Annotated in this window: 110 protein-coding genes and 1 pseudogene (1 of these 111 running past the window's edge); 62 read left to right on the top strand and 49 right to left on the bottom strand. The window is 69.9% G+C overall.

Annotated elements, in window-relative coordinates; translation table 11 throughout:
- Window positions 1-475: 475 nt before the first annotated feature.
- A pseudogene (locus RNB18_RS07100) lies at window positions 476-1,231 on the bottom strand (PA14 domain-containing protein); the annotation flags it as partial.
- A gap of 189 nt (window positions 1,232-1,420) precedes the next feature.
- Here RNB18_RS07100 and RNB18_RS07095 point away from each other — a divergent pair.
- Window positions 1,421-2,524, top strand: coding sequence for a sugar ABC transporter substrate-binding protein (locus RNB18_RS07095; RefSeq protein ID WP_062049363.1), 1,104 nt, complete (start codon window positions 1,421-1,423; stop codon window positions 2,522-2,524).
- 40 nt (window positions 2,525-2,564) lie between these two features.
- Here RNB18_RS07095 and RNB18_RS07090 read toward each other — a convergent pair whose 3' ends face one another.
- The 3 genes from RNB18_RS07090 to RNB18_RS07080 are packed head-to-tail and all read right to left on the bottom strand — an operon-like array spanning window position 2,565 to window position 5,895.
- Window positions 2,565-3,422, bottom strand: coding sequence for a transglutaminase family protein (locus tag RNB18_RS07090; RefSeq protein WP_311713273.1), 858 nt, complete (start codon window positions 3,420-3,422; stop codon window positions 2,565-2,567).
- A 2-nt stretch (window positions 3,423-3,424) separates the two neighbouring features.
- Window positions 3,425-4,357, bottom strand: coding sequence for an alpha-E domain-containing protein (locus RNB18_RS07085; RefSeq protein WP_057614677.1), 933 nt, complete (start codon window positions 4,355-4,357; stop codon window positions 3,425-3,427).
- On the bottom strand, window positions 4,354-5,895 hold the full coding sequence (locus RNB18_RS07080; protein WP_311713272.1) for a circularly permuted type 2 ATP-grasp protein: 1,542 nt from the start codon (window positions 5,893-5,895) through the stop codon (window positions 4,354-4,356). The genes RNB18_RS07085 and RNB18_RS07080 overlap by 4 nt, the downstream gene beginning before the upstream one ends.
- A gap of 307 nt (window positions 5,896-6,202) precedes the next feature.
- Here RNB18_RS07080 and RNB18_RS07075 point away from each other — a divergent pair, with 307 nt between their 5' ends.
- Window positions 6,203-7,231, top strand: a complete 1,029-nt coding sequence (locus RNB18_RS07075; protein WP_311713271.1) for a helix-turn-helix transcriptional regulator — start codon at window positions 6,203-6,205, stop codon at window positions 7,229-7,231.
- Here RNB18_RS07075 and RNB18_RS07070 read toward each other — a convergent pair.
- The 3 genes from RNB18_RS07070 to RNB18_RS07060 are packed head-to-tail and all read right to left on the bottom strand — an operon-like array spanning window position 7,194 to window position 10,242.
- The gene (locus tag RNB18_RS07070; RefSeq protein WP_311713270.1) at window positions 7,194-8,186 is read right to left on the bottom strand and encodes a helix-turn-helix transcriptional regulator; all 993 of its coding nucleotides are present in this window, start codon (window positions 8,184-8,186) and stop codon (window positions 7,194-7,196) included. The two genes, RNB18_RS07075 and RNB18_RS07070, sit on opposite strands and share 38 nt — an antisense overlap.
- Complete coding sequence (locus RNB18_RS07065; RefSeq protein ID WP_266561925.1) at window positions 8,183-9,181, bottom strand: helix-turn-helix transcriptional regulator; 999 nt, start codon at window positions 9,179-9,181, stop codon at window positions 8,183-8,185. Before RNB18_RS07065 ends, RNB18_RS07070 begins: the two co-directional genes overlap by 4 nt.
- A 20-nt stretch (window positions 9,182-9,201) precedes the next feature.
- Window positions 9,202-10,242 (bottom strand): helix-turn-helix domain-containing protein, encoded by a 1,041-nt coding sequence (locus tag RNB18_RS07060; protein WP_266561924.1) that lies wholly within the window; start codon window positions 10,240-10,242, stop codon window positions 9,202-9,204.
- A 295-nt stretch (window positions 10,243-10,537) separates the two neighbouring features.
- Here RNB18_RS07060 and RNB18_RS07055 point away from each other — a divergent pair, with 295 nt between their 5' ends.
- Window positions 10,538-10,873 carry a Rieske (2Fe-2S) protein gene (locus RNB18_RS07055; RefSeq protein WP_266561923.1) on the top strand — a complete coding sequence of 112 codons (336 nt, stop codon included), beginning with the start codon at window positions 10,538-10,540 and terminating at the stop codon, window positions 10,871-10,873.
- A 129-nt stretch (window positions 10,874-11,002) separates the two neighbouring features.
- Here RNB18_RS07055 and RNB18_RS07050 read toward each other — a convergent pair whose 3' ends face one another.
- Window positions 11,003-11,416, bottom strand: a complete 414-nt coding sequence (locus RNB18_RS07050; RefSeq protein WP_311713269.1) for a pyridoxamine 5'-phosphate oxidase family protein — start codon at window positions 11,414-11,416, stop codon at window positions 11,003-11,005.
- A gap of 128 nt (window positions 11,417-11,544) precedes the next feature.
- Here RNB18_RS07050 and clpB point away from each other — a divergent pair, with 128 nt between their 5' ends.
- Window positions 11,545-14,142 carry an ATP-dependent chaperone ClpB gene (clpB, locus tag RNB18_RS07045; protein ID WP_266561921.1) on the top strand — a complete coding sequence of 866 codons (2,598 nt, stop codon included), beginning with the start codon at window positions 11,545-11,547 and terminating at the stop codon, window positions 14,140-14,142.
- A 36-nt stretch (window positions 14,143-14,178) separates the two neighbouring features.
- Here clpB and RNB18_RS07040 read toward each other — a convergent pair whose 3' ends face one another.
- The gene (locus RNB18_RS07040; RefSeq protein WP_311713268.1) at window positions 14,179-14,667 is read right to left on the bottom strand and encodes a hypothetical protein; all 489 of its coding nucleotides are present in this window, start codon (window positions 14,665-14,667) and stop codon (window positions 14,179-14,181) included.
- A 140-nt stretch (window positions 14,668-14,807) separates the two neighbouring features.
- On the opposite strand from RNB18_RS07040, the gene RNB18_RS07035 reads away from it, so the two are divergent.
- On the top strand, window positions 14,808-15,332 hold the full coding sequence (locus RNB18_RS07035) for a YbjN domain-containing protein (RefSeq protein WP_266561918.1): 525 nt from the start codon (window positions 14,808-14,810) through the stop codon (window positions 15,330-15,332).
- Between the two features lie 11 nt (window positions 15,333-15,343).
- Here the strand turns inward: RNB18_RS07035 and RNB18_RS07030 are convergent, their stop codons facing one another.
- Both RNB18_RS07030 and RNB18_RS07025 read right to left on the bottom strand, forming a co-directional pair.
- Window positions 15,344-15,586 (bottom strand): hypothetical protein, encoded by a 243-nt coding sequence (locus RNB18_RS07030; protein ID WP_311713267.1) that lies wholly within the window; start codon window positions 15,584-15,586, stop codon window positions 15,344-15,346.
- Between the two features lie 258 nt (window positions 15,587-15,844).
- Entirely contained in the window at window positions 15,845-15,979 is a 135-nt protein-coding gene (locus tag RNB18_RS07025; protein WP_311713266.1) for a hypothetical protein, read from the bottom strand.
- 203 nt (window positions 15,980-16,182) lie between these two features.
- Between RNB18_RS07025 and RNB18_RS07020 the strand changes: the two genes are divergently transcribed.
- Window positions 16,183-18,813 carry a valine--tRNA ligase gene (locus RNB18_RS07020; protein ID WP_311713265.1) on the top strand — a complete coding sequence of 877 codons (2,631 nt, stop codon included), beginning with the start codon at window positions 16,183-16,185 and terminating at the stop codon, window positions 18,811-18,813.
- Between the two features lie 66 nt (window positions 18,814-18,879).
- Here RNB18_RS07020 and RNB18_RS07015 read toward each other — a convergent pair whose 3' ends face one another.
- From RNB18_RS07015 to RNB18_RS07005, 3 genes are read right to left on the bottom strand one after another with little or no spacing between them, the layout of a single operon-like run.
- Complete coding sequence (locus tag RNB18_RS07015) at window positions 18,880-19,803, bottom strand: glycosyltransferase family 2 protein (protein WP_311713264.1); 924 nt, start codon at window positions 19,801-19,803, stop codon at window positions 18,880-18,882.
- A gap of 21 nt (window positions 19,804-19,824) precedes the next feature.
- Window positions 19,825-20,499, bottom strand: coding sequence for a class I SAM-dependent methyltransferase (locus RNB18_RS07010; protein ID WP_311713263.1), 675 nt, complete (start codon window positions 20,497-20,499; stop codon window positions 19,825-19,827).
- Window positions 20,500-20,541: 42 nt separating this feature from the next.
- Window positions 20,542-21,894: a hypothetical protein gene (locus tag RNB18_RS07005; RefSeq protein WP_311713262.1), complete on the bottom strand. Its 1,353-nt coding sequence runs from the start codon at window positions 21,892-21,894 to the stop codon at window positions 20,542-20,544.
- 406 nt (window positions 21,895-22,300) lie between these two features.
- On the opposite strand from RNB18_RS07005, the gene RNB18_RS07000 reads away from it, so the two are divergent.
- Both RNB18_RS07000 and RNB18_RS06995 read left to right on the top strand, forming a co-directional pair.
- Entirely contained in the window at window positions 22,301-23,341 is a 1,041-nt protein-coding gene (locus tag RNB18_RS07000) for an AAA family ATPase (RefSeq protein ID WP_311713261.1), read from the top strand.
- On the top strand, window positions 23,338-23,898 hold the full coding sequence (locus tag RNB18_RS06995) for a phosphotransferase-like protein (protein WP_311713260.1): 561 nt from the start codon (window positions 23,338-23,340) through the stop codon (window positions 23,896-23,898). The genes RNB18_RS07000 and RNB18_RS06995 overlap by 4 nt, the downstream gene beginning before the upstream one ends.
- A 22-nt stretch (window positions 23,899-23,920) precedes the next feature.
- Here the strand turns inward: RNB18_RS06995 and RNB18_RS06990 are convergent, their stop codons facing one another.
- The 6 genes from RNB18_RS06990 to RNB18_RS06965 form a co-directional block, all read right to left on the bottom strand.
- A complete protein-coding gene (locus RNB18_RS06990; RefSeq protein WP_311713259.1) occupies window positions 23,921-24,778 on the bottom strand; it encodes an NAD(P)-dependent oxidoreductase in 858 nt (285 codons plus the stop codon).
- Window positions 24,775-25,449 carry an HAD family hydrolase gene (locus RNB18_RS06985; protein WP_311713258.1) on the bottom strand — a complete coding sequence of 225 codons (675 nt, stop codon included), beginning with the start codon at window positions 25,447-25,449 and terminating at the stop codon, window positions 24,775-24,777. The genes RNB18_RS06990 and RNB18_RS06985 overlap by 4 nt, the downstream gene beginning before the upstream one ends.
- A gap of 41 nt (window positions 25,450-25,490) precedes the next feature.
- Window positions 25,491-27,176 (bottom strand): TIGR04141 family sporadically distributed protein, encoded by a 1,686-nt coding sequence (locus RNB18_RS06980; protein WP_311713257.1) that lies wholly within the window; start codon window positions 27,174-27,176, stop codon window positions 25,491-25,493.
- A 54-nt stretch (window positions 27,177-27,230) separates the two neighbouring features.
- On the bottom strand, window positions 27,231-27,638 hold the full coding sequence (locus RNB18_RS06975; protein WP_311713256.1) for a hypothetical protein: 408 nt from the start codon (window positions 27,636-27,638) through the stop codon (window positions 27,231-27,233).
- A complete protein-coding gene (locus RNB18_RS06970; RefSeq protein ID WP_311713255.1) occupies window positions 27,635-30,124 on the bottom strand; it encodes an AAA family ATPase in 2,490 nt (829 codons plus the stop codon). The genes RNB18_RS06975 and RNB18_RS06970 overlap by 4 nt, the downstream gene beginning before the upstream one ends.
- Window positions 30,125-30,289: 165 nt before the next feature.
- Complete coding sequence (locus RNB18_RS06965) at window positions 30,290-30,811, bottom strand: ATP-binding protein (protein ID WP_394817597.1); 522 nt, start codon at window positions 30,809-30,811, stop codon at window positions 30,290-30,292.
- Window positions 30,812-30,990: 179 nt separating this feature from the next.
- Between RNB18_RS06965 and RNB18_RS06960 the strand changes: the two genes are divergently transcribed.
- From RNB18_RS06960 to RNB18_RS06940, 5 genes are all read left to right on the top strand, one after another.
- On the top strand, window positions 30,991-31,908 hold the full coding sequence (locus RNB18_RS06960; RefSeq protein ID WP_311713254.1) for a helix-turn-helix domain-containing protein: 918 nt from the start codon (window positions 30,991-30,993) through the stop codon (window positions 31,906-31,908).
- On the top strand, window positions 31,862-32,002 hold the full coding sequence (locus RNB18_RS06955; RefSeq protein ID WP_311713253.1) for a DUF397 domain-containing protein: 141 nt from the start codon (window positions 31,862-31,864) through the stop codon (window positions 32,000-32,002). The genes RNB18_RS06960 and RNB18_RS06955 overlap by 47 nt, the downstream gene beginning before the upstream one ends.
- Window positions 32,003-32,284: 282 nt before the next feature.
- Window positions 32,285-33,169, top strand: a complete 885-nt coding sequence (locus RNB18_RS06950) for a hypothetical protein (RefSeq protein WP_311713252.1) — start codon at window positions 32,285-32,287, stop codon at window positions 33,167-33,169.
- An 85-nt stretch (window positions 33,170-33,254) separates the two neighbouring features.
- Window positions 33,255-33,911: a DUF433 domain-containing protein gene (locus RNB18_RS06945; RefSeq protein WP_311713251.1), complete on the top strand. Its 657-nt coding sequence runs from the start codon at window positions 33,255-33,257 to the stop codon at window positions 33,909-33,911.
- A complete protein-coding gene (locus RNB18_RS06940) occupies window positions 33,901-34,287 on the top strand; it encodes a PIN-like domain-containing protein (protein WP_311713250.1) in 387 nt (128 codons plus the stop codon). Before RNB18_RS06945 ends, RNB18_RS06940 begins: the two co-directional genes overlap by 11 nt.
- Window positions 34,288-34,326: 39 nt before the next feature.
- Here RNB18_RS06940 and RNB18_RS06935 read toward each other — a convergent pair whose 3' ends face one another.
- The 4 genes from RNB18_RS06935 to RNB18_RS06920 all read right to left on the bottom strand — a co-directional run bounded on the left by RNB18_RS06935 (window position 34,327) and on the right by RNB18_RS06920 (window position 42,446).
- The gene (locus tag RNB18_RS06935) at window positions 34,327-37,587 is read right to left on the bottom strand and encodes a type I restriction endonuclease subunit R (protein ID WP_311713249.1); all 3,261 of its coding nucleotides are present in this window, start codon (window positions 37,585-37,587) and stop codon (window positions 34,327-34,329) included.
- Window positions 37,584-38,366, bottom strand: a complete 783-nt coding sequence (locus RNB18_RS06930; RefSeq protein WP_311713248.1) for a restriction endonuclease subunit S domain-containing protein — start codon at window positions 38,364-38,366, stop codon at window positions 37,584-37,586. The genes RNB18_RS06935 and RNB18_RS06930 overlap by 4 nt, the downstream gene beginning before the upstream one ends.
- Window positions 38,367-38,769: 403 nt before the next feature.
- Window positions 38,770-40,410 carry a class I SAM-dependent DNA methyltransferase gene (locus RNB18_RS06925; protein ID WP_311713247.1) on the bottom strand — a complete coding sequence of 547 codons (1,641 nt, stop codon included), beginning with the start codon at window positions 40,408-40,410 and terminating at the stop codon, window positions 38,770-38,772.
- A 50-nt stretch (window positions 40,411-40,460) separates the two neighbouring features.
- A complete protein-coding gene (locus RNB18_RS06920) occupies window positions 40,461-42,446 on the bottom strand; it encodes a hypothetical protein (protein WP_311713246.1) in 1,986 nt (661 codons plus the stop codon).
- 436 nt (window positions 42,447-42,882) lie between these two features.
- Between RNB18_RS06920 and RNB18_RS06915 the strand changes: the two genes are divergently transcribed.
- Both RNB18_RS06915 and RNB18_RS06910 read left to right on the top strand, forming a co-directional pair.
- A complete protein-coding gene (locus RNB18_RS06915; protein WP_311713245.1) occupies window positions 42,883-43,761 on the top strand; it encodes a hypothetical protein in 879 nt (292 codons plus the stop codon).
- A gap of 256 nt (window positions 43,762-44,017) precedes the next feature.
- Window positions 44,018-44,737 (top strand): response regulator transcription factor, encoded by a 720-nt coding sequence (locus RNB18_RS06910; RefSeq protein WP_311713244.1) that lies wholly within the window; start codon window positions 44,018-44,020, stop codon window positions 44,735-44,737.
- A 10-nt stretch (window positions 44,738-44,747) separates the two neighbouring features.
- Here RNB18_RS06910 and RNB18_RS06905 read toward each other — a convergent pair whose 3' ends face one another.
- Window positions 44,748-46,385 carry an ATP-binding protein gene (locus RNB18_RS06905; RefSeq protein ID WP_311713243.1) on the bottom strand — a complete coding sequence of 546 codons (1,638 nt, stop codon included), beginning with the start codon at window positions 46,383-46,385 and terminating at the stop codon, window positions 44,748-44,750.
- A gap of 266 nt (window positions 46,386-46,651) precedes the next feature.
- Here RNB18_RS06905 and RNB18_RS06900 point away from each other — a divergent pair, with 266 nt between their 5' ends.
- Window positions 46,652-47,011: an SH3 domain-containing protein gene (locus RNB18_RS06900; protein ID WP_266561912.1), complete on the top strand. Its 360-nt coding sequence runs from the start codon at window positions 46,652-46,654 to the stop codon at window positions 47,009-47,011.
- Window positions 47,012-47,078: 67 nt separating this feature from the next.
- On the opposite strand, the gene RNB18_RS06895 is transcribed toward RNB18_RS06900, so the two are convergent.
- The 5 genes from RNB18_RS06895 to RNB18_RS06875 form a co-directional block, all read right to left on the bottom strand.
- A complete protein-coding gene (locus RNB18_RS06895) occupies window positions 47,079-48,389 on the bottom strand; it encodes an ABC transporter permease (protein ID WP_311713242.1) in 1,311 nt (436 codons plus the stop codon).
- Complete coding sequence (locus tag RNB18_RS06890) at window positions 48,386-49,096, bottom strand: ABC transporter ATP-binding protein (RefSeq protein ID WP_062049335.1); 711 nt, start codon at window positions 49,094-49,096, stop codon at window positions 48,386-48,388. Before RNB18_RS06890 ends, RNB18_RS06895 begins: the two co-directional genes overlap by 4 nt.
- Window positions 49,093-50,370 (bottom strand): peptidoglycan-binding domain-containing protein, encoded by a 1,278-nt coding sequence (locus tag RNB18_RS06885; RefSeq protein ID WP_311713241.1) that lies wholly within the window; start codon window positions 50,368-50,370, stop codon window positions 49,093-49,095. The genes RNB18_RS06890 and RNB18_RS06885 overlap by 4 nt, the downstream gene beginning before the upstream one ends.
- Window positions 50,371-50,372: 2 nt before the next feature.
- Window positions 50,373-50,942 (bottom strand): hypothetical protein, encoded by a 570-nt coding sequence (locus RNB18_RS06880; protein WP_266561904.1) that lies wholly within the window; start codon window positions 50,940-50,942, stop codon window positions 50,373-50,375.
- 177 nt (window positions 50,943-51,119) lie between these two features.
- Window positions 51,120-52,310, bottom strand: a complete 1,191-nt coding sequence (locus tag RNB18_RS06875; protein ID WP_311713240.1) for a pyridoxal phosphate-dependent aminotransferase — start codon at window positions 52,308-52,310, stop codon at window positions 51,120-51,122.
- A gap of 129 nt (window positions 52,311-52,439) precedes the next feature.
- Between RNB18_RS06875 and RNB18_RS06870 the strand changes: the two genes are divergently transcribed.
- The 18 genes from RNB18_RS06870 (at window position 52,440) to RNB18_RS06785 (ending at window position 70,700) form a co-directional block, all read left to right on the top strand.
- The gene (locus RNB18_RS06870; protein ID WP_311713239.1) at window positions 52,440-52,754 is read left to right on the top strand and encodes a hypothetical protein; all 315 of its coding nucleotides are present in this window, start codon (window positions 52,440-52,442) and stop codon (window positions 52,752-52,754) included.
- 401 nt (window positions 52,755-53,155) lie between these two features.
- Entirely contained in the window at window positions 53,156-53,680 is a 525-nt protein-coding gene (locus RNB18_RS06865; protein ID WP_311713238.1) for a DUF2617 family protein, read from the top strand.
- Between the two features lie 88 nt (window positions 53,681-53,768).
- Complete coding sequence (locus RNB18_RS06860) at window positions 53,769-55,409, top strand: polyamine aminopropyltransferase (RefSeq protein WP_311713237.1); 1,641 nt, start codon at window positions 53,769-53,771, stop codon at window positions 55,407-55,409.
- A gap of 70 nt (window positions 55,410-55,479) precedes the next feature.
- The gene (locus RNB18_RS06855; RefSeq protein WP_311713236.1) at window positions 55,480-56,208 is read left to right on the top strand and encodes an SRPBCC domain-containing protein; all 729 of its coding nucleotides are present in this window, start codon (window positions 55,480-55,482) and stop codon (window positions 56,206-56,208) included.
- A gap of 13 nt (window positions 56,209-56,221) precedes the next feature.
- Window positions 56,222-57,013: an aldose epimerase family protein gene (locus RNB18_RS06850; RefSeq protein ID WP_266561892.1), complete on the top strand. Its 792-nt coding sequence runs from the start codon at window positions 56,222-56,224 to the stop codon at window positions 57,011-57,013.
- A 10-nt stretch (window positions 57,014-57,023) separates the two neighbouring features.
- Window positions 57,024-57,572 (top strand): orotate phosphoribosyltransferase, encoded by a 549-nt coding sequence (gene pyrE / locus RNB18_RS06845; RefSeq protein WP_266561890.1) that lies wholly within the window; start codon window positions 57,024-57,026, stop codon window positions 57,570-57,572.
- A gap of 128 nt (window positions 57,573-57,700) precedes the next feature.
- Complete coding sequence (fbaA, locus tag RNB18_RS06840) at window positions 57,701-58,732, top strand: class II fructose-bisphosphate aldolase (RefSeq protein WP_057614711.1); 1,032 nt, start codon at window positions 57,701-57,703, stop codon at window positions 58,730-58,732.
- A gap of 66 nt (window positions 58,733-58,798) precedes the next feature.
- Window positions 58,799-60,268, top strand: coding sequence for an MFS transporter (locus tag RNB18_RS06835; protein ID WP_266561887.1), 1,470 nt, complete (start codon window positions 58,799-58,801; stop codon window positions 60,266-60,268).
- Between the two features lie 68 nt (window positions 60,269-60,336).
- Window positions 60,337-60,750 carry a DUF3151 domain-containing protein gene (locus RNB18_RS06830; RefSeq protein WP_057614715.1) on the top strand — a complete coding sequence of 138 codons (414 nt, stop codon included), beginning with the start codon at window positions 60,337-60,339 and terminating at the stop codon, window positions 60,748-60,750.
- Window positions 60,751-60,899: 149 nt separating this feature from the next.
- Entirely contained in the window at window positions 60,900-61,742 is an 843-nt protein-coding gene (locus RNB18_RS06825) for a tryptophan 2,3-dioxygenase family protein (protein ID WP_266561885.1), read from the top strand.
- Complete coding sequence (gene kynU / locus RNB18_RS06820; RefSeq protein WP_311713235.1) at window positions 61,735-62,931, top strand: kynureninase; 1,197 nt, start codon at window positions 61,735-61,737, stop codon at window positions 62,929-62,931. The genes RNB18_RS06825 and kynU overlap by 8 nt, the downstream gene beginning before the upstream one ends.
- Before the next feature lie 229 nt (window positions 62,932-63,160).
- Window positions 63,161-64,081 carry an alpha/beta hydrolase gene (locus RNB18_RS06815; RefSeq protein WP_311713234.1) on the top strand — a complete coding sequence of 307 codons (921 nt, stop codon included), beginning with the start codon at window positions 63,161-63,163 and terminating at the stop codon, window positions 64,079-64,081.
- A gap of 184 nt (window positions 64,082-64,265) precedes the next feature.
- Window positions 64,266-65,291: an alpha/beta hydrolase gene (locus RNB18_RS06810; protein WP_311713233.1), complete on the top strand. Its 1,026-nt coding sequence runs from the start codon at window positions 64,266-64,268 to the stop codon at window positions 65,289-65,291.
- The gene (locus RNB18_RS06805) at window positions 65,284-66,525 is read left to right on the top strand and encodes an acyltransferase family protein (RefSeq protein ID WP_311713232.1); all 1,242 of its coding nucleotides are present in this window, start codon (window positions 65,284-65,286) and stop codon (window positions 66,523-66,525) included. Before RNB18_RS06810 ends, RNB18_RS06805 begins: the two co-directional genes overlap by 8 nt.
- A 10-nt stretch (window positions 66,526-66,535) precedes the next feature.
- Window positions 66,536-67,888, top strand: coding sequence for a sensor histidine kinase (locus tag RNB18_RS06800; RefSeq protein WP_311713231.1), 1,353 nt, complete (start codon window positions 66,536-66,538; stop codon window positions 67,886-67,888).
- A complete protein-coding gene (locus tag RNB18_RS06795; RefSeq protein ID WP_311713230.1) occupies window positions 67,885-68,568 on the top strand; it encodes a response regulator transcription factor in 684 nt (227 codons plus the stop codon). The genes RNB18_RS06800 and RNB18_RS06795 overlap by 4 nt, the downstream gene beginning before the upstream one ends.
- A gap of 99 nt (window positions 68,569-68,667) precedes the next feature.
- Complete coding sequence (locus RNB18_RS06790; protein WP_311713229.1) at window positions 68,668-70,038, top strand: sensor histidine kinase; 1,371 nt, start codon at window positions 68,668-68,670, stop codon at window positions 70,036-70,038.
- Entirely contained in the window at window positions 70,035-70,700 is a 666-nt protein-coding gene (locus RNB18_RS06785; protein WP_062049301.1) for a response regulator transcription factor, read from the top strand. Before RNB18_RS06790 ends, RNB18_RS06785 begins: the two co-directional genes overlap by 4 nt.
- 35 nt (window positions 70,701-70,735) lie before the next feature.
- Here RNB18_RS06785 and RNB18_RS06780 read toward each other — a convergent pair whose 3' ends face one another.
- From RNB18_RS06780 to RNB18_RS06770, 3 genes are all read right to left on the bottom strand, one after another.
- Window positions 70,736-71,806: a DNA polymerase III subunit beta family protein gene (locus tag RNB18_RS06780; protein ID WP_311713228.1), complete on the bottom strand. Its 1,071-nt coding sequence runs from the start codon at window positions 71,804-71,806 to the stop codon at window positions 70,736-70,738.
- A 92-nt stretch (window positions 71,807-71,898) separates the two neighbouring features.
- Window positions 71,899-72,444, bottom strand: coding sequence for a hypothetical protein (locus tag RNB18_RS06775; RefSeq protein WP_266561874.1), 546 nt, complete (start codon window positions 72,442-72,444; stop codon window positions 71,899-71,901).
- Window positions 72,445-72,481: 37 nt separating this feature from the next.
- A complete protein-coding gene (locus RNB18_RS06770) occupies window positions 72,482-72,886 on the bottom strand; it encodes an ATP-binding protein (RefSeq protein ID WP_266561872.1) in 405 nt (134 codons plus the stop codon).
- Between the two features lie 225 nt (window positions 72,887-73,111).
- Here RNB18_RS06770 and RNB18_RS06765 point away from each other — a divergent pair, with 225 nt between their 5' ends.
- From RNB18_RS06765 to RNB18_RS06755, 3 genes are read left to right on the top strand one after another with little or no spacing between them, the layout of a single operon-like run.
- Complete coding sequence (locus RNB18_RS06765) at window positions 73,112-73,963, top strand: helix-turn-helix domain-containing protein (protein ID WP_311713227.1); 852 nt, start codon at window positions 73,112-73,114, stop codon at window positions 73,961-73,963.
- Window positions 73,963-74,163 carry a DUF397 domain-containing protein gene (locus RNB18_RS06760; RefSeq protein ID WP_311713226.1) on the top strand — a complete coding sequence of 67 codons (201 nt, stop codon included), beginning with the start codon at window positions 73,963-73,965 and terminating at the stop codon, window positions 74,161-74,163. The genes RNB18_RS06765 and RNB18_RS06760 overlap by 1 nt, the downstream gene beginning before the upstream one ends.
- Window positions 74,164-74,172: 9 nt before the next feature.
- Window positions 74,173-75,378, top strand: coding sequence for a cytochrome P450 (locus RNB18_RS06755; RefSeq protein ID WP_311713225.1), 1,206 nt, complete (start codon window positions 74,173-74,175; stop codon window positions 75,376-75,378).
- 16 nt (window positions 75,379-75,394) lie between these two features.
- On the opposite strand, the gene RNB18_RS06750 is transcribed toward RNB18_RS06755, so the two are convergent.
- The 3 genes from RNB18_RS06750 to RNB18_RS06740 are packed head-to-tail and all read right to left on the bottom strand — an operon-like array spanning window position 75,395 to window position 78,137.
- A complete protein-coding gene (locus tag RNB18_RS06750; RefSeq protein WP_266561864.1) occupies window positions 75,395-75,643 on the bottom strand; it encodes a hypothetical protein in 249 nt (82 codons plus the stop codon).
- Window positions 75,644-75,675: 32 nt separating this feature from the next.
- Window positions 75,676-77,244, bottom strand: a complete 1,569-nt coding sequence (locus tag RNB18_RS06745; RefSeq protein WP_311713224.1) for an ABC transporter permease — start codon at window positions 77,242-77,244, stop codon at window positions 75,676-75,678.
- Window positions 77,241-78,137, bottom strand: a complete 897-nt coding sequence (locus tag RNB18_RS06740; RefSeq protein WP_311713223.1) for an ABC transporter ATP-binding protein — start codon at window positions 78,135-78,137, stop codon at window positions 77,241-77,243. Before RNB18_RS06740 ends, RNB18_RS06745 begins: the two co-directional genes overlap by 4 nt.
- A 74-nt stretch (window positions 78,138-78,211) precedes the next feature.
- On the opposite strand from RNB18_RS06740, the gene RNB18_RS06735 reads away from it, so the two are divergent.
- Entirely contained in the window at window positions 78,212-78,700 is a 489-nt protein-coding gene (locus tag RNB18_RS06735; RefSeq protein ID WP_266561858.1) for a GbsR/MarR family transcriptional regulator, read from the top strand.
- 10 nt (window positions 78,701-78,710) lie between these two features.
- Here RNB18_RS06735 and RNB18_RS06730 read toward each other — a convergent pair whose 3' ends face one another.
- Window positions 78,711-80,219, bottom strand: a complete 1,509-nt coding sequence (locus tag RNB18_RS06730; RefSeq protein WP_266561856.1) for an APC family permease — start codon at window positions 80,217-80,219, stop codon at window positions 78,711-78,713.
- 149 nt (window positions 80,220-80,368) lie between these two features.
- On the opposite strand from RNB18_RS06730, the gene RNB18_RS06725 reads away from it, so the two are divergent.
- Window positions 80,369-81,760 carry an ethanolamine ammonia-lyase subunit EutB gene (locus tag RNB18_RS06725; RefSeq protein WP_311713222.1) on the top strand — a complete coding sequence of 464 codons (1,392 nt, stop codon included), beginning with the start codon at window positions 80,369-80,371 and terminating at the stop codon, window positions 81,758-81,760.
- Entirely contained in the window at window positions 81,757-82,500 is a 744-nt protein-coding gene (gene eutC / locus RNB18_RS06720) for an ethanolamine ammonia-lyase subunit EutC (protein ID WP_311713221.1), read from the top strand. Before RNB18_RS06725 ends, eutC begins: the two co-directional genes overlap by 4 nt.
- A 32-nt stretch (window positions 82,501-82,532) precedes the next feature.
- Here the strand turns inward: eutC and RNB18_RS06715 are convergent, their stop codons facing one another.
- Window positions 82,533-83,381 carry a diacylglycerol kinase family protein gene (locus RNB18_RS06715; RefSeq protein ID WP_311713220.1) on the bottom strand — a complete coding sequence of 283 codons (849 nt, stop codon included), beginning with the start codon at window positions 83,379-83,381 and terminating at the stop codon, window positions 82,533-82,535.
- 188 nt (window positions 83,382-83,569) lie between these two features.
- On the opposite strand from RNB18_RS06715, the gene RNB18_RS06710 reads away from it, so the two are divergent.
- From RNB18_RS06710 to RNB18_RS06685, 6 genes are all read left to right on the top strand, one after another.
- Complete coding sequence (locus RNB18_RS06710) at window positions 83,570-84,853, top strand: adenylosuccinate synthase (protein WP_311713219.1); 1,284 nt, start codon at window positions 83,570-83,572, stop codon at window positions 84,851-84,853.
- Window positions 84,854-85,001: 148 nt separating this feature from the next.
- Complete coding sequence (locus RNB18_RS06705) at window positions 85,002-86,810, top strand: bifunctional metallophosphatase/5'-nucleotidase (protein ID WP_311713218.1); 1,809 nt, start codon at window positions 85,002-85,004, stop codon at window positions 86,808-86,810.
- Window positions 86,811-86,891: 81 nt separating this feature from the next.
- On the top strand, window positions 86,892-87,761 hold the full coding sequence (locus RNB18_RS06700) for a helix-turn-helix domain-containing protein (RefSeq protein ID WP_311713217.1): 870 nt from the start codon (window positions 86,892-86,894) through the stop codon (window positions 87,759-87,761).
- A 30-nt stretch (window positions 87,762-87,791) separates the two neighbouring features.
- Window positions 87,792-87,962 (top strand): hypothetical protein, encoded by a 171-nt coding sequence (locus tag RNB18_RS06695; protein WP_266516015.1) that lies wholly within the window; start codon window positions 87,792-87,794, stop codon window positions 87,960-87,962.
- A 1-nt stretch (window position 87,963) separates the two neighbouring features.
- Window positions 87,964-88,962 carry a peptidoglycan-binding protein gene (locus RNB18_RS06690; RefSeq protein ID WP_311713216.1) on the top strand — a complete coding sequence of 333 codons (999 nt, stop codon included), beginning with the start codon at window positions 87,964-87,966 and terminating at the stop codon, window positions 88,960-88,962.
- Window positions 88,963-89,104: 142 nt separating this feature from the next.
- Window positions 89,105-89,980: a sigma-70 family RNA polymerase sigma factor gene (locus RNB18_RS06685; RefSeq protein ID WP_394817596.1), complete on the top strand. Its 876-nt coding sequence runs from the start codon at window positions 89,105-89,107 to the stop codon at window positions 89,978-89,980.
- A gap of 1 nt (window position 89,981) precedes the next feature.
- Here RNB18_RS06685 and RNB18_RS06680 read toward each other — a convergent pair whose 3' ends face one another.
- Window positions 89,982-90,266, bottom strand: a complete 285-nt coding sequence (locus RNB18_RS06680) for an SCO4225 family membrane protein (RefSeq protein WP_311713673.1) — start codon at window positions 90,264-90,266, stop codon at window positions 89,982-89,984.
- 103 nt (window positions 90,267-90,369) lie between these two features.
- Complete coding sequence (locus RNB18_RS06675; protein ID WP_311713215.1) at window positions 90,370-91,230, bottom strand: NAD(P)H-binding protein; 861 nt, start codon at window positions 91,228-91,230, stop codon at window positions 90,370-90,372.
- A 182-nt stretch (window positions 91,231-91,412) separates the two neighbouring features.
- On the opposite strand from RNB18_RS06675, the gene RNB18_RS06670 reads away from it, so the two are divergent.
- On the top strand, window positions 91,413-91,706 hold the full coding sequence (locus tag RNB18_RS06670; protein ID WP_311713214.1) for a hypothetical protein: 294 nt from the start codon (window positions 91,413-91,415) through the stop codon (window positions 91,704-91,706).
- A gap of 3 nt (window positions 91,707-91,709) precedes the next feature.
- On the opposite strand, the gene RNB18_RS06665 is transcribed toward RNB18_RS06670, so the two are convergent.
- From RNB18_RS06665 to RNB18_RS06655, 3 genes are all read right to left on the bottom strand, one after another.
- The gene (locus RNB18_RS06665; RefSeq protein WP_311713213.1) at window positions 91,710-92,360 is read right to left on the bottom strand and encodes a hypothetical protein; all 651 of its coding nucleotides are present in this window, start codon (window positions 92,358-92,360) and stop codon (window positions 91,710-91,712) included.
- Window positions 92,361-92,490: 130 nt separating this feature from the next.
- On the bottom strand, window positions 92,491-93,189 hold the full coding sequence (locus RNB18_RS06660) for a GntR family transcriptional regulator (protein ID WP_057612348.1): 699 nt from the start codon (window positions 93,187-93,189) through the stop codon (window positions 92,491-92,493).
- A gap of 91 nt (window positions 93,190-93,280) precedes the next feature.
- The gene (locus tag RNB18_RS06655) at window positions 93,281-94,636 is read right to left on the bottom strand and encodes an aspartate aminotransferase family protein (RefSeq protein ID WP_311713212.1); all 1,356 of its coding nucleotides are present in this window, start codon (window positions 94,634-94,636) and stop codon (window positions 93,281-93,283) included.
- A gap of 171 nt (window positions 94,637-94,807) precedes the next feature.
- Between RNB18_RS06655 and RNB18_RS06650 the strand changes: the two genes are divergently transcribed.
- Genes RNB18_RS06650 through RNB18_RS06640 form a run of 3 tightly spaced genes read left to right on the top strand, consistent with a single transcriptional unit; the run spans window position 94,808 to window position 96,177 of the window.
- Window positions 94,808-95,416, top strand: coding sequence for a type 1 glutamine amidotransferase family protein (locus RNB18_RS06650; RefSeq protein ID WP_311713211.1), 609 nt, complete (start codon window positions 94,808-94,810; stop codon window positions 95,414-95,416).
- Complete coding sequence (locus RNB18_RS06645; RefSeq protein WP_311713210.1) at window positions 95,413-95,871, top strand: MarR family winged helix-turn-helix transcriptional regulator; 459 nt, start codon at window positions 95,413-95,415, stop codon at window positions 95,869-95,871. The genes RNB18_RS06650 and RNB18_RS06645 overlap by 4 nt, the downstream gene beginning before the upstream one ends.
- 48 nt (window positions 95,872-95,919) lie before the next feature.
- The gene (locus RNB18_RS06640; protein WP_311713209.1) at window positions 95,920-96,177 is read left to right on the top strand and encodes a hypothetical protein; all 258 of its coding nucleotides are present in this window, start codon (window positions 95,920-95,922) and stop codon (window positions 96,175-96,177) included.
- A gap of 20 nt (window positions 96,178-96,197) precedes the next feature.
- On the opposite strand, the gene RNB18_RS06635 is transcribed toward RNB18_RS06640, so the two are convergent.
- Window positions 96,198-96,923: an SLATT domain-containing protein gene (locus tag RNB18_RS06635; RefSeq protein WP_311713208.1), complete on the bottom strand. Its 726-nt coding sequence runs from the start codon at window positions 96,921-96,923 to the stop codon at window positions 96,198-96,200.
- A 240-nt stretch (window positions 96,924-97,163) separates the two neighbouring features.
- Between RNB18_RS06635 and RNB18_RS06630 the strand changes: the two genes are divergently transcribed.
- The 4 genes from RNB18_RS06630 to RNB18_RS06615 all read left to right on the top strand — a co-directional run bounded on the left by RNB18_RS06630 (window position 97,164) and on the right by RNB18_RS06615 (window position 99,396).
- Window positions 97,164-97,508: a YbaB/EbfC family nucleoid-associated protein gene (locus RNB18_RS06630; RefSeq protein ID WP_069764530.1), complete on the top strand. Its 345-nt coding sequence runs from the start codon at window positions 97,164-97,166 to the stop codon at window positions 97,506-97,508.
- Between the two features lie 97 nt (window positions 97,509-97,605).
- Window positions 97,606-98,205 carry a recombination mediator RecR gene (recR, locus tag RNB18_RS06625; protein WP_020124031.1) on the top strand — a complete coding sequence of 200 codons (600 nt, stop codon included), beginning with the start codon at window positions 97,606-97,608 and terminating at the stop codon, window positions 98,203-98,205.
- A complete protein-coding gene (locus tag RNB18_RS06620; RefSeq protein WP_311713207.1) occupies window positions 98,198-98,857 on the top strand; it encodes a DUF5063 domain-containing protein in 660 nt (219 codons plus the stop codon). The genes recR and RNB18_RS06620 overlap by 8 nt, the downstream gene beginning before the upstream one ends.
- Window positions 98,858-98,979: 122 nt before the next feature.
- Window positions 98,980-99,396 carry an SsgA family sporulation/cell division regulator gene (locus tag RNB18_RS06615; protein ID WP_311713206.1) on the top strand — a complete coding sequence of 139 codons (417 nt, stop codon included), beginning with the start codon at window positions 98,980-98,982 and terminating at the stop codon, window positions 99,394-99,396.
- Window positions 99,397-99,426: 30 nt separating this feature from the next.
- Here the strand turns inward: RNB18_RS06615 and RNB18_RS06610 are convergent, their stop codons facing one another.
- A complete protein-coding gene (locus RNB18_RS06610; RefSeq protein WP_311713205.1) occupies window positions 99,427-100,152 on the bottom strand; it encodes a sulfite exporter TauE/SafE family protein in 726 nt (241 codons plus the stop codon).
- A 111-nt stretch (window positions 100,153-100,263) separates the two neighbouring features.
- Between RNB18_RS06610 and RNB18_RS06605 the strand changes: the two genes are divergently transcribed.
- The gene (locus RNB18_RS06605; protein ID WP_311713204.1) at window positions 100,264-100,455 is read left to right on the top strand and encodes a hypothetical protein; all 192 of its coding nucleotides are present in this window, start codon (window positions 100,264-100,266) and stop codon (window positions 100,453-100,455) included.
- 111 nt (window positions 100,456-100,566) lie between these two features.
- Window positions 100,567-101,067: an SgcJ/EcaC family oxidoreductase gene (locus RNB18_RS06600; protein ID WP_311713203.1), complete on the top strand. Its 501-nt coding sequence runs from the start codon at window positions 100,567-100,569 to the stop codon at window positions 101,065-101,067.
- On the opposite strand, the gene RNB18_RS06595 is transcribed toward RNB18_RS06600, so the two are convergent.
- Together RNB18_RS06595 and RNB18_RS06590 are read right to left on the bottom strand one after the other, a co-directional pair.
- On the bottom strand, window positions 101,033-102,373 hold the full coding sequence (locus RNB18_RS06595; RefSeq protein WP_311713202.1) for a sensor histidine kinase: 1,341 nt from the start codon (window positions 102,371-102,373) through the stop codon (window positions 101,033-101,035). The two genes, RNB18_RS06600 and RNB18_RS06595, sit on opposite strands and share 35 nt — an antisense overlap.
- Window positions 102,370-103,056 (bottom strand): response regulator transcription factor, encoded by a 687-nt coding sequence (locus tag RNB18_RS06590; RefSeq protein WP_057612335.1) that lies wholly within the window; start codon window positions 103,054-103,056, stop codon window positions 102,370-102,372. Before RNB18_RS06590 ends, RNB18_RS06595 begins: the two co-directional genes overlap by 4 nt.
- Before the next feature lie 213 nt (window positions 103,057-103,269).
- On the opposite strand from RNB18_RS06590, the gene RNB18_RS06585 reads away from it, so the two are divergent.
- The 4 genes from RNB18_RS06585 to RNB18_RS06570 all read left to right on the top strand — a co-directional run bounded on the left by RNB18_RS06585 (window position 103,270) and on the right by RNB18_RS06570 (window position 107,765).
- The gene (locus RNB18_RS06585) at window positions 103,270-104,547 is read left to right on the top strand and encodes an aspartate kinase (RefSeq protein ID WP_057612334.1); all 1,278 of its coding nucleotides are present in this window, start codon (window positions 103,270-103,272) and stop codon (window positions 104,545-104,547) included.
- Window positions 104,544-105,596, top strand: coding sequence for an aspartate-semialdehyde dehydrogenase (locus RNB18_RS06580; protein WP_311713201.1), 1,053 nt, complete (start codon window positions 104,544-104,546; stop codon window positions 105,594-105,596). The genes RNB18_RS06585 and RNB18_RS06580 overlap by 4 nt, the downstream gene beginning before the upstream one ends.
- Window positions 105,597-105,972: 376 nt before the next feature.
- The gene (locus RNB18_RS06575; RefSeq protein ID WP_311713200.1) at window positions 105,973-106,629 is read left to right on the top strand and encodes a SigE family RNA polymerase sigma factor; all 657 of its coding nucleotides are present in this window, start codon (window positions 105,973-105,975) and stop codon (window positions 106,627-106,629) included.
- 107 nt (window positions 106,630-106,736) lie between these two features.
- Window positions 106,737-107,765 carry a hypothetical protein gene (locus tag RNB18_RS06570; RefSeq protein ID WP_311713199.1) on the top strand — a complete coding sequence of 343 codons (1,029 nt, stop codon included), beginning with the start codon at window positions 106,737-106,739 and terminating at the stop codon, window positions 107,763-107,765.
- A gap of 55 nt (window positions 107,766-107,820) precedes the next feature.
- Here the strand turns inward: RNB18_RS06570 and RNB18_RS06565 are convergent, their stop codons facing one another.
- Window positions 107,821-108,633, bottom strand: a complete 813-nt coding sequence (locus RNB18_RS06565) for an SURF1 family protein (protein WP_311713198.1) — start codon at window positions 108,631-108,633, stop codon at window positions 107,821-107,823.
- Window positions 108,634-108,908: 275 nt separating this feature from the next.
- Between RNB18_RS06565 and RNB18_RS06560 the strand changes: the two genes are divergently transcribed.
- On the top strand, window positions 108,909-110,504 hold the full coding sequence (locus tag RNB18_RS06560; protein ID WP_311713197.1) for a transposase: 1,596 nt from the start codon (window positions 108,909-108,911) through the stop codon (window positions 110,502-110,504).
- Between the two features lie 6 nt (window positions 110,505-110,510).
- Here the strand turns inward: RNB18_RS06560 and RNB18_RS06555 are convergent, their stop codons facing one another.
- On the bottom strand, window positions 110,511-110,885 hold the full coding sequence (locus RNB18_RS06555) for a nuclear transport factor 2 family protein (protein ID WP_311713196.1): 375 nt from the start codon (window positions 110,883-110,885) through the stop codon (window positions 110,511-110,513).
- Between the two features lie 150 nt (window positions 110,886-111,035).
- Between RNB18_RS06555 and RNB18_RS06550 the strand changes: the two genes are divergently transcribed.
- A protein-coding gene (locus RNB18_RS06550; RefSeq protein WP_311713195.1) for a S9 family peptidase crosses the window boundary here: on the top strand, window positions 111,036-112,440 show its 5' portion. It continues 410 nt past the right edge of the window; only the first 1,405 of its 1,815 coding nucleotides appear in the window; it begins with the start codon at window positions 111,036-111,038; the stop codon falls past the right edge of the window.

Below are 112,440 nucleotides of genomic sequence, written 5' to 3'. Positions count from 1 at the left end.
CGGCCACGTAGTAGAAGGCCTTGCCCTTCGGGGCGGAGGTGTCCTCGTACGACGTGCCGGACGCGGTGCCCAGCAGGCTCCAGGCGCCGTTGACGTCGGTACGGCGGTAGACGCGGTAGCCGGTGGCGTCGGCCGCCGTCCACGTCACCTCGGTGGACGCGTCGGCGGGCGTACCGGTGACTGCGGTCGGGGCGGGCACCGCCGAGGCGACGGGACGGGTGACGGTCACCGGGGCCGAGACCGGCGAGTGGTTGTTCGCGCCGTCGACGGCCTGGATCGTGTAGAGGTACGGCACCCCCGCCTCCGCGAGCCGGTCGAGGAACGACGTACCGGACACGATCTCGGGCCCGTCCGGGTCGGGATCGCCATTGCGCGCGGCCCACACCTCGTAGTGCTCGACGTCCTTCGACGAGGACGCCTGCCAGGTGACGGAGTTGCCCGCCGTGGTGCCCAGCGCGGTCGTCCCGGTCGCCGCGGCCGGTCCGGTGCGGTCGGCCGTGGTCACGGCCTGGTCGGCGGTGCCGCCCGACTCGTTGCCCGCCTTGTCGTAGGCGCGGACCTCGTAGTAGTACGTGTCGCCGGTCACCGGCAGGGCGCTGTCGGTGTACGACGTCGAGGTGGTCGTCGTGAGCGGCTTGCTGCCGAAGGAGGTGCCCTTCGGGCGCCGGTAGACCCGGTAGCCGGCGAGGTGCATCTCCTTGTTCTTCGCCTAGGTGACCTTGACCTTGGCGGCGCCGGTCCAGTTGGTGTAGTCGATCCGCAGGGTGTGCCTGCCGGACGGGATCGTCACGTTCGCGGTCTTCTTGACCGTGGTGGAGACGTTCTTCCACAGGTCGATCCTGCGGACGCCGTCGACGTACACGCGGATGCCGTCCAGACCGGTGGCGCCGAGCGCGAAGGGCCCGCCGGAGCCGAAGTCGCGGGTCACGGTCCAGCGGGCGCCGAAGTCGTCCTTGGGCAGCCCGGAGACGGGGGCGCCGCTCCAGCTCTGGTCGATCGCGGTGTCGCAGTCCGTCTTCTTCGGGGTGCCGGACAGGCTCGTGTTCGCGTAGAACTGCCGCTTGAACACGGGCGAGGCACACGCCACGGCCGCCGAGACGGGGGCCGACGTCAGGGTGACGAGGGTGCCGGCGGTGGCGAGGACGACGGCGGTGGCGGTCGTCCGTCTGGCTGACTTCGTTCGGTCCTCTGGTCGTACGGGGAACAGCAGTTGTGCGGCTGCTGTGATCACGACTCGCGAGGTGTGAAGTTGGTTGTACTAGTGTTCGCGCCAAGTCTTCACACCATCGGCGGAGAGTGGCGTTGCGCACTCGTTAAGTGATTCCGCTTGACGTCGGTGGGCGGCCCCGCGTTGGCTTTTCAGTCACATGGGCCGCAATGCCGCGCCCGCGTCCTGAATGCACCAGAAGTGAGCAGCCCCATGCGTCGTATCGCCATAGCCGTGGCCGCGTCCACGATGACCTTCTCGCTGGCCGCCTGCGGCGCGCTCGGCGCCGCGAGCGGGAGCGAGGCGAGCCCGACCAAGGGCGACGACATCACCGTGGGTGTGCTGATGCCGGAGAAGACGAACACCCGCTACGAGGAGTTCGACTACCCGATCATCCAGCGGAAGGTCGCCGAGCTCACGGACAAGAAGGGCAAGACCCTCTACGCCAACGGCGAGGCCGACGCCAAGAAGCAGGCCACCCAGATGCAGCAGATGATCGACGAGAAGGTCGACGTCATCCTGCTGGACGCCGTGGACTCGCACGCCATCGCGGGCATGGTGACGAAGGCCAAGGACGCGGGCATTCCGGTCATCGCCTACGACCGCCTCGCCGAGGGCCCGATCGACGCGTACGTCTCCTTCGACAACGAACTCGTCGGCGAGGTGCAGGGCCGCTCCCTCGTCGAGGCGATCGGCTCGGGCATCGACACCTCCGACAAGATCGTCATGATCAACGGCTCGCCCTCCGACCCGAACGCCGGACAGTTCAAGGCGGGCGCGATGTCCGAGCTCAACGGCAAGGTGACGATCGCCAAGACCTACGACGTCGACGGCTGGAAGCCGGAGACCGCCCAGAAGGACATGACCGAGGCGATCAGCGCGATCGGCAAGGGCAACATCAAGGCCGTCTACTCCGCCAACGACGCCATGGCCGGCGCCGCCATCCAGGCGATGGAGGACGCGGGCATGACGAACATCCCGCCGATCACCGGCCAGGACGCGGAGCTGGCCGCGGTGCAGCGGATCGTCTCGGGCGCGCAGTACATGAGCGTCTACAAGCCGTACCCGGGTGAGGCCGAGGCCGCCGCCGAGATGGCCGTCATGAAGGTCCAGGGCAAGGGCATCCAGTTCGACGCCCTCGCCACGGACAGCGTCGACAGCCCCACGAACAAGAACATCCCGGCCCAGCTCGTCCAGGTCGTCGCCCTGACGAAGGACAACATCAAGAGCACGGTCGTCAAGGACGGCATCTACACGATCAAGGACATCTGCACCGCGCAGTTCAAGAGCGACTGCGCGGCGGCGGGCCTGAAGTAGCCGTATCGGGGCGGAGGGAACCGACCCTCCGCCCGCCCGCTCACGCCACCCGCGTGAACTCCACCGTGACCTCCGGCGATCCCCCGGGCACGCCCCGGTAGATGCCCTTGTGGGGCGTCACGTCGTCGTAGTCGCGCCCCCGTGCCACCACCACGTGGGACTCGTCGGCGCGGACGCGGTTGGTGGGGTCGTAGCCGCACCAGTCGCCCGCCCAGTACTCGATCCAGGCGTGGCTCTCCCCGGCGACGGGCCGGTGGAGTTCGGCGTCGCGTTCCGGGTGGAGGTAGCCGGAGACATAGCGGGCCGGGAGGCCGGCGCCCCGCAGCAGGGCGACGGTGAGATGGGTGATGTCCTGGCAGACGCCGGCGCCCTGCTCCCAGGCCTCCGCGGGGGAGGTGTTCACGCTGGTCGCGCCGGGGAGGTACGACACCCGGTCGGCGACCAGCGCCGACACCGCGACCGCCGTCTCGTGCGGGTCGAGACCGGCCGCCGCCTTCCGGGCCTTCTTGATCAGCTTGGGCGGGACCGTCGTACGGCCCGTCGGGTTCGCGAACTCCAACAGGCGGGACCCCGCGATGCGTTCGGCCACCTCGTCCCACGTCGGCGCGGCCGGCAGCGGCTCCGGCCGGGACGTCTCGACCAGGCTGGAGGCCGTGATGGTGAGATGGCCGTGCGGGTCCATCAGATCGAAGCCGGTGACCTGGGTGCCCCAGTAGTCCCAGTAGGACCAGGTGGGCGTGGTCGGGTTGACGGTGACCCGGGCGTCCAGCGTGGTCTGGGCGGGCAGGGTCAGCGGGGTCATGCGGACCTCGTTGTGGGACGAGGCCGCGGGCTGGGCGTACGAGACCTTCGTGGTGTGCTTGATCCGGAGGCGGCGGGACGCGGGGGTGGTGGTCATGCTCACGCTCCTTCCTGGGCCCACTCGACGGGCCCCTGGTACGGGAAGAACCGCTCCGCCACCGCTTCCGCGGAGGCCATGCAGGCGGTTTGCAGGTCCCCGAGCAGCAAAGGGAGTTGCTCCTCCAGGGCATGCAGGTCGAGGTATTCGAGACGGGTGCGCATCCGGCCGATCGGGCGGCGCGCGGGGTCCTGGCGGGGCCGGCCGAGCGCGGTCAGGCACTCCTCGGCCGTCGTCAGCGCGTGCAGCGCGGAGCGCGGGAAGTCGCGGTCCAGGAGCAGGAACTCGGCGACGCGCGGGGTGTCGCCGAAACCGCCGTACACGCGCGCGTACGCCTCGTCGGCGCCCGACGCGCTCAGCAGGGTCGGCCAGTCGGGCGCGTGGGCCGCGTCCAGGACCCGGACCGACAGCAGCCGTACGGTCATGTCCACCCGCTCCAGGCTGCGGCCCAGCACGACGAAACGCCAGCTGTCGTCGCGGCTCATGGTGGAGTCGGCGAGCCCGAAGAAGAGTGCCGCGCGCCGCCGTACGAGTTCCAGATAGGCGTAGGGGCCCGTACGGCGGGCCGCGAGCCGCTGGTCGGCCAGCGCGTGCCAGGTGGAGTTCAGGCACTCCCACATCTCCGAGGAGACGGCCTCACGGGCGCTGCGGGCGTTCAGCCGGGCCGCGCCGAGGGCGCCCTCGATGGAGCAGGTCGAGCGGGCGTCGAAGGCGAGCTGGTCGAGGACCTGCTGCATGTCGACCCTGGTGCCGCCCGCGTCGACGCCGAGGATCGCGTAGAGCGACCGGCAGGCCACGTCCTCGTCGCGCCACGGGTCCTCCAGCAGCCGGTGGAGGTAGGCGTCGAGAATGCGGCCGGTGTTGTCCGCCCGCTCGACGTAACGGCCGGTCCAGGTCAGTGCCTCGGCTATCCGCGAGAGGATCACGTCGTTCACTGCTGGGCCCCTTCCTGTACGACGGTGGGGTTGCCGTCGGGACCGTGCTGACGTGGGGCGATGTCCAGGAGGGCGGTCCCGTTCGCGGGCGTGGGCGGCTCCGCGGGACCTTCGGCGAGCACCCAGGTGTCCTTGGAGCCGCCGCCCTGGCTGGAGTTGACGATCAGGTTGCCCTCCTGGAGGGCGACCCGGGTCAGGCCGCCGGGCAGGACCCAGATGTCGTTGCCGTCGTTGACGGCGAAGGGACGCAGGTCGATGTGGCGGGGCGCCATGCGTTCGCCCGCCAGGGTGGGGGAGGTGGACAGGGCGACGGGGCGCTGGGCGATGAAACCGCGGGGGTCCTTGCGGACGGCCTCGCGGGTCTTCTCCAGGGTTTCGCGGTCGGCCTTCGGCCCGATGACGATGCCCTGGCCGCCGGCCCCGTCGACGGGCTTCACGACGAGCCGGTCGATCTGGTCGAGGACGGCCTCCAGCTGGCCGGGTTCGTCGGGCCGGAAGGACTCCACATTGGGAAGAATCGGTTCCTCTGAGAGGTAGTAGCGGATCAGGTCCGGGACGTAGGTGTAGAGCAGCTTGTCGTCCGCGATGCCGTTGCCGACCGCGTTGGCGAGGGTGACATGGCCCGCCGTGGCCGCACCGAGGATGCCCGGGCAGCCGATCACCGAGTCGGGGCGGAAGTGGAGCGGATCGAGGAAGTCGTCGTCCAGGCGCCGGTATACGACGTGGACGGGCACCTCTCCGCGTGTCGTGCGCATCCACACCCGGTTGCTCCGGCACACCAGGTCGTGCCCCTCGACCAGCTGCACGCCCATCAGCCGGGCGAGCAGGGCGTGCTCGAAGTAGGCGGCGTTGCTGGGCCCGGGGGTCAGGACCACGACCCGGGGGTCCTGGACGCCGTCGGGCGCGGCGGCGCGCAGGGCGGCGAGCAGCTTCTGCGCGTAGCCGTCGACGGGGACCACATGCTGCTCGGCGAAGAGGGACGGGAAGACGCGGGTCATGGCCCGCCGGTTCTCGATGACGTACGACACGCCGCTGGGAACCCGGACGTTGTCCTCCAGGACCCGGAAGTCGCCCTGTTCGTCCCGGACCAGGTCGATGCCGGCGACGTGGATGCGTACGCCGCCCGTGGGCTCGAGCCCGTGTGCGGCGCGGTGGAAGTGCGGGGAGTTCAGCAGCAGCCGCCAGGGCACGACACCGTCCTCGAAGGCACGGGCGGGTCCGTAGGCGTCGGCGAGGTAGGCCTCCAGGGCTCTGACTCTCTGGCTGACCCCGCGTTGTATGAGATCCCATTCGAGGGCGTCGAGGATCCTGGGCACGAGGTCCAGCGGCCAGGGCCGCTCCTCGCCCGCGAAGGCGTAGGTCACGCCCCGGTCGGTGAACGCCCGGGCCATCTGGTCGGCCCGGAACCTGAGTTCGCTCGGTTCGATCGGCTGGAGTGCGGCCAGCACCGGCTCGTAGGCGGTCCTGACCTCACCCGGCCGCTCGAACATCTCGTCCCACGCGTCGGCCAACGCGTATGCGTCAAATATGTCCGCCATGGCCTGACGTTAAGTGCGGCACGTAACGGGATGATCACTGCGTGATTTCCGGGAGTTGACGCGCGGAGCGGGTTGTTCCGCACGGGGACGGTCCTGGCCGGGCGCGGGAGCAGCTTGTTGCAGACGGACCGACGGAGGCCCGGAGGTAACGGGGTATACCAGCCGTTTTTCCCGGCACCGGCCCGAGGAGCCGTGTTGCGGAGCGGGTCGGGTCCGCGCATAGTTGCGGAGCCTGGGGGCTTCTACGCCTCGATGGGGAAACAGCACAAGAGGGCGGTAGACGCGGGAACCGGGGGTGGGATGGGCAATGGCCGGGCTCAGGGCGGACGACCATCCACACGGTGCCGACCGGCTGTGTGAGGCCGGGGACCGGGTGTACTCCCGGGCCGTACGGCGCGGCCGCGTGCCGCGCGCCGACGCCGAGCCGGTGCCCTGTCTGCTGGAACTGGCCCTGCTGCACCCGGACCCCGACGACATGGACTGGCTGGTGCCGACGGCACCGCAGGAGGTCATGACCCGGCTGTTGCGCGGCGTCTACGACGAGGTCAGCGCGAGCCAGCAGCGGGTGGGGGCGGCGGTCGAGGCGGTGGAGCGGTACGCCGGTCTCGGGCCCAGTGTCGTGCCGGGCGCCGGTGAGGGGACCGCGATCCGGGTTCTCGACGGCCTCTCGCGGATCCAGGCCGCGATGGACGAGGCCACCGAGGCGTGCACGACGGAGGTCCTCACGGTCCAGCCCGGCGGCATCCGCCCCGAGCACGAGCTGACGGAGGGCCTGCACCGGGCGCTGGCGCTGCGCGGCCGGGGCGTGCGGATGCGGGATTTGTACACCCATGTGGCCCGGCATGGTCAAGGGCTCCTGAACTACCTGGAGTTGATGGGCGGTTCGGTCCAGGCGCGGACGCTGGACGAGGTCATCGACCGGCTGATCCTCTTCGACCGCACGGTGGCCTTCATCCCCGCGAACGCCGACCGCACCCTCGCCCTGGAGCTGCGGCACCCGGCGCTGGTGGAGTACCTGGTGACGGTCTTCGAGCGCCTGTGGCGCCTGGCGATCCCTCTCACGGCCCCCCTCCCGGACACCGGCATCGAGGGCATCTCCCACCGCGAGCAGTCCATCGCCGCACTGCTGGCCGAGGGCCACCAGGACGCGGTGATCGCGGAACGGCTGGGGATCAGCGTGCGCACCTGCCGGGCCCATATCGCGCGGCTGTCGGAGACGCTCGGGGCGGCCAGTCGTACGCAACTGGGTGTCCGGATAGCGCAGGTGGGCCTGGACGGCCCGACGGCCGTGTCCTCGATCACGCTCCCCGGTCAAGAATCCCGGACCGTCCGATGAGGTAGCCGAGCTGGGCCCGGCTCTCGCTGCCGAGGGTGACGGCGAGTTTGGCGATGTGGACGCGGGCGGTGCGGATGTTCATGCCGAGGCGGTCGGCGATGACGGCGTCGGTGTGGCCCTCGACGAGCAGTCCGGCGATGGCCCGTTGGCGGGGTGTGATGCCGTTGAGGCTCGGCCGGTGGACGGTCTGCGGATACATGGGCGTGGCCTGCCACCACAGCCGGTCGAAGGTGGCGGCAAGGAACTCCACCAGGGCCGGGTGCCGGACCTCCAGCGCGACCGTGCCGTCCCCGCCCGCGGGGATGAACGCCACGTCCCGGTCGGCGACGATGAGCCGGTCGGTGACCTCGTCCAGGGAGCGGGCCTCGGCGTCGCCGCGGAGTTGTTCGTAGCGGGCGAGGACGAGCGGCATATGGCGCTGGGTGTGCTGGTACAGGGTGCGGATACGGGCACCGCGGTCCAGGAGCGCCTGGTCCCGGTCCATCGCGACGACCTGGGCGGCGGCGCCCCGCCGGTCGCTGTAGTGGACGTTGGGCTGCACACACAGGAGTTCGCGTACGGCGCCGGCCATGGCCTTGGTGATGGCCTCGTTGATGGCTCCGGTACCGCTGATGACTCTGATCGAGGGGTTCTCCGCGGCCGCCGCGCTCCGCCCGTCGATCCGCATGAGCGGCGCGAACGCCTCGGCGAGCCGCTGCTCACGCCGCCGCTCCCGCAGCACGGTGTCCGTGCCGGCGCGGAGCATGCGGTGCAGGACGAGAGCGGGCGGTACGGCTTCCAGCCGGGCGGGGTCCCGGGCGTCGAGCCGCAGCAGCCCGGTGTCGAGGAGGCAGGGGACGGGCGAGGCCTCCTGTCGGCCGATCCCGCCCTCGCGCAGGGCGCGTTCGTAGAGCTCGATGCCTTCAGGGCACGGGTCCTGCGGGCCGTGCTCCGGATGGGCCGCCGCCGTCGTCACTCGCCCGTGTCCTCCTGGCCGAGGAGGCCGGACTGCCCTATGAGGTAGCCGAGTTGGGCCCGGCTCTCGCTGCCCAGCGTCGCCGCGAGCTTGGCGATGTGGACGCGGGCGGTGCGGATGTTCATGCCGAGGCGGTCGGCGATGACGGCGTCGGTGTGGCCCTCGACGAGGAGCGCGGCGATGGCCCGTTGGCGGGGTGTGATGCCGTTGCGCGTGGGCTGCTGCACCGCTTCGGGGTACATCGGGGTGGCCAGCCGCCACAGCCGGTCGAAGGCGGTGACGAAGAAGGAGACCAGGGCGGGGTGACGGATCTCCAGGGCGAGGGTGCGGTCCTTGTTGGCGGGGATGAAGGCCACGGTCCGGTCGACGATGATCAGACGCTCCGTCACCTCGTCCAGGCTCCGGGCCTCCACGTCGCCGTGCAGCCGCTCGTAGCGGGCCACGACGCTGGGCGCGTGGCGCAGGGTGTGCTGGTAGAGCGTGCGGATACGGCCGCCGCGGTCGAGCAGGGCCTGGTCGCGGTCGAAGGCCTCGACATGCACGGGCGGGGGCGGCTGGGCGTGTCTGTCGCTGGTGTTCGGCTGGACGGCCAGCAGTTCGGAGCCGGCGGCCACGGCCTGGCCGATGACCCGGCTGATCAGGTCGAGCCCGCTGAGGACGCTGATCATCGAGGAGTCCTCGGTTCCCGTACGGCGGCCGTCGATCCGCATCAGGGGCTCGAACGTCTCGGTCAGCCGTGCCTCACGCTGTCGTTCGTCCGCGATGCGTTCCTCCGCGATGCGCAGCATGCGGTGCAGGGCGACGGCCGGGGCGACCGGTTCCAGCCTGTCCAGGTCCGTGACGGCGGGATGCAGGAGACCGAAGTCGAGCAGACAGGGCGCTTCCTTGGCGTCGACGCCGAGCACGTACCCCTCGCGCAGGGCACGTGCGTACAACTCGGTCCCTGCCGCGCACAGGTTCTCCACGCCGTGCTCCGGATGTGGCACCGCGATCACTCGGTCACTCCCTCCTGCTGTCACGGGTGGTCGTCGCCCCCTGCTATCGGCTGGTCGGGCGTCAGGATGCCCGACTGGGCGATGAGGAAGCCGAGCTGCGCGCGGCTGCCGCTGCCCAGCGCCGTGGCGAGTTTGGCGATGTGGGCGCGGCAGGTGCGTACGTTCATCCCCAGCCGCCGGGCGATCGCCTCGTCGACGTGGCCCTCCACCAGGAGTTTGGCGATGGTGTGCTGGATCTCGGTGATGCCGTCGGAGGCCGTTTCGTACGGCGTTCCGCTCTTGAGGGGCACCGCACGCGCCCACATGAACTCGAAGACCTTGATCAGGTAACGGACCAGACCGGGATGCCGCAGCTCCAGAGCGACCTGCCGGTCCTCCTGAATGGGGATGAACGCCACGGACTCGTCGCAGATGATGAGCCGCTCCACGAGTTCGTCGATCGTGCGGATCTCGACCTTGCCGCTGGAGGTCATCTGGTCCACGTAGGCCAGGGTCTCGGGACTGTGCCGCGCGGTGTGCTGGTAGAGGGTACGGAATCGGACCCCCCGCTCGATGAGCGGTCTGTCGCGTTCCAGTCCCTTCAGGAGGTTGCCCTCCCGCCGGCGTCCGCCGGGCTGCACGGTGAGGACCTCGGTGTGGCACTCGGAGGTCGCGCTGTTGAGCGCGTCGTTGATGCGGTCGCGCCCCTCCAGCACACTGATGGCATGCGTGCTCGCGGTGTCCTGGGCGCTGACGTTCATGAACGGCTCGAATGCGTCGGCCAGCTGGATGGACAGTCGCCGGCGGTCCGTGATCTCCCGTTCCAGGGGGTGGAGGCGCTGGGCGAGGGCGATCGACGCGGGAACCGGACGCAGCCAGGTGACGTCGTCAGGATCGGGGTGCAGGAGGGCGAACTCCAGCAGACACGGAGCCGCCTCCACCTCCGCGCGAGCGATACGGCCAGCGCGAAGAGCACCGGCGTAGAGCCGGGCGCCTTCGTCGCAGAGTTCCGTTATGGCGTGGGGATGTGCCGCTTGTGTACCGTTTGTCCCCAATTTTCCACCCCCCAGGGTCCTGAACATGCAGGAACATGATGCACCGATCGTGTGGCCATGACGTGCCTGAATGAGCCATCGTCTTACTCGACGGGGGAAGAGGGGACCTTCAAGTGAGGACGAAGCCGACTATGCGTAAGAGAATGCTTCGCTCGGTACTTGTTGCCGCCTTCTCCACCGTTGTGGCCTTCGGAGCACTGGCTGGCCTCTCTGGTACGGAGAGCAGCGGGCACAAGGTGGGTGGCGCGCACGCTGTGACCGCCGCGGATGCGGGCGACGACACCCCAGTCGTCCCCCTTGACACCTCGTGGGACTGATTGCGATGACCACCCCACCCGACGACCGCTCCTTCCGCAGAGAAATGGCCACCGCCTACCGCTCCGGCTGGCACTTCATCGACCTCGTCACCGCGATCCCCCACCCCGGTGACTCGTTGATGGTGACCGTCTTCGGTGAGCCGGTGGTCGTCACGCGGGACGACGACGAGGACCTGCGGGCGTACCGGTGTCTGCGGCGGCCTCGGGGGGCGCCGCAGCCCGTTCGGTGTGCCATTCGGTACGGAATGATCTTTGTGAATTTGGACCAACGAGACCATCGGCTGGTGGAACCGGAAACCCCCACCCCGCGGACCATCTCAGCCACCCCCCGCAGTGCCTGACGCGATTCCCCCGTCGTAACAAGATCGCTCAGGTGCTTCCCCCCGCAGCGGCGTCACCGTGACCTGAACACGGTGACGCCGCTGCAGTTTTGGGGGACATTTCCGGGTATCGGATGATCGGCCCGTGGCTCAAATGCGTCCCATCGCGCCCGTCAGCGAGATCTCGATGACCACCCGCAGCGGGTTCGGCGCCGGGGTCCGTTCATAGCGTTCGGCGTATCGCCGCACCGCCTCCGCGACCCGTTCCGGCTCCGTGCGGACCTGCGCCCGCCCCTCCAGCGTCGCCCACCGGGGCCCCGCCACCTGGCACACCGCCACCGCCGCCCCGCCCTCGCCGGCCGCCAGCACGTGCCGTACCTTCGCGCTCGTCCGGCTCGCGATCACCCGAGCAAGACGGGCCTCGGGGTCGTATGTCACCCCGACGGGCACCACGTGCGGGCTCCCGTCCGGGCGCGGTGTCGTCAGTGTGCACAGATGCCGTTCCCGCCAGAAGCTGAGGAACGACGGGTCCGGGGCACTCGGATCCTGGGTGTAGGTGGTCATGCCGGGAAGCTAGTCCCCCATTCCTCCCGCAGACCGCCTTGAGTGGAATAGACTCAACTTTATGTACGCTGACTGAGTCAGTAACAGGAGTCGGTACAGGAGCTGACACCGAGGAGGAGTACGGACACGTGGATGCCGAGCTGACCAACCGGAGCCGGGACGCGATCAACGCGGCCAGCAACCGGGCCGTGACCGAGGGACACCCGGACCTCACCCCCGCCCACCTGCTCCTCGCTCTGCTCCAGGGGCAGGACAACGAGAACATCGTCGATCTGCTCGCCGCCGTCGACGCCGACCAGGCCGCCGTGCGGGTCGGGGCCGAGAAGGTGCTCGGCTCGCTGCCCAGCGTGGCCGGGTCCACCGTCGCGCCGCCGCAGCCCAACCGCGACCTGCTCTCCGTCATCGCCGACGCGCAGGCCCGCGCCAATGATCTCGGTGACGAGTACCTCTCCACCGAACACCTGCTCGTCGGCATCGCCGCCAAGGGCGGACCGGCCGCCGACGTGCTCACCCAGCAGGGGGCCACCCCGAAGAAGCTGGTCGACGCCTTCCAGAAGGCCAGAGGAGGGCGCAGGGTGACCACCGCCGACCCCGAGGGGCAGTACAAGGCCCTGGAGAAGTTCGGGACAGACTTCACCGCCGCCGCACGGGAGGGCAAGCTCGACCCCGTCATCGGCCGCGACCAGGAGATCCGCCGGGTCGTGCAGGTGCTCAGCCGCCGTACGAAGAACAATCCCGTTCTCATCGGTGAGCCCGGCGTCGGCAAGACGGCCGTCGTCGAGGGGCTCGCCCAGCGCATCGTCAAGGGGGACGTGCCCGAGTCGCTCAAGGACAAGAGGCTCGTATCGCTCGATCTGAGCGCCATGGTGGCCGGCGCCAAGTACCGCGGTGAGTTCGAGGAGCGGCTGAAGACCGTCCTCGCGGAGATCAAGGACTCCGACGGGCAGATCATCACCTTCATCGACGAGCTGCACACGGTCGTGGGTGCGGGCGCCGGCGGGGACTCCTCCATGGACGCCGGCAACATGCTCAAGCCCATGCTGGCCCGCGGTGAGCTGCGGATGGTGGGTGCGACGACCCTCGACGAGTACCGCGAGCGGATCGAGAAGGACCCCGCCCTGGAGCGGCGCTTCCAGCAGGTGCTGGTGGCCGAGCCGACGGTCGAGGACACCATCGCCATCCTGCGCGGGCTCAAGGGGCGCTACGAGGCCCACCACAAGGTCCAGATCGCCGACAGCGCGCTGGTGGCCGCGGCGGCCCTCTCCGACCGGTACATCACCTCCCGCTTCCTGCCCGACAAGGCCATCGACCTCGTCGACGAGGCGGCCTCCCGGCTGCGCATGGAGATCGACTCCTCGCCCCTGGAGATCGACGAACTCCAGCGCGGTGTCGACCGGTTGAAGATGGAGGAGCTCGCGCTGGTCAAGGAGACCGACCCGGCCTCCCGTGAGCGCCTGGAGCGGCTGCGCCGCGACCTCGCCGACAAGGAGGAGGAGCTGCGGGGCCTGACCGCCCGCTGGGAGAAGGAGAAGCAGTCCCTCAACCGGGTCGGTGAACTGAAGGAAAAGCTGGACGAGTTGCGCGGCCAGGCCGAACGCGCCCAGCGCGACGGCGACTTCGACACCGCCAGCAAGCTGCTCTACGGCGAGATCCCCACCCTGGAACGGGACTTGGAGGCCGCGTCCGAGGCCGAGGAGGAGGTCTCCAAGGACACCATGGTCAAGGAGGAGGTCGGCTCCGACGACATCGCCGACACCGTCGCCGCCTGGACCGGCATCCCGGCGGGCCGCCTGCTGGAGGGCGAGACGCAGAAACTGCTGCGCATGGAAGAGGAGTTGGGCAAGCGGCTCATCGGCCAGAGCGAGGCCGTGCGGGCCGTGTCCGACGCCGTACGGCGCACCCGGGCCGGGATCTCCGACCCGGACCGGCCCACCGGCTCTTTCCTCTTCCTCGGCCCGACCGGTGTCGGCAAGACCGAACTCGCCAAGGCCCTCGCCGACTTCCTCTTCGACGACGAGCGGGCGATGGTCCGCATCGACATGAGCGAGTACGGCGAGAAGCACACCGTCTCCCGGCTCGTCGGCGCGCCCCCCGGCTACGTCGGCTACGAGGAGGGCGGTCAGCTGACCGAGGCGGTGCGCAGGCGGCCGTACAGCGTCGTGCTCCTCGACGAGGTGGAGAAGGCGCACCCGGAGGTCTTCGACATTCTGCTCCAGGTGCTGGACGACGGGCGTCTGACGGACGGTCAGGGCCGCACGGTCGACTTCCGCAACGCGATTCTGGTGCTGACGTCCAACCTGGGCAGCCAGTTCCTGGTCGACCCGATCACCAGCGAGACGGAGAAGAAGGAACAGGTCCTGGAGGTGGTCCGGGCCTCCTTCAAGCCGGAGTTCCTCAACCGGCTCGACGACCTGGTCGTCTTCTCGGCCCTCAGCAAGGACGAGCTCGGCCGGATCGCGCGGCTCCAGATCAACCGGCTCGCCCAGCGTCTCGCCGAGCGCCGGCTCACCCTGGAGGTCACCGACGCGGCCCTGGACTGGCTCGCCGTCGAGGGCATGGACCCGGCCTACGGCGCCCGCCCGCTGCGCCGCCTCGTCCAGACCGCCATCGGCGACCGCCTCGCCAAGGAGATCCTGTCCGGCGAGGTCAAGGACGGCGACACGGTCCGGGTGGACGCCTTCGGCGACGGCCTGATCGTGGGACCGGCGACCGGCAAGACGCTCTGAGCGCGGTGGTGACGAGGGGGCGGCGGCGCCCCCTCGTCACGGCGTGAACGCCACGAACCGCACCTCGGACCAGTTCGGCCCGTCGTGGGTGACCTCCAGTTGCACGGAGGAGCTCTGCCCGGCGACCGGGCCCCGGTTCATGCACGCGTAGGTCTCGGCACCGTCGCACTGGACGTTCCGCAGTCCGGGCCCGTCCGGGTAGCTCGCCGCCACCCAGGCGCTCACCTGGGCGCTCCGCAGCCGGAAGCGGGCCTCGTACCGGGGGTCCTGCGCGGCCTCCAGCACACACGCGAGGTCGCGCGCCCCGGTCGGCGGCTTCGCCCCGCCGTACGCGAACGCCTCGGCGCACGCGACCTTCCGGACGCCCGTGTCGACCGAGTCGTCCGTGAACAGCCAGGCGACCAGCAGCGCGATCAGGCCCGCCACCACCAGGGTCGGCACGGCCAGGATCGCCGTGAAGACGCCCCATCTGGTCCTGCCCGGCAGGACCTGGTCCGGCACCGTTTCGGTCTCCGTCTGTGTCATGTGTTCCCCGTTTCTTCGACCTCTGTTTTCTGTGGCTGACCGGATCATGTCAGCCCTGGGAGGACAGGTTCCGTCTGGGCTTGCCACCCCCCTCCCCGGATGGGGGAGGATGGCGGAATCCGTACGAAGGGAAATTCACGGTGACCATCGACCCGTCCTCGATTCCGAACTTCGGGGGCCAGCCCGAGCCGCAGCAAGGACCGGCGGGCCCCGTCGTCCCGGATCAGGATCTTGTGAAGCAGCTCCTCGACCAGATGGAGCTGAAGTATGTCGTCGACGACGAGGGTGACCTCGCGGCGCCGTGGGAGCAGTTCCGTACGTATTTCATGTTCCGCGGCGAGGGTGACCAGCAGGTCTTCTCGGTGCGGACGTTTTACGACCGGCCCCACCAGATCGACGAGAAGCCGCTGCTTCTGGAGTCCATCGACGACTGGAACCGGCGCACCCTGTGGCCCAAGGTCTACAGCCACACCCATGACGACGGCACCGTCCGTCTGATCGGCGAGGCGCAGATGCTCATCGGTACCGGCGTCAGCCTGGAGCACTTCGTCTCCTCGACGGTCAGCTGGGTGCGCGCCGCCATCGAGTTCGACAAGTGGCTCGTCGAACAGCTCGGCCTCGAGGAGGACGTCAACGACGCCGACAAGCCCGAGGACGACGAGTAGGCGTCCTCCCGCTACCGGGGCGTATCGGCGATCACGACCGGATACGCGCCGTAGGCGAACGACAGCCCGGCCAGGGCACCGGCCACCACGGCCGCGTGCCGGGGCCGGGCTGTCGCCGTCGGCGCTCGCTCGAGCGGCAGCAGCGGGAACGTCGGCAGCAGGAAGCACGAGTAGGCGAGCCGGCCGAGTGGGGCGAGTGCGGCGCCCGTCCACAGCCTGTGGGTAACTTTTCGGCTTGCTCGAGGCCACTGCACCCTCTCGTTGGGCCTCACGGGCCCGGCGAGGGCGGTCGGCACCCAGCACGACCGAATGCGGCAGCAGGCCCCAGAGAAGGGCCAGGACGGCGGCCACGGCACGTCTGTGCAGGCGTAGGCCCAAGGCGTGGATACGGGCGGCGCCGATAGCGGCCGCCCTCCATGACGCCAGCAGGCCCGCCGCGCCCCCCTCAGCGGGGTCAGCGCGGTGACGACGTGCAGGGTGCGGACGTAACCGTGCTCGGCGATCCCCAGGTATCACCGGGAGTCCCATGACTGCCCGAGCAGCGTGAGCGGCCCGTAACCGGTGGCCCAGGGGTGCCGGAAGGCGGCGCGCTCTTCGGCGCGGGCTTGTGTGACGGCGGACGGCGCGAGGGTGCTGGCGTGGGTCACATCAGCACCTGGTCCAGCCATGATTCGTCACCGTGCGGCAGAACGGCAGCCCGGAAAGAGGTAAACTCAAAGAGGCCGCACGGGAGCGTTCTTGGTCACACTTGAATCGTATCCGTGCGGCCTTTCGCATGCCTTGCCTCCCGCTGATCTTGAGGCGGAAAGCCGGGCAAGTGCAGAGACGTCGGGCCCATAGAATGGCCGTCGTGACCGACAACTCTCAGCGCCCCGACAGCGGGCCTAACAGCGCCCCCGAACTGCCGACCCAATACACGCCGGCCGAGGTAGAGGGGACGCTGTACAAGCGCTGGGTAGAGCGCGGTTACTTCGAAGCTGACGCGAAGAGCGACAAGCCCGCGTACACCATCGTCATCCCGCCGCCCAATGTCACCGGCTCCCTCCACCTGGGCCACGCCTTCGAGCACACGCTGATCGACGCCCTCACCCGCCGCAAGCGCATGCAGGGCTACGAGACGCTGTGGCAGCCCGGCATGGACCACGCCGGCATCGCGACGCAGAACGTCGTCGAGCGGGAGCTCGCCAAGGAAGGCAAGTCCCGCCACGACCTGGGTCGTGAGGCGTTCGTCGAGCGGGTCTGGCAGTGGAAGGCCGAGTCCGGTGGGCAGATCGCCGGCCAGATGCGGCGCCTGGGCAACGGCGTCGCGTGGAGCCGTGACCGTTTCACCATGGACGAGGGTCTGTCCCGTGCCGTCCAGACCGTCTTCAAGAAGATGTTCGACGACGGCCTGATCTACCGCGCCGAGCGCATCATCAACTGGTGCCCGCGCTGCCTGACAGCCATCTCGGACATCGAGGTCGACTACCAGGACGACGACGGCGAGCTCGTCTCCATCAAGTACGGCGAGGGGGACGACGCGGTCGTCGTCGCCACCACGCGTGCGGAGACCATGCTCGGTGACACCGCGGTCGCCGTCCACCCGGACGACGAGCGGTACAAGCACCTGGTCGGCAAGCGCATCGCGCTGCCGCTGACGGGCCGCACGATCCCCGTCGTCGCCGACACGCACGTCGACCCGGAGTTCGGCACCGGTGCCGTCAAGGTCACGCCCGCCCATGATCCAAACGACTTCGCCATCGGCCAGCGGCACGGCCTGGAATCGCTGACCGTCATGGACGAGCGCGGTGTCATCACGGCCCATGGGCCTTTCGAGGGGCTTGATCGTTTCGAGGCGCGTTCCGCGATCGTCGCCGCGCTGCGCGCCGACGGCCGGATCGTCGCGGAGAAGCGGCCGTACGTCCACTCGGTGGGCCACTGCTCGCGCTGCAAGACGACCCTTGAGCCGCGGCTGTCCCTGCAGTGGTGGGTGAAGGTCGAGACGCTCGCCAAGGCCGCGGGAGACGCCGTCCGCGACGGTCGGGTGAACATCCACCCCGCCGACCTGTCGCAGCGCTACTTCGACTGGGTCGACAACCTCAACGACTGGTGCATCTCACGGCAGTTGTGGTGGGGCCACCGCATCCCCGTCTGGCACGGCCCCAACGGCGAGACCGTGTGCGTCGGCCCCGACGAACAGCCGCCGACCGGCGAGGGCTGGGAGCAGGACACAGACGTCCTCGACACCTGGTTCTCGTCCGGCCTGTGGCCCTTCTCCACGCTGGGCTGGCCGGAGAAGACCGCAGACCTGGCCAAGTTCTATCCGAACTCGGCCATGGTCACCGGGTACGACCTGATGTTCTTCTGGGTCGCGCGGATGATGATGTTCGGCCTGTACGCGATGGACGGCGAGATCCCCTTCCACACCATCGCGTTCCACGGCATGGTCCGTGACGAGCACGGCAAGAAGATGTCGAAGTCGTTCGGCAACACGGTCAATCCGCTGGACTGGATGGACAAGTACGGCTCCGACGCTCTGCGGTTCACGCTCGCGCGGGGCGCCAACCCCGGTACCGACGTGCCGATTGGCGAGGACTGGGTCCAGGCGTCCCGGAACTTCGCCAACAAGATCTGGAACGCGACGCGGTTCGCGATGATGAACGGCGCCACGATCGAGGGCGAGCTGCCCCCGGCCGAGCAGCTGTCGGCCACGGACCGCTGGATCCTGTCCCGGCTGAACACCGTCGTGGCCGAGGCGGACGCGTACTACGACGACTACCAGTTCGCGAAGCTCGCCGATGCCCTGTACCACTTCGCGTGGGACGAGGTCTTCGACTGGTACGTCGAGCTGTCCAAGACGACGTTCATGGCCGGCGGCGAGGCGGCCAAGGTCTCGGCACGCGTCCTGGGCGAGGTCCTGGACGTGACGCTGCGCCTGCTGCATCCCATCGTTCCGTTCGTGACGGAGACGCTGTGGACCACGCTCACCGGCCGTGAGTCCGTCGTGATCGCCGACTGGCCGGGGGACAGCGGCTTCCGCGATGCCGCGGCCGAGGCGGAGATCGAGAGTCTCCAGCAGGTGATCACCGAGGTTCGCCGCTTCCGCTCGGACCAGGGCCTGCAGCCCGGGCAGAAGGTCCCTGCCCGTCTGGACCTGGCAGGTACGCAGCTCGCTGCCCATGAGGCCGCCATCCGTCAGCTGCTCCGGCTCCAGCCTGAGGGTGACGGCTTCAGTGCCACGGCGACCCTCCCGGTTGCCGGCGCCACGGTGGCGCTCGACCTGTCGGGCACGATCGACGTCGCGGCCGAGCGCAAGCGGCTGGCCAAGGACCTCGCTGCGGCCGAGAAGGAGAAGGCCCAGGCGAAGGCCAAGCTCGGTAACGAGGCGTTCCTGGCGAAGGCCCCGGACAGCGTGGTCGAGAAGATCCGTACCCGCCTGACGAAGGCCGAAGGGGACATCGTCCGGCTGCAGGACCAGATCAGTAACCTGCCGCCCGCGTAGGAGCCAGACCAGAGAAGGCAGCCCCGGACACACAGTCCGGGGCTGCCTTCGTGAGGTGGCCTCTCCCTACGGGATTCCCAGACCCTCGAAGGGGCTCGCCAGAGAGAACTGCCGCTGCCGGGCGACCGTCAGGGCCTGTTCGAGGTCGAACTCGGCCATCCGGATCAGGTCGACGAGCCGGGACGGCTTCGAGGCGAGGACGAGGCGCGTGATGTCCTCCGCGGTGTCGTCGCGGTTGAAGTGGTACCGGAACAGATCGAGGTTCCTCTCCACCACCAGCAGGGTCATGTCGAACTCGGAGATCTCGGCGTTGGAGACCCGTTGTGTCCGCGAATGGACCCGGTACTCGTGCAGCGGGCCGGCGATGCACACGATGTGGTTGGCCTCGCCTCTGCGGAATCGTCCGGCGAGGAGGTTCACAGCGAACGCCCAGTCCCCCCACTTCCGTACGTCCGGGTCGTAGAGACCGCCGTGGATGGCGTCGTCTCGGCGGCAGACGATCGAGGTGGGTACGTGGTGCTTGCGCAGGACCAGCTCCTCTCGGCACGGGTAGGAGGAGATGGTGAGCCCGTCGAAGTCGCCGATCATCCGGGACATGGTGTGGGCGAAAGCGACGTGCTGGTGCGTCTTGAGGAGCTTGACGGCTCTGTCCGGGTAGCTGCCGGCCTTCAGCAGCTCAGGACCCGTGGCGAGCCGGTCGTCTGCGTCAAGCTGCATCACGTACTCGAAGCTTGCGGCTTCGATGCCGGCGTTCCTGGCCGCATGGTGCCCGCTGTGCTCCTGCTGGACGATGCGGACACCGGCGCGCCCGGCGCACTGCGCGATGGCACGAAGCGTGCGCTGGTCGTCGGAGCCGTCATCCACGACCACGACTTCATACGGGAACACGTGGGGCTGCTCGATCAGGGACGCCACGGCCTCCAAGAGATAGTCCCCCGAGTTGAAGCAGGGGATGACGAAGCTGATCCCCTCAGGCGTGCTCGACTTCACGGCATTTCTCCCTGTCTCTGATCAGGCGGCCGGGTTGGCGGCGATGACGGTGGCCCGGGTCGCCTCGAAGCAGTTGCGCCCGGTTCGGCTGTCCTGTTCCGCGTGCTCGGACCAGAGCAGCGTGAGGTCCCAGCCGTCGTAGATCTGCTCGATGACGTGTCCGAAGCAGTCCGGGGAGTAGTCGGCCTCCCCCTCGATGCGCAGCAGGCGGCCGTCCGAGGACCTGCGGCTGATCCCTGTGAAGACTTCGAGGTAGTGGTAGTTCGCCCCGCGCGCGTGAGCGACCGCGGTCGTGAGGAGGGACTCGACGTCGCGTCTCGCGAGGTAGTGCAGGACATCCTTTGCGACGATGACCCCGAAGTCCTGGTCGATGGCGAAGTTCTCGGCGAGGCACTCCCGTGGGTCGATCCGGTGGGCCCAATCACTTGTGCCGTCGATGCGGTGAAGAAGCGAGTCGCTGGGAACCTGATCGACGGCTATGACGCGGAATCCTGCGCGTGCTAAGGCGATGGTGTAGGTCCCGGCTCCGTACCCCAGATCCAGTGCGGTGCGGGGGGTTGCGTCTCCGATGGATTCCAGGAGCGTGTTGAACCGCTCCGAGGTGGCGGCCTGGAGGTTCTCCGCGGTGTTCCGGCCGTGCAGGATCGCGTCCGCGTAAAAGGCATGCACGGATGCCCTCGAAACTGGGTGATTCATGGGTAACTCCTCTGTGACCTGTTGGTTTGGAGCAGCCGGGGCCTAGAAGGGCACCGCAACCAGGCGCCCCGGGGTGAGCACCGACGAGGCGAGCGCCTCGGTGACCTGCATGGGCCGGAGATGGCTCGCGAGGGAGCTGCGCCGCTCGGAGCCGCGCAACCAGTGCTCCATGAGCCGCCGGTTGCTGTCGCTGTGGAACAACCCGTCGAACGACTCCTCCGACACGTACTGCTCGTCGCGCAGCAGCGCGGCGTTGGCGCGGGTGGTCACGCGGGCGAACGCGTCGATCCCGTCCGCGCTGGCTCCGCGGGGGATGTCGTAGCAGTGAACGTGGGTGGAGAACAGTGTCGACAGCTGGGCCTCAAGGTCGACGCTCGACGTACGGCCATTGACGTTGTAGAGGCCCTCCGGGAGTTCGCCCCAGCTCCGGATGGAGGGGGTGGTCTGCTCGAAGGACAAGGTCCCGAGCGAGATGGTCCTACCTGTCACCGCATCCAAGAGGCGGAGCGTGGAGGTCACGTCTGTCTCGCCGAAACGCAATCCGGCATCTGAGTCCGCCGACCATCGCGCGCCGTCGTCCTGGAACCCGCTGGCGATCGGCTGCGAGATGCGCTGGTGCTGGTCGATCGGAAAGGCGCCGAAGGAGCTGATCTCCAGCCTGAGTTGGCGCTCGGGGAACACTTCCGCGTTGAGAGACAGGATTTGGGTCGCGAGATCCACGTAGTGGTACGCGCCGTGCATCATCATCCCGTAGCCGTACTTGTACGGGTGGTCGTCGCGGCTTTCGAACTCCCGCTGGAGGTTCCACACGCCGCCCGCGGCCCGGAGATGGAAGGAAGTCAGAGGGGCTTCCCACCGCTCCATCCGTTCCCTGAGCGACGCAACAACCTTCTGGTTGTAGATCTGGTGGTACCGGCTCAGTGTCATCACCGAGTGCTCCGCGGAAGATCCGGCAGCGACACCGATGAGTTCCTCCATGGTCTTCGTGATGTACGACGGCTTGAACCGGCCGTCCACGACCGGAGCCAGTACGGGCTTCTCGACCAGCGAGTCGATGTGGTTCTCCACGCAGAACCGGAGGTATGCCTCGTGAGCCCGTACCTCCGTGGCGATGTACACCTTCGTCGGTACGCCGGGGACTCGCAGGCGTTGGACGGCGGCCGTGATGAGCTCTTGCGGTGTCTCCCGTGCACGGTCGCCGGAATCCGGCAGGTAAATGACTCCTCGCGGCTTCACGCTCGCCGTCTGGATACGCCTGTCGATCTCCGGCCGCTGCGACTCCAAGTCGATGATGGAATAGGAGTCGATGTGGCCGGACTTGATGGCAGCGCGAATGCATGGCAGATACTTGTTGGCGACGATCTCATCGAAACCGACCACGATGAGATGATGCATGGGTATCACGAGAACACCTTCCTGCTGGCCGAATGAGATGGATGCTGTGACGCTTTTGGGCGCACGTCATTAGGGGCTGAATTGCGTGATGGGCGAGTGGCCCGAGCTCAACGGCTGGAAATTCTCTGGCTGCCGCCCCGGCTCCTCAGGGGATGACGGCTTGGTCATCAGCCGGACAGCACCTTCGACAGCCACTGCGGAGCCCCCTTCGATCTCGTACGGATACTGGAGACCGAGGCGGGTAGACGATGACCGCGTCGGTGTGACCATGACAGCGGTCCGGGCGCGCTCGGAGTATCACGAGCCGTTGCCGAAGCGGTTCATCATCGGCTCATGGTTGGGTGGTCTGACTTTTCAACATCCGCTTGCACACGCGCTCATGAGAGGCTGACCTAGGCTCCGGATCATGACCAGAGATGGGCAGGCGGTAGGCGCGGTGGGGAAGAGTCGGCCGGGCTGGCGCCCGGACAGATTGAGGCAGCAACGCGAAGCCCACGGCCTGACGCTGGAGGGCGCGGGAGAGCAGCTGCGTGAGGTGGCTCGGGCCGCGAAACTCACAGTGCCGGCCGCCAACTTTCAGACGCTGTGGCAGCACGAGCAGGGCGAGGTCTACCCCGGTCCGCACTACCGCCGCGCGTACTGCCTGTTGTATCGCGCGACCGAGCCCGAACTCGGCTTCCGCAATGCCCTGCCCGACGAGGCCAGGAAGCTCAAGTTCACCGCGTCGAGCGAACCGCACAACGGGGCCCATGTGCTGGCCGTGGAGCGCGCGTTGCTCCAACTGTCGCCGGGTACGGAGGAAGCCGACGGGCAGGGCGTACAGCAGCGAATCCTCGACGCCTGGAAGCGCCGTCACACTGGCGGCGACCCGAACAAACCGACGCTGCTGATGGTCGGTGGCTACGCCGGCAGCGGGAAATCGGAGTTCGCCCGCTTCATATCCCAGCTCACTGGTTGGCCCGTCCTCGACAAGGATCCGATCACGCGTCCCCTCGTCGAGCGCCTCCTCGTAGAGATGGGCAGTGACCCCAATGACCGGCACACCGACCTCTACCGGGAGAAGGTCCGCCCGCTGGAGTACCAGTGCCTGCTGGAGACCGCGTACGCGAACATCGACTGCGCGATCAGCACGGTCCTGAGCGCACCGTTCATCACCGAGAGCACCGACCCTCGGTGGATGGGCCGCCTGATCAATCGCTGTGAAGCGCGCGGCGTCACCGTGGCTGTCGTCTGGATTCAGTGCGACCTGGACACGATGCACGAGTACATCACCTTCAGGTCCGCCGCCCGGGACAGCTGGAAACTCCAGAACTGGGACACGTACGCCGCCGGTATCGACCTTGAACTGCGGCCCGTCGTGCCGCACTTGGTTGTCGACAACCGGCTCGGCGCCGCGATATCGCTCACGGACCAGGTGCGCCAGGTCTTCGGCACGGTGTTCCAGTGAGGCGAGGCATCCTCCTGTACGGGCCGCCGGCGGCAGGCAAGGACACGATCACGACGGCACTCACCGAACTCGACGCGCGGTACGTGCCGTTCCTCCGCCTGAAGGTCGGGACCGGCAAGACCGAGGGCTACCGGATGGGCACACCGGAGCAGCTGGCCGCCCTGGAGGCACGCGGCGACGTCATCTACCGCAACGACCGGTACGGCAACATCTACGTCGTCGACCGCCCTGGCCTCGATCAGGCCATGGAGGGCAGCAGGGCCCCCGTCGTCCACCTCGGTCAAATGGCGGGGATGGAGCAGGTGACCGCCTTCTTCCCGGCCCACTGGGCGCGCGTTCTGCTGTGGTGCTCCAGGGAGACCACCGCACGACGATCACCCCAGCGGGGCGACACCGACACGGCCGCTCGACTGGCCGCGTGGGACGCCACTCAGGCCGATCTTGCGGCTCATCCACGGGTTCAGTGGGAACTGCGCGTGGACACGGATGCGACGGCACCCCGTGAAGCCGCGCAGAGGATCGACGACATCGTGCGCACCACGTCACCTCGCTCCTGACAGATCCCGTCCCGCACCCTGCTCAACTCAGGTTGTGCAGGTCACCTTCGACGCGCAGGGCTCCCAGTGCCTCGGTGATATCCAGGCGCTCGTCTCTGTTTCCGTCCCACCGGGTGAGGGTCTCGGCAGCGGCGCGTACGAGGGAGTCGGGCAAGCCGGCATCAGCGAGCAGAGCCGCCGCGTCCTCAAGCTCTGGGCCCCAACGCCAGGCGCGAGCAGCGGTCTTGGGGATGTAGTCGGTCTCCACGAGGTAGCTGCGGGTGCGCTTGGCCGCGATCTCCAGTAGCTCGTCCGCGACACCGTACGTGTCCGCCGCCCCGTATGCGACGGCGGCCAGCACGCGGGAGACCTTCTGGTAGCTGGAGTACGCGAGCTTGAGTGCGGAGGCTTTGCCGATGCTGTCGCCAAGTACATGGGGTCGCACGTCGGTGCCGGTAAAGAGTTCGACGATCCGGTCGGCTTGCTCGCCGGGACCGGACAGATAGAGCGTCGGGTACTTGCCGCCCACCGGAGGCGATCCGACCACGGCGGCATCGATGACCGGCATCGGGGCCAGACGGTCGGCGATGTGCTGCACACGCGACGGCGAGACGGCGTTCGCTTCAACGTAGATCGTGCCCGCGTCGCCCGCACCGAGATCGGCTACCTGGGCCGCAGTTTCCTCCGCAGCGGAGGGAGGGCACAGGGAGAGCAGCACGTCGGAGCGGGAGACGAGCTCGGGCAGTGCCTCGGCTTCGAGGCCCGCGCGCTCAGCCCGGCGGCGGGTTGTTTCGCTGCGTCCGTCGGGGCACCACAGGACGAGGTGGCCGCGGGCGCGCAGCTGGGCGCCGATGGCGGATCCCATGCTGCCGGGGTGCATCAGCCCGATGGTGTACGTCATGTCGTGGTCCTCGTGTTGCCGACGGAGTGCAGAAGCAGCAGGTCGATGGCGGCGCGTGCGTGTGGCACGGTGTGGTCCGGCCCGGGATCGTCCAGCGGCCACGAGCGGTCGTTGGCGATCCAGATGGTGCTCAACCCCGCGGAGCGACCACCGCCGATGTCGTTGACGGGGTTGTCGCCGACCATCCAGTCTCCTTCGCCCAGCTCGGTGCCGCAGCGGGCCGCCGCCAGGGCGAAGTGCCCGGCCTGCGGTTTGCGTACGTCGGCCTCCTCGGAGACGAAGACCCCGTCCACACGCTCGGCGATACCGGTGGCCCGCAGCTTGGCGCGCTGGATGTCCACCGCGCCGTTGGTCGCCACCCCCACTCGCCAGCCTGCCGCACGCAGCTCGTCCAAGCCGTCGAGGACGTCGGTGGGGCACGACACCAAGGCCGCGATATCGGTGCAGTACGCACGCCACAACTCTGCCGTCGACATGAGCAGCCGGTAGCGGGTGCGGATCGCGTCGAAGGTGGACGGATAGGCCCGCTCGGCCACCATGCCCAGGAGGTACTCCTGCTCCTCGTCATTCAGAGTGTGCCGGGCGGTGAACTCGACGGCCCAGTTGGCGAGCGTTCCCTGCCGGTCCACGAGGGTGTTGTCGAGGTCAAAAAGAACCAGGAGGCGCTGCACACCCCGCACCCTAATGCGCCAGGGTTGGCTCCGTGAGTCAGCTACGCCGCCAACCGTCGGATCCCCGTCGGGGCGGCGACTGGCGGGACGGAGGAGATGCCGACCACCTCGACCTGAACACCCCACGCTTCGAGCGTCCTGGCCGTCTGTACCAGGGTGACCTGTGAGAACGGGAACAGGGTGTCGGCGGTGAGTTCGGTACCGTCCTTCAGAAGGATCGCGAAGACGACCTTCGAAGGCCGGAAGTCCTCCGGCAGACCGTGCCCCTGCCGGGCCGCGGCGACCTTCTCGGCGAACCGTTCCCTGCCTTCGGGGGAGTTCCGCAGAGTCTGTACGGCGACGAGTGCCTGACTGAAGAGATGGCTCAGTGCGTCGGAACCCTTGGCACGCTTCACCATGACCAGGACGTTGTCCGGGCTCAGCAGGTCGCAGACCTCCACGCCGTTCGCCCGGTGCAATGCCGTCTGAACGTTGTCGCGGTCGAAGCTGACGTATCCGGGCCGCTGGTCCGGCACGGTCTCGTTGTAGGTGCGCTCCTTGTCTCCGAGGACCCACGGGGGCAGGTCGACGGAGGGAGAGTCGGTGATCAGCCGCTCGACGTGGACGTGGGTCGCCTTCAGATACTCCTGGTCGATCTCGTACCACTGGTCGTCCATCAGGAAGAACCGGTGGTAGTCGAGTGACACTTCCGCCTCGATCCACCGGAGCGCGCTGGACGTCCAGATCTCGTCGGCCCGGTCGGCGCGGCTGTTCCGATAGAGGGTGACGGTCCCTTCACGGAGTGCGGCTACGCGAGTACCCGCACGCTGGACGCGAGCTCGGCAGAGGACGTAGTCGAGGTCGAAGTCATCGGTCGACCGGCCGGCGGCGCTGCTGTTGATCCTGACCCTGAACGCCAGGGCGTCGGTGTAGTCGTCCCAGTGATCGGCGGGGACGGCGGCACGGATCCTCCCGTCCGTCTCCAGGCCCAGGAGATCGTCGAGGACGGACTCCAGCCGGGTGAGCAGGCCGGGATCGTCGACGGGTACGACGTGCTCTACGAACTCCAACTCTGGGCTCGGCCTCTCTTCGCGCAGCACACGGGCGATGGCACGGATGTCGGCGATGAGGTCGATACCCTCCACGCCGAGGCGCAGTCGCAGGCCCGCACCCCCCTCGGCGCTGGAAAGCTTCGCCGGGTTGTCCCGGGAGATGGTGAGCGGGACGTTGTCGAGGTGGCCGCCGAGGCGGCGCACGATCTGGGCGTGCTCGACGATGCCCAGGCTCCACACCGAGGCCCCGCTCGGGATCAGGGTGATGTCGGTGCGCCCACCGCCCGGCGTGTGCGACACCAGGTCCCGGATCTTCGCGGGGTCCACCCGGCGGGACGCGAAGCTCAGCCCGAAGCGGTGGTCCTTCAGCCGGTCGGGGACCAGGCGGAAGCCCTGGTCGTAGCCGATGGAGTAGACCTCGCCGTCGACTGCCAGCATCAGCAGTCCGGCCGAGCGGTTGACCGGTCGCGACACCTCGATACCCGTCGTACGGAAGATCTCGTCACACCAGCTCGCGACGGGCTGCTCAAAGCTGCCGGTGACCAGGACGGCCGGTACACCGAGGTTCTCAGGGACGTCGACATCCGCGTGGACCCGCGCCAACTGGTCCGCGTCCAGGGCGTCGAACATCGCGTCGGCTGTGGGAGGGACGCCCCTGAGCCGGTACAGGGTTCGCTTGGACGTACGGGCCGTCATGGTGCTGCTCCTTGTTCCGCTCTGTGTGGACGGTGGCGTCCTCGTGGTGTCGTTTCAGTTGGTCAACAGGGCGACGAGCGCAGCGACTTCGGTACGCCACGCGCAGACCTGGTCTTCCGTGGGACCGATCTCGTACTGGTGGTAGTGGCATCCCAGGCAGAGCTGGCTCCACACGGCCTTCACCCGGCGGGCCGTTCCGGCTTCGGCGCAACCGCGGAGCCAGAGGAACGCGGCCCGCTGGGTGCCCTCCCGGATCGCGCGCGGCGCGCGGTGGGCGGTGAGGCGATCGGCGACCGCGCTCTCCAGCGCCACACGCAGGGCGAAGGCGGCACCTCGGCGCAGGCTCGCCGCGGCAGCAGCGGACGTAGCGGGTACGGTCGTGGCAGCGGGTGTGGCGGGCTCGCCAGTGTCCGTGAGGAGCAGGTCGGCGGTGTCGAGCAGCTGGCGAATCGTCTGGTTCACGGCCCCTCCTCGGGCTTGCGTACCGCCAGGGCGACGGCCTTGATGTCGTCCACGAACCGGTAGGGGTCCGGCATCGAGGTGCCCGACGGGTGGGCGCCCTCCTGGCAGTGCCGGATGAGGTCCACCGCCCCGGGGCCGCACCGCCTGCGAAGCTCGCGGTAGACGTCACTGGCCCTCTTCGACGGGTCTCCGAAGAGCCCCAGGGCGGCGATGTCCAACAGCGTGAGGGCACCCGCGACGATCTTCTCCGCCTCGTGCTCGGCCAGCCCCGCCCGGTGCAGCCTCAGCCACGCGGCCTCGAAGAAGGCGCGCTCCAGGACGGCGCGGCAGAGGCTGGGCAGCACATGGGTCATCGCGACCGGCGGGAGGTTTCGCGTGCGGATGAGGGCGCGTGCGTCTGCCAGTGCCTGACCGACCGGATCGGTCACCCGGTTCACGGTCACCAAGGACCTGTCCGCCCGCTCCACTTCCAGTACGGTCACCGGGAATTCCTGGTTGGTGAAGGCCCGCTGGAGCCGCGTGTCGTGGGTGAAGACCACGATCTGCCGGTTCTCCCCGAGGTCGTGGAGGACCTTCGCGAGGCCGTGGACCTTGGCGGGATCCATGGACTGCACGGGGTCGTCGATGACGACGAACCCGAAGGGGCTGTCCGGCGCGGCGGCGCGCGGCAGGAAGAGCGAGAGCGCGAGGGAGTGCAGTTCGCCCTGGCTCATGACGCCGAGCGCCGCCGCCTCCGTGCCGTCGACGGCCACGTCCATCACCAGCTTGCGCACGTTGGCCTTCTCGCTGCCGGTCAGGCGTACGGAGCGCAGGTCCACGTTGCTCTGCTGGCGGAGCTCCTCCCAGATCCGCTGCGAGTGGTCCTCGAACGGCCGCAGCCGCTCCTCACGCAGCTCGGCACACGCCTCCTTGAGCCACTTGCGGGCCGCCCTGACCTGGCGCAGCCGGGTCCTGCCGGCGTACGCGGGTCGGGCCCGGTCGAGCCAGCCTGCGAGGCGGGTGACACAGGCGCGCCACTCCTCGTCGAGCTTCTCCAGCTCCCGCAGGGCCTCCTCCCGCAGCGCTGCGCAGGCGTCGGCGAGGACCAGCGCGGCGGTCTCGGCGCGGGCGGCGAGCCGCTCGGCGTCGTCGATCGCCCGGCAGGCCTGCCACTCCTCCCACGGGTCAACGAGCGGGGCGGGCAGCCACGCGGGGACGGGCGTGACGAGGTAGCGGACGGCGTCCACCGCGTCCCGCAGCCCGGTGCGAGCCTCTCGCGCGGTCGCGGCCTCCCGCCGCAGGGTCGCCACCTGTTCGGCGGCCCGCTCGGCCCACGTCTCGTCCAGCGGCCGGTCGGAACCGCACACCGGGCAGGTGTCATCGTCCTGGTGGCGGCGGCTGTGCTCCAGGGCCTTGGTCAGCAGTTCCGCGCGCTGGTGGGCGTCTTCGGCGCCCGAGGCGCGTACGTCGTCGAGTACGGCGACGGCCTCGCGCAGCCGGTCCACGGCCGCGCCGACCACGCCGAGGTCGGGTCCGGCCAGCGTGGCGGTCGCACGCAGTTCCCGGAGACGGCCCTCGTCGGCGTCGGGCAGCGCGGTCACGAGGGCGTCGAGCTCGACGAAGTCCGGGTCGCCCGCCCCGCCGACGACCGCGAGCGCGCGTACCGCCCGGGGGTCGTCCAGAACAGACAACGCCTCGACGAGTGCGGGCCGTTCAGCCTCTACCTGCTTCAGTGCCGAGTCGAGAGCCTTCTCGATGCCCTGGAGCCGCTCGTCCGCGTCGGTCAGCTCGCCGAGTCCGAGGATGGCGGCGACCGAGTCGTACTGTTCGCTGGGCCTGCCGTTGAGGACCTTGTCGAGATCCGCGTACGACAGGAAGGGGCTGTAGTCGTTCAGGGCCCGCTCCCACCCGATGTCGGCGAAGGACCGCCGCCCGTGGCCCGGCCGCCTGAACTCGAGCTCGGGGGCGGTGACGTCGTCGCCGGACCAGGTGCACGTCAGAGTGGACAACCGGGGGTCGCCCGCGATGGCGAGCCGGACCTCGACCTTCGGCTCGGCCCCGTCGTGCAGGTTGCGCCAGTGCCGGCGCCACACTTCGCCCCGCTGCTTGTCCAGGCGGGCGGTCCGGCCCGTGAGCGCGGTCTCGGCGCCCTCGGCGAAGCTGGACTTCCCCGAGCCGTTGCGCCCCACCACGAGAGTGACCCCGGGCTTAGCGGTCAGCGGCAGACGCGCCTTGCGGCCGATGCCGCGAAAGCCGTTGACGCTGATGGAGTCGAGGAACACCCGCTGGTCCAGGTGCGGAATGGCGGAAGCGCCGGACTCCGCCGCCGTGGCGCCCAGCGCCCCGCGCAGGAGTTCCCGGGGTCCCTCGGCGAGCACCGAGCTTTCGAGGCGGGCGGCCAGCCGGGAGAGCGTCGAGGAGCCGCCCCGGCTCTGATCGCCCTGGTCACCGTGATCGTTCGATGCGCTCGCCTCGTTCGGCTCGCTCTGTGCAGGGTGCCCCGTCATGGTGCTCTCTCCGTCCTCTGTCCTCCGTGGTCCGGACTCGTGCGGTGAGCGAGAGGCGTGAGCCTCCGGCTGGGCGCGAGTTCGGTGTGACGGAACAGACGTTAGAGGCGGAGAAGTTACTCAATCCATGTTCTCGTTGGTAACCCTGGTTATCGCAACTTGCGTCTATCTAGAGCTAGTTGAAGCAGCAACAGAAATGTCCGCCCACACCGTCTTGCCCAGGGGGTGACGGGGTGCCGAACCCCAGCGCTCGGCCAGAGCGTCCACCAGGAGCAGCCCTCGGCCTGACTCACCGTCAGGGGTCGACGAGGGCGGGGCCGCTGGGGGCCGTTTCGCGGAGGCCGCGTCCGCGACCTCGACGCGAACCAGGCCCGCCCCCGCATCGAGGGTGAGCCGGAGGCCGAAGTCGCGTCCGGGTACGCGGCCGTGCCGCACGGCGTTCGCGGCGAGTTCCGCGACGACGAGGGCGACCGCGCACGATGCGTCCGACGTCGACGAATACCCCCACTCCTCCAGGTGCCGTACGGCGACTTGCCGGGCCAGTCGCGCAGCCCGGGGCGAGGAGGCGAACTGTGCGACAAGAGGCGGCGGTTCGTTCTGTTCGTCGGTCAGGGCTTCCCCCTCCGGCGCGAGGGGTGCGGCACCATGCCCCGGTTCGTCCGCCGGGACGGTCGTTTCTGTCAGCACGGCGTGTTCCGTCCTTGTCCGTTGAGCAGGGAGATGTTGCACGATGTGCGCGATCCATCACGTTCCGCACTCAAGAGTCGTCCGATCGCCCTACGCTCAACAGGTGACGCAGCCTTACTTTTCAGTCCGTAAGGAACGGAAGTGACGCTTTGGCCAACGCAATTGACCCCAGCGCGTCGATGGCGGCGCTGTTCGGCGCGCGGGTGCGCAGGCTCCGTATAGCGGCCGGACTGACTCAGGCCGAACTCGGTGACAAGGTCCACGTGGTGAGCACCCGGATCACCCAGATCGAGCGGGCGTCCGGGGCGAAACCGACACGGGAGCTGGCGCGGGCGCTGGATGTGGCACTCGGTGCGGACGATCTGCTGGTGGAGCTGTGGCCGTACGTGTACCGGGAGGCGTTTCCGGATTGGTCGCGGAAGTTCATGGAGTACTCGGAGCGGGCGGTGGTCATCCGGCAGTACGCGGCGCATGTGGTGCCCGGTCTGTTGCAGACGGAGAACTACGCGCGGGCAGTGCTGAGAGTCGGTCGAACACTCAGCAGTGCGGAGCAGTTGGAAGAGCGGGTCGCCCTTCGCATGGGACGACAGGAGCGTCTGGGCACGGCCGATCGGCCCGAGCTGTGGGTGGTACTCGACGAGGCGGTGCTCAGGCGTCCCGTTGGTGGTCAGACGGTGATGCGTGAGCAGTTGGGGCGGCTGCTCGGGGCCGCGGCGGAGCCTGACATCACCGTGCAGCTACTGCCGTTCGACCAGGGCGAGCACGATGTCATGGGCGGCTCGCTCACCGTGCTCACCATGCCGGACGGCTCGGAGATCGCCTACACGGAAGGCGCGCATTACGGCCAACTCATCGAGGATCCGGACGAGGTCAGGAGTTTCGCGCTGACCTACGATCGGCTGCGGGCGGCAGCTCTGCCCCCGCTCATGTCGCTCGACATGATCCGATCCGTGATGGAGGACAACCACCGTGGAACGAAGGTCCCGTCCCGATCTGAACGGCGTCGTTTGGCGCAAGAGCAGCTACAGCAATCAGGAGGGGGGCGACTGCGTGGAGGTGGCCGACGGGTTCCGAGAGGCCGTAGTTCCGGTCCGTGACAGCAAGGTCCCGCACGGTCCGGCACTGTGCTTCGAAGCCGCCTCCTGGACCGCCTTCATAGGCGAGTTGAAGGCCGGGCAGCACCGTCCCTGAGGCGGCCGGGCTCCGGTCGCCGTCCACGCCCCGGGCTCACCGGGCCCTTGTTCGCGAGGGTCCGGCGGGTCACTGACCTCCTGAAAGAACCGGGGGAAAGAACTACCCGCCCACCCACCCTCCTGGCCGCGAGGCCCGCGTCACCCGTCCGAGTGACCGGCTTGCAGGCGCGGGATTTGGGCGGCTACGTTCGCCGCGACAACCGCAAACAGATACGGCCCCCGGCCGGGACGGCAATCCCGATCGAGGGCCTGACCGATCAGGAAGACGAGACCCTTCCCGATGGCTGACCCGCAGTCTAACGCGCGCCCGCGCGCCGACGCCGGAGCTCCGACCTCCGGTGTGATCCACGTACGCACCCGCCTCACGGCCGACTTCACGGTGATCTCCAATGCCCTCGCCCAGCGACGGGGCAGCGCGGTCACGATCGGTGTCGCGGCGTACATCTCCTCACTGCCTGATGGCGCGTCCGTGACCATCACCGCCCTGTGCCAGCACTTCGACGAGGGCGAAATCCTGATCTCCCGCGCGCTCAGGGAGCTTGAAGCAGCCGGATACCTGGAGCGCCGCCGCCAGCGAACGCCCACCGGACAGGTCCGGACCCGGACGTACTTCTACGACGTCCCCGGCGGTGATCCGGATCCGGACGGGCCTCCCGAGCCGCCGAAGCCGCGTCGCCCCCGCAAGCAGAGCAACATTGCGGTCACACCCGCGCTCGCGCCCGCGGAGGAAAAGGTGGCGGAGCCCGTGCAGGCCGAGGCGGAGACACCGATCCCGCTCGCCGACGCCGACCCCCGAGCCATCGCCGTACTCACCGCACTGCGCCGGGTAGACCCCCGCCTCATCCTGTCCGCGCAGGAAGCCGCCCGCCTTGCCCCCGCCGTCACCCGGTGGCTCGCGGCAGGGCTCCTGCCCACGCAGATCACGGACCACCTCACCACACGGCTCCCCGACCACTTCCTGACCCGCCCGGCCGGCATCCTCGCCTACCGGCTCAAGGAGACTCCTCTTTCTCTGCCCTCACCGGCCAGAAGCGCGGAACCCTCCGTACGTCCGGCGGTCGTGCCCATGCGGAACTGCGACGGCTGCGATCGGGGATTCCGCTCGGCGGAACCCGGCCGTTGCGGGGACTGCCGAGCCCGGGACCAACTCCGTGCGGCCGGCTGAGCCAATGACTGGGTGTGCGGTCCACCCCCAGGTGGGAGGCTTGATGTGGCACGATGCGAAATCCGGCGCCAAGAGGAGGTGGGGCATGGTCGACAGGTTCAAGGACGGACTTCTGACGCCCGCAGAGACCGCCTCCTACCTTGAGATTCCGCAGTCGACTCTCACCTCGTGGCTGAAGGGCAGGGCTGCCGGAGCGCCACTGGTCCACCAGGTCGAGCCGGCACGGAGGGGGCAGCCGTCGGTGCCGTTCATCGCGGTGGCCGAGGCGCACGTCCTTCGCTCTCTCCGTTCCCTGGGACTCCGCATGAGTGAGATCAGGGAGGCGGCAGCCGCCGTACGGGACGCCTTCGACACCCCCTACGGCCTTGTGTCGAAGCGGATCGCCACGGACGGCGTGGACATCTTCATCGAGCACGGTTGGGGAGATCTCCGCAGAGCACGCGACGGACAGGTCCCCATCCACGAAGTGGTCTCCGACTATCTCCGCTACCTCACCTGGGAGCCGGGCGAGGACTTCCCCTCCAGTCTGCGGCTGAGGCAGTATCCGGACTCCGTCCCCGTCGTGATCGATCCGAGGTTCGGACACGGTCTCCCCGTGGTGGCCGCCAACCGCGTCACGGTCCAGGCCATCACCGACTTGTGGGAGGCCGGGGAGACCGTCGAGGACATCGCTTACGACTACGACATGACGCCTGAGCAGGTGGACGCGCTCTGCCGGGCCGTGGTGCACCTTGCCGCCTGAGTTCTTCCTCGACCGGAACCTCGGTCGCCGTGTCGCGGAAGGACTGAGAGCCTGCGGGTGGACGGTTCACCGCATCGGGGACGTCTTTCCTGACGACGGACAGGACGTTCCGGACGAGGAGTGGATCACTTACGGTCTGGATCGGTCCTGGGTCCCGTTGTCGAAGGACGGGCGGATCAAGACCCGGGACGTGGAGATCCAGCCTGTCCTGGAGCGCGAGGCGGTGCTGTTCTACCTGGACAACCAGCAGCTTCGCAGCGTCGAGATGGTCGAGCGTCTCGACGCACGTCGTGATGCCATCCACCGGGCCGTCGAGAAGGGCGGCCCGGCGGCCTACGCCGTACGGCACGACCGTGTTGAGTGCATCTGGCCGTGACGGGAGGGCGCCCCTGGTGGCGCCCTCCCCTAGGCGTGGTTACTTCGCAGCTGGCGCCCACAGAGCGGCCACGATCTCCATCTGCTTGAGAACCAGGTCGACCGCCTCGCGCTCCTCCTCCGGCGGGTAGTCGAACATCGCCAGCACGCGGCGGATGCGGGTGCGGAGCTTCGCGCGGACGGGCTCGCGGGAGAGCCAGTCGACGGAGAGGTTCTTCTGGATGTCCTTGACGAGGGCACGGGCGATCTTGGCGAGGGTGTCGTCGCCGCCCTCCATCGCCTCGGCCATGTCGCGGTGTGCGACGGCGTCGTAGAAAGCCAGCTCGGCGTGGGTCAGCGGCGGATCGAACCGCTCCCCACGACGGGCCTCCGCAGACACCTCCCGTGCCAGAGCGGCAAGTTCAGCGATCACCTGGGCGCTGGTGATCTGCTGGAGCATGTACCGCTTCATCAGGTCGTTCAGACGCTCGGTGAAGCTCTCGTTGCGGACGACGTTGTGCTTGGTCACCTCGCGCATCTTCTGCTGGATCATGCGGCGCAGGGCCTCGGTGACCAGGTGAGGGGTCTCGGAGTTCTCCAACTTGCGCAGCTGCGCCTCGTTGAGACGGGTGATGTCCAGCCGGCCGATCCCGGCCTCCGCGTACAGGTCGGTGATGTCGTCGGCGTCTACGACCGAGGCCGCGAGAGCTTGCAGGTAACGCTGGACTTCGGCGCTGAGCGGCTCCCCGCTCGCCTCGCGCTGGGCGGCGTCGAGCTTGATCATCCAGGCCCGGACCTCGCTGAAGAAGGAGATGTCACGACGCCAGTCGTCCAAATCCTCGCAGCGCTCGGCGATCTCCTTGCTCATCGCGCAGACACGGTAAAAACGATCCAGCCGGGCGGCGCTGTCCTTGAAGCGGACGGAGAGCGGCTTGGCGGGAGGGTCGACCTTGTTGCCCGGGTTCTTCGGGTCGCGCAGGAAGTCGGCGGTCAGGCGCAGCGCGCGCTTGCGGGAGTCGGGGCGGCCGGTGTCGGCAAGCCACTCCTTCCAACGGCTCCCGGCCAGCAGCCCCTTGATGGTGGCCAGCTCGTTCTTGACCTCGGTGACGGCGCGTTCGATGTCCGCGCCGAGGGTCTGGTCCTTGCGGTCCTGGTCCGAGTACTCGCGCAGGGCCTTGGTGAGGTTGTCGGTGAGAGGCGCGTAGCCGACGAGCAGACCGTCCTGCTTGCCGCGGAAACGGCGGTTGACGCGGGCGAGCGCCTGCATCAGGTTGGCGCCCTGCATCGGGCGGTCCATGTACAGGGTGTGGATGGGGGGCGCGTCGTAGCCGGTGAGCAGCATCGAGTGGACGATGAGCAGTTCCAGCTCGTCGTCAGGATCCTTGGCGCGCTTCTGGACGACCTTCTGCTGGGACTTGCGCAGCGAGTGCTTGCGCATGTGCTCGGGGTCGGAGCGGTCGCCGTGGAAGACGATCTTCATGACGCCCTTGTCGACCTCGTCACTGACCCAGCCGGGCCGCCGCTCGGCCAGTGCGTCGAAGACCCGTACGCAGATCTCGCGGGTCGCGCAGACGACCATCGCCTTGCCGGGGGCGCCGATGTCGGGCTTGACCAGCTCGCGGCGCTGCTCCCAGTGGGCGATCAAGTCGTCGGCTAGCGTCGCTATGCGGTCCTCGGCGCCGTAGACCGTGTTCATCGTCGTGGCGTACTGGATAGCTCGGCGGCGCTCGGCGTCGTCCATGCCCTCGGTGAGGGTGTTGGCTTGTTCGTCGAGCGTGTTCGGGTCGACGTCCTTGGGCAGGTCGACCTTGATGACACGCGGCTCGTGGAACACGCGGACCGTGGCCCCGTCGTCGACGGCGCGCTTCAGGTCGTAGATGTCGATGTACTCGCCGAAGACGGCACGGGTGTCGGCCTCGGCCTTCGAGATCGGCGTACCGGTGAAGGCGAGCAAGGTGGCGTAGGGCAGGGCGTCGCGCAGGTGACGGGCGTAGCCGTCGAGGCTGTCGTAGTGCGAGCGGTGGGCCTCGTCGACGATGACGAGAATGTTCCGGCGCTCGGAGAGGAGAGGGTGCGACTTGCCGGCGTCCTTCTCCTCCTTGCTCAGGCCGAACTTCTGGAGGGTGGTGAAGACGATCCCGCCGACGTTGCGCCGCGTCAGCTCGGTACGCAGTTCGTCCCGCGTGTCGATCTGGTGGGCCTTCTGGCCGAGCAGGGTCTCGCTGTCGAGGAAGGTGTCGTAGAGCTGGTCGTCGAGGTCATTGCGGTCCGTGATGACGACGATGGTGGGGTTGTTGAGCGCCGGGTGGCGGGCGACGAGCGCCGCCGTCTCCACCATCTCCTCCGACTTGCCCGCGCCCTGCGTATGCCAGACGACGCCAGCCTGGCCGTTCGTCCGCGATGCCTCGACGACGGCGTCCACAGCCTTGTTCACGGCGAAGTACTGGTGCGGCTTCGCGATGCGCTTGCCGGAGAGGGGCTCGCCCGGCTTGGGCGGGGGGAAGTTGACGAAGTTGCGGGTGAGGGAGAGGAACCAGCCCTGCGTGAACAGGCCGTGGAGAGCCAGGTTCAGCGCGTCGAGACCGTCGTAGCCGGGCTCGTTGGTGTCGACGCGTTCGCCCTCGTGGTCGACGTTCCAGGGCGCGAAGTGCTCGTACGGCGTGAATGCCGTGCCGTACTTGGCGGTTATGCCGTCCGAGACCAGGCAGACCACGTTGTAGCGGAACGCGATCGGGAACTCCGAGACGTACGTCTGGAGTTGGGCGTGCGCCGACTTGAGGGTCGCGTTCTCGTCCGAGGCGCTTTTGAGTTCGACGACAGCGAGGGGGAGGCCGTTGACGTACAGGACGATGTCGAAGCGGCGGTGGCTGCCGTCGGTGTCCCTGACCGTGACCTGGTTGACGGCGAGGTAGCTGTTCGCATCGGGATCGGTGAAGTCGACGAGGCGGACGGTCGGGGTCTGTTCGGCGCCGAACTCGTCGGTGTAGGCGAGGCGAATGCCGGCGGTCAGGTACTCGTGCGCCTGCTTGTTCTCCTGGTACGCCTCGCGGGAGGAGGGGTCGGTGGCGATACGGAGGGCTTCGTGGACGGCGGTTGCGGTCAGCTCCGGGTTCAGCTTCTCGATGGCTGCCTGGAGCTCGTCGTGGAGGATCAGGTCGTCCCAGTCTCGGCGGTGGCCGGTGCCGGGGGCGAGGTCCTTGCCGGGCTTGGTTTCCCAGGCGAGTTGAGCGAGTTCGTCGAGGGCGAGGTACTCCCAGGTGGACTCGGTCATTTTGGCGTCGAGGTGGGCGGGGGTGTGGTCGTGGTTCCCTTCGCTGGTCATACAGCGCCCTCCACGATCTTCTCGGCGTCACGGACGCGGAGCTTGCCGGACATCAGTTGGGGGAGAAGTGTGTCGCGGAGGGTCGCGAGGGCGAGGGATTCATCGCGGGCCTGCATGACGCGGCTGAGCAGAGTCCGTGCCTGTCCCCGGACATCTCCGAGGTCGCGCGGGTCAACAACTTGTGAAGTCATCACCTCCGCTGGCCGCACCCTCTGGTGGCTCTTGGAAGTACCGGTCACCTTGCTGGCGAGGTCGCCAAGCAGTCCGGGCTGAGACAAGACCGCCCACAACTCCGCCGCGGTGACATCGTTTCGAGGTTCCAGCACAAGGAACTCTGTGGACGCGAGAGCCGTGCATTTCTGACGTGGTGAAACATTCCATACTCGAGGAATCTCGGGGTTCAATTTCGACAGAAGAACCGACGGCTGCCGAACGACGAACTTCGAACTCTTGATGGATCGGGGATCAGTCACCTCAGGCATCGCACCCGAGTCGAACGCGGGCAGGCTGTAATGATCCACCTGCGTCTCGCTCAGAGCGTCGGGAGCAACCTGTCCCTTGCGTAGGATCGCAATTGACTCGACAGTCGTACGCGCCTCCCATGACTGTTCCGAGAAAATGGACTGACATAGATCTTCGGCAGTGGCCGTAATGCGCTCATTGACCACGATCTTGTCGTCCAGCGCCCCGAGGACACCAACTACATTCTCCTGCTCCGTCCGGGAAGGGAGCCGCAACTTGAGCGACAGAATGTCACCCAAGCTAATGAAGTCTGCCATGTCAGTTTGCCCCTTTAGGGCATTCGCTTGAATCCAAAAATCGGCACCCCTGAGCCAGTAGTACAGGTATCGTGCCGCCAACGGACCATCCATGCATGGCCGGAAATAACACAGCTGTGGACTATAGGCAAAGCGTGGGCCTTGGCTGGGCATCAAAGCAACGCGACCCACAGTCCCCTTGACAGTGAGGACAATATCTCCGGGGCGTGAGACCTTCGGGCCAAGTTCCTGAGAATGAGTTGCCGACGATGGGCTTAGATTGAGTGACCCAATCTTGCCATCCAAGACGTCTGCAACCCTCAAAATGGGGAGTGGGCCCTGGTCCTGGGGGACCGATCGGGGCCGCCCAGCGCCGACTTCAATCTGGTTTTCTTCGACCAATTCTGCAAGCGACACCGTTCGTTCAGTCACCGATCCTCCCCAACTGCTCCCGCACCACAGTGTCCAGCCGAGCCGACTCGTCCAGCTGCTCGAACAGCTCCTTCGTCAGTCGAGCGATCCGCTCCCCCACCGGCTCCGCATCCGGATCCTCCGCGACCTCCGCCGCCCCCACATACCGCCCCGGCGTCAGCACATAGTCGTGCTTCTCGATCTCCTCCAACGTCGCGCTGTAGCAGTAGCCCGGCACGTCCTCGTACGAAAGGCCCTTATCTCGTGCCGACTTCGTGCCCCGCCACGCGTGATACGTGTCGGAGATCTTCTCCAGGTCCTCCTCCGTTAGGATCCGCTCCGTGCGGTCGACCATCGTGCCCATCGCGCGCGCGTCGATGAACAGCACCCTGCTCCGCCGGTCCTCCAGCGCCTTCGTGCCCTGCGGCCCCTTGTCCTTCGTCAGGAACCACAGGCACGCCGGGATCGCCGTCGTACGGAACAAGTTGCCCGGCAGCGCGATCATGCAAGAGACCAGGTCCGCCTCGACCATCGCCGCGCGGATCTCGCCCTCGCCCGACTGCTTGGACGACATCGAGCCGTTCGACAGGACCACGCCCGCGCTGCCCCGCTCCCCCAGCTTGGACACGATGTGCTGGAGCCACGCGTAGTTGGCGTTCGACTGCGGTGGAACCCCGTACCGCCACCGCCCGTCGTCCGACTTCCTCGCCCAGTCGGACATGTTGAATGGCGGGTTGGCCATCACGAAGTCGGCCTTCAAATCAGGCAACTTGTCGTCCGCGAACGTGTCCGCCCAGCGGTCGCCGACGCCCTTGGGGTCCATGCCGTGGATGGCGAGGTTCATCTTGGCCAGGCGCCACGTGCGCTCGTTGGCCTCCTGGCCGTACACCGCGATGTCGTGCGTGTGGTCCTTGCCGCGTCGCCGCGCGACGAACTTGCCGCTCTGCACGAACATGCCGCCCGAGCCGCACGCCGGGTCGTACACCCGCCCCTCGTACGGCTCCAGCACCTCGACGATCAGGCGGACCACGCTCGCCGGCGTGTAGAACTCGCCGGCCCGCTTGCCCTCCGCCCGCGCGAAGCGCTCCAGGAAGTACTCGTACGTCTCGCCCAGCACGTCCTGTGCCGGGCGGTCGCCATGGCCCGTGAAGCGCGCGTCGCTGATGAGGTCGACGAGTTCCTTCAGGCGCTTCTGGTCGACGTTGTCGCGGTTGAAGATCTTCGGGAGGACGCCGGTGAGAGTCTTGTTGGCCTTCATCACCTCGTCCATGGCGGCGTCGAGCAGCTTGCCGACGCCGCCCTCCGCGCTGGCCGCGTTCTCGGAGATGTGGTCCCAGCGGGCGGTCGGGGGCACCCAGAAGACGTTCTTCTCCGTGTACTCGTCCTTCTCCTCCAAGAAGGCCGCCCGGCGGTGCTCGGGGATCTGAGCCAGCTCGGGGTCGGCGGCCAGTTCCTCGCGGCGTTCGGTGAAGGCGTCGGAGACGTACTTCAGGAAGACCAGGCCGAGCACGAACTCCTTGTACTGGGCGGCGTCCATGGAACCGCGGAGCTTGTCCGCGGCCTTCCACAGGATGTCCTGGATCTCCTTGGTGCTGGAGACACTGAGCAGTTCGCCCTGTCCGGCGGCTGCCGCGGCTCGCTTGCGGGGAGGCATTGTTCCTTCTTCCGACTCGTCGGTGGATGGGTCACATACGGTGGATTCGGCTACGTACGGTTGATAGTTCGGGCTTCGCCGAGGGTGAGGGTGCCGTCGGCCAGGCCCGCGATCGTCAGGCGGCGGGCCTCGCCGAGGGCATCGGCTTGCGCGCGCAGCAGGCGTTCCCGGCGTTCGGTCTCGGCCAGCAGGGCGTCGAAGCGCAGGACCTCGTCCGGGTCGAGGTCGGGGAGCTGGTAGTCCTCGATACGGCGGGCGGGGCGTACCGCGCTGGGGCTGCGGGAGGTGCCACGGGCCGCGCCGAGCAGGGCTGCCAGCACCCGTGGGCTGAGCGGACGCGTGGCGTCGGCGTTGACTCGGAGGACGCGGGCGGGGAACGCGACGACCGAGAAGCCGTCGTGGTCGACGTACACGCCGAGGCGGGGCGCGAGCGTGTAGACGACGTCACCGGGCTCGGTGAGCGCCGCCCGTTCGTACGCCGTCGCCAGCAGCAGGCGGTCGATGCGGCGGTCGCCCACGGGTCGTTCGCCGGTGATCTCCTCGGGGCCCAGGACGGTGTGGTGGCCGTCCAGGGTGAGGTGCTTCTCGTCGATACGGTGGCCGGGGAGCCGGGTCACTCTGCGGGCGGTGATCAGCTTGCCGAGGGTGGTGCGCTCAGGCAGGAGGCCGACCCTGCGCAGTACGGCCCCTCCGTAAGGGCCCTGCTCGTCCTCGTACGCCCGGGTGTCCGCCGTCGTGCGCTCCAAGCGGGTCTCGGCCTCGGCGATCAGGGCGGGGCGTTCGGTGACCTTGTCGGACCAGATCGCGGAGGTCGGCGGCGCGGGTGGGGTCAGCGGACCGCCGAAGGCCCGGTCCAGGTCGGCGACGGAGACCACACGGCCGTAGCGCGGGTCGTGACCGTCGAGTCCTCGGAAGCCTTCTGCCCGCCAGAGGAGGACGTCCTCGGCGAGCCGCATGCGGACGCCCGGCGTGAGCTGTTCCGAGCTGATGTCGGCCAGTAAGACCTTGCCCTCCGCCGCCGGGACGGGACCGCGCGTGAGCGTCCACAGCGCGGGACGGTAGCCGGGGCGGAAGGGCAGGACCCCGCCGGGAAGTGCGATGACCGACTCGACGATGTTCTCGCGGAGAAGGGCCGAACGAAGCTGGGCGGCCTCGGTGCTCTTCAGTTCGTCGACGAGCGCGTCGGCCGGTCCGAGGACGAGGGCCGTGCAGCCGGGGCGGAGGAGATAGGCGACGCGTTCGAGCTCCGTCAGGGCGGCGAGCACCGAGCGGTCCTCGCCGGGACGGTACGGGAGTTGGGTGACGACGAGGTCCGGGTCCGCGAAGCGTTCCTCCAGATCGGTGCCGGTCTGGACGTCCAGGTCGAGTTCGTTGACGCCCGCCAGCAGGAGGCGGCGGCGGGTGATGCGGGTGAGCCGGTCGTCGGGGTCGGCGGCGAGGACGGTGACGCGGTCGCGGTCCTCCGTGTCGTCGAGGAGTGCGACGAGCAGGTCGCCTGCGCGGGCGTGCGGGTCGGCGAGGGTGAGGGACTCGCCCTGCTCAAGGCGGAGGCGGAGGCGGAGGTCGGTGAGCTGGGTGAGCAGGCTCCGCAGCTCCGGGGTGACAGCGTCTGCGGCGAGGGAGTCCAGTCCGAGCCGGGAGCGGGCGGCGAGCAGCCACTCGTATGCGCCGCGCTCGTCGTAGGCGGCCTCGACCAGGTTGTCGGCAAGGCGGGCGAGCGGTGCCGCGGTGGCATCGAGGGAACGCAGTTCGCGGAGGACGAAATCATCCTCCGCGTCGATCCGTTCGGCGCGGCGCAGCACGGCGGACCACAGGGCTCCGTCCGGTTCGGCATCGCTCAGGGAATCACCCGTGCTGTCGGTCAGCGGCCGACCACGGTCGAGCCGACGCAGGCACAGAAGGCTTCCAAGTGTCTCGACCAACTGCCACGGGGTGAATCGCTCCCGCAGCGCGATGACGCCGAACAGGGCCAGCTCCGACCGGAGTTCCGTCGGGGCGGCGTTGCCCAGCCCGGACGCGATCAACCACTCGGCCACCTGAGCACCGTCGAACAGAGGCCTTCCCGAGTCGTCGGACAAGGCAGCGGGGAAATCCGTGTGGCGGCGACGCCAAGTGGACACGACGGGACGCTTCACCCGGGCGAAAGTGGCGATCTCGGCCATCGACACAAGGAGAGGGGCCGGGGAGCGTAGCGTCGTTTCCGACGGACCACTGACCACGGTATGCCCCCCCTTCCCTGTCCATCTTTCGTCGCAGGTGCCGCTCGACCGACCCGGCGGCCCAGGCCGTACCTCGTCGGGCTTCGCCTCTGCGGCCTTCGCCCCGCCGCCACAGAACGATACGACGATCCCGATCCCTGTGTCTGATCACCATTGATAATCCCGGTTATCAGATCTATCTGCTGCTTCCGAGCGCTTGTCTTGCAACTATGGCCGACGACGTGATCCAGAAGGCGCCCGTCCCTGTGGCCGGATGGCAGCGGATCGCGCAGCCTTCGTTATTAGCCTGCCTGCAGAGGCAGTTGGCAACCGTCGAGACAGGGGGCACGGGATGGGTGATCTGGCCAAAGCGGTGGCCGAGCTTGAGGAGGAGGTCGAGGACGTTCGCATGCTGCGGCAGATCGTGGAGCGACTCGACATGGAGATCACGGCGCGCATGGACGAGATCGAGACGATCGGCGGCGCCGTCCTCGATCTTCACGGCGATCTCGACAACCAGATTGCCGAACACGACTACATGGCCGTCGAGCAGTCCGTCGCATCCATACGAGGAATGGTGGACGTGGAGGAGGTCCTTCCCGCGATCGACACCGTCCTCCTGCTCACCGCGCTGCGCGATGACGAACCCCTGCCCGACCTGACTCTGCCGCTGTCGGCGTTCGAGAAGGATGACGCCGGGGAGCAACCTCACCTCACGCAGGAGGACCTGGACCGCGACCTCAAGGCAGACCTGGCGAAGACGGAGCAGCGGTGGGAGGAGATCTGGGGCGACCATGACTGGACGGACTCCGACGAACGGGACTCCCATCGGGCAGAGCACCGTGCCGAAGCCGAGCGTGAAGCGATCAAGGACTGTGCCCGACGCGCGGCGGCACAGGTCGAGGAGCTGGTCGATCAAATCGGCGACACACTGTGGCCCGACCTCGTGGAGGCGGTGGAAGCCGGCGACCGGGAGCGCGCGGTCCGGGCCCTGGCGGAAGCGTGCGCGGCGGCACGGGAGACCGAAGCCGCCTACAAGCTGTACGAGGTCAACCTTTCAGCGCAGTACGAGTCGTCGCCGATGTCCCTTGGAGCCATGGGCGAGTACCTGAGCGGTTTGGAAACAAGGTTGGGACTGCCCGAGGCGGAATGACCGGTGACGGGTGTCGACCCGCACAAGTCACGTGGCTTCTGCCCCTCCACGTCCAGGAGCGGGGGCGCCCGTCCACAGCCTGTGGGCGGGCGCGCAAGCGATCACCACCCCGCACGCCACCCACGCCGGGAATGCTCCCGCTCGCGGTACTGTGCAGCGAGTGCGGTCGGCCCGGGATTTTCCGGAGGTGAGAATTCCGGAGGTGCGTTGATATCAACGGTGCTGGAATCGTGCAGGGCCCCGCTGAGGAGAATCGTTGAGCGCGCGCATCCTGGTCGCCGAAGATGACGAAAAACAATCTCGCCTCATCCGGATTTATCTGGAAAGGGAAGGCAACGCGGTGCAGGTCGTGGCCGACGGCCGGGCAGCGCTGGAACGGGCGCGTTCGACGGGCCTGGATCTCATCGTTCTCGATGTGATGCTGCCGCTCGTCGACGGACTCGACGTATGCCGCATTCTGCGTGCCGAGGCCTACGAGGTACCGATTCTGCTGCTGACCGCGCGCAGCACCGAGGAGGACATGCTCCTCGGCCTCGACCTGGGGGCCGACGACTACCTCACCAAGCCGTACAGTCCCCGCGAACTCACCGCGCGGGTACGGGCGCTGCTGCGGCGCTCCAGGAAAGGCGGCGCGGCCGGCAGCGAGGTGCTGCGGGTCGGCGCGGTCGAACTGGACACCGCCCGCTTCGAGGTCCGGGTGGCAGGCCGTCCGGTGGCGCTGACCTCCAAGGAGTTCTCGATACTGGAGGCTCTGGCCCGCGAGCCGGGGCGGGTGTTCACCCGGGCCCAGATCATCGAGCGCGCCTTCGGCTTCGACAGTGACGTACTCGAGCGCACGGTGGACGCCCATGTGCGCAACCTGCGCCGGAAGCTGGGGGACGACCCCGCCCGGCCGCGCCATCTGGAGACCGTGTACGGCCGGGGGTACCGCCTGGTGGACGGCTCGGCGCCCACCCGAGCGCTCGCGGGGTCCTGACCGGGGTCGATCAGCCGGCGTCGGTCGGCGACGGCCCGGTCGTGGCGAGCGTGACCGTGAAGGTCGTGCCGACGCCGACGGTGCTCTCCACGGCGATCGTCCCCTGGTGGTCGGTCACGATCTGGCGGGCGATGGACAGCCCCAGGCCACTTCCTCCGGTGGCGCGGCCCCGTGCCGCGTCCGCCCGCCAGAAGCGGTCGAAGAGATGCGGCAGGTCCTCGGCGGGTATTCCCGTTCCGGTGTCCCGCACCTGAAGGAACGCGAGATCGCCGTGCCGGGCCAGAGCCAGTGTCACCGTGCCGCCCGGTGCCGTTGCCCTCAGCGCGTTGCCGACCAGATTGCCGACGACCTGGCGCAGTCGGTCGGCGTCGGCGATGACGTCCACAGGTCGCGGCGCCTCCAGCCGCAGCGCGACTCCTGCCGCGTCGACCTGGGCACGGTGAGCCGTGCCGGCTGCTTCGAGGAGCTCGCGCAGGTCGACGCGCACCCGGTGGTAGGTGAGCGCACCGGCCTCGGCCAGCGCGAGATCCTGTAGGTCGTCCACGATCCGCTGCTGCAGCAGTGCCTCCTCGTGGAGGGAATCGAGCAGCTCGGGGGTCGGCTCGACGACCCCGTCCCGCAGGGCCTCCAGATAGCCGCGCAGATTGGCCAGCGGGGTGCGCAGCTCGTGGGCGATGTCACCGGTGAGGCGGCGCTGGCGTTCCTCGACGGCCTGTATGGACTCCGCCATCCGGTTGAAGGCACGGCCGAGTTGGGCGATCTCGTCCCGGCCGGAGACGGGCACCCGCCGCCCCAGGTCCCCCTCGCCCAGCCCCCCGGCGGCCAGGGTCATGGCACGGACCGGGCGCAGCACCGCCCGGCTCAGGAGCAGCGCCCCGAGCACGGCGGCGAGGGCGACGCCCCCTGCGACGGCCATCGTGGGTGCCGCGGCCAGGGTGGGCGGGGACTCGTCCCGGACGCCGAGACGGATCACCAGGCGTGGCGGGGCGGCGGAGCCCACGCGCTCGTTGAACACCCGCTGCAGGCAGGTGGTGAACTGCTGCTCCGACTCGCATGCCCGGATCACCTCGAGGTCCTGCGGAGTCTGCGGGTCCGGTGCGCCTTTCGGCTCCTTGCACTGTTCCGGCCGGCGCTCCGTGCTGATCCGCGGCACGCCGGTGTCGTCCGGCAGCGCCGTCACCTCGGCCCCCGCCCGGGTCAGACAGGCCGCGTACACCGCTTCGGCGCGGTACTGGGCGATCGCGGTCGCCGTCAGCTTCATCGAGGTCCGCGGTAGCTGTCCCGCGGGGATCCGCAGGAGGGGACGCGGGTCGACCAGCACGGGCGGCTGGTTGCTCACCGGGCGGGGGGCGCGGCCCTCGAGCGCGTCGGAATCGGCGAGCAGGACGTCGTTCTCGGTGGCGACCCGGATGCGCTGGCCGGTGTCCTTGGCCAGGCGGCTCACCATGGGCGAGAGGCCTTCCCAGGTGCCGTGCGCGAACCCGTACGCGCGGAGGTCGCCGGTGATCCGGGAGACCTCCTGCCGTCCCGCGGTGACACTCTCCTGGACCTGGCGGTTCGCCTGGCGCAGGGTCAACCAGCCGGTGGCGGCGGTGGCGGCCATCGCGACCAGCATCAGCAGGCCGAGTACCCGGAGCCGGAAGCTCATCGGGTGCCACCCCGGGTGCTCGTCAAGGGCGCGCTTCCGGCCGAAAGGACTGTGGAATGGCGCATTTCCTCTTCCGGTATTTTCGGTCTCTCATGGACAGTAATTGGACGGTTGCGGGCGGAATGCTTTCTTCAGCATATTTCTGACTGTGATCTTACTGACGCCACTTGCACACCGATTGATGCAGTGGTCGCTGTTTCGCTCAGGCGTCATCCAACGGCCTTGGGGAAGCAGTGCCAACAGAACGCATTCATGGGGGTTCAAAAGTGAAGCGTCGAATCGCGGCTGTCGTACCCGCCCTGGCGGCGGTGGCCATGGCCGTCCCGCTCGCCCTCTCCACCCCGGCCACCGCGGCCGCGTCCTGCGGCAGGACCGCCTCCGACATGGACAGCAGCGCCTGGAACAGGACGGCCAACGGCGCCAACGAGAGAAGCGGATCCAGCACCAACTGCGCCAGCAACGGCATCGCCTACAACACCCACCGCCTCGACTACCACTGTTACACGCGCATCGGCAGCTCCAGTGAGACCTGGACGTACCTCCGGAACGACACCACCGGTACGTCCGGCTGGGTCCGCGACGACCTGCTGAGCGACGGCGGCAGCCTCATCTACTGCGGTTTCTAGTGGACTGATGGTGCGTCAGGGGCGGTCTCGCCGAGGCCGCCCCTGACCCGTACGACGGACGGGCCGCTCAGGAGCCGGACAGTGCCTCCGTCGGTGACAGCCGGCTCGCCCGTACCGCCGGATACAGTCCGGCGATCATGCCGATGACCAGGGTGCAGCCGATGCCCGCCGCACTCGCCCACACCGGGACGACCGTCGGCCAGTCGCGGCTGAGGGCGTAGACCGCCGTGATCGCCGTCCCCAGCACCGTCCCGCCGAGGCCGCCGATGAGCGACAGCAGCAGCGACTCCGTCACGAACTGGGTCCGGATCTGGCCGCGGGTCGCCCCCAGCGCCCGGCGCAGGCCGATCTCGGGGCGCCGCTCCAGGACCGAGATGACCATCGTGTTGCCGACCCCGACGCCACCGACGAGCAGCGCCACGCCGCCGAGGCCGAGCAGCAGCCCGGTGAGCGCCGACTCGGTGGCCTCGCGGGCGGCGAGCGCGTCGGAGGGCCGGGAGATCTGGACCTGTCCCGGTTTCTCGGGGTACGCCGTGGCCGGCAGCACGCCCCGCACCTCCGCGATCTGGCTGTCCTCGGAGCGGACGTAGACCGTCGACGGATGACCGTCGAAGCGCAGGTACGTCCGGGCCGCCGGCCAACCGACCAGCGCCGCGCTGTCGAGCTCCGGCGCGAGCGGTACGGGATCGAGGACGCCGACCAGCGAGAACCAGCGGTCGCCGAGCCAGACCCGGGTCCCCGGTGTGTGCACGTCGAGCCGGCCCGCGGCCGTGGAGCCGAGCACGACCGCCGGGTACTGCTCGGTCGCGGAATCCAGCCAGCGGCCTCGGCGGACGTGGCCGCCGACGGCCGGGAGCAGGTGCCTGTCGGCCGCGAGGACCTCGAGGGAGCCGGTGCGTCCGATGGCGATGTGATCATTGCGGTAGATGTGTGCGCCGGTTGCGCCGGTGGCGGCGACCTGCTGCACGGGCGGGATGCGGCCGATCATCGCGACGGCCTCATGGGGCAGCTTGGCCTCGGTGCCGTCGAGTGAGTCGCCGGGGGCGACCCGCAGCAGGTTGGTGCCGAGCGCGTCGAGTCGGCGGTCCACCTCCGCCCGGCCGGAGCCGGAGATTCCGACCACCGCGATCATGGCGGCGACGCCGATCGCGATCCCGAGCGCGGAGAGGAAGATCCGCAGGGGACGGGTCCGCAGCCCGGTCCCGCCGAGCCGCACGATGTCCTGAGGGCCTAGGCGGGCGGCGCGAAGTCGGCCGCCCGTGCCACCGACGTCACCGCTCGCTCGTCCGCGGCCACGTCCGCCGCCCCTGCGGGGGCCGGACGGCAGGGCCGGTGGGGCGTCGTCCATGGGCGGGCCGTTCGTCGTGGCGTCGGTCATCGGACCGCCTCGCTCGGCGCGGCATCGGTCGCGGTGTCCGCCACCACGCGGCCGTCGCGCATCTCGATACGGCGCGGCAGCCCGGCCGCGATCTCCCGGTCGTGGGTGATGATCACGACCGTGGTCCCGGCGGCGTTCAGCTCGCGCAGCAGACCGAGTACGGCCTCCCCGGAAGCGGAGTCCAGGTTGCCGGTCGGCTCGTCCGCCAGCAGGACCGCCGGTTCGCCGATCACCGCCCGGGCCACCGCCACCCGCTGGCGCTCGCCGCCGGACAACTGGTGCGGGAGGTGGTGGACGCGGTGGCTGAGGCCGACCCGTTCCAGCGCCACCGCCGCGCCGGCCCGGCGGCGGCGCAGCGGTACCCCGGCGTACAGCAGCCCGTCGGCCACGGAGTCCAGGACCGGAACCCCTACCGCCAGATGGAACTGCTGGAAGACGAAGCCGATCCGGGTGGCCCGTAGCGCCGACACCTCACGGTCCGTCAGCTTCGCCACGTCGTGGCCGTCGACCAGCACCCGCCCCGCGGAGGGCCGATCGAGGCTGCCCATGAGGTTCAGCATGCTGGACTTGCCCGAGCCCGACGGGCCGACGACCGCGACGAGTTCGCCGCGCCCGATGCTCAGGCTCACGTCCCGTACCGCCGCCACACCACCGGGATACGTCTTGGAGACCGCGTCGAACTCCACGACCGCCGATGCTCCGCTCACTCCGGGATCCTCACGTTCATGCCCTCGCGAACCGCGCTTCCGCTCACTTCCACCCGGCCGTCCGCGAAGAGCCCGGTCTTCACCGCGACGAACCGGCCGTCCGCGGTCTCCAGGCCGTGGCCGCCCTCGGCCAGGGCGACCAGCGCGGCGACCGGGACGGTGAGGACGTCGGCCCGTTCCCGCCCCACGTACTCGACGGTGACCGGCGCGCTCTCCAGCCGTCCCACGGATTTCTGGTCCTCGATGGTGATGGTCACCGGAATCGTCGGTGTCGCGGAGCCACCCTCCCCGCCTCCCCCCTCGGGCGCGGTCGCGCTCTTCCCCACCGCGGCCACCTCGCCCTTCACCGATTTCCCGTCGGGCAGCCCGATCGTGACGGCGGCGCCGCGCACGGCCCAGGAGTCCTCCGCCGCCGAGGCGCCCACGACGACCTTCCGGGACGTACCGGTGTACGTGAGGACGTCATCGGTGGCCGGTGAGCCGAGCCGGACACTCGCGTGGCCGATCCGTACCTTGCCGGCGGAGTAGACGACGTCCCCGATGCCGACCGTGCCGGTCTGGGGGAGTCCGAGGGATTTCTGCCAGCGCTTGACCGCGCGGGCGGTGAGGTCGGTGAACTCCTCGTCGACTGTGAAGCCGGTGTAGCCGAGAGTGGCGAGATTGCTCTCGAACTGCAGGACGTCCATCCCGCGCAGCGTGCCCCCTGTCCCTCCGGCCCCGGCGCCGCCCGGCGCCGGCGATCCGGAGGGGTCCGGAGCCCCGGGGGTCTCGTCCGTGCGGCCCTGGTCACCCGAGGCCTGGGTGTCCCCCTCGGTCCCGGTCTCCTGCCGGGTGTCCTGCTGGGTGCCCGCGGTCAGGCCCAGCTCCCGGTACATCGGCAGCGTCCCGTACAGCAGCACCACCGGCCGGTCGTCGACGCGCAGCAGAGTGCCGCCGCGCTGCACGGTCGTGCCCTCCGCGGGCAGCCAGGTCACGGTGCCCGTCGCCTTGACCGGCAGCGGTATCTCGGTGCCGTAGCCCAACTGGCCGTCCACCGTGGTGCGTTCGGTCAGTGTGGTCCGGGTGACCGGGACGGTGGAGCCCGAGCGGGGCGGGGCGGAGGAGCCCTCCTCCGCCCCGCCTCCGCCGAGGCCCAGCGCACCGACCACGGCGACTGCCGCCACGACGACCAGAGCCGAGGCCACCAGGACCGTACGCCGTCCGCGCCGACCGCGCGGTGGCGGCGCGGGAGCCGCCCCGCGCTCGTGATCGGTCTGCACAACCGTCTCCGCCATCGTCAGCCCTTGCCCGCGGGCTGGTCCGCCGGGTCGCCGATGATCGGAGCGCAGACACGGGTGGCACGCTTGGCTCCCGCCGACGTCTGGTTCCACTCGGAGCCCTGCGCGGTCCCGTCCGGGCCGGGATCGGGAAAGTCGGGGGCGCCGTTCTTCTGCATGCAGTCGGCGTAGTCCCGCTTGACCTTGATCTGCTCGGGCGTGAGCTTGGGCTGGTTGGCGTTCTCGAGGCCCTCGGGGACGGCCGCCTTGAGCGAGGCGCACTTCTCGGAGGCGTCCAGGAACTTCGTGTTCTTCTTCAGCGCCGCGTTGTCGCCGAAGTCGACCTGCCCCTTGGCGTCCGGGTCGGGGGCGTCGACCCCGTTCTCCCGCAGGCATTTCACCCACTCGCGCTGCGCGTTCACGTACGTGGCCACGTCGTCGCCGCCACTCGGCGCGGTCGTCTTGCCGGACGCCTTGCCGCCGCCCGCCGTCGGGACCTTCGGGGTGTCGCCCTCGCTTCCGCAGCCGGCCAGGGTGATCGCCATGACCGACGCCGTCACCACGGCCATCAGCACCCGGTTCGTCCTCATCGGTTCTCCCGCCTCCTGTCGCGCCCGACCGCGGGCGCGGCGGGCCTTGTGACCGTAGGCCGGAGAAGATGAAGAACCTTTGAAGAACCTGTCATCCGATCATGCGGCGCGCTTCGGACAGGGCGCCACGGCAGCCGGCGACTCCCGCTCGACGGCGGCGCGGAATCAACTCCTGAGCTACGACTTCAGGCGCTTCACGGCCTCCTGAAGCACCGCCGTCTGCTTGCAGAACGCGAACCGCACGAACGGCGCGCCCGCCTCCCGGTGGTCGTAGAAGACCGCGTTCGGGATGGCGACGACTCCCGCGCGTTCGGGCAGCGCGCGGCAGAAGGCGAAGCCGTCGCTCTCGCCCAGGGGGCGGATGTCGGTGGTGATGAAGTAGGTGCCGGCGGGCTTGAAGACCTCGAAACCGGCCTCCGCCAGGCCGGTCGCCAGCAGGTCCCGCTTGGCGAGCATGTCGTCGCGGAAGGCGGTGAAGTAGCTGTCCGGGAGGGCGAGGGCCTCGGCGACCGCGTACTGGAACGGGCCGGAGGAGACGTACGTCAGGAACTGCTTCGCCGAGCGGACCGCCGAGACCAGACCGGGCGCCGCCGTGATCCAGCCGACCTTCCAGCCGGTGAACGAGAAGGTCTTGCCGGCGGAACCGATGGAGACCGTGCGCTCCCGCATCCCCGGGAAGGTCGCCAGGGGCAGGTGTTCGGCCTCGTCGAAGACCAGGTGCTCGTACACCTCATCGGTGATCACCAGCAGATCCCGCTCCACGGCCAGCTCGGCGATCGCCGTCAGCTCCTCCCGGGTGAGGACGGTGCCGGTGGGGTTGTGCGGGGTGTTGATGAGCAGGAGCCGGGTCCGGTCGGTCACCGCGGCGCGCAGCTCGTCGAGGTCGAGGCGGAAGCGGGCGCCCCCGTCGAAGTGCGGCCGCAGGGTGACCGGGACCCTGGTCCCGCCCGCCATCGCGATGCAGGCCGCGTAGGAGTCGTAGTACGGCTCCAGGGCGACGACCTCGTCACCGGGCTCGACCAGGGCGAGCAGCGCGGCGGCGATGGCCTCCGTGGCTCCGGCGGTGACCAGGACCTCGCTGTCGGGGTCGTAGGCCAGGCCGTAGCGGCGCTCCTGGTGCGCGGCGACCGCCGTGCGCAGCTCCGGGACGCCCGGGCCCGGCGGGTACTGGTTGCCCCGCCCGTCCCGCAGCGCCCGCACAGCCGCCTCCCTGACCTCCTCGGGGCCGTCCGTGTCGGGGAAGCCCTGGCCCAGGTTGATCGATCCGGTCTGCAGGGCCAGGGCGGACATCTCGGCGAAGATCGTCGTCCCGAACTCGGCGAGACGGCGGTTGAGCAGGGGGCGCGCACTGGAGGTCATGCCGGTCATCCTGCGCCCAAGCTCTGGAGTTCCTCAACTCTGCTTTGGCCCGTGAGACAGAGGGGCATCTCCAGCTCACGCAACCGGCGAGGCGCCCACGGGGGGTCGCTTCGGGGGGTAACGGAAGGAGGGTGAGCCATGGTCATCGGCATCATCCTGGCGGTGTTCGTGGTCCTGTTCGTCGGGGCCCTGGTGTCCGCCGCGAACAGGAAGAAGAGCGTCCAGCTGGTCAAGCCGGTCAGGGAGCCCCGCGGCGGGCGGTCCCGGGCGCATCGGGACAGCTGGTGGGCCGGCGGCGGGGCGGGCGGAGCCGGCTCGTCCTGCGGTTCGTCGGGCGGTGACTCCGGTGGGCACTCCGGCGGTCACTCCGGTGGGCACTCCTGCGGCGGTGGGTCGTCCTGTGGTGGCGGGTCGTCCTGCGGCGGCGGGGGCGGATGCGGGGGAGGCAGCTGACACGGGGCAGCTGAGCTCCGGCAGGGGGAACCGCATCCGTAGACGGGGGAGCGGGGGAACGCGGGGGCGTGCATCCGGACCTGGGTCGGGACGCACGCCCCCGCTTGTCGCTTTTTCACTCCGGTGCTCCGGCGCACGCTCCGGCCGCCGTGGCGCACGCCGTAGTTGAACAGATGAGCTGGAGAGCCCACGGAGGGATGGAAACCCCACGAAGTTGGGTAAAAACGCTGTGGTGGCGCCACTGTTCATGATTCCCTCTCAATCACCAACGCAGCCCCTCGGACGTCCTACGGACACCTCCTGACCTCCCGACTGGGCTGACCGGGCCGATCCCCCCACAGTCGCCCGGGCGTGCCGGAACCCCACACCACCCTTTCTTTGCGTGCTAGCGGAGCCGACCCATGCTCACGACCCTGAACACCTCGTACACCGACACGCGCGCGGCCGACCTCGCCTGGGCCCTGGGGCGCGAGCCGCTGCCCGCCCTGGCCACGCTCGACGTCGAAATCGGCGGGGCGAAGCTTCAGTTGAGACTCCTCGGCGCCTCCCACCAAGTGCTCCTGGAGGAGGATCGGGGCACCTGTTCGGAGACGGTCGCGTGCATCGCCGGCAGCAGTACGCCACTGCCCCTGGGCGTGGCCAAGCGGGTGGGCGACTGGGAGTACGAGTTCGCCGCACGCGTCGAGGTGCTGTCGCCGGGCCAGTTCGCCGGACGGGCACAGGAGTTGCTGGCGCTGGTGTCCGACCATCCGAACGGACTCGCGGGGGTTTTTCCGGGCAGCCCGCACGCGTTCACGGCGCTGCTGGCCCAGCGGTACGACGGGCAGGTGCACTGGCGGACCTGGCACGCGTATCCGCAGGACGGGCAGTTGGTGGCCACGCGGACGCGGGTCGGGGTCTGGGTCCCGGTCGGGACGTCGCGCTGAGCGACGCAAACACCTGTTTCCCGGTTGCTCCTCAGTTCCACACGTGTGGGTGACGAAGCGTGCCACATCAGTGACGTACCGTCGCAACGTGATCGAGCCGCACGCCCCCGCTCCGCCCGGCGCTCCGCCGTCCTGGGCCGGGCCTGCGCGGCTGCCCGTCCGCCCCGGCACGGGCCGCTTCCTCGTCCTCGCCTGTGTCTTCGTCTGCGCGGCCTGCGGACTGGTGTACGAGCTCGAACTGGTCGCTCTCGCCTCGTACTTGATCGGCGACTCGGTCACCCAGGCCTCCGTGGTCCTGTCCGTCATGGTCTTCGCGATGGGTATCGGCTCGCTCCTCGCCAAGCGGCTGCGCCGGCACGCGGCGGCGGCCTTCGGCGCGCTCGAGGCGCTGCTCGCGCTGGTCGGCGGGTGCAGTGCGATGGCGCTGTACGCCGTCTTCGCGTGGACCGGCGACTGGGGCGGACTGTGGGCGAGCGGTCCGCGCTGGCTCCTGGTCGCGTTCTCCCTCGCCATCGGTCTGCTCATCGGCGCCGAAGTCCCTTTGCTGATGGAGCTGATCCAGCGCATCCGCCGCCAGGACGCGGGCGGCGCGGTGGCCGACCTGTTCGCGGCGGACTACGTCGGCGCGCTGGTCGGCGGTCTGGCCTTCCCCTTCCTCCTGCTGCCGCTGCTGGGCCAGTTGACCGGCGTGATGCTCACCGGCGGGGTCAACGCGGTCGTGGGCGGCGCCCTGGTCCTCGGCCTGTTCCGCCGCGACCTGACCCGCCGGGCCCGCTGGCTGCTGCTGGCCGCCAACCTCGCCGTGCTCGGCGTCCTCGCCACCGCCGCCGTCCTCGTCGACGACTTCGAGCGGGCCGCGCGGGAGGCGGTCTACGGCCAGGACGTGCGCGTCGCCCTCAAGACCGGCATCCAGGAGGTCGTCCTCACCGGCGACACCGACGGCCGCCCCCTCGGCCTCTACCTTGACGGCCGCCTGAGGGTCAGCGGCCGTGACGAGCACCGCTACCACGAGGCCCTCGTCACCCCCGCGATGGACGGCCCCCACGCGCGCGTGCTCGTCCTCGGCGGCGGCGACGGCCTCGCCGCCCGCGAGGTGCTGAGGTACCCGGACGTACGGCGGGTCGACATCGTCGAGATCGACCCCGCGGTGGTGGACCTGGCCCGCCGCGACCCGGCGCTGTCCCGGCTCAACGGTCATGTGTACGGCGACGCGCGCGTGCGGGTGACCACCGCGGACGCGTTCCGCCGGCTGCGGACGGCGCCGCCCGTGCCGTCGTACGACGTGGTGATCGCCGATCTGCCCGACCCCGGCATCACCGCGAGCACCAAGCTGTACTCGGAGGAGTTCTACGGCCTGGTCCGCCGTGTCCTGGCCCCCGAGGGCCGTCTCGTCGTGCACGCGGGGCCGGTCTCCTCCCGTCCCCGGGTCTTCTGGACGGTGGAGTCGACGATGCGTGCGGCGGGTCTGCGCACCACCCCCTACCGCGTCGGCGGCCGCGACTCCGGCTTCGCCGCGGGCCCCGACCGCACGGCCGGCGCCTCCCGCGCACCGTGCGACTGGGGCTTCGTGCTCGCCACACGGGGAACACGCCCGGCACTGGGCCCGGGCGCCCGGGGGCCGAAGCCGACGACCCTGACGCGGGAGTCCCTGGGGGCGGCGCGGAGGGCGGCGGAGGCGACCCGGATCGTAGGGCTGCCGGCGTCGACGTTGGTGCATCCGCGCTACTGAGACCGAAGGGCGCGGTCACTTTCCACCAACGGGGGCGCATCACCGTCCCCCCTGGGTAGGCTCGGCAACCATGGAGCATGAGGTGTTCGTTCCGGTTACGGTCGAGCGGCTGAGGGAGGCCCTGGGGGACCCCGTCAGGGTCGCCCGGGCGGTTCCCGGGCTCCAGCAGGACGCCGGCGCGGACCCCGTCGCCGGGCGCCTGAAGGTGCGGGTCGGCAGCCACTCCATCACCTACCGCGGCGCGGTACGCGTCACCGGCCGCGACGACGGCTCCTACGCCGTCGAGGGCGACGCCACCGAGACCCGCGGCACCGGCTCGGTCACCCTCGCCCTCACCCTCCGCCTGCGCGACACGGAGGGTGGCACGACCCTGACCTTCGACGGCACGGCCACGGCGGACGGCCGCGTCACGGAACTCCCGCAGGACGCGGTGGGTTCCGCGGTCGTACGGCTGCTGAACCGTTTCGCGGAGGCCCTGGGCGAGACGGAGGAGAAGCCGGAGCAGCAGGAGACACCGGAAGCCGTGGAGACTCCCGAGCCCGAGGAGCCCCCGGCGCCCCCCGTCGACGACTTCACGGAGCCCGCCAACCCCCCGGCCGAAGCGGCCCACGCCCGCCGCACGATGATCGGCCGCAGCGCGGAAGAGGTCGACCACGCACCGCCGAGGGGCCGCTACGCCCCGGTCCCGGCCCCCCAGACCGTGGCCTCGGGAGCGACCCTCCGCTGGGCGGCCCCGGCAGCGGCAGTGGTCCTGGCATCGGCGATCGTGGTCACCCGGGTACTGAGGAAACGCCGTTGAGTAGTGTCGTCCCGTGAGCCAAGAAGACATCACACTGACCGCGGGCGACGCGGAAGTGACCTTGCAGCCGGGAAACGGTGGACGGGTCGGGGGACTTCGGGTCGGAGGCGTCGAACTGCTGCGGCAGGGAGAGCGCTTCGGGTGCTTCCCGATGGTCCCCTGGTGCGGCCGCATCCGGGACGGACGGTTCCGTGACGGCGCCGACGTCCACCAGATGCCGCTCAACTCCCCACCGCACGCCATCCACGGCACGGCCCGCGACGGCGCCTGGAGCATCGCCCGCACGGCCACCGACGAGGCCGTCCTCACGTACGACCTCGTCAAGCCCTGGCCCTACCCGGGCCGCATCACCCAGATCGCGGCGCTCACCCCGGACGCCTTGACGCTCACGATGTCCGTGGAGACGTACGACTCCTCCTTCCCGGCCCAGATCGGCTGGCACCCCTGGTTCAACCGCACCCTCGAAGGCGGCGAGCCGGTCCGGCTCGACTTCACCGCCGCCTGGCAGGAGGAACGCGGCGACGACCACCTGCCCACCGGCAACCGCGTCGAGCCGAAGCCGAGCCCCTGGGACGACTGCTTCGGCATGCCCGGCGGCGTCGACGTCACGCTCACCTGGCCCGGGCAGCTGGAGCTGAAGGTCGCCAGCCGCGAGGAATGGGTCGTGGTGTACGACGAGCAGGACGCCGCCGTCTGCGTGGAGCCGCAGACCGGGCCGCCCAACGGCCTGAACACCCTGCCGCGCCTGGTCACCCCGCTGGAGCCGCTGGAAGCCACGACCACGTGGACCTGGCGCCGCATCTAAGCTGACAGGCATGACGGACGTACGTGGCGAGCTGCTGCAGCAGATCAAGGACAAGGCCGTGGTGCACGGCAAGGTGACCCTGTCGTCGGGTCTGGAGGCCGACTACTACGTCGACCTGCGCCGGGTCACCCTCGACGGCGAGGCCGCCCCGCTGGTCGGACAGGTGCTCCTGGACCTGACCGCGGACCTGCAGTTCGACGCGGTGGGCGGACTGACCATGGGCGCCGACCCGGTCGCCGGCGCCATGCTGCACGCGGCCGCCGCGCGCGGCAGGCGCCTGGACGCCTTCGTCGTCCGCAAGGCGGCCAAGGCGCACGGCATGCAGCGGCGCGTGGAGGGCCCCGACATCGCGGGCCGCCGGGTCGTGGTCGTCGAGGACACCTCCACCACCGGAGGCTCCCCGCTCGAAGCGGTAGCGGCGGTGCGTGAGGCGGGCGCCGAGGTCGTCGCCGTCGCCACGATCGTCGACCGGGCCACCGGCGCCGCCGAGAAGATCGAGCAGGGTGCGGGAGTGCCGTACCGCTTCGCGTACTCGAAGGACGAGCTGGGCCTGGACTGACCGCGGGATGGACCATCCGGCCAAGTCTGGAAAGATGGGGCCGACGATGACGTCGAACCCCCACACAAGGTCTAGGTCAGGGCCGTAAGCACGCAGTACGCCAACCCGCAGATACAAGGAGCGGACAGATGCCCATCGCAACCCCCGAGGTCTACAACGAGATGCTCGACCGGGCGAAGGCAGGCAAGTTCGCCTACCCGGCCATCAACGTGACCTCGACCCAGACCCTGCACGCTGCTCTGCGCGGCTTCGCGGAGGCCGAGAGCGACGGCATCATCCAGATCTCGACCGGTGGTGCCGAGTTCCTGGGCGGCCAGTACAGCAAGGAGATGGTCACGGGTTCCGTGGCCCTCGCCGAGTTCGCGCACATCGTCGCCGAGAAGTACCCGGTCACCGTCGCGCTGCACACCGACCACTGCCCCAAGGACAAGCTCGACGGGTACGTACGCCCGCTGATCGCCGTGTCCGAGGAGCGCGTGAAGGCCGGCGGCAACCCGCTGTTCCAGTCGCACATGTGGGACGGCTCGGCGGAGACCCTCGCCGACAACCTCTCCATCGCCCAGGAGCTCCTGGAGCGCGCCCGCGCCGCCAAGATCATCCTCGAGGTCGAGATCACCCCGACCGGCGGCGAGGAGGACGGCGTCTCGCACGAGATCAACGACTCCCTGTACACGACCGTCGACGACGCGATCCGTACCGCCGAGGCGCTCGGGCTCGGTGACAAGGGGCGCTACCTGCTGGCCGCTTCCTTCGGCAACGTCCACGGTGTGTACAAGCCGGGCAACGTCGTCCTCCGCCCCGACCTGCTGAAGCAGCTGAACGACGGCGTGGCCGCCAAGTTCGGCAAGCCGGCCGGGTCCCAGCCGTTCGACTTCGTCTTCCACGGCGGCTCCGGCTCCACGGAGGAGGAGATCCGCACCGCGCTGGAGAACGGCGTCGTCAAGATGAACATCGACACCGACACGCAGTACGCCTTCACGCGTCCGGTCGCCGACCACATGTTCCGCAACTACGACGGCGTCCTGAAGGTCGACGGCGAGGTCGGCTCCAAGAAGATCTACGACCCGCGCACCTGGGGCAAGCTGGCCGAGGCTTCGATGGCGGCCCGTGTCGTCGAGGCGACGCAGAACCTGCGCTCGGCGGGCACGAAGATCAAGTAAAGCTCTTCACAGCTGTTTACGGTGAGCCCGGTGCTACGGCACCGGGCTCGCTGTATACCTGGGGTCATGCCCGACGTCCGGCTGGCCTCGCCGCAAGGCAAGTGGATCCTGCTCACCACCGTCCTAGGCTCCAGCATGGCGCTGCTGGACTCGACCGTCGTCAACGTCGCCCTGCCGGCCATCGGCCGCGACCTGGACGCCGACCTCGCCTCCCTCCAGTGGACGGTCAACGCGTACATGCTGACGCTGGCCGGGCTGATCCTGCTCGGCGGCTCCCTCGGGGACCGGTACGGCCGCCGCAAGGTGTTCGTCGTCGGGGTGGTGTGGTTCGCGGCCGCCTCGCTGCTGTGCGGCCTCGCCCCGAACGCTGGTGTCCTCGTCGCCGCCCGGGCCCTCCAAGGGGTGGGCGGCGCCCTGCTCACACCGGGGTCGCTGGCGTTGATCCAGGCCTCCTTCCATCCCGACGACCGGGGCAGGGCCGTCGGCCTGTGGTCCGGTTTCGGCGGTGTCGGGGCGGCCGTCGGCCCCTTCGTGGGCGGCTGGCTGGTGGACGGCCCGGGCTGGCGCTGGGTGTTCCTGCTCAACGTCCCGCTGGCTCTGCTGTGCGCGCCGATCGCCGTACGGCATGTGCCGGAGTCGGCCGACGGACGGTCCGACCACGGCCGGTTCGACGTGCTCGGCGCGGTCCTGGGCGCGCTGGCGCTCGCTCTGGTGACGTACGCGCTGATCGAGGCGCGTTCCGGGTCCCTGCTGGTCGCCGTCACGGCGATCGCGGGCGTGGCCGCCGGGGTGGCCTTCGTCGCCGTCGAGAAGCGCCGTCCCGACCCGATGATGCCGCTCGGGATCTTCGCGTCCCGGCAGTTCACCGCGGTCAACCTGGTGACCCTGTGCGTGTACGGGGCCTTCGGCGGGTTCTTCTTCCTGGGCGCCGTCCAGCTCCAGGTGGTGGTCGGCTACTCGGCCCTCCAGGCCGGTACGGCCCTGCTGCCGACGACCGTCCTGATGCTGCTGTTCTCCGCCCGCTCGGGCGCCCTGGCCGACCGCATCGGGCCGCGCATCCCGCTCACCGTGGGCCCGCTGCTGTGCGCCGCCGGGATGCTGCTGATGCTGCGGGTCGGCCCGGACGCCTCGTACCTGGCCGACATCCTGCCCGCGCTGCTGGTCCTGGGCACCGGCATGGTCACGCTGGTCGCCCCGCTGACGGCGACCGTGCTGGGCTCGGTGGACGCCTCGCGGGCCGGGCTGGCCAGCGGGATCAACAACGCGGCCGCCCGGGCGGCCGGCCTGATCGCGGTGGCCGCGCTGCCGCTGGTCACGGGGATGGGGGAGGAGGCGTACCGGTCGCCCACGGCATTCGACAATGCGTTCGGGCGGGCGATGACGGTGTGCGCGGGGGTGCTGGTGGTGGGGTCCGTGGTGGCCTTCGCGACGGTGCGGTCGCTGCCGGCGGGGTGCCGGCGGCCGGAGTGCCGCACGTACGGGGCCGTGCTGTCGCCGCCGCTGGAGGGGGAGAGGACACGGGGGCGACTGGCGTAGGTCGTCCGCGGGCCGGCCACAACGCACCCGCAGAGGAAACACCGCCTTCCGCGAGGGAGACTGGACCCATGTCGATTCACGAGAACCTCCTCGGGGGCCCGCCCCCGACCCACCTCCCCGACGACCCGGAGCCCCGTGAGCTCCTGGCGAACGGCACCGCGCCTGCGGATGTCGCCGCGAAGTACCCGACCTCCTCGCTGGCCTGGGCCCAGCTGGCCGACGAGGCGTTCGAGCGGGGCAGCGTCGTGGAGTCGTACGCCTATGCCCGTACGGGCTACCACCGCGGCCTGGACTCGCTGCGCCGCAACGGCTGGAAGGGCCATGGGCCGGTCCCGTGGGAGCACGAGCCGAACCGCGGCTTCCTGCGCGCCCTGCACGGCCTCGCCCGTGCCGCCGGCGCCATCGGTGAGCAGGCGGAGTACGAGCGCTGCTCGCAGTTCCTGAAGGATTCCTCGCTCACGGCGGCCGAGACGCTGGGCTGATCCGTCACCGCTTTCCGGGCCCGCCTGTGTGACCAGGCGGGCCTTGCCTTTTCCACGGACCATGGAAGAGGATGCCCGGCGGGGACCGGGGCCCCGTGTCGGTAACGGCAGGGCGGACCGCTACCCGGAGTACACAACAGGAGACAGCGATGTCGTCCCATGAGGCTCATGAAGCGCAGGAGCCGGAGACCCCGCATCTCGACTTCCAAGGCACGACGCCGTACGAGGACTACGTCAAGGCGGACGTGCTCACCCACCTCCAGCACACCCTCTCCGACGATCCCGGAGAGATGGTCTTCCTGGTCACGACCCAGGTCATGGAGCTGTGGTTCACCGTCATCGTGCACGAGTGGGAGACCGCGGCGGGTGCGCTGCGCTCCGACGACGTGCCCACGGCCGTTGCCGCGCTGAAGCGTTCCGTACGGCAGCTGGAGGCGCTGAACGCCTCCTGGAAGCCGCTCGGCCAGCTGACGCCCGCGCAGTTCAACTCCTACCGCTCGGCGCTCGGCGACGGCTCCGGCTTCCAGTCGGCGATGTACCGCCGCATGGAGTTCCTGCTCGGCGACAAGTCCGCGTCCATGCTCGTCCCGCACCGGGGAGCACCCCGGGTCCACGCCGAGCTGGAGAAGGCGCTGCACGAGCCGAGCCTGTACGACGAGGTGCTGCGGCTGCTCGCGCGGCGCGGGCATGCGATCCCTGCCGCTGTCCTGGACCGGGACGTGTCGCGCCGGTACGAGCCGTCGGAGGAGGTCGAGGCCGCCTGGACGGCCCTCTACTCCGGCCCCGAGAACGACGAACTCGCCCGCCTGGGCGAGGCGTTGACCGATGTCGCCGAGCTGGTGTGGCGCTGGCGCAACGACCATCTCGTCGCCACCCGGCGCGCGATGGGCGCCAAGGCCGGCACGGGCGGCTCCGCCGGGGTGGCCTGGCTGGAGAAGCGCGCGCAGAAGAACGTGTTCCCGGAGCTGTGGACGGCGCGGTCGCATGTCTGAATCGGGTTCGCGTGCCGAGAAGTTGGACGCCTCGGACGAACTGGCGGGCCTGCGCGCGCGGTTCGTCCTGGACGACGTGGTGTACCTCGACGGGAACTCACTGGGCGCACTCCCGGCCGCCGTGCCGGGGCGGGTCGAGGACGTCGTACGTCGTCAGTGGGGCTCGCTCAGGATCCGGTCCTGGGACGAGAGCGGCTGGTGGACCGCGCCCGAGCGGATCGGTGACCGGATCGCCCCGCTGGTCGGGGCGGCGGCCGGGCAGATCGTGGTCGGCGACTCGACAAGTGTCAATGTCTTCAAGGCACTTGTGGGCGCCGTGCGGCTCGCGGGCGGCCCGGACGCCGGTCGTGACGAGGTGATCGTGGACGCGACCACCTTCCCCACGGACGGCTACATCGCCGAGTCCGCGGCCCGGATGACGGGCTGCACCCTGCGGGCGGTGACCCCGGCGGAGGTGCCGGGCGTGCTGAGCGGCCGTACGGCGGCCGTCCTGCTCAACCACGTCGACTACCGCACCGGGCGCCTGCACGACCTGCCCGGACTCACGGCCGCCGTGCACGCGGCGGGCGCGATCGCCGTCTGGGACCTGTGCCACAGCGCGGGCGCCCTGCCGGTCGGTCTCGACGCGCACGGCGTCGACCTCGCGGTCGGATGCACCTACAAGTATCTGAACGGCGGCCCGGGCTCACCGGCGTACCTCTATGTGCGCCGCGAGCTCCAGGACCGCTTCGACTCCCCGCTGCCGGGCTGGACCTCGCACGCCGACCCCTTCGGCATGAGCCCGTCCTACGCCCCTGCCGAGGGCGCGCTGCGGGGCCGCGTGGGCACGCCGGACATCCTCTCCATGCTCGCCCTGGAGGCCGCCCTCGAGGTCTGGGACGGGGTCTCGGTCGAGGCCGTGCGCGCCAAGTCCCTCGCCCTGACGGACTTCTTCCTGGAGTGCGTCGCGTCGTACGTCGGTGAGGGCCGCGTCGAGTGCGTGACTCCCCTGGCCCACGGGGAGCGGGGCAGCCAGGTCGCGCTGCGCTGCGAGGACGCGGGTGAGGTGATGAAGCGGCTCATCGAGCGGGGTGTGGTGGGCGACTTCCGGCACCCGGACGTGCTGCGGTTCGGGTTCACGCCGTTGTACGTCGGGTTCGCGGACGTGGAGCGGGCGGCGCGGGTGCTGGGGGAGACGCTCGTCCGCTGATCGGCTCGTCGTGGCTTCAGGCCGGGGTGACCGGGGTGACCGGGATGACGTACACCCCGGCCTTCGCCGCCGCTACCGCCGCGTCCGCCCTCCAGGAGGGCCGCTTCCCGGTTCGGCACGCGTGTCCGCGCACGTCATCGGCCTGATAGCGTCCCGGCCAACGGCCGGATTCCCTTCCAGGATGCTTTCACGGTCCGTCAGATCCGTTTCACCGCTGAGAGGTTGGAGCATGCCGGACGACGCCGCAGCCCGTGCCGCCGCAGAAGCCCGTGCCGCGGCCGAGGAGGAGTCGGCCTTCTCGCACGCGGCGGTCGACCCCGACGCCACCGCGGCGTACGGCGACGATCCCGACCAGGTGATCGACTTCTACGCCCCGCGCGAGGCGCTGTCTCCCGGAGGCGGGCTCGCGCCGCTGATCGTCGTCCTGCACGGCGGGGCGTGGCGGGCGCCGTACGACCGGCGCCATGTGACTCCGTTCGCGGACTTCCTGGCGCGGCGGGGGTTCGCGGTGGCCAATGTGGAGTACCGGCGGGGCGGGGTGTCCATTCCGGGGCAGGGCGCTGCCGCCGAGACTGGTGGCGGCCCCGTCGCCGGGCGTTGGCCCGAGACCTTCGACGACGTGGCCGCCGCGATGGACGCGCTTCCGGCGCTCGTGCGGGAGTTCCTGCCGCAGGCCGACCCGCGCCGCATGGTGGTCACCGGTCACTCCGCGGGCGGTCACCTCGCGCTGTGGGCCGCGGCCCGGCACCTCCTGCCGGACGACGCCGTGTGGCGCATCGACCGCCCCGCTCCGCTGCGCGGGGTGGTCGCCCTGGCCCCGATCGCCGACTTCACCGTCGCCGAGAAGCTGGACGTGTGCGGCGGGGCCTGCCGTCAACTCCTGGGCGGGGAAGAGGGGTTCACCGCACGTCTGCCGTACGCCGACCCCTCCCTGCTGCTCCCCACGGGCATCGCGACCACGCTCGTCCAGGGCCGCGCCGACACCGTCGTCCCGCAGGCGGTCGCCGAGGCGTACGCGGACGCGGCGGCCAAGGCCGGCGAGGTGGTGGGCCTGACGCTGTTGGAGGACGTCGGCCACTTCCCCCTGATCGACCCGGCGGCGGACGCGTGCGCGGTGGTGGCGGAGGAGATCGCGCAGTTGGCGTGGTGACGTCGGTTTCCGGCGCCTGTCCGCGCCCTCCCGACGCGTGTCCGCCGCCTCCTGGTGATACCCGTAATACCTGAGAGCTACGACCGCAAAGAGCTCCCTGGCGTGACGCGGACGACAGCCTCCGCTCCGTAACTTCCCTTCCAGACAAGCCCGATGGCCGGGTGGACGGGAGGGGACGAGGACTGTGGGGAGCAGCTGGAGGGGTGGGCGGGAGAGCCGCGGTGACGCGCGGCGGCACAAGGGGGACGACCGGCGCTCCCATGGATGGCGCCGGGCGCTCCTCGCCACCCTCATCATGGTCGCGGTGGTGGCCCCCCTCTCCGCGGCCGCCCGCCCGGAAATCCCTGCCCCGTCCCCGGCCACCCTCCCCGGACTCACCGCCTCCACCCTCGACAGGATCTACGCGGCCAACACCGCCAACGCGGCAGAGGCGGCCCGCATGGCCGCAGCCCACGGGGACACCCACCGCGCCGAGGCGGACCGCGAGATGGCCGCCCCCGACCGGCATCTGCTCACCTTCGACGGCCGGGGCCCGGGAATGGTGACAGAGGTCTTCGGCGACCTCGTCCGCGCCGACCACGTGGCCGTCCTGGTGCCCGGCTCCGACACCTCCCTGGACACCTACGACCGCTTCCGGGCCACGGCGGCGGCCCTGCAGCGGCAACTCACCCGCACCGCCCCCCACGGCACCCGGACCGCGGTGGTCGCCTGGCTCGGCTACCGCACCCCGGACACGGTCAGCACCACGGTCCTGACCACGGACAGGGCGGATGAAGCGGCCCCCCAATTGCGCGCGTTCGTACGTCGGCTCCAGGGCGTCGTCCGCCGCCCCACCACCGTGTCCCTCGTCTGCCACTCCTACGGCACGGTCGTCTGTGCCCGGGGCGCGAGCCACCTGGACATCGACGAACTGGTCCTGGTCGGCAGCCCCGGTACCGGCGCGGACACCGCCGCGGCTCTGCAGACCCCCGCCCGGATCTGGGCGGCCAGGGGCAAGGACGACTGGGTCGGCGAGGTCCCCCATGTGAGGACCGACCTCTTCGGCGTCACCGTCGGCTTCGGCACCGACCCGGTCTCCCCGGCCTTCGGCGCCCACGTCTTCGCCGCCGGCGAGGGGGGCCACAGCCACTACTTCAGCCCGGGCTCGGTCTCCCTGACCAACCTCGCCCGGATCGTCCTCGGAGACACCGCGGAGGTGACCCGTGCCTGAGACCCACCACACCCGGGGCGGCGTACGCGACGGCATACGCCACGGCGCGGACGGCATACGCCGGGCCGCCGACCGGATCGACGCGGCGACACCCCCCGAGCGGGACCGTGCCGTCGACGCCCTGCGCGCCTTCGCGATCCTCGGCGTCGTCCTCGGCCACTGGCTGGTGACGGCCCTGGTCGCCGACGGCGGCGCCCTGCACACCGCGAGCCCGTTGCAGCACATGCCCTGGCTGGCCCCGATCTCCTGGGCCTTCCAGACCCTGGCCGTGTTCTTCCTGGTGGGCGGCCATGTGGCGACACGCGGCTACACCTCGGCACGCGCCCGCGGGACGACGTACGGACAGTGGCTGACGAGCCGTCTGTCGCGGCTCTTCAAGCCGGTGGTCGTCGTCCTCGCCCTGTGGACTGTGGTGGCGACGGCCCTGCTGCTGACGGGAGCTCAGTTCGAGACGGTCCGCACGCTGGTCAGACTCGCCCTGTCCCCGATGTGGTTCCTCCTGGTCTTCAGCGCTCTGACGGCGGCGACCCCACTGCTGCTGCGGCTCCACCCGCTGTGGCCGCTGGTCGTCGTCCTGCACGTGGACATCGTGCGCTTCGGGCTCGGCGGCCCCGACTGGCTCGGCTGGGTCAACCTGGCGGCGGGCTGGATGGTGCCGTACACCGTGGGCGCCGCGTGGACGCGGGGCGAGCTGGAGGGGCGGCGCGCCGGATGGCTGCTGTTCGGGGGCGGTGCGGTGGTGACCGCGATGCTCGTCGCGTGGGCGGGGTATCCGGCGTCGATGGTCGGGGTGCCGGGTGCCTCCGTCTCCAACCTGAACCCGCCGACGCTGGCCGCCGTCACCTTCGGACTGGCGCAGTGCGGCCTCGCCCTGCTGCTGCGTGACCGGTTGCGCCGCGGTATGCGACGTCCTCCGGTCTGGGCGGCCGTGGCGTTCGTCAACCTCTCCGCGATGACGATCTTCCTCTGGCACCAGACGGCGCTGATGGCCACCACGGCCACCGGCCTCGCCGCGGGCCGGCTGCCGGGCCTGCACACCGTCCCCGACGGACTGGGCTGGGTGGCGGCCCGGCTGGTCTGGCTCCCGGTGTTCGTCCTCGTCCTGACGGTGTGTTGGTCGGCCTTCCGGTCCTTCGAGCAGGGGCCGCGCAAGGTCGGCGGCCGGCCGTCACGGGTGATCCGTGTCCACCGCCGTACGGAGCCGGCCGCAGCGAAGGAGGCGCGTCGTGCCTAGGGTTGTCGGCGTGACGGAGACGGGGAGCCGGCAGCTGGTGGTCGGCGGCATACGGCGCTGGCTGCATGTGCTGCGCGAGGACTTGTGCACGCTGCGGGTCGATCCGCTGCCTCCGTCGGTGTGGCTGCGGTGGCTGCCGCACGGTGTGGTGTGCATGCTGGCCTTCGGGGTCACGGTCGGCGCCGTGGGGCAACTCTCGGACAACGGCGGGGTGGGGCTGACACTCGCCTTCGCGATCGGTCTCGCACAGGGCTCCGCCGTCGTGTTCGCGCTGTGGCGGCCCGTCCCGGCGTGGTGGTTCTCGACCATCGCCATGGTGGTCGGCGCCATCGAGGTGCGCCGCCAGCTGCTGGCCGGCGGCGCGCACGACTTCACCTGGCCCTGGAGCTCCGCCGGACTCATCGGGCACATGGCCGTGCTGCTGCTGCTCGCCCTGCGGGTGCCCATGCGCGTGGCCGTCGAGGCGCTGGCGGTGACCCTGCTTCTCACGTACCTCCTCGAGGGCGTGCTGGGTGCGGCCGACTTCCAGCCCACCGGGGTGCTCGCAGTCATCCTGTTCACCGTGGTGGTGGTGCTCGGCACCGCCCTGCGCGGCCGTCGGGAGGCCAGCAAGGCGCTCGTCGAGCAGACCACCCTCACCGCGGAGGAGCGGGCCCGCCGCACCCTCCTGGAGGAGCGCAGCCGTATCGCGCGCGAACTGCACGACGTCGTCGCCCATCACATGTCCGTCATCTCGATCCAGGCGCAGGTCGCCCCGCACCTCGTCGAGAACCCGTCCGAAGAGCTCCGGGAGAACCTCGACGGCATCCGGCAGAACGCGCTGGAGGCGCTGACCGAACTGCGCCGGGTCCTGGGCGTGCTGCGGGCTGAGCACCCCGAGACGCCGGAGCGGCCCGCCGACCCCGCCACCGGCACCGCGCCGCACGCCCCGCAGCCCACCCTCGACCGGCTCGACGCGCTGGTGGAGAACACCCGGACGGCCGGAACGGCCGTCGAGGTCGACGTGCGAGGTGCCCGGCGGCCGCTGCCGCCCGGCGTGGACCTGTCGGCGTACCGGATCGTGCAGGAGGCGCTGAGCAACGTCCTGCGCCACGCGCCCGGCGCGACCGCCTCCGTCGCGCTCGTCCACTACGTGCACGGCGTGGACGTGCGGATCGTCAACTCACGGCCCACCCGCAGCGTGCCGTCCTCCCCGGGCGCGGGGCACGGCCTGCTCGGCATGCGGGAGCGGGCCGCGATGCTCGGCGGCACCCTGCGCGCCGGCCCCCGGCCCGACGGCGGCTACGAGGTGGCCGCGTATCTTCCGACGGCACCCCCGGGCGCGCCCGACCACCTCACCGACCCGAAGGACGACACCGCATGACGAGCGGCACGAGCGGCAGCATCCGCGTACTGATCGCCGACGACCAGCAGATGGTCCGGCAGGGCTTCAGCGTGCTGCTGGGCGCCCAGCCCGGCATCGAGGTGATCGGGCAGGCGGTCGACGGCCTCGACGCGATCGCCAAGGTCGCCGAACTCGTCCCGGACGTCGTCCTGATGGACATCCGGATGCCCGAGCTGGGCGGCATCGAGGCCACCCGCCGCATCACCGGTGAGCGCCCGAAGATCAGGGTCCTGGTGCTGACCACCTTCGACCTGGACGAGTACGTCTACGAGGCGCTGCGGGCCGGCGCGTCCGGGTTCCTGCTGAAGGACGCCTCCGCGGAGCAGCTCGCCGAGGCCGTGCGGGTGGTGGCGGCCGGGGACGCTCTGCTCGCGCCCGGCATCACCCGGCGGCTGCTCGCCGAGTTCTCCCGCCTCGACAACCGGCCCCGCTCCCCGCTCAAGAGCCGGGTCGGCGAGCTGACCGAGCGGGAGACGGAAGTCCTCGCCCTGATCGCGCAGGGCCTGTCGAACGCGGAGATCGCCGACCGGCTCGTGGTGGCCGAGCAGACGGTGAAGACCCACGTGGGCCGCATCCTGGTGAAGCTGGGCCTGAGGGACCGTACGCAGGCGGCGGTGTTCGCGTACGAGTCGGGGCTGGTGCGGCCGTCGGGCTACTGATCCGCGACCCTCCGGTACCCGTAGTACCTGAGAGGGACGCCGAAGGACCCGTCTCGTTGGTGACGACGGTGACCGCCGCCCGCGCCTACCTTTTTGACTGTGACCGAGACGACCGAGACATACATGACACCCCCGCACGGCGACAGCGGCGAGTTCGACGCGTACCAGCCCCGCAGCCCGGAGTTCAGGGCCGCCGTGGACGCCCTGCGTGGCCTGCGGCACGACTTGATCAGCGATGCCTTCGCCTATCGCCCGCTGCCCCCGATGCGCGTCGACAGGGGGCTCTCTCGCAGGTTGCCCGGCCGAGCGCGGGAGTACGTGGCCTGGACACCGCACGTGCTGATCACCGCGGCCGGCCTGCTCGCGATGCTCATCGGCTCGGCCAACAGTGACACCGGCGAGGTCACCAGTCTCTTCGTCGGCGTGCTCGCCCTGGCCCCGGTACTGCTGACCATGGTGCGGCCGGTCCTGGCCTTCTGGGTCTCGATGGGCGCGACCGCGGCCACCTACGCGGTGGCTTTCACCGCCTGGGACGAGTGGCCCTGGCTGGACGGCAGCTTCGCCTGCCACCTCATGGTGCTCACGCTGGTGGCCATACGCACCAGGCCGCGCACAGCGGCGTGGATGTGGCTGCTGACCGGGGTCTACGGCCTGATGTGGGAGGGAGCCTTCAGCGGCGGGCACTACAACAGCTCCGACACGGTGCAGCTGCTGTTCGTCTCCGCCCTGGCCCTGCTCGCCGTCAGTGTCTGGCACATACGCCGTGACGCCCAGGAGACGGTGACCGCGCAGCAGACGGTGACCGCGCACGAGCGCTCCCGCCGCACGCTCCTGGAGGAGCGCACGACCATCGCCCGCGAGCTGCACGACGTGGTCGCCCACCACATGTCGGTCGTCGCCATCCAGGCGGAGGCCGCGCCCTACCGGGTGGAGAACCCGCCTCCGGAGCTGGAGAAGGCGTTCGCCACGATCCGGGAGAATGCGGTGGCGGCCCTGACCGAGCTGCGCCGGGTCCTCGGGGTGGTCCGCGCCGAGGACTACGAGGCACCGGACGCCCCGCAGCCCACCCTCGCCGACCTGGACGCCCTGCTCGGCAACGTGCGGGAGGCGGGCCTGAGCGTCGACAAGGCGGTCACCGGGGCGGTGCGCGAACTCCCGCAGGGCGTGGAGCTGTCGGCGTACCGGATCGTCCAGGAGGCGCTGAGCAACACCCTGCGGCACGCCCCGGGGGCGAGCGCACGGGTCGAGATCGGATACGTCCTGGGCGGCCTGGGCCTGCGCATAGTCAACGGCCCGCGGCCCGAGCTGTCGCTGCTGAAGCCCTCGCCCGGAGCGGGCCACGGCATCACCGGCATGCGGGAGCGGGTCTCCATGCTGAACGGCGAGATGACGGCGGGTGCCACGGACGAGGGAGGGTACGAGGTGGCGGTGTTCCTCCCGGTGCCGCTCAGGGACGAGGGTGACGCATGACGATCCGGGTCCTGGTCGCGGACGACCAGATGATGGTCCGCGAGGGCTTCTCGGTGCTGCTGAACGCGATGCCGGGTATCGAGGTGGTCGGCGAGGCCGTCAACGGCCGCGAGGCGGTCGACCGGGTCCGTGAACTCGCCCCCGACGTGGTTCTGATGGACATCCGGATGCCGGAGCTGAACGGCATCGAGGCGACCAGGGAGATCGTCGCCGCGGACGGCACGGCGAAGGTCTTGGTCCTGACGACCTTCGACCTCGACGAGTACGTCTACCAGGCCCTGCGCGCGGGAGCCTCGGGCTTCCTCCTCAAGGACGCCTCGGCCCGTCAACTCGCCGAGGGGGTAAGGGTGGTGGCCTCCGGCGAGGCTCTCCTCGCACCCTCGGTCACCAGGCGGCTGATCACGGAGTTCTCCAAACTCTCCGAGTCCCCCCGCCTTATGACCTCGGCGCACTCTGCCTACGGAGACCTCACCGACCGCGAGACGGAGGTCCTGATCCTGATCGCGCAGGGCCTGTCGAACTCGGAGATGGCCGAGCGGCTGATGGTCGCCGAGTCGACGATCAAGACCCACGTCAGCCGCATCCTGGTGAAGCTGGGCCTCAGGGACCGTACGCAGGCGGCGGTGTTCGCGTACGAGGCGCGGCTGGTGACGCCGGGGTAGGGCGTGTGCGGTCCTCTCGGCGACGTGGCGTGGCGTCAGTCCTCCAGGCGGACCGGCATCAGGATCGAGAAGCCGCCCTCGTCGTCGGGGCGCCGGATCGCGATCGGCGCCGTGGGGGCTGTGAGCTCCAGGACCAGCCGGTCCCGGGCCCCGGCGGCCAGCGCGTCCAGCAGGAACTCTCGGTTGACTGCGACGCGGTCCGGGTCGCCGGCGTCGCCGTCGGGGCAGAGGACAACCGTGCCGTCATCCGTCACCCTGAGCACGCTGAGGTCATGCGTTCCGGTCTCGTCGCTGCGGACGGGACCCGTCTCCAGGGCCTTCCGGAAGTCCGCGACCTCGACGAGGGCCCGTCGGTCACCGGTTTGGGGGAGGAGACGCCGGTAGTCGGGGAAGTCGTGGTCGAGACACCGGCCGGCGGCCTGCCTGTCCCCGGCCTCCAGTGTCACGCGGTCACCGTCGAGCGAGAGCCGGACGGGTTCCCCGCCGTGCAACAGCGCCCGCATCGCGTCGGCGAGCGGAGTGGGCACGATGACCTGCACCCGGCTCGCGTCGTGCCCGTCGACGGCGGCCCTCGCGACGGCCAGGCGGTACCGGTCGGTGGCCACCACATGGAGGGTCGCGCCCTCGATGTCGAACAGGATCCCGCCGAGCATGGGCAGTTCCGGGTCGGTGCTCGCCGCGAAACGGACGGTGTCCAGTGCGGCCGCCAGCTCGGGCGCCGCGATGGTCAGCCGGACGGTGGCGACACGGAGCGAAGTCATGAGGTTCTCCCGTTGGTCGAGTAGGGCTCGGAGTGCGGAGAACTCGCTGCGGGCGTCGGCCAGCCCCAGTTCCAGGCGGCGCAGGTGCGCCGTGAGCAGTTTCCTGACCAGATCGGTGTCCGTGCCGGACCAACTGGCCAGCACCAGCCGGATGTCCGCCAGCGGCATCCCGGCCCGGCGCACGCGGGCCAGCAGCCGGGCCTCTTCGAGTTGCCCGGGTTCGTACCAGCGATATCCGCTCACCGGATCCACCCAGGCCGGCACGAGCACACCGGCACGGTCGTAGAACCGCAGGGCGCTCACGCCCAGTCCGCTGTCGCGAGCCATCTCGCCAATGCTGCGCATGTCGTTCTCCACGCCTGAACTCTGGGCCCTGCACAAGGTCGAGGGTCAACCCGTCTCCGTGCGGACCGCCGGGCGAGGTGACAGGGGAGCTTTCAGATGCCTGCGCCGTTCGTCGCCGGCAAGAGCTCAGCCAGTTCGGCGTCGTCCGGGCGGTGGACCGCCTTGGCCGCCTTGCGCAGAACGGCGCGGTCGACCTTTTCCGTGTCGGCGATGAGCCGGATCACCACGCCGTCGCGGGGTATCGCGTATTCGTGGGAAGCGCCCGCCTTGCGATACCAGGCGTCGCCGTCGGGCTCACAGCTGACCCGCTCGGCCGTCACCTCGCCCAGAGGCTGCTCGGAGCAGTTCTCGGCTGTCAGCGTGCCCCGATCCACGAAGAGGCCGAATCGGGTGGCACGATTCTTGGACCGATAGGCGGCGACGAACTCGCCGTCGTACTCGCCGACCGACGCCTGGAACACGGTGTAGCCGGAGACCTCGGTGACATAGACGAGTTCCGGTTCGACGCCCCAGGTCTTGGCGGCGGCGTCGAGGTCGGCGGCTGTCCGTGCCGTCCCCTCCTCCTTGTCCGCGTCGCATCCTGTGAGCAGGACCGGCAGCAGGAGGAGAGAGAGCAGAACACGGCTTTTTTGCGTCATGTGCACATCCTGGCTCATGGACATTTCACGCGAGGACCTATGCCGCGGCCAGCTCGCACCACACGTACTTGCCGCGGTTGCCGTTTCTGGACAGGGGTTGCCAGCCCCACACGTCGGCGCAGGCGCGGACCAGGGCGAGGCCGCGGCCGTTCTCCGCGTCGGTGAGGTGGTCCAACCGGGTCGGTGGCTCGGGTGGCTCGGGGTCCGCGTCCCACGCGCCGAGACGGAGCGTTCCCGGCGGCGACCAGCGCACTCGCAGGGCGGCGGGGCCCCTGGTGTGCAGCACGGCGTTGGAGACCAGTTCGGTGGCGAGCAGCTCTGCGGTGTCGACCAGGGTGATCAGGCCGTGCATGGTCAGGATCAGGCGGAGGGTGCGGCGGCTGACGGTGACGGCTCGGGGGTCGTTGGGGATGTGGAGCACGTACTCCCAGGGCTCGGGCATGCGGCAACTCCGTTCGGGTGGTGGGGGGTTGCGGGCGGCGGGCGGTGGCAGTGTCGCGCCCGTCATGGCAGGACGGGGCGGTGCGCTTCCGGTACCCCGGGGTTCCGCAACGTGTGCGTCGCGTCACCGACGGTACGTCATAAATTTCTGACACGGCAAGCGTGTCGCGTAATCTGACTCCGAACGAGCCGCTGCTCCGGGGCCGTTGAGGGCGAGGAGGAAGTGATGCCGCCGAGACGGCAAGTGACCGCACGCCAGGTGCGCTTGGGCGCCGAGCTGCGGAAGCTGCGTGAGGCCGCGGGGCTCAAAGCGCGTGAGGCTGCCGCGCTGCTTGGAGCCGACTCCGTTCAGATGAGTCAGATCGAGTCCGGCATCGCAGGCGTGAGTGAGACGCGGGTGCGCCGCCTTGCTGCGCAGTACGCCTGCACGGACGAGGCGTTGATCGACGCGCTCGTGGTGATGGCGACCGAACGCACGCATGGCTGGTGGGACGACTACAGGGGAGTCCTGCCCCAAGTGAACCTGGACGTGGCCGAGGCGGAACATCATGCGACGTTCCTGCAGGAGGTCGTGATCACGCATGTTCCCGGGCTGCTCCAGACCCCGGCCTATGCCCGCGCGGTCTTCAGGTATATGCGCCCGGAGCTTCCCGAGAGTGAGCTGGCTCATCGCGTGGAGCACCGGATGAGACGGCGCGTGGCGATCGAGGGCAACGACCCGACGCCGTACGAGACGGTGGTCCACGAGTTTGCCCTGCGCATCCGCGTGGCCGACCGCCAGACATCCGTGTCTCAGCTTCGACTCATTCTGGAAGAGATCGAAAGGGGGCACGCAACGGTGCGGGTCGTCCCGGTCGACCGGGACGGCTTCGCTGGTGCTGATGCGTCGATGATGTACATGGGCGGCCCGGTGCCCAAGCTGGACACCGGGTTCCTTGACGCCCCGACGGGGACCCTGTTCATCGATGCGGAAGCCCCCTTGAATCGGCTACGAACGCTCTTCCGTACGGTGAAGGGGTCGTCGCTGGACCCCTCGGAGTCCCGGGACTTCATTCACCGGCTGACGAAGGAACTCTGATGAACTGGCGAAAGTCCACCTACTCGGGCGGCGGTGAGGGCAACACCTGCGTCGAGATCGCCGAACTGCGCTCCCGCATAGCCGTTCGCGACTCCAAGGCCCCCGCCCGAGCCCCCCTCACCTTCACGCCCCCCGCCTTCACCGCCCTCGTCGACCACCTGAAAGAACACCCCTGGTCAGAAGCACGCCTCCCGGGCTAGCGTCCCCGCATGGCAGCCTTCGATCCCTGGGACCCGGCGTTTCTCGCCGACCCCTACCCCGCCTACGCCGAGCTCCGCGCCAACGGCCGTGTGCAGTACTACGAGCCCACCAACCAGTGGCTCGTCCCGCACCACGCGGACGTCTCCGCGCTGCTCAGGGACCGGAGGCTCGGGCGGACGTACCAGCACCGGTTCACGCACGAGGACTTCGGACGGACCGCGCCGCCCGCCGCGCACGAGCCGTTCCACACGCTCAACGACCACGGGATGCTCGACCTGGAGCCCCCGGACCACACCCGGATCCGGCGCCTGGTGTCGAAGGCGTTCACGCCGCGTACGGTCGAGCAGCTGAGGCCGTATGTGACCAGGCTGGCCGGCGAGCTGGTGGACCGGCTCGTCGCGGAGGGCGGTGGCGATCTGCTCACCGATGTCGCCGAGCCGCTCCCCGTGGCCGTCATCGCCGAGATGCTGGGGATCCCGGAGGCGGACCGGGCGCCCCTGCGGCCCTGGTCGGCCGACATCTGCGGGATGTACGAGCTGAACCCGCCGGAGGATGTGGCGGCGCGGGCGGTACGGGCGTCGGTCGAGTTCTCCGACTACCTCCGCGAACTCATCGCCGAGCGCCGCAAGAACCCCGGTGACGACCTCATCTCCGGGCTCATCGCCGCCCACGACGAGGGCGACCGGCTCACCGAGCAGGAGATGATCTCCACCTGCGTCCTGCTGCTCAACGCGGGTCACGAGGCCACCGTGAACGCCACGGTCAACGGCTGGTGGGCGCTGTTCCGCAACCCTGACCAGCTCGCCGGACTGCGCGCGGACCACTCCCTCGTCCCCCGGGCCGTCGAAGAGCTCATGCGCTACGACACCCCCCTCCAGCTCTTCGAACGCTGGGTCCTGGACGAGATCGAGATCGACGGGACGACCATCCCGCGCGGTGCCGAGATCGCCCTGCTCTTCGGCTCCGCCAACCACGACCCGGCCACTTTCCCGAACCCGGAGCGCCTCGACCTCACCCGCGCCGACAACCCGCACATCTCCTTCAGCGCCGGCATCCACTACTGCATCGGCGCACCCCTGGCCCGTATCGAGCTGGCCGCCTCCATGACGGCCGTACTGGAGAAGGCCCCGACGCTGGCCCTGGCGGCGGAGCCGCAGAGGAAGCCGAACTTCGTGATCCGGGGGTTGGAGGGGCTGAGTGTCGAGGTGATGTGATCACTCGGTGGGTGGATCAGCCCCGCCGCCGGTCCCCCCACCGCACCAACAGCGTGAAGACGAGGAGCGGCAGAAACGCTCCCCCCAACACCACGAACGGCAGCTCCGTCAGCAGGACTGAGAAGTCCATGCCCTCGTTCTCGAAGCCGCCGCCCAGGTGGCGCTGGGTGCGGGACATGGACAGCCACAGCAGCGGGGCCGCGGTCGCCCCCGCCGCCGACAGCGCACAGCCCCCGCAGGTCACTCCGTCCACATGCCGTTTCATGTCTGAAGGGACGTGCGTTCCCGGGCTGCGGTTCAGCTCGTCAGATCCCGGCGTCGCAACCCCGCCAAGCCCCCGGTCACCAGGACCGCCGCAAGAGCGAGCAGGACCAGCACCGGCCCCCACTCCATCTCCCCGCCCGGCAGCTTCGGCAGGTGGCCGAAGGGGGACAGGTCCAGGACCGCCCGCGGGACGTCGAGGGCCGGGCCGACCCAGCCGATCAGCAGCACCACCCCGGCGACTCCCCAGGCAAGCGGGGCGACGCGCGGGGCAAGGCCGTACAGCAGGACCGCCAGTCCGCCGACCACCCACACCGCGGCCACCTGCACCAGGCACGCGCCCAGGACGGGGCCGACCTCCTTGCCGTAGCCCACGGCGAAGCCGAGGCCCGCGAACAGCATGATGAGCGCCGAGCCTCCGAAGGCGATCACCAGATGGCCCGAGGCCCACCGCAGGCGGCCCACCGCGTTCGCCAGCACCGGTTCCGCCCGCATCGACGTCTCCTCACCGTGCAGCCGCAGCACCGACGCGACCACGTACAGCGCGGCCACCAGCCCCAGCATCCCGGTCATCGAGGCGAGGAAGGCGTCCGTGATCCCGGAGTGTCCGCCCATCCGCTCGAAGATCTCGCGGGCCTTCTCGTTGTCGCCCACCAGGTCGGCCACGCCGTCCGTCAGACCGCCGTAGACCACACCGGCCAGGAAGAAGCCGAGCGACCAGCCGAGCACGGCGCCCCGCTGCAGCCGCCAGGCCAGGGCGCCCGCCGTGCCCAGGCGGCCGACAGGGGGCCCCGGGCGCGTCGGCACGAAGCTCATGCCCACGTCCCTGCGGCCCGCCAGTACGTAGGCCAGCGCGCCCTGGACCGCCACCGCCGCCGCGAACAGCGCCAGCACCCACCAGCGTTCGCGCGCGAAGGGGCGCAACTGCGACAGCCAGCCGAGCGGCGACAGCCAGGTCAGGACGGACGACCCGTCGGTGGACGCCGAGTCGCCCGACGCCCGCAGCACGAAGGCCACGCCCAGCACTCCCGCCGTCAGGCCCCGCGCCAGCCGCGCGCTCTCCGTCAGCTGCGCGACGATCGCGGCCGTCGTGGCGAAGAGCATGCCCATGGCGGCAAGGCCCAGGCCGAACGCCAGGGCGCCCGCCGCTCCCTGGCCCGCCAGGCCCGCCGTCACCAGCAGTGCGAGCACACCGCTCGCCACCCCCGCCGCCAGCAGCGCGGCCGTCAGTGAGGCGCGGCGGCCCACCGCGCCGGAGGCGATCAGCTCCTGCCGGCCGGTCTCCTCCTCGTCACGGGTGTGGCGTACGACGACCAGGAGACCGGTGACGGCGGTGAGCGCCCCCGCGTAGACGCCGACGCGCCAGGCGGTGAGGGCGCCGAGGGAGTCGCCGAAGACGGGGCCGATCAGCGCGCGCAAGGAGGAGTTGGTGGCCACCTGGTGCAGCAGGTCGGCGCGCTCGGCCCCGGTGCCGTACATGCCCTTGAGGGTGTTCGGCATGGACAGGACCATCAGGGTGTTCACCGCCACCCACACCGGGATCATCAGCCGGTCGCGGCGCAGGTTGAAGCGGAGCAGGACGCCCGTGCCGACGAGGGAGGTCATGACGCCGCCCCCTCGTCCTGGTAGTGCCGCAGGAACAGTTCCTCCAGCGTCGGCGGTGTCGACGTCAGCGAGCGCACCCCGGACTCGCTCAACTGCCTCAGCACCGCGTCGAGTCCGTCCGTGTCCACCTGCAGCCGGACCCGGTGGCCCTGGACGTCGAGGTCGTGGACGCCGGGCAGACGCGCCAACCCGTTGGGGGCGCCCGCGAGTTCGGCCGTGACGCTGGTGCGGGTCAGGTGGCGCAGGTCGGCGAGGGAACCCGTCTCGACCGTGCGGCCACGCCGGATGATGCTCACCCGGTCGCACAACTCCTCGACCTCGCTGAGGATGTGGGACGACAGCAGGACCGTACGGCCGCGCTCCCGCTCCTCCTCGACACAGCGCTGGAAGACCTCCTCCATCAGCGGATCCAGGCCCGATGTCGGCTCGTCCAGGATCAGCAGGTCCACGTCCGAGGCGAACGCGGCTACCAGGGCGACCTTCTGGCGGTTGCCCTTCGAGTAGGTGCGGCCCTTCTTGGTGGGGTCCAGCTCGAAGCGCTCGATCAGGTCGGCTCGCCTACCGGCGTCGAGACCGCCGCGCAGCCGTCCGTAGAGGTCGATGACCTCGCCGCCGGAGAGGTTGCGCCACAGCGTCACGTCCCCGGGGACGTAGGCGATCCGGCGGTGCACCTCGACCGCGTCGGCCCACGGGTCGCGGCCGAGCACCTGCGCGGCGCCGGAGTCGGCGCGCAGCAGGCCGAGCAGAACGCGGATGGTGGTGGACTTTCCGGCGCCGTTGGGGCCGAGGAAGCCGTGCACCTCGCCGGTCTCGACGTCCAGGTCGAGGCCGTCGAGGGCGTGGGTCTTCCCGAACGACTTGTGGAGCCCGGAGACGGTGATGGCCTTCGTCATGCTTCAGAACGTACGCTTTCTTCAGAACTTTGTGAAGTTAAGGAAGCGTGTGAATCCCCGTTAGGGTGGTGACCATGACGGATGCGGTGGAGCGGGACCCGGAGGCGGTCTCACGGTTCGTGGAGCGGTTCGCGGCGCAGCTCGTCGAGGCGGGGCTGTCGCGTATGCCGGCCCGGGTCTTCGCGGCGCTGCTCGCGTCCGACAGCGGAGCTCTGACCTCCGCCGAACTGGGCGAGCGACTCCAGGTCAGCCCTGCGGCAGTGTCCGGAGCGGTGCGCTACCTGGCGCAGGTGCACATGCTGTCGCGCGAGCGGGAGCCCGGCTCGCGGCGGGAGCGCTACCGGGTCCACTCCGACCAGTGGTACCAGGCGCTCACCAACCGCGAGGCGATCATCAAACGCTGGGAGGACGCCCTGCGCGAGGGAGTGGCCAGCCTGGGCGCCGAGACACCGGCGGGACACAGGCTGGCCGAGACCCTCGCGTTCTTCGAGTTCATCGAGAAGGACGTGGCGGAGATGATGGAACGCTGGAAGTCCCATCACGCCAAGCTGTTCGGGAACTAGCGCCTGTCGCCTAGCGCTCCTTTGTCTCCTCCAGCACCGTCCGCCCCAGCAGCAGATACCGCTCGGGCGACCGGCGCTTCAGGTACTGCGCGTACCCGATGCCCAGCGCCGCGACGGCAGCCACCAGCCACGGCGTGGCCTTCAGCACCAGCGAACCGGACTCCGTGCCGGCCGCCGCGCTCATGTTGGAGACCAGCAGGACGACCACGGCGAGCATGGCGATGCCGCCGACCAGCGGGGCCGTGAGGGTCCGGAACCAGTGGCGGCTCTCCGGGTGGTGCGTGCGGAAGTACGCCAGTACCGCGAAGGAGCACACGGCCTGCACGATCAGGATCGCCATCGTGCCGAGGATCGCGAGCAGGACGTACGTGCCGCTGTACGGGTCCTTGCCGGCCGCCCAGAACGCCAGCAGGAGTACGGCGGTCACGATCGTCTGCACCAGGCCCGCGACGTGCGGAGAGCCGTGCCGGGGGTGGGTGCGGCCGACCGTGTGCTTCAGCGAGGGCAGGACGCCCTCGCGGCCCAGCGCGTACATGTAGCGGGCGGCGCAGTTGTGGAAGGCCATGCCGCAGGCCAGCGAGCCGGTGATCATCAGCCACTGCATGACGTCGACCGCCCAGTGGCCGACGTACTGCTCGGTCGGGCCGAAGAAGAGCTGCAGGGGGTTGGCGGTGGCGACATCGACGGCCTTGGACTCGCCGGTGCCCGAGATGGCCATCCAGGAGACGAAGACGTAGAAGACGCCGACGCCCAGGACGGAGATCATCGTCGCCTTGGGGATGATCTTCTTCGGGTTGCGGGACTCCTCGCCGTACATCGCCGTGGACTCGAAGCCGACCCAGGACCAGAAGGCGAAGAAGAGGCCGAGGCCGGCGGACGTGCCCTTGAAGGCGTTGACCGGGTTGACCGGGTCGAGGCTGAAGCCGTTGGGGCCGCCGCCGTGGAAGGCGACCGAGACCGCCATCGCGGCGAGGATCGTCACCTCGGTGGCCAGGAGTACGACGAGCAGCTTCTCGGCGACCGAGACACCGAACCAGGTGCCCATCGCGTTGACCGCGAGCATCAGGACCGCGAACGCCCACCAGGGGATGTGCACCCCGGTCTGGTCCTTCAGCGTGCCCGTCGCGAACGTCGAGAAGATGCCGATGAGCGCCGGTTCGAAGACGACGTACGCGAAGGTGGCGAGCAGTCCCGAGGCGAGGCCCGCCGTGCGGCCGAGGCCGTAGGAGATGAAGCCGTAGAAGGCGCCGGTCGAGGTGATGTGCTTCGCCATCGACGTGAAGCCGACGGAAAAGATTGCCAGGACGACCATTGCGACGAGGTAGCTCGCGGGCGCGCCGATGCCGTTGCCCGCCGACACCATGAAGGGCACGTTGCCCGTCATCGCGGTGATCGGCGCGGCGGTCGCCACGGCCATGAAGACCACGCCGAGCAGGCCGATGGCGTTGGGCTTCAGCCGGTGAACCGTGCCTCCCTCGTCCGTCTTCGCCGCCGGGGCGACTCCCTCGTCCACTGCCATCGGGTGGCCCCTCTCCTTGTCCGTCCACTACGTGCCGAACCGGAACTCTGTAGACCGAATAAGTCGAGCAAGGGTCTCGGGGCGTTAAATGTTTGTCAACCAGACCTTTAGAAATCTGACGGCAACACGCGGCTCGTAGCGTCGTCGGCATGAGCTACACGTCCGTTCTCGGCGGTCGACACCACCGCTTCGACACCCTCGCCCGTCTGCTCGCCGCCGCGAGTCCCGAACGCTCCGGCGACCGGCTGGCCGGACTCGCCGCCGCATCCGAACAGGAGCGGGTGGCCGCGCGCTGGGCGCTCGCGGACGTGCCGCTCACGGAGTTTCTGACCGAGCCGCTGATCCCGTACGAGACGGACGACGTGACCCGGCTGATCCTCGACACGCACGACACGGCTGCCTTCGCGCCGGTGGCGGGGCTGACGGTGGGCGAGTTCCGGGAGTGGCTGCTGTCTCCCGGAGCCGATGCGGGGGCGCTGGCCGCCCTCGCGCCCGGGCTCACGCCCGAGATGGTCGCCGCGGTCTCCAAGCTGATGGGCAACGCGGACCTGGTCGCGGTGGCCCGCAAGGTGCGCGTGGTCACCGCGTTCCGCTCGACGATCGGGCTGCCGGGACGGCTGGCGACCCGGCTCCAGCCCAACCATCCGACCGACGACCCGGCGGGCGTGGCGGCGGCCCTCCTCGACGGACTGCTGCTGGGCTCCGGCGACGCGGTGATCGGCATCAACCCGGCCACCGACAGCCCCAAGGCCGTACGGGACCTGCTGGAACTGCTCGACGGGGTGATCCAGAGGTACGCGATCCCCACCCAGTCCTGTGTGCTGTGCCATGTCACGACGAGCGTGGACCTGATGTCCCGGGGCGCCCCGGTGGACCTGGTCTTCCAGTCGATCGCGGGGACACAGGCGGCGAACGCGTCCTTCGGGGTGACGCTGGGGCTGCTCGACGAGGCGTACGAGGCCGCCCTCGCCCTGGAGCGGGGCACGGTCGGCCGGAACGTCATGTACTTCGAGACCGGGCAGGGCAGCGCCCTGTCGGCGGGCGCGCACCACGGGGTGGACCAGCAGACGGTGGAGGCCCGGGCGTACGCGGTGGCGCGGCGCTACGACCCGCTGCTCGTGAACACGGTCGTCGGCTTCATCGGCCCGGAGTACCTCTACGACGGCCGGCAGATCCTGCGCGCCGCCCTGGAGGACCACTTCTGCGGCAAACTCCTCGGCCTGCCCATGGGGCTGGACATCTGCTACACCAACCACGCCGACGCGGACGACGACGACATCGCCACGATGCTCACGATGCTCGGCGTGGCCGGGGCGTCCTTCGTGATCTGCACGCCGGGCGGCGACGACATCATGCTCAACTACCAGTCCGCCTCGTACCACGACGCGTTGTACCTCAGGGAGGTTTTGGGGCTGCGTCCGGCACCGGAGTTCGAGACCTGGCTCGACTCGATCGGGCTGCTGGACGAGAAGGGCGGGATCCGCGAGACGACCGGAGCGGCCCACCCGCTGACGGCTATCGGGAAGGAACTGGCGGCATGAGCGAAGTGGCCGTACAGACAAGTGAGTTGTGGTCGTCGCTGCGGCAGCGCACCCAGGCCCGCATCGGCCTCGGCCGCGCCGGTTCCGCCCTCCCCACCCGGCACCGCCTGGAACTTCAGGCGGCGCACGCGGCCGCCCGGGACGCCGTGCACTCGCCGTTCGAGCCCGACGTGATCGCGGCGGGGCTGGCCGGGACGCCGACGGTACGGGTGCGCAGCTCGGCTCCGGACCGGCTCACCTACCTCCAGCGACCGGACCTGGGCCGCCGCCTCGACCCCACGGACCGGGCCCATCTGCCCACGGGGGAGTGGGACGCGGTCTTCGTGGTCGCCGACGGGCTGTCCAGCCGGGCGGTGCACGAGCACGCGGCGGCGGTGGTACGGGAGACGGCGGCCCGCCTCGAGGACTGGCACCTCGCTCCCGTCGTCCTCGCCGAACAGGCCCGCGTGGCCCTCGGCGACGACGTCGCGCAGGCGATGGGTGCCGCGATGGTCGTCGTCCTGGTCGGTGAACGGCCCGGTATGTCGGCGGCGGACTCCCTGGGCGCGTATCTCACGTACCGGCCCACCCCGGTCGTGACGACGGACGCCGACCGCAACTGCCTGTCCAACATCCGCCCCCCGCTGGGCCTGAATTACGCGGGGGCGGCGGAAAAGCTGGCGGGGCTGATGACCAGGGCACGGGAGTTGGGCCTGACCGGGGTGAACCTGAAGGACGAGACGGACGCACTGCCGGGGTAGCCCCGACCACAAGGCTCCCCCCGGTCCCCCCCTCACCGCCCCGGCAGCACCAACCCCAACGCCCCCTCCCGCACCGTCCACGTCCGTCTCCGTACCGGTCCCGCCACCCCCGCGTCCGCCCGGTACCGGAAATCCGCCCCGGTGACGGTCACCGTCCTGCCGGTGGCCAGCAGCGGGGACGCCTCCGCGCCCACCGACAGCGGGCGTACCTCCACCGAGGCCAGGCCGCCGCCGGAGCCGGGGGTCACCGAGACCGACTCCAAGGGCTGGTCCAGGCCCACCAGCGTGACCCCGTCGACCTCCACCCGCAGCCGCGAGGGCCCCGGAAGGGCAGGCGCGGTCTCCCGGGCGGGACGGGCCGGCACCAGGGTCCGTACGAGGGACTGGCAGGTCCGCAGCCAGGGCCGCGCGGCCTCCACGGACTCCTCCCGCGCGACCAGCGCGGGAATCCGCAGTGCGCCGAGGACCACCCCGTCGCTGTCGTCCACCAGCATGTCCAGCCGCCGCTCGGCCCCGTCCAGGACCGCCCGCGCGGCCGCCACCGCCCCCGTAGGCACCCCGAGGGCGTGGGCGACTCCGAGCATCGGCCCCACCGGCACCACCGACAGCACACATTCGGCCAGCTCCCGCTGCCGGTGCAGCAGCACCACCGCCCGCATCAGCGCACGGTCGTCGCCGACGACCACCGGCCGACGCGAGCCGCGCCGTGCCAGCGCCCGGGCGAACTCCTCGGGCCCCTCCGGCAGACACACCTTCGTCGCCGCACCCGCGCTGAGCACGTCTTTCACGATCCGTACGGACTCGCCGTCCGTCTGCCGGGCGACCGGGTCGATCACCACCAGCAGGTGATCAAAAGTCGCGGAAGTCGCCACCTCGGCCATGCCTCGCTTCCTCGGGTAGCATCTTTGTGCAAGAGCCCCTTGCGCTATTGCGCCAGGGGCTTCGTCTATTCCGGGGCACCCGGGTCCGACGGGCAGCGGCCGACGACGGCCGTGGTGCACGCGACGGAGGAACCGTACGCGTACGCCCCCGACCTTGGACATGCCCCGCCCGGAAGGGGTGTACGCGCGTGCCCGCACTTGTGCTGCTCGGTGCTCAGTGGGGTGACGAAGGCAAGGGAAAGGCGACCGACCTGCTCGGTGGCTCGGTGGACTATGTGGTGCGCTACCAGGGCGGCAACAACGCCGGCCACACGGTAGTCGTGGGCGATCAGAAGTACGCCCTCCACCTCCTCCCTTCCGGAATCCTGTCTCCGGGGTGTACCCCGGTCATCGGCAACGGTGTCGTCGTCGATCCGTCGGTCCTGTTCTCCGAGCTGAACGGACTGAACGACCGCGGCGTCGACACCTCCAAGCTCCTGATCAGTGGTAACGCCCACATCATCACGCCCTACAACGTCACCGTCGACAAGGTGACGGAACGCTTCCTCGGAAAGCGCAAGATCGGCACGACGGGGCGCGGCATCGGACCGACCTACGCCGACAAGATCAACCGCGTGGGCATCCGCATCCAGGATCTGTACGACGAGTCGATCCTGACCCAGAAGGTCGAGGCGGCCCTCGACGGCAAGAACCAGCTCCTGACCAAGGTCTTCAACCGCCGCGCCATAGAGGTCGGGCAGGTCGTCGAGGAGCTGCTGGGCTACGCGGACCGGCTCAAGCCCTACGTCGCCGACACGGTCCTGGTGCTCAACCAGGCCCTGGAGCAGGACAAGGTCGTCCTGTTCGAGGGTGGCCAGGGCACGCTCCTGGACATCGATCACGGCACGTACCCCTTCGTCACCTCCAGCAACCCCACCGCGGGCGGTGCCTGCACGGGTGCGGGCGTCGGCCCCACGAAGATCAGCCGGGTCATCGGCATCCTCAAGGCCTACACGACCCGGGTCGGCTCGGGCCCGTTCCCGACCGAGCTGTTCGACGAGGACGGCGACGCGCTGCGCCGCATCGGCGGTGAGCGGGGTGTCACCACCGGCCGTGACCGTCGCTGCGGCTGGTTCGACGCGGTGATCGCCCGGTACGCGACCCGCGTCAACGGCCTCACCGACTTCTTCCTCACCAAGCTCGACGTCCTCACCGGCTGGGAGCAGATCCCGGTCTGTGTCGCGTACGAGATCGACGGCCGCCGCGTCGAGGAGCTCCCGTACTCCCAGACCGACTTCCACCACGCGAAGCCGGTCTACGAGTACCTCCCGGGCTGGAGCGAGGACATCACCAAGGCGAAGTCCTTCTCCGACCTGCCGAAGAACGCCCAGGACTACGTGAGGGCGCTGGAGGAGATGTCCGGCGCCCCGATCTCCGCGATCGGCGTGGGCCCGGGCCGGGACGAGACGATCGAGATCAACTCGTTCCTGTAAATCCCTTTTGTTCGAAGGCTGTTGGGCCGGTCATGGACTTCCTTGACCGGCCCATGGCTTGCTCCTGGTTCCGCGCGCAACCGGCGGGACGGGACTATCTACGCGGGTAGTTCCGTCTCTCCTCCCTCCCCCTTCCAGGAGCCCTTCCATGCCCGTCAGTCCCCTGAACCGTCGCGCTTTCGTGAAGAAGTCAGCCGTCACCGGTGCGGCCGTGGCCGTCGCGGGGACGGCGGGAGCTCCCGCCGCCCAGGCCGCCGAGCACCAGCCGGTGAAGAAGAACCGCACCTGGTCGTTCTCCGTCCTCGGCACCACCGACCTGCACAGCCACGTCTTCGACTGGGACTACTACCTGGACAAGGCCTACTCCGACAGCAAGGGCAACTCCGTCGGGGTCGCCCGGGTCGCCACGCTCATCAAGCAGCAGCGCGCGGCCAAGGGCGAGGAGCATGTGCTGCTCGTCGACGCCGGCGACATCATCCAGGGCACCTCACTGGCGTACTACTTCGCGCGCGTGCAGCCCATCACCGACAAGGGCGCGCCGAAGCACCCGATGGCCGTCGCCATGAACTACATGCGCTACGACGCCGCCGCCCTCGGCAACCACGAGTTCAACTACGGCATCGAGGTGCTCAGGAAGTTCGAGAGCCAGTGCCGCTTCCCGCTCCTTGCCGCCAACGCCCTGGACGCGAAGACGCTGAAGCCCGCCTTCCAGCCGTACACCGTGAAGCGGATCTGTGTGCCGGGCGCCCCCGACATCAAGGTCGGCATCCTCGGCCTCACCAACCCCGGCATCGCCCTGTGGGACAAGGACAACGTCAGCGGGAAGATGGTCTTCCCCGGCCTGGTCGAGCAGGCGAAGAAGTACGTGCCCCGGCTGCGCGCGCTCGGCTGTGACGTCGTCTTCCTGACCGACCACTCGGGGCTCGACGGTTCCTCGTCGTACGGCGACGAACTGCCGTACGTCGAGAACGCCTCGAACCTCGTCGCCCAGCAGGTTCCCGGCATCGACGCGATCCTCGTCGGTCACACCCACGTCGAGGTGCCGTCGTACACCGTGAAGAACGAGGAGACCGGCGAGGACGTCCTCCTCTCCGAGCCGTACTGCTGGGGCTACCGGCTCAGCGTCTTCGACTTCGAGCTGGAACTCGTGCGCGGGCAGTGGAAGGTGACCAGCAAGACCGCCCAGACCCTGAACCCCAACACGGTCGACGAGGACCCGGAGATCAAGAAGCTCCTGGAGGCCGACCACGAGCTGGTCGTGAAGTACGTCAACACGCCCGTCGGCACCTGTACCGAGGACCTCTCGGCGGCGGACTCCTGCTGGAAGGACGTCCCGATCATGGACTTCATCCACCAGGTCCAGATGGACACCGTCAAGGCCGGCCTGTCGACCGCCGACGCCGCCCTCCCGTTGATCTCGGTCGCCGCGCCCTTCTCCCGCACCGCCGACATCCCCGCGGGCAGCGTCACCATCAAGGACATCGCCGGGCTCTACATCTACGACAACACCCTGTACGGCAAGAAGCTCACCGGCGCCCAGCTCAAGGACTACCTGGAGTACGCGGCGAAGTACTACTACCAGGTGGCCGCCGGCACGAAGGTCGACACCGCGACCCTCACCAACGCCAACAGCTTCTGGGACTACATGTACGACACCGCCGCGGGCGTCTCGTACGACATCGACATCGCGCAGGCGGAGGGTTCGCGGATCAAGAACCTGTCCTACAACGGCACTCCGGTCACCGACGACCAGGTCTTCGTCGTCGCCGTCAACAACTACCGCGCCAACGGCGGCTCCGGCTACCCGCACATCGCCGCCGCGGACATCGCCTACAGCTCCACCAACGAGATCCGCCAGCTGATGATCGACTACGTGACCTCGAAGGCCACGCTGGACCCGAAGGACTTCGCGGTCACCAACTGGCAGCTGACGCAGGGCGGTACGCCCGTGTTCTGACGGGGGCGCGACGTCCATCGGATGTTTACGCGGACTTGGTAACTCTGGTGTCAGGCGTACTCATTCACCTCGGGGGGACCGATGGATGCGGAAGGCTGGACGAGGGAGCTGGGCAGACCGGGGAGCGTGCGGGAGCTGGGCGGGGTGCGGGTGTCCGCGGTGCGCTGCCCGGCCCTGTCGCTGACCGGAGGCAGCGCGGGACCGTACCATCTGGCGCTGTTGCTGGCCGGTGAGCTCGTCCTCGACCAGGAGGGCCGCAGTGCACGGGCCGGCCGCGAGGACCTGGTGCTGCTGGACGGGGGCCGGCCGTTCCGGCTGGCGTTCACCGCGCCCCGGAACACGGTCGTCACCGCCCATCTCCCCGTCGTCCCCGGTGATCCGGGGCAGTGCGTGGCACGCACGCTCAGCGGCCGGGAGGGGCTGGGCGCACTGGTCGCCGGGTTACTGACGGGACTGGCCCGGGACACCACCCCCTACCGGTCCGCCGAGGAACGACGGCTGGGCGTGGCCGTACTCGAACTCAGCGGTGCGCTCCTGGACTCGGGGCACTCGGAACCCGCCCCTGCGCCGCTCCTCCCGCGCGTCCAGGCGTACGTCCTTCAGCACCTCGGCGACGGCCGCCTCACGCCCGACGACGTGGCCGCCGCGCACCACATCTCCACCCGCTATCTGCACCGCCTCTTCCAGCGCCAGGGCCTGACCGTGGCCGCCTGGATCAAGGCGCAGCGCCTGGAGCGGTGCCGCCGTGACCTGGCCGATCCACGGCTGGCACACCTCCCCGTGCACGTCATCGCGGCCCGCTGGGGTTTCGCCCAACCCGCCGACTTCAGCAGGGCGTTCCGCACCGCCTACGGGATCTCCCCCTCGTGCTTCCGAGGGCGCTCCCTGCCAACAAACAGTGCGCGCGCTGCCAACGACAGTCGCCTCACGGCTCAGCAGACTCACGGATAAGTACTGGAACCACATCCATGGGGGAGCCGTATGGCCGAGAACCAAGCCGCTGCCGCTGCAGCGAGCGAGCAGAAGCCGGTGGAACCGCGAGGCGGCGCCGGGCTGTTCGACGTCGACCCGGACCAGGCCGGGGTGAGCCAGGACCCGAAGAAGGTCGTCAAGGGGGACATCTCCGTCTTTCCCGAGAACGCGGAGGTCTGACATGGGATCCGTCTCGGGGATGCTCGCGCAGATGCGCGCCCTCATCGGCACCGGTGAGTACCCGCCCGGCTCGAACAGCAACAAGGTCACCGACTGGTACGGCTTCGACGACGCGTGGTGCGACATGACCGTCAGCTACGCGGCCGCCCACTCGGACAACCTCGGCGCGGTGTGCGGAAAGTTCGCGTACACGGTCGCGCACGCCAACGCCTTCAAGGCGAAGGGGCGTTGGCACTACGGGCTGGGCGGGATCCGCCCGGGTGACATCGTCTTCTTCGACTGGGACGGCAGCCGGACCATCGGCCGCATCGACCATGTCGGCGTCGTCGAGGCGGTGCACTCCAACGGCACCATCACCACCATCGAGGGCAACACCAGCGACAAGTGCCAGCGCCGCAGCCGCAACTCCGCCTGTGTGGTGGGCTACGGCCGGCCCAGCTACGGTGATGCGAGCCCGCTGCCGCCCACCGACGGCATCCTGCGAAAGGGCTCCAAGGGCGCCGCCGTCAAGACGCTCCAGAAGAACCTGAACACCGTCATGAAGTCCGGCCTGGTCGTCGACGGCGACTTCGGAGCGGCCACCGACACCGCCGTACGGGCCTTCCAGAAGAAGTACGGCCTGACGGTCGACGGCCAGTACGGGCCGGCGTCGGCCGCGGTGATGAAGTCCGCGCTCAAGGGCGGCACCAAGCCGACACCGCCCGCCCCGCGCCCGCCGGCCGCCGGGAAGCTCACGGTGGACGGTGAGTTCGGGCCCGCGACCTGCGCGGCGATGCAGCGCGCCCTGAACAAGCACGGCGCCAAGCTGAGCGTGGACGGTTCCTTCGGCCCGCTGACGAAGAAGGCCCTCCAGGGCTATCTGAAGGTCACCGCGGACGGTGTGGTCGGGCCCAACACGGTCAAGGCTCTTCAGAAGAAGGTTGGTTCGGGCGTCGACGGCAAGTGGGGCGCGGACACCACCCGGCACCTCCAGACGGCCCTGAACGCGGGCACGTTCTGAGCGGACGGGGACTCCGGCCGGTGGGCCGGAGTCCCCTGTCCCGCCGGGTATGCGGGCATTCACCCGTTCAGTAGATCAAGGTCGACCGGTGCTCTAGGGTGCGTCCAGGGTGTTCAGGGGGAACCGGGGGAGGGTCGGCGTCGTGCTCGAACGGGACTGGATGGCCGCGCAGTTCGAGGAGCACCGGCCCCGGCTGCGGGCCGTCGCGCACCGCATGCTGGGCTCGCTCGGCGAGGCCGACGACGCCCTCCAGGACGCCTGGCTGCGTATCGACCGCGCCGACACCTCCGGCGTGGAGAACCCGGGCGGGTGGCTGACCACGGTCGTGGCCCGGGTCTGCCTCAACCTGCTGCGGGCGCGGGAGGCCCGCCGCGAGGAGGAGTTGGCGGCGGACCGGATCCCGGCGGCCTCGGTGCGTGCCGTGGACCCCGAGGAGGAGGCGCTTCTCGCGGACTCCGTGGGCCTCGCCCTGCTGATCGTCCTCGACACGCTCGCGCCCGCCGAACGGCTCGCGTTCGTGCTGCACGACATGTTCCAGGTGCCGTTCGACGAGATCGCCCCGATGATCGACAAAACCCCGGCGACCACCCGGCAGTTGGCCAGCCGGGCCCGTCGCCGGGTCAAGGGCGCCCCCGCGCCCACCGGAGACGCCTCACGACGGCACCGGGTCGTGCACGCCTACCTCGCCGCCACCCGCGGCGGCGACTTCGACGCCCTGCTCGCCCTGCTCCACCCGGACGTGGTGCTGCACGCCGACCGGGCCGTCGTACCGACCCCCGAGCCCGTTCTCGTCCGGGGTGCCCGCCCGGTCGCCGAGGGCGCGATGGCCTCCCTGGGCCGGGCCCGGTCCGCCGCGCTCGTCCTCGTCGACGGCGAGGTCGGGATGGCGATGCTGGAGGAGGGCCGGCTGCGCGTACTGCTCCGGTTCACCTTCGACGGCGACCTCATCCGGGAGATCGACGTCGTGGCGGAGCCGGAGCGGCTGCGGAAGGCCCAAGTGGCGGTCGCGGAAGGGTAGTTCAGGCGGTAGGACGCAGGCGGCCGGAGGCCTTCTGGTACGCCGCCCCGAGCACCGCCGCGTTCACCAGGGCCCCGACGACGATCCCGGCCCACGCGAGTGCGCCCGGCAGCATCACGAACAGCAGCGAGGCCGGGGCCGTGACCAGGAACGCCCAGACCCCCGCGAGGCTCGCGTCGGCGTGCTCGACGAACAGCGCGTCCACACCGACCCAGCCGACGACGGCGGCCACGACGAGCAGGTAGCCGAGAGCGAGCGGGTTGAGGAAGTAGCGCGAGCCGTTCATGTGGACCCCCAGGTGGTCGGTCGGTGCGTCGGTGATGCCCACGATGCCCGGCCCCCGCGACCGCCGCCTGAGTCGCGGTACTCATCCTCTTCGCGGGAGGTACCTAGGGCCTCGGGAACTCCCCCGCGTGCGCTCGCGCCCACTGGGCGAACGTCCGTGCCGGGCGCCCCAGTACCTTCTCGACCGTCGGCAGCACCTCCGAACCCCGGTCGCCGTCCAGGGTGCGCCGCATGATGGCGTCGACGACCTCTGGAGGGAAGCCGTAGCGCGACATCCCGGCACGGGCGGCTTCGACCGGGACGGAGCGTACGCGCAGGCCGCGGCCCAGGATCTCGCCGAGAACCGCCAGCTCCTCCGTGGGGGTGAGGGACTGCGGGCCGCTCAACTCGTGGACGGCACCCGTGTGTTCGCCGGTGCTGAGTGCCAGTGCCGCGATCTCCGCCAGGTCCGCCGGGTCGATGCTCGCCGCCGGGCGGTCCGCGAAGGGGATCGCCACCTCGTCGCCGGTCCGCAACTGCCCGGCCCACTGAAGGGCGTTGGACATGAAACGGCCCGGGCGCAGCAGGGTCCAGGCGAAACCGCGGGCCGGGTCGGTCACCGCCGCCTCCGCCGTGCGCTGCCAGCGGGCGATCGGGTCGTCGCCCGTCCCGCCGTCCAGCGTGGACAGCTTCACGACCCGCCGTACTCCCGCCCGTGCCGCCGCCTCGGCGAGTGCGAGGTCATGGGTGGGCTCGGGGGCCGTACCCACCGCCTGCGCCGACATCAGGAAGACCCCGTCCACGCCCGCGAAGGCCGCGGCAAGGCTCTCCGGGTCCGCCGCGTCGCCGTACACCGCCTCGGCGCCGGCGGGGAACCGGGCCTCCGCCGGCCGCCGGGTCATCGCGCGCACCGGCTCCCCGGCCGCCGCGAGCCGCCGTACCAGCTCGCTCCCCACATGGCCCGTCGCCCCGGTCACCAGGATCATCGCGGTCTCCCCTCATGGATGACTCGTGGATGACCCCAGCCTGGGCGCGGAGGCGGCGGCCGGCGTCGCACCGGGGGAGGCCGTGCGGCTGCTCCCGCGGGAGTAGCCAGGAAGAAATGCCGCATACGGGCATATTCTGGAATCGTGCATCTCTGTGCGTCGATCTGGAGAAGGTGAGTGCGATGCGCGTACTGCTCAAGGTGTCCATGGACACGGAGAAGGCGAACGAGGCCATCAGCCACGGCACCCTGCCGAAGCTGATCGAGCAGTCGATGGAACAGATCAAGCCCGAAGCGGCCTACTTCACCTCCGAGAACGGTCAGCGCACCGCCTACCTGGTCTTCGACATGCAGGACAGCTCACAGATGCCGGTGATCAGTGAGCCGTTCTTCATGAACCTGGGAGCCAAGATCACCTACACCCCGGTGATGAACTACGAGGACGTGCAGAAGGGGCTCTCCCAGCTGGGGCGCTGACCATCAGCTGAAGATGATCATCGAGCCCTGGGCGAGACTCCGGGTCGCCGCCGCGTGCAGGCCCAGCCAGACGTGGCGTTCACGGGAGAAGGGGCTGGGGTCGTACGGCGCGGGGACGGCCGGCTCCTCCAGTTCCGTGGGAGCGCGCGGCGGCTCGGGGGGCGCCGGGGGGTTGGCCGGGTCGATGCCGATCACCGGGGCCACGAACTCCAGCTCCCGCAGCAGGGTCTGCGAGGAGCCCAACGGGCCGCCGCCCGCGAGGAGTTCCTCGCTCGCCAACGGGTGCGGGAAGTCGACGGGGACGTACGCGCCCGCGTGGTCGTAGTGCCAGACCAGATGGGACTGCTGAGCCGTCGACTCGAACATCTCCAGCAACTGCTCGTAGTCACCGCCGAGTTCGTCGACCGGGGTGACCGGGAGCCCGCAGACCTGGAGCAGATAGGCGCGGCGCAGGAAATGCAGGGCGTCGTAGTCGAACCCGGCCACCGGGGCGACCTCGCCGGACAGGCCCGGCATGTATTGGTACACCGGCACCGGCGGCAACCCGGCCTCGGCGAGCACCTTGTTGTATTGCGCGAGTTCCTCGGCGAACGGGTTGTCCGGGGTGTGGCACAACACGTCGACGAGCGGGACCAGCCACAGGTCACAGGCCAAAAGACAGCTCCTCGGATACTCGCGGTGCGCGGATGTCTTCACACAGTGGTCAGGGAAGGGTAGTCGCTGAAGTGCCGGGTCGGGGCCCTTCGTGCGGGTTGTGCTGGTCCCTTACCCGTGCCGGAAGCGCTCAGTCGGCGGTGAGGCCCTCGATGAGGGTCAGATAGTGGCCGTTGTAGGCGGTGAGGAGCTTGCGGGCGGTCGCGGTGTCCCGCCGGTACAGGGCGTCGGCGACCTCGGGGTGCCCGGACCACAGGCTGCCGCGCAGATCGGTGAGCCGGCGCAGGTGCTGGACCGTGCACACCCAGGTCTGCACACGCAGCCGGTGCAGGAAGTCGGCGAGGTAGGGGTTGCCGAACAGGACGCTCAGCTCGCGCCAGAAGCGCAGGTCGTAGCCGATCAGTACGGTCAGGTCGCCCGCGACGGCGGCCCGCTGGGCCTCCTCGCCGCGCCGCCGGACGCCCGCCACGGCCGCGGCGGTCCGGGGCTCGTCGAGCTCCTGGAAGATGCGGTGGCCGGCGTCGAGCGCCTGGAACATGCCGTCCGTGACCAGGCTGCGGGCTTCGATCATGCCGCGGAAGTCGTCGAGGGAGTACTCGTGCACATGGAAGCCGCGGTGCTGGTCGGCCTCCAGGAGCCCCTGCGCCGACAGATCGACGAGCGCCTCGCGGACCGGGGTGGCGGAGACGCCGTACTGCTCGGCGATCTCCTTCACCGTGAACTCCTGGCCCGGCTGGAGCCGCCCGGCCAGCACCTCGTCCCGCAGCGCGTCCGCGATCTGCTGCCGCAGCGTACTGCGGGTGACGGAACCGTTGCTGCTGCCGGGCATCGTCGGGCGCCTCCCTCGCGCAGGTGCAGATGGCGTGCTCGTACATATGTCTACGAGCACGCCACCTTACGCGTTCGAAGGCGGGGAGTGCTTACTCCGTGTACTCGTCCGCCACGGAGAGCGCGCTGTCCAGCGCGGCCAGCCCCTCCTTGAGCTCCGCCTCGCTGACGTTGCACGGCGGCACCACATGCGTCCGGTTCATGTTGACGAAGGGCCAGATGCCCTGCTTCTTCGCGGCGGCCCCGAACGCGGCCATCGGCGCGTTCGCCTCACCCGCCGCGTTGTACGGCACGAGCGGCTCGCGGGTCTCCCTGTTCTTCACGAGCTCCAGCGCCCAGAACATGCCGACACCGCGCACCTCGCCGACGCTCGGGTGCCGCTCGGCGAGCTCCCGGAGCGCGGGCTCCAGGACGGCCGTACCGAGGTGCTTGGCGTTGTCGATGACGCCCTCCTCCGCCATGACGTTGATCGTCGCGACGGCGGCGGCACAGGCGAGGGGGTGCCCGGAGTAGGTGAGGCCACCGGGGTACGGCCGCTTGCCGAAGGTCTCCGCGACGGCGCCGGAGATGGCGACCCCGCCGAGCGGCACGTATCCGCTGTTGACGCCCTTGGCGAAGGTCATCAGGTCCGGGGTGACGTCGAACAGGTCGGCGGCGAACCACTCGCCGGTGCGCCCGAACCCGGCCATGACCTCGTCCAGGATGAAGACGATCCCGTACTTGTCGCAGATCTCGCGGACACCGGCGAGGTAGCCGGGTGGCGGGACCATGATCCCCGCGGTGCCCGGGATGGTCTCCAGGATGATCGCGGCGACGGCGGCCGGGCCCTCGAAGGCGATGGTCGTCTCCAGGTGCTCCAGCGCCCGCGCGGTCTCCTGCTCCTCCGTCTCGGCGTAGAAGCGGGACCGGTACAGGAAGGGCGCCCAGAAGTGCACGACCCCGGCGGAGGCGCTGTCGGAGGCCCAGCGCCGCGGATCCCCGGTGAGGTTGACGGCCTGCTGGGTGCCACCGTGGTACGACCGGTAGGCGGACAGCACCTTGGCCCGCCCGGTGTGCAGCCGGGCCATCCGGACGGCGTGCTCGACGGCGTCGGCACCGGCGTTGGTGAAGAAGATCTTGTCCAGGTCCCCGGGCGTCCGCTCGGCGATCAGCCGGGCCGCCTCCGAGCGCGCCTCGATGGCGAAGGCGGGCGCGAACGTCGTCAGCGTGGCCGCCTGCTCCTGTATCGCGGCGACGACCTTCGGATGCTGGTAGCCGATGTTGGTGTAGACGAGCCCGCTGGTGAAGTCGAGATAGCGGTTCCCGTCGTAGTCCCAGAAGTACGACCCCTCCGCGCCGGCGACGGCGAGCGGGTCGATGAGCTCCTGCGCGGACCAGGAGTGGAACACATGAGCACGGTCCGCGGCCTTCACGGCGGCGCCGACCTCGGGGTGTGGCTGAGGGGTCATGCCGGTGAGCGTAAATGTCCGCGATGCGGAAGCGGTATGGGCGTCCTGTCTGTGGACGGCGGCTTTCCACGACAGGTTGTCCAGGGCTCCGCCATTGACAGTTTGCTGTCGAAATGACAGCATGTTGTCATCTGGCCGGAACGCAAGGCCCCAGGGCCCGAGGAGGCAGCCATGAGCCGCAAGCCCGTGCATCTCGCCGTGTACGACACCTACGCCGACTGGGAGACAGGACACGCCACCGCCTATCTCGCCCGCGCCGGGTACGAGATCCGGACCGCCGGACCCTCGCGTGAGCCGGTGACCTCCATCGGTGGCCTGCGGGTGCAGCCCGCGTGCGCCCTGGACGACGTACGGCCGTCCGAGAGCTCCCTGCTGATCCTGCCGGGCGCCGATCTCTGGGACGCAGGCGACGACCTCGCCCCCTTCGCCCGCAAGGCGCGGGAGTTCGTCGACGCCGGGGTTCCCGTCGCCGCGATCTGCGGGGCCACCGTGGGGCTCGCGCGAGAGGGGCTGCTGGACGACCGGGAGCACACCAGTGCCGTGTCCTTCTACCTGGCGGCCACGGGGTACGGCGGCGGCGAGCGGTACGTCGACGCGGACGCCGTGACCGACCGCGGGCTGATCACCGCCGGACCCACCGAGCCGGTGGCGTTCGCCCGGGAGATCTTCCGGTTGCTCGGGGTGTACGACGGCGAGGTGCTGGACGCCTGGTACCGGCTGTTCCACGACTCCGACGCCGAGGCGTACGCCGTGCTGGAGAAGGCGCAGGCGTCCGGGTGAGCCGGGAGCGGCAGGAACTGCTCAGCCGCAGCGCGCTCGGGGTGTTCCGGCTCAACGGTCAGTTCCTCACCGTCGCCGAGGAGTTGGCCGGGCCGTCCGGGCTCACCGCCGCCTGGTGGCAGGTGCTCGGCGCGGTGCTCGGGCAGCCGCTGCCGGTCGCCGGGATCGCCCGGGAGATGGGCATCACCCGGCAGAGCGTGCAGCGGATCGCCGATCTGCTGGTGGAGCGGGGGCTGGCCGAGTACCGGCCCAACCCCGCCCACCGGCGCGCCAAGCTCCTCGCGCCGACGGAGGAGGGACTGGCCGCCGTGCGGCGGATCGGCCCGGGCCACGCGGCCTTCGCCGACCGGCTCGCGGAGGCCTTCGGGGAGTCCGAACTCGCCGAAGCCGTAGGGATGTTGGAGCGGCTGTCCAAGGTGCTCGATCAGATCTCGACGGGGGACGGACAGATGTAGACACTGGTCTTTGTCGGGCAGGTGTGCGGTCTCGGGGGAGGGCCTGCGATGGAGGAGCCGGAGGAACACGCCTCTGCCGAACCTGAACACCACCACTCGCGGGAACGCCATTCGCCCCGCACGTACCTGACCCCGTACGTGCCGGAGCCGGAGGAGGAAGCGACGCACCGCAGTCGTTCCGTGACGGCGGCCCTCGTCGCCGTCGCACTGGTGGTCGCCGTGGGTGCCGGCGGCACGGTCTACGCCGTCCTGGGCGACGGCCCCCAAGCGGCGCCGACGGCTCCCTCGGCTCCGCCCTCGCCCTGAAGTCCCCTCCCGCGTGAGGGTCACCTGGGCTCGGGCGGCCGCTGCCTGGGCATGTTCGGGCGGGCGGGCGGGCCCGGGGGCAGGGGAAACCGGCCCTGGGCGGCACCCGGGTCCTGCCGTCCCCCGGACGTCACCGCCCCCTGGATCCCCATGGGAGTCGACCCGTTCCGGAACTCCACGATCCAGTCGGCGGTCTCCACCCGGATCAGCTCCGTCACGTCCTCCGAGAAGCGGCGCAGAACCCCCAGGCAGCGCTCGGTCGCCTCCGCCGCCGTGCCCTCCGTCGGCCCGAGCACCTCCCGCACACTCTCCGAGGCCCAGTCGAACTGCAATGCCAGGAGACGGCGCTGGACGGCCTGCGCGGTGGCCACGTCCCTTATCCAGCCGGAGGTCACCCCGAAGTACCGGTCGACGGCGACGCAGGCCACACCGAGCAGCAGTCCGAGATAACCCCAGGCCGCGACCCCGGCTCCCGCCACCCCCGTCAGATCCAACAAGGGCAGCACGGCCCCGGTCACCGCCCCCGCCGCGGCCCCGCTCCGCAGGGCCCGCGCGCCCCGTCGCTTCCACACCCGGTCCGCGAGATACCAGGCCGCCGTCTCCAGCGCCCCGTGTTCCACCCACCGGTACAGCTCGTCCAGCCGCACGGCGGGCTCGCCCCAGTCCCCGAGCGGAAACGTCCGCCCGGCCAGATCGGCCCGCCCGTCCTGGGGCAGGCCCTCGGGCTGCATCTCCGGCTGACCCACCCGGCGCTCCCTACTGATCGGTCACCCTGCGTGACGCCTGATGCTGATGTGCCGGACCCTTCCTACCGCCCAATGGGTGGCGAAGGGGGTTCTTTGGTGACTTTTCCGCTCGGAAGAGGGCCTTGATCAGGTATAGGCCACTACGTCAACTCACTCGAAAGAGTGCTGGGGCGACGGCCACGTGGAACACGTAGGCTCGTCACAGACGGAAGACCAAGGCGAAAAGCACAGGAGCTGATCGTGATCCCCGGTGGTGGCCAGCCCAACATGCAGCAGCTGCTCCAGCAGGCCCAGAAGATGCAGCAGGACCTGGCGAACGCGCAGGAGGAACTCGGCAGGACCGAGGTCGACGGCCAGGCGGGCGGCGGTCTGGTGAAGGCCACCGTCACCGGCGCCGGAGAACTGCGCGCGCTGAAGATCGACCCGAAGGCGGTGGACCCCGAGGACACCGAGACCCTCGCCGACCTGATCGTGGCGGCGGTCCAGGCGGCCAACGAGAACGCCCAGACCCTCCAGCAGCAGAAGCTCGGCCCGCTCGCCCAGGGCCTCGGCGGCGGCAGCGGTATCCCCGGGCTGCCTTTCTAGGCGAGGGGCGGGTCTTTCACCGTGCCCGTCTTTCTTTGGCGGGCATCGGCCAACTAGCGTACGTACTGCAAGGAACCCCAGGAAGGACGGCAGTCCGTTGTACGAAGGCGTTGTTCAGGACCTCATCGACGAACTGGGGCGGCTCCCCGGCGTCGGTCCCAAGAGCGCCCAGCGGATCGCCTTCCACATCCTCCAGGCGGAGCCGACGGACGTACGGCGCCTCGCGCAGTGCCTGATGGAGGTCAAGGCGAAGGTCCGCTTCTGCGCGACCTGCGGCAACGTGGCCCAGGAAGAGCTGTGCAACATCTGCCGCGACACCCGCCGCGACCTCTCCGTCATCTGTGTGGTGGAGGAGCCGAAGGACGTGGTCGCCATCGAGCGCACCCGTGAGTTCCGTGGCAAGTACCACGTCCTGGGCGGCGCGATCAGCCCGATCGAAGGTGTCGGTCCGGACGACCTGCGGATACGAGAACTTCTCGCGCGGTTGGCCGACGGGACGGTCACGGAGCTGATTCTGGCCACCGACCCGAACCTGGAGGGCGAGGCCACAGCGACGTACCTCGCCCGCATGATCAAGCCCATGGGCCTCAAGGTCACCCGCCTGGCCAGCGGCCTCCCGGTGGGTGGCGACCTGGAATACGCGGACGAGGTGACCCTCGGCCGCGCCTTCGAGGGGAGACGACTCCTAGATGTCTGACGCCACACTGCACGCGACTGCCCAGGACCCCGACGACTTCGCGGTCCAGATCGCCGACCAGGTCGAGAGCTTCCTGGTGGCCGTCATGGAGGTGGCGAAGGGCGACGAACCCGACTCGGCCGTCCCCTTCCTCCTCCTGGAGGTCTCCCAGATCCTGCTGGCCGGCGGACGTCTGGGCGCCCACGAGGACATCGTCCCCGACGAGCGCTACGAGCCCGACACGGGCCCGGACGCCGACGTGGACGAACTCCGCGAGAACCTCGCCCGGCTGCTGGACCCGATCGACGTCTACTCCGAGGTCTTCGACCCCTACGAGCCCCGCAAGGCCCCGGTCCCGGCCCGTATCTCCGACGACCTGACCGACGTCATCACCGACCTGCGCCACGGCATGGCCCACTACCGCGCGGGCCGCACCTCGGAGGCGCTGTGGTGGTGGCAGTTCTCGTACTTCTCCAACTGGGGCTCCACGGCGTCGGCGACGCTGCGCGCGCTCCAGTCGGTCGTGGCCCATGTGCGCCTGAACCAGCCCCTGGAGGAACTGGACGGCCTCGACACCGACCAGGCGATCGGTGACGAGACGCTGGAGTTCGAGGCGGGCAAGGTGATGGTGGAGGAGATCGCGGCTCCGTTGGGGCTGCGATCCCCGAAGTAGCCTCCATGTGACGCGGGTCATACGAGAAGGCGTCTGGAACGGCGTAATGCGCGGGCACCTGGGGTGGTCTCACTGCACAACGGCCATCCCCGGTCCGTGCCCCCGCCGACTTGGAGCCCCTCGTGCACGTCACCCTCCAGCAACCCACAGGCGCCCGCCTGATCACGGCCACGGACCAGGAACTCGCGATCCCCGCGACCCTGCGCTACACCTCCGCCGACCCGCCGGCCGTGCACATCGACTTCCCGCCCCACGTCACGGTCGACGGCGAGGCCACGACGTGGACCTTCGCGAGAGTGCTGCTGGGCGAGGGGCTGCGCGCCCCGGCGGGCATCGGCAACGTCCGCGTCCGCCCGGCCGGTTCGGCCCACACGTACGTCGAGTTCCACGCATCTCAGGGCATGGCCGTCCTCAGATTCGCCACGCCGGACCTGACGCGCTTCCTGGCCCGCACGTACACGATCGTCGCCGCAGGCGAGGAGACCGTGAGCGCGGAACCGGACCATGGGCTGGTGGCGCTGTTCGGGGGGCGGCTGTGATCCGCATCGGCTGCGGGGCCAGGAGAGGCTTCACAGGCCCCACAGTCCCTTTCCCACGGCCGTGATCCCGCCCGTCAGGGCCAGCAACAGCACCAGCAGGCGGGCCCGCCTCTCCGGTATCCGGGAAGCGAGCCACCTGCCGACCAGCCCGCCCGCCCCCATCGCCCCGATCACCAGAACCCACTGCACTCCACGGAGCCCCGGCACCCCGTTCGACGCCACCGAGAACGCGTTCACGATCACGCCGTAGAACATCGCGTTCGGGACGAACTCCCGTACCGTCCAGCCCGCGTTGACGGCGTAGAGCGAGAACGGCGGACCGCCCACCCCCGCCGCGGAGTTCATGAACCCGCCCGCCGCACCCGCGAACACGGCGCCTCGGGTGCCGCGCAGAGCGGCCACCCGGGCACCCCGCATGACGAGGAGCACCGCCGCTGTCACCAGCCCGCCCATGACCAACAGGAGCCAGGGCTGGGGGAGTCGGTGGGTCACCCAGGTGCCCGCCGGGACCGTGCAGGCCGCCGCCGCACACAGGGGCAGCATCGCCCGCGGCCGTACCAGCCGCCACCCGCCGGCCAATCCCACGAGACAGATCGCCCCGGCGGCGCAGTTGGCCAGGGCGACTCCTTGTGCCGGGCCGAGCAGCAGGATGAGCGCGGGCACGGCGACCAGGGCGAAGCCCATTCCCGTGAGCCACTGCACCGAGGAGCCGAGCAGCACGATGCCCGTCAGAAGCACATCTTCCGTCACGGTCATGGTGTACCTCACTCCACCCCAGGTTCGGGAGAACACTCCCTCGTGACCGACCGCCGGAAACGGGATCGTTGATCTCACCAGGTCAACCACTCCGTACCGAAGGAAAATGCCATGAAGGCCCTGCTCTCCTCGACCCCCGTCCTCTGGTTCCTCTTCCTCTTCAACCTGGTCGTCGCCGCGGCCGCGCCGTTCGTCGTGGACGGAGCGCAGGGCGTCATGACCGCCGTCGGAATGGGTGTGGTGTCGCTCGGTGCCGGGGTCAGCCTTCTGCGCGGACAGCGACCGAGCGGGCACGGTGCGTGAATTGGGGAGTCCCTGTCTCTCCCCTGTATCTCGGCTGCACGGGCCCTAACCAGCGCAAAGAGAGTCTGGAGTCAGTTCAGAGCACAGCCTCTCACCGCACTGGAGACAGCGATGACCCGTCGTTCCATGACCAAGCGCGCAGCCATAGTCACCGCGACCGCGATCGTCGCTGTGGGAACCGTCGGTACCGTCGCCGCCACCGCCGGGACGGACGCCCCGAAGAAGCCCACCAAGACGGCGATCGCGGGCCTGTTCACCACCTGGAACGCGGCCCTGCAGACCGGTGACTCCGAGAAGGTGGCGGACCTGTACGCCGAGGACGCGGTCCTCCTGCCCACCGTCTCCAACAAGGTCCGCACCGACCGCGCCGGCATCGTCGACTACTTCCAGCACTTCCTGGAGAACAAGCCGGCCGGCAAGAAGGTCCAGACGATCGTCAAGGTCCTCGACAGCGACTCCGCGATCGACACCGGCGTCTACGAGTTCACGCTCACCGACCCGGACACCGGCGCCAAGCGCGTCGTCGAGGCCCGCTACACGTACGAGTACGAGAAGCGGGGCGGCCAGTGGAAGATCGTCAACCACCACTCCTCGGCGATGCCCGAAGGCTGATCTCCACCTTCAGCCCGCCCCCCGGTGCGTCCGCCAGCGCCACGGTCCCGCCGTCGTCGGTCACCAGCTGTTTGACGACGGCGAGGCCAAGACCCGAGCCGGAGCGTCCGGTCAGGCCCTGACCGCGCCAGAAGCGGTCGAAGGCGCGGGACTTGTCGGCGTCGGACATGCCGGGTCCCTCGTCGAGCACGGACAGCACCACGGTGTCCGCCCGGGACTCGACCTCGACGGTGATCCGCCCGCCGTCCGGCGAGACCTCCAGGGCGTTCGAGAGCACGTTGTCCAGCACCTGGTCGAGATGACCGGGGCTGGCCAGCACAGACGGCCGGTCGTCGACAACACTCCCCCTGAGCGCGATGGTGACTCCGCGCTCGTCGGCGGCCGGCCTCCACACCGTCAGCCGTTCGTCCACGATCTCCCTGAGCGGCAGCGGCTCCGCGGCGGTCACCTTCGCCTCGGCACGGGCGAGCACGAGAAGGCCGTTGACCAGACGGCTCATACGGACCACTTCCGCTGTCGCCTGCTCCACGTCCTCCCGTACGAACTCGTCGTCCACGCCGTCCGCGATGTTGTCCAGCGACAGCCGCAACGCGGTCAAGGGCGTCCGCAGTTGATGCGACGCGTCCGCCACGAAGATCCGCTGCGAGGCCACCAGTGTGTCCAGGCGTTCCGCGCCCTGGTTCAGGGTGCGGGCGAGCGTCTGCGTCTCCGGCGGGCCCGTCACCGGGGACCGCGCGGTCAGGTCGCCGTCGCTGAACTTGCTGGCCATCGCGTTGAGTTCGCGCAGAGGGGCGGTGATACGGCGGGCGGCGTACGCCCCGATCGCGGCGGCCGCGGCCAGCACCAGCACGGCGAGAGCGGCCCGGAAGCCCCAGATCTGCCACAGCCGCCTGGTCATGTCCGAGGTCGAGTAGACGATCCGTACGGCGGCGTCGCCCTCGGCGGGCACGGTGACCTTCAGATGCTTGCCCCACACGAAGTCCGAACCCCAGTCGGTCGTCGGCTCGTTCTTCTCCAGGGCCCGGGTCAGCGCCGCGTCCGGGGTGGGGGTCGGCAGCTTCGGGTCACAGTCGGCGGTGGGGGTCACCTCGACGTCGCGGTACGCCTTGGCCACCTTGGTCAGCGCCTCGCACGAGGCCCTGTCACCGTTGCCGAGCAGCAGCGCCATGGTGTTCGCCTCGCGCAGGACCGACTGCCTGGTGTCGTCCCGCAACTGCTTGGTGAGCGTGAAGGCGACCGGGACGGTGAACAGGAAGATGGCCACCGCGACCAGCAGGATGTAGCTCCGGATGAGCTGCCGGTTCATGAAACCCCGTCGTCCGCGGCGATCTCCAGCCGGAAGCCCACTCCCCGGACCGCCTCGATGACGACCGCCCCTGCGAGCTTGCGCCGCAGCGCCGCCACATGCACGTCCAGTGTCTTGGTCGGCCCGAACCAGTTCGCGTCCCAGACCGCCTCCATGATCTGCTCGCGCGACATCAGCGCACCCGGCTCCTCGGTGAGGAAGGACAGCAGGCCGTACTCCTTGGGCGCCAGGGACACCTCCTCGCCGTCGAGGCGGACCCGGGCGGCCTTGCGGTCGATGGTGAGGCGGGAGCCGTATGTGTCGGGGCCCGCCGCGGCCGCCTCGCCACGGGGCTGGGCGCGCCGCATCACGGCTCGTATCCGTGCGATGACCTCACGGACCCCGAACGGCTTGGACACGTAGTCGTCGGCGCCGAGCTCCAGGCCGACCACCCGGTCCGTCTCGTCGCTGCGCGCGCTGATCACGATGATCGGCACGTCACCGCGCTCGCGCAGTGCCTTGCACACATCGAGGCCGTCGGTGTCGGGCAGACCGAGATCCAGGAGTACGACGTCGTAGGGGCCCTCGTGGCTCAGCGCGGCACCGCCGGTGGAGACCCACTCGACCTCGAACCCGTACCGGACCAGACCACGTCTCAGGGACTGGGCGACCGGTTCATCGTCTTCCACCAGGAGTACGCGCACAGTCGCACCCTAATGCTTGAAACTTAATTCACAGCTGTCACATGGACCCCACATCGTCGTGTGACGCGGTGCACTTTTCCCGAGGTCTCCGGATGGGCATGCGCTGACCTGGGTGTCCGAACCTCGCGATGTCTCACGATGCGATACCGCAGAGGTGAAAATCGGGTGCTCGTTAAACTGAGCCGACACACACGGACTGAGCGAGGAGCGCACGTGGGCCTTGTCGTGCAGAAGTACGGAGGCTCCTCCGTAGCCGATGCCGAAGGCATCAAGCGCGTCGCCAAGCGAATCGTCGAAGCGAAGAAGAACGGCCACCAGGTGGTCGTCGTCGTTTCCGCGATGGGCGACACGACGGACGAGCTGATCGATCTCGCCGAGCAGGTATCTCCTATGCCTGCCGGGCGTGAGTTCGACATGCTGCTGACCGCCGGAGAGCGTATCTCCATGGCGCTGCTGGCCATGGCGATCAAAAACCTGGGCCACGAGGCCCAGTCCTTCACCGGCAGCCAGGCAGGCGTCATCACCGACTCGGTCCACAACAAAGCCCGGATCATCGACGTCACGCCGGGCCGGATCCGCACGGCCCTCGACGAGGGCAACATCGCCATCGTCGCCGGCTTCCAGGGCGTCAGCCAGGACAAGAAGGACATCACCACCCTCGGGCGCGGTGGCTCCGACACCACGGCCGTCGCGCTCGCCGCCGCGCTCGACGCCGAGGTGTGCGAGATCTACACCGACGTCGACGGCGTGTTCACCGCCGACCCGCGCGTGGTGACGAAGGCGAAGAAGATCGACTGGATCTCCTTCGAGGACATGCTGGAGCTCGCGGCCTCCGGCTCCAAGGTGCTGCTCCACCGCTGTGTGGAGTACGCCCGCCGCTACAACATCCCGATCCACGTCCGGTCGTCCTTCAGCGGGCTGCAGGGCACGTGGGTCAGCAGTGAGCCGATCGAGCAAGGGGACAAGCCGGTGGAGCAGGCCATCATCTCCGGTGTCGCGCACGACACCTCCGAGGCCAAGGTCACGGTCGTCGGCGTGCCGGACAAGCCGGGTGAGGCCGCGGTCATCTTCCGCACGATCGCGGACGCCGAGATCAACATCGACATGATCGTGCAGAACGTCTCCGCCGCCTCCACCGGGCTGACGGACATCTCCTTCACGCTCCCCAAGGCAGAGGGCCGCAAGGCCATCGACGCCCTGGAGAAGAACAAGGCCGGCATCGGCTTCGACTCGCTGCGCTACGACGACCAGATCGGCAAGATCTCGCTCGTGGGCGCGGGCATGAAGACCAACCCCGGTGTCACGGCCGACTTCTTCACCGCCCTGTCCGACGCCGGCGTCAACATCGAGCTGATCTCGACCTCCGAGATCCGTATCTCGGTCGTCACCCGCGCCGACGACGTGCCCGAGGCGGTCCGCGCCGTGCACAGCGCCTTCGGTCTCGACTCCGACAGCGACGAGGCCGTGGTCTACGGAGGCACCGGGCGATGACCCTTCGTCCGACGCTCGCGGTCGTGGGCGCGACCGGAGCCGTCGGCACGGTCATGCTCCAGATCCTGTCCCAGCACGCGGACATCTGGGGCGAGATCCGACTGATCGCCTCTCCGCGCTCGGCCGGCCGCAAGCTGGCCGTGCGCGGGGAGCAGGTCGAGGTCGTGGCCCTGTCGGAGGAGGCCTTCGACGGGGTCGACGTCGCCATGTTCGACGTACCCGACGAGGTGGCCGCGCAGTGGGCGCCGGTCGCCGCCGCCCGCGGTGCCGTCGTCGTGGACAACTCCGGCGCCTTCCGGATGGACCCGGACGTGCCCCTGGTCGTCCCCGAGGTAAATCCGCACGCGGCCCGGATGCGGCCGCGCGGGATCATCGCCAACCCCAACTGCACGACCCTCTCCATGATCGTGGCCCTGGGCGCGCTGCACGCCGAGTTCGGGCTGCGGGAGCTGGTGGTGTCCTCGTACCAGGCGGTGAGCGGTGCGGGCCGGGCGGGTGTCGAGACCCTGAGGCGGCAGCTGTCCATGGTCGCGGGCACCGAACTCGGGACGCACCCAGGTGACGTACGGCGGGCCATCGGCGACCACACCGGGCCGTTCCCGGAGCCGGTCGCCCTCAACGTCGTACCGTGGGCCGGTTCCCTGCGCGAGGACGGCTGGTCCTCGGAGGAGATGAAGGTGCGGGACGAGTCCCGCAAGATCCTGGGCCTGCCCGCGCTGCCGGTCGCCGTGACCTGTGTGCGGGTCCCGGTGGTCACCGTGCACTCCCTTACTGTCCACGCCCGCTTCGAGGGCGAGGTCACCGTCCGCAAGGCGCGCGAGATCCTCGCGACCGCCCCCGGGGTCGTCCTCTTCGACGATCCGGCGGCCGGAGAGTTCCCCACCCCCGCCGATGTCGTCGGCACCGATCCCACCTGGGTGGGGCGGGTGCGGCGGGCGCTCGACGACCCCACCGCGCTCGAGCTCTTCGTGTGCGGAGACAATTTGCGCAAGGGCGCCGCGCTCAACACCGCGCAGATCGCGGAGCTCGTGGCGGCCGAGCTGAGGTGACCTTCGTCCGGTGGCGGATCTGTCGTACGCAGTTGTGCCTACGGGAAAAGTCCTGGCCGTGGCCGGAACGCTTTGTAGAATCTGTGTGCGACATGTGGTGCGACTAATGGTCCGTACCACTTGATCCCGGCGCCTTGGCGTCCGAAGATTTTCCTCCCCGCTCTCCGCAACCGTGCGAAGGGCGGGGAGCGTCTTTGCGAACGCCCTTTCAGGGGGCGCGGGGATGCATGCGAGGCGTGGGGACGCCTCGGCCATTCAGGACACAGGGGAAGAGCGGGTAGGGCATGAGCGCGTTCGACGCACGGTCAGTTGTGCTGCCTGAGAGAAGATGGACGGTTGCGTACAACCCTCACCGGGGTGAGCGTGTCCAACTGTCGTGGCTCAGGTACTCGACTTCCCTGCCGCGCCGAGCGGCGCGGCTGTCCTCCGGCCCCGCAGGCCCGGGGCGCCCGGTGGCATGCCGGTGATCGCGCCGATGCCCGCAGCGCGGCCCGCCCGCGTACCCAGTCAGCGTGACGGCGCCGAGGAAGCGGCGGCAGCCGGTACCACCGTCGACCACCTCACCGAGACCTACCGGGCGCACTACCGCTCGCTGCTGGGTCTCGCCGCTCTCCTGCTCGACGACACCGCCTCCTGCGAGGACGTCGTCCAGGAAGCCTTCATCCGCGTCCACTCGGCACGCAAACGCGTCCGCGACCCGGAGAAGACCCTTGCGTACCTGCGCCAGACGGTCGTCAACCTCTCCCGCTCGGCCCTGCGTCGGCGCATCCTCGGACTCAAGCTGCTGTCCAAGCCGATGCCCGACATGGCGAGCGCGGAGGAGGGGGCGTACGACCAGCTGGAGCGCGACTCGCTCATCAAGGCGATGAAGGGCCTGCAGCGCCGCCAGCGCGAGGTCCTGGTCCTGCGCTACTTCGCGGACATGACCGAGGCCCAGGTCGCCGACACTCTCGGTATCTCCCTGGGCTCCGTGAAGGCGTACGGCTCCCGCGGGATCGCCGCGCTTCGGATCGCGATGGAGGAGCCGGTGTGAGTTCGGATCCTGAGGAGCGGCGCCATGAGCCGACACGGGACGGCCGCCACGAGCCGACCTGGGCGGCGCAGCAAGAGCACAAGCAATCGCACGCTGGGAACGGAACTGTGAATCACGGCCCCGACGATCTGAGCTCCACGGGGGAGTTCGACTCGGACGAGCTGGCACTGCGACGGATGCTGCAGCAGGCGGTCCAGGAGATGGAGCCGCGTGACGGCACCCTGGACCATCTGCGCAAGGCGGTACCCGCCCGGCGGGCGCGCAAGCGACAGGCCGTCGTCGGCATGGCGGCCGCCGCCCTCTTCTTCGGCACCGCGATCCCCGCCGTCGTGCACGTCTCCTCCACCGGCACCAGTGCCAACACCTCCAACGCCGGGCACGCCTCCCAGACGCAGGGCGGCGCCGGCCAGGGCAAGGAGGAGGAGGGCGGCGAGTCCACCTCCGGCGGTTCCGCGGGCAAGCCCGAGGACAAGGGCAAGGGCGAGTCCAAGGACGCCGACAAGGGCAAGTCCGCGGGCGCGAGCACCGGAGCGAGCAGCGGCACCGACCCCTCCACCTCGACCGCCGCGAGCGCCGCGGTCTGTACGGCCGTACAGCTCGGCACACCGACGGCGACCACCGCGGTGCCCGACGCCTCCGGGACGGTCTACGGCACGTTCCACATCACCAACGGTTCCACCGCCGCCTGTACGGTCTCCGGTCCCGGCATCGTGACTCCGGCCGCTCAGGGCGCGGCCGACGCGAGCAAGATCAGCGCTTTGCGGCATGTCTCCGGCGACGTGGCGTCGGCCGGGCTGCCCGACCCGTCCCAGGAGGTCGCCCAGCTGCTGCTGCAGCCGGGTTCCTCCTACGACGTGAAGTTCGCCTGGGTGCCGACCGAGACGTGCCCCACCTCGGAACCCTCGACCGACCCCAGCCCCGATCCCACGACCTCCCCGGACGCCTCCTCCAGCGAGGGCTCCTCCACCGGCGGCGACACCGGCACCTCCACCCAGCTCCTCACGGAGGACGGCACGACCGACGGGAGCGTCCTGGTGACGAACACGGCGGAGGGCGGCGGACCGTCGGTGTCGACGACGGTGTCCAACGCGTGCGCGGGGGTCGTGTACTGGACGGGCCTGCTCACGTCGTCGTGACGGCCTGAACGGGCTTCGACGGGGCGGGTGAACGGGCGTCGGGGGACGCTCGGATTCAGGCGCTCGCCTTCTCCTGGGGCTGCTCCTGGTCCCGCTCCTGCTGTTCGTCGTCCGGGAGGATCCCCAGTTCCGCGTCCCGGATGAACTCCACCTCGCGGCGCAGCAGGCGGAACCACATGAAGACCACGAAGCCGGCGAAGACGAACCACTCGCCGGTGTAGCCGAGGTTCTGGAAGGCCTTGAGGTCCAGCCCGCTGTCGGCGGGCGCGGTCGCCGGTACGGCCTTCATCCCGGAGTCACCGGTGTTGAGGGTGACCCACGCGTCGTACACGCCGTACGGCACGAGGTTGATCAGCGAGGCCGCGCTGATCGCCGCGGTCTGCCCGGCCGGAAGACCGCCCTGGGCACTGACGCCGTTGTCGCCGGGGGTCTCCGACGCCTGCAGCGCACCGGTGACGGTGACCTCGCCCTTCGGCGCGGCCGGGGCCTTCGCCGGATCGGGGGTGCCCGGCAGCCAGCCCCGGACCACGGGCAGGGCCTTGCCGCTGTCCGTGCGCAGCAGCGTCAGGACGTAGTAGCCCTCGCGGTCGCCCAGTTGCCGGTCGGGGACGAGCAACTGCTTGTCATAGCGCCCGGTCGCGGTGGCCTGCTTGCCGGAGGTCACCTGGTCCACCGGCAGCAGCTCGGCCAGCGGTCGCGCGGCCTCCCGCGCGTCCGTGGTGACCTGCTGCTCGGCGTCCCGGCTCGCCGTCATCCGGTCCTCGAACCGGCTCAGCTGCCACGACCCCATGAAGATGCAGAACGGGATGGCGAGCAGCACGAAGACGTTGATGCCAAACCAGCGGGGTGTCAGCAGAAACCGGTACACACTCCCACGGTACGGGGCCGCGCAGGGGCGCCGGGGCGCGGGGTTGGGAACTGCTGGGGTGTGACTGGGTATGAGTGCGTTCTGGCGAGTGTGAGTGAGGGCGGAGGGTCTTGGTGGGTGGCTGGGTGTTGTCGTCCCGGGAGGGGAATCGGCGTTCGTTCGTCGAATGTGTGACCTTTCCAAGTGGGGCTCGTTGGGTGTGATGAGCGGGTTTTCGAGGGGCCGTTTGGAGGGTGGGGGTGGGAGGGTTGCGGGAGCTTGCAGCGTCGTTTGTCGTGCCCGGTCCTTCGGGGGTGGCCGTCCGGACCCGGCTCAAGCAGCTCACGCCCGCCGATGAGAAGGTCCTCGCGCTGGTGGGCGCGCACCTTGGTTCGCTTGCTTCCCGGGATCTGAGGGTGCGGTGCGCGGACGGTCTGGGGCACGGCGCGCAGACGTGGGCGGCCCGCAAGCGGGGCCTGACACCCGAGTCGTCCTCCCGGTGGGCCGGGTCGCTCACCAAGGCCACCCACGATCAGTGGGCACTCGCCCGGCGCGGCCAGCTCGACCACATCCAGTGCCTTGAGGCGGGCATCCGGACGATCGCGCACCGGCTGTCGCTGCCGGTCGGCGAAAAGGGCTCCAAGCAAACGCCCGGCGGCTATCGGAGCAAGCGGGAGTGGCACGCCAAGGCCCGCCGCCTGCGCGTCCTCGAAGACCGGCTGGAACGTGAGCGCACCGACTGGAAGGCCGGCATCGTGCACGTCGTACGCGGCGGCAAGCACCTGGCCCGCACCCGCCATCACCTGTCTGACGCGCAGCTGACCGAGGCCGACTGGCGCCGCCGATGGGAGGCGTCGCGCTGGTTCCTGCAGGCGGACGGCGAGTCCGGCAAGCGGCACGGCAACGAGACGATCCGCGTCAGCCCGGACGGCGAGGTGAGCATCAAGCTCCCGGCCCCACTCGCGCATCTGGCCAACGCCCCGCACGGCCGGTACGTCCTCGCGTGCCGGGTCCACTTCCCGCACCGCGGCACCGAGTGGGCGGACCGGGTGGCGGCGAACCGCGCGGTCGCCTACCGCATCCATTACGACACCGGCCGGGTGCGCTGGTACGTGACGGCCGCCTGGCAGATCCCGGTGGCGACGAACGTCCCGATCACCGCAGCCCTCGCGCACGGCGTGATCGGCGTCGATATGAACGCCGACCACCTCGCCGCCTGGCGCCTGGACGCCCACGGCAACCCGACCGGCCATCCCCGCCGCTTCTGCTACGACCTCACGGGCACCGCCGGGCACCGGGATGCCCAGGTCCGCCACGCCCTCACCCGGCTGCTGCACTGGGCCCGATCCTGCGGGGTGCAGGCCATCGCGGTGGAGGACCTGGACTTCGGTGCCGAGAAGACCCGTGAGAAGCACGGCCGCCGCAAGCGGTTCAGGCAGTTGATCTCCGGCATGTCCACCGGCCGGCTCCGCGCCCGGCTGACCTCGATGGCCGACCAGACCGGCATCACGATCATCGCCGTGGACCCGGCCTACACCTCCAGATGGGGCGCCCAGCACTGGCAAAAGCCCCTCACCCACGAAAACAGGAAGGCCACCCGCCACGAGGCTGCCGCCGTGGCGATCGGACGGCGCGCCCAGGGACACCCGATCCGGCGACGGACGACACCGCCCCCACACGACCGGAGTGATCGTGTGGGGCATCGGACCGTCCAGGCCCGACCGGACGTCCCCGGGCGTGAGGGACCCCGCCCCCGTATCCCCGGACCACGGACACGATCCGTGCCGCCGGACCGCGGAGTGAATGCGGGCAACCAGAACGCCCAACACCGTTCGGGGCGTTCGGCTGAGCATGAATCCTGGCAACAGGACTCACTCCCGCTCAGTCTTTAGGAACGGTCACAACCTCTCCGTCAGGTGCTCCCGGCCCGCCGGGGGCTCGTACGGCTCCGGCCAGAAGTCGGTGATGACGGATATACGGCCGCTCTCGTCCCCGGTGAAGAACGTGATGGCGTACATCTCCTCCAGACCCACCGTGAAGTGGGCCCAGGTGACGACCTGGCCCGGTTCGGCGACGATCCGCTCGACCCGCAGATGCCAGTCGCCCGGATACTCACGGTTGAACTCGACGAACCGCTCCCGTCCGCTGATGCGTTCGCGGGTCTGCGGCAGGGTGTAGACGACGTCCTCGGCCAGGGTGTCCGCGAACGCGGTCCAGTCGCGGGCCTCGGCGAAGGCCCAGAAACTCTCGACGCTCTTGCGCAGATCAGTCATGGGGACGAGTCTGCACCCCGCCACTGACAACGGGCCCGGGCCGGCCTTTTCGACCTGGTCGGAGGAGGTTCGGGTAAGCGGCTGGTGAAGTTTTCCACAGGCTGGGGGCCTCGTCTGCGCATTGTCTGTGAAGGCAGGCAGTATGGGGTCATGACTGAGAGCAACGGGTCCGCCGCGGCCGGGCGGAAGAACGACGTGCCGGACTGGGAGAAGCGCTTCCGGGCGCCCCGGGTCTCCCTGCCCGACTGGGCGGAGGACGCCCCCGACCGCTCCTTGTTCGTCTCCAACGCCACGGGGACGTACGAGCTGTACGCCTGGGACAGAGCGACGGGCGGACAGCGCCAGGTGACGGACCGGCCGAACGGCACCACGGACGGCGTGCTCTCCCCGGACGGCGCCTGGATCTGGTGGTTCGACGACAAGGACGGCGACGAGTTCGGCGTCTGGCGCCGCCAGCCCTTCGAGGGCGGCGCGGACGAGCTCGCCGCGCCCGGTCTCGATGCCTCCTACCCGGCGGGCGTGGCCCTGGGCCGGGACGGCCGTACGGCGGTCGTGGGCTGTTCGACCGACGACGAGGGCACCTCCATCCACCTCGTGCGCACCGGCGAGGACCCGGTGGAGATCTACCGGCACCGCGAGTCGGCGGGCGTCGGCGACCTCTCCCACGACGGCTCGCTGATCGCGGTCGAGCACACCGAACACGGCGACGCGATGCACTCGGCGCTGCGCGTGCTGCGCCCCGACGGCACGAAGGTCGCCGAGCTCGACGACACCAAGGGCGGCACCGAGGAACTGGGCCTGGAGGTCCTGGGCTTCGCCCCGGTCGTCGGCGACACCCGGCTGCTCATCGGCCATCAGCGGCGCGGCCGCTGGGAGCCGCTGGTGTGGGATGTGGCCACGTGCGAGGAGACCGACCTCGACCTGGACCTGCCCGGTGACGTGGGCGCCGAGTGGTATCCGGACGGCACGGGCCTGCTCATCGCGCACAGCTTCGAGGCGCGCAGCGAGCTCTTCCGGTACGACCTGGCGAGCGGCAAGCTCGAGAAGGTCCCGACCCCGCCCGGTTCGGTCTCCGGGGCGACGGCCCGCCCCGACGGCAGCGTGGAGTATCTGTGGTCCTCGGCCGCCGAGCCGTCGGCGGTGCGCTCGACGACGGGTGAGGTGGTTCTGGACCCGCCGGGTCTGAAGTCCCCCGGTTCGGTGCCGGTGGAGGACGTGTGGGTGGACGGCCCGGGCGGCCGGATCCACGCCCTGGTCCAGAAGCCGGCCGGCACCACGGGGCCGCTGCCGACGGTCTTCGACATCCACGGCGGTCCGACCTGGCACGACAGCGACTCGTTCGCGGCGGGCCCGGCGGCGTGGGTGGACCACGGGTACGCGGTCGTCCGGGTCAACTACCGCGGCTCCACGGGGTACGGGCGTGCGTGGACCGACGCGCTCAAGCACCGGGTCGGTCTGATCGAGCTGGAGGACATCGCGGCGGTCAGGGAGTGGGCGATCGGCTCCGGCCTCGCCGACCCCGAGCGGCTGATCCTCACCGGGGGTTCCTGGGGCG

Source organism: Streptomyces doebereineriae (assembly GCF_031845645.1).
Lineage (GTDB): Bacteria > Actinomycetota > Actinomycetes > Streptomycetales > Streptomycetaceae > Streptomyces > Streptomyces canus.
Note: the sequence above shows the minus strand (reverse complement) of the source record. Positions and strands in the feature narration are given on the sequence as shown.

Bases quoted from the DNA above. Each gene is read 5' to 3' on its own strand.
- RNB18_RS07095 (WP_062049363.1), top strand. From the start codon at position 1,421: ATGCGTCGTATCGCCATAGCCGTGGCCGCGTCCACGATGACCTTCTCG.
- RNB18_RS07090 (WP_311713273.1), bottom strand. From the start codon at position 3,422: ATGACCACCACCCCCGCGTCCCGCCGCCTCCGGATCAAGCACACCACG.
- RNB18_RS07080 (WP_311713272.1), bottom strand. From the start codon at position 5,895: ATGGCGGACATATTTGACGCATACGCGTTGGCCGACGCGTGGGACGAG.
- RNB18_RS07075 (WP_311713271.1), top strand. From the start codon at position 6,203: ATGGCCGGGCTCAGGGCGGACGACCATCCACACGGTGCCGACCGGCTG.
- RNB18_RS07060 (WP_266561924.1), bottom strand. From the start codon at position 10,242: ATGTTCAGGACCCTGGGGGGTGGAAAATTGGGGACAAACGGTACACAA.
- RNB18_RS07055 (WP_266561923.1), top strand. From the start codon at position 10,538: ATGACCACCCCACCCGACGACCGCTCCTTCCGCAGAGAAATGGCCACC.
- RNB18_RS07050 (WP_311713269.1), bottom strand. From the start codon at position 11,416: ATGACCACCTACACCCAGGATCCGAGTGCCCCGGACCCGTCGTTCCTC.
- RNB18_RS07040 (WP_311713268.1), bottom strand. From the start codon at position 14,667: ATGACACAGACGGAGACCGAAACGGTGCCGGACCAGGTCCTGCCGGGC.
- RNB18_RS07010 (WP_311713263.1), bottom strand. From the start codon at position 20,499: ATGAATCACCCAGTTTCGAGGGCATCCGTGCATGCCTTTTACGCGGAC.
- RNB18_RS07005 (WP_311713262.1), bottom strand. From the start codon at position 21,894: ATGCATCATCTCATCGTGGTCGGTTTCGATGAGATCGTCGCCAACAAG.
- RNB18_RS07000 (WP_311713261.1), top strand. From the start codon at position 22,301: ATGACCAGAGATGGGCAGGCGGTAGGCGCGGTGGGGAAGAGTCGGCCG.
- RNB18_RS06990 (WP_311713259.1), bottom strand. From the start codon at position 24,778: ATGACGTACACCATCGGGCTGATGCACCCCGGCAGCATGGGATCCGCC.
- RNB18_RS06980 (WP_311713257.1), bottom strand. From the start codon at position 27,176: ATGACGGCCCGTACGTCCAAGCGAACCCTGTACCGGCTCAGGGGCGTC.
- RNB18_RS06970 (WP_311713255.1), bottom strand. From the start codon at position 30,124: ATGACGGGGCACCCTGCACAGAGCGAGCCGAACGAGGCGAGCGCATCG.
- RNB18_RS06960 (WP_311713254.1), top strand. From the start codon at position 30,991: ATGGCGGCGCTGTTCGGCGCGCGGGTGCGCAGGCTCCGTATAGCGGCC.
- RNB18_RS06950 (WP_311713252.1), top strand. From the start codon at position 32,285: ATGGCTGACCCGCAGTCTAACGCGCGCCCGCGCGCCGACGCCGGAGCT.
- RNB18_RS06945 (WP_311713251.1), top strand. From the start codon at position 33,255: ATGGTCGACAGGTTCAAGGACGGACTTCTGACGCCCGCAGAGACCGCC.
- RNB18_RS06935 (WP_311713249.1), bottom strand. From the start codon at position 37,587: ATGACCAGCGAAGGGAACCACGACCACACCCCCGCCCACCTCGACGCC.
- RNB18_RS06930 (WP_311713248.1), bottom strand. From the start codon at position 38,366: ATGGCAGACTTCATTAGCTTGGGTGACATTCTGTCGCTCAAGTTGCGG.
- RNB18_RS06925 (WP_311713247.1), bottom strand. From the start codon at position 40,410: ATGCCTCCCCGCAAGCGAGCCGCGGCAGCCGCCGGACAGGGCGAACTG.
- RNB18_RS06915 (WP_311713245.1), top strand. From the start codon at position 42,883: ATGGCAGCGGATCGCGCAGCCTTCGTTATTAGCCTGCCTGCAGAGGCA.
- RNB18_RS06905 (WP_311713243.1), bottom strand. From the start codon at position 46,385: ATGAGCTTCCGGCTCCGGGTACTCGGCCTGCTGATGCTGGTCGCGATG.
- RNB18_RS06895 (WP_311713242.1), bottom strand. From the start codon at position 48,389: ATGACCGACGCCACGACGAACGGCCCGCCCATGGACGACGCCCCACCG.
- RNB18_RS06885 (WP_311713241.1), bottom strand. From the start codon at position 50,370: ATGGCGGAGACGGTTGTGCAGACCGATCACGAGCGCGGGGCGGCTCCC.
- RNB18_RS06880 (WP_266561904.1), bottom strand. From the start codon at position 50,942: ATGAGGACGAACCGGGTGCTGATGGCCGTGGTGACGGCGTCGGTCATG.
- RNB18_RS06875 (WP_311713240.1), bottom strand. From the start codon at position 52,310: ATGACCGGCATGACCTCCAGTGCGCGCCCCCTGCTCAACCGCCGTCTC.
- RNB18_RS06870 (WP_311713239.1), top strand. From the start codon at position 52,440: ATGGTCATCGGCATCATCCTGGCGGTGTTCGTGGTCCTGTTCGTCGGG.
- RNB18_RS06865 (WP_311713238.1), top strand. From the start codon at position 53,156: ATGCTCACGACCCTGAACACCTCGTACACCGACACGCGCGCGGCCGAC.
- RNB18_RS06855 (WP_311713236.1), top strand. From the start codon at position 55,480: ATGGAGCATGAGGTGTTCGTTCCGGTTACGGTCGAGCGGCTGAGGGAG.
- pyrE (WP_266561890.1), top strand. From the start codon at position 57,024: ATGACGGACGTACGTGGCGAGCTGCTGCAGCAGATCAAGGACAAGGCC.
- fbaA (WP_057614711.1), top strand. From the start codon at position 57,701: ATGCCCATCGCAACCCCCGAGGTCTACAACGAGATGCTCGACCGGGCG.
- RNB18_RS06835 (WP_266561887.1), top strand. From the start codon at position 58,799: ATGCCCGACGTCCGGCTGGCCTCGCCGCAAGGCAAGTGGATCCTGCTC.
- RNB18_RS06830 (WP_057614715.1), top strand. From the start codon at position 60,337: ATGTCGATTCACGAGAACCTCCTCGGGGGCCCGCCCCCGACCCACCTC.
- RNB18_RS06825 (WP_266561885.1), top strand. From the start codon at position 60,900: ATGTCGTCCCATGAGGCTCATGAAGCGCAGGAGCCGGAGACCCCGCAT.
- kynU (WP_311713235.1), top strand. From the start codon at position 61,735: ATGTCTGAATCGGGTTCGCGTGCCGAGAAGTTGGACGCCTCGGACGAA.
- RNB18_RS06815 (WP_311713234.1), top strand. From the start codon at position 63,161: ATGCCGGACGACGCCGCAGCCCGTGCCGCCGCAGAAGCCCGTGCCGCG.
- RNB18_RS06795 (WP_311713230.1), top strand. From the start codon at position 67,885: ATGACGAGCGGCACGAGCGGCAGCATCCGCGTACTGATCGCCGACGAC.
- RNB18_RS06785 (WP_062049301.1), top strand. From the start codon at position 70,035: ATGACGATCCGGGTCCTGGTCGCGGACGACCAGATGATGGTCCGCGAG.
- RNB18_RS06780 (WP_311713228.1), bottom strand. From the start codon at position 71,806: ATGCGCAGCATTGGCGAGATGGCTCGCGACAGCGGACTGGGCGTGAGC.
- RNB18_RS06775 (WP_266561874.1), bottom strand. From the start codon at position 72,444: ATGACGCAAAAAAGCCGTGTTCTGCTCTCTCTCCTCCTGCTGCCGGTC.
- RNB18_RS06770 (WP_266561872.1), bottom strand. From the start codon at position 72,886: ATGCCCGAGCCCTGGGAGTACGTGCTCCACATCCCCAACGACCCCCGA.
- RNB18_RS06765 (WP_311713227.1), top strand. From the start codon at position 73,112: ATGCCGCCGAGACGGCAAGTGACCGCACGCCAGGTGCGCTTGGGCGCC.
- RNB18_RS06760 (WP_311713226.1), top strand. From the start codon at position 73,963: ATGAACTGGCGAAAGTCCACCTACTCGGGCGGCGGTGAGGGCAACACC.
- RNB18_RS06755 (WP_311713225.1), top strand. From the start codon at position 74,173: ATGGCAGCCTTCGATCCCTGGGACCCGGCGTTTCTCGCCGACCCCTAC.
- RNB18_RS06750 (WP_266561864.1), bottom strand. From the start codon at position 75,643: ATGAAACGGCATGTGGACGGAGTGACCTGCGGGGGCTGTGCGCTGTCG.
- RNB18_RS06745 (WP_311713224.1), bottom strand. From the start codon at position 77,244: ATGACCTCCCTCGTCGGCACGGGCGTCCTGCTCCGCTTCAACCTGCGC.
- RNB18_RS06740 (WP_311713223.1), bottom strand. From the start codon at position 78,137: ATGACGAAGGCCATCACCGTCTCCGGGCTCCACAAGTCGTTCGGGAAG.
- RNB18_RS06735 (WP_266561858.1), top strand. From the start codon at position 78,212: ATGACGGATGCGGTGGAGCGGGACCCGGAGGCGGTCTCACGGTTCGTG.
- RNB18_RS06730 (WP_266561856.1), bottom strand. From the start codon at position 80,219: ATGGCAGTGGACGAGGGAGTCGCCCCGGCGGCGAAGACGGACGAGGGA.
- RNB18_RS06725 (WP_311713222.1), top strand. From the start codon at position 80,369: ATGAGCTACACGTCCGTTCTCGGCGGTCGACACCACCGCTTCGACACC.
- eutC (WP_311713221.1), top strand. From the start codon at position 81,757: ATGAGCGAAGTGGCCGTACAGACAAGTGAGTTGTGGTCGTCGCTGCGG.
- RNB18_RS06715 (WP_311713220.1), bottom strand. From the start codon at position 83,381: ATGGCCGAGGTGGCGACTTCCGCGACTTTTGATCACCTGCTGGTGGTG.
- RNB18_RS06705 (WP_311713218.1), top strand. From the start codon at position 85,002: ATGCCCGTCAGTCCCCTGAACCGTCGCGCTTTCGTGAAGAAGTCAGCC.
- RNB18_RS06700 (WP_311713217.1), top strand. From the start codon at position 86,892: ATGGATGCGGAAGGCTGGACGAGGGAGCTGGGCAGACCGGGGAGCGTG.
- RNB18_RS06695 (WP_266516015.1), top strand. From the start codon at position 87,792: ATGGCCGAGAACCAAGCCGCTGCCGCTGCAGCGAGCGAGCAGAAGCCG.
- RNB18_RS06690 (WP_311713216.1), top strand. From the start codon at position 87,964: ATGGGATCCGTCTCGGGGATGCTCGCGCAGATGCGCGCCCTCATCGGC.
- RNB18_RS06680 (WP_311713673.1), bottom strand. From the start codon at position 90,266: ATGAACGGCTCGCGCTACTTCCTCAACCCGCTCGCTCTCGGCTACCTG.
- RNB18_RS06675 (WP_311713215.1), bottom strand. From the start codon at position 91,230: ATGATCCTGGTGACCGGGGCGACGGGCCATGTGGGGAGCGAGCTGGTA.
- RNB18_RS06670 (WP_311713214.1), top strand. From the start codon at position 91,413: ATGCGCGTACTGCTCAAGGTGTCCATGGACACGGAGAAGGCGAACGAG.
- RNB18_RS06660 (WP_057612348.1), bottom strand. From the start codon at position 93,189: ATGCCCGGCAGCAGCAACGGTTCCGTCACCCGCAGTACGCTGCGGCAG.
- RNB18_RS06655 (WP_311713212.1), bottom strand. From the start codon at position 94,636: ATGACCCCTCAGCCACACCCCGAGGTCGGCGCCGCCGTGAAGGCCGCG.
- RNB18_RS06650 (WP_311713211.1), top strand. From the start codon at position 94,808: ATGAGCCGCAAGCCCGTGCATCTCGCCGTGTACGACACCTACGCCGAC.
- RNB18_RS06640 (WP_311713209.1), top strand. From the start codon at position 95,920: ATGGAGGAGCCGGAGGAACACGCCTCTGCCGAACCTGAACACCACCAC.
- RNB18_RS06620 (WP_311713207.1), top strand. From the start codon at position 98,198: ATGTCTGACGCCACACTGCACGCGACTGCCCAGGACCCCGACGACTTC.
- RNB18_RS06610 (WP_311713205.1), bottom strand. From the start codon at position 100,152: ATGACCGTGACGGAAGATGTGCTTCTGACGGGCATCGTGCTGCTCGGC.
- RNB18_RS06605 (WP_311713204.1), top strand. From the start codon at position 100,264: ATGAAGGCCCTGCTCTCCTCGACCCCCGTCCTCTGGTTCCTCTTCCTC.
- RNB18_RS06600 (WP_311713203.1), top strand. From the start codon at position 100,567: ATGACCCGTCGTTCCATGACCAAGCGCGCAGCCATAGTCACCGCGACC.
- RNB18_RS06595 (WP_311713202.1), bottom strand. From the start codon at position 102,373: ATGAACCGGCAGCTCATCCGGAGCTACATCCTGCTGGTCGCGGTGGCC.
- RNB18_RS06580 (WP_311713201.1), top strand. From the start codon at position 104,544: ATGACCCTTCGTCCGACGCTCGCGGTCGTGGGCGCGACCGGAGCCGTC.
- RNB18_RS06555 (WP_311713196.1), bottom strand. From the start codon at position 110,885: ATGACTGATCTGCGCAAGAGCGTCGAGAGTTTCTGGGCCTTCGCCGAG.